The organism is Psychrilyobacter sp., assembly GCF_037132775.1.
Taxonomy (GTDB): domain Bacteria; phylum Fusobacteriota; class Fusobacteriia; order Fusobacteriales; family Fusobacteriaceae; genus Psychrilyobacter.
This window is the reverse complement of record NZ_JBAHZY010000140.1, coordinates 1-115,343: the sequence shown is the minus strand read 5'-3', so window position 1 is coordinate 115,343 and position 115,343 is coordinate 1. Positions and strand designations below refer to the sequence as shown.

General features: G+C 31.8%; 117 protein-coding genes (1 of these 117 running past the window's edge). 79 read left to right on the top strand and 38 right to left on the bottom strand.

Annotated features, from left to right (window positions below; genetic code table 11):
- From tilS to V5784_RS10725, 9 genes are all read left to right on the top strand, one after another.
- Positions 1-1,237: the 3' portion of a tRNA lysidine(34) synthetase TilS gene (gene tilS, locus V5784_RS10765; RefSeq protein WP_336889014.1), read on the top strand. It extends 119 nt beyond the left edge of the window; only the last 1,237 of its 1,356 coding nucleotides appear in the window; its start codon lies off the left edge, out of view; its stop codon occupies positions 1,235-1,237.
- Positions 1,227-3,464: an ATP-dependent zinc metalloprotease FtsH gene (gene ftsH / locus V5784_RS10760; protein WP_336889013.1), complete on the top strand. Its 2,238-nt coding sequence runs from the start codon at positions 1,227-1,229 to the stop codon at positions 3,462-3,464. The genes tilS and ftsH overlap by 11 nt, the downstream gene beginning before the upstream one ends.
- Positions 3,465-3,522: 58 nt before the next feature.
- On the top strand, positions 3,523-3,933 hold the full coding sequence (locus tag V5784_RS10755) for a HutP family protein (protein ID WP_336889012.1): 411 nt from the start codon (positions 3,523-3,525) through the stop codon (positions 3,931-3,933).
- A 70-nt stretch (positions 3,934-4,003) separates the two neighbouring features.
- The gene (locus tag V5784_RS10750; RefSeq protein ID WP_336889011.1) at positions 4,004-4,240 is read left to right on the top strand and encodes a hypothetical protein; all 237 of its coding nucleotides are present in this window, start codon (positions 4,004-4,006) and stop codon (positions 4,238-4,240) included.
- A gap of 11 nt (positions 4,241-4,251) precedes the next feature.
- Positions 4,252-4,482 (top strand): patatin-like phospholipase family protein, encoded by a 231-nt coding sequence (locus tag V5784_RS10745; protein ID WP_336889010.1) that lies wholly within the window; start codon positions 4,252-4,254, stop codon positions 4,480-4,482.
- Between the two features lie 45 nt (positions 4,483-4,527).
- The gene (locus V5784_RS10740; protein ID WP_336889009.1) at positions 4,528-4,956 is read left to right on the top strand and encodes a patatin-like phospholipase family protein; all 429 of its coding nucleotides are present in this window, start codon (positions 4,528-4,530) and stop codon (positions 4,954-4,956) included.
- 71 nt (positions 4,957-5,027) lie between these two features.
- Positions 5,028-5,633 carry a hypothetical protein gene (locus V5784_RS10735; RefSeq protein WP_336889008.1) on the top strand — a complete coding sequence of 202 codons (606 nt, stop codon included), beginning with the start codon at positions 5,028-5,030 and terminating at the stop codon, positions 5,631-5,633.
- A gap of 93 nt (positions 5,634-5,726) precedes the next feature.
- A complete protein-coding gene (locus tag V5784_RS10730; protein WP_336889007.1) occupies positions 5,727-6,293 on the top strand; it encodes a BamA/TamA family outer membrane protein in 567 nt (188 codons plus the stop codon).
- Between the two features lie 175 nt (positions 6,294-6,468).
- Complete coding sequence (locus tag V5784_RS10725) at positions 6,469-7,791, top strand: amino acid permease (protein ID WP_336889030.1); 1,323 nt, start codon at positions 6,469-6,471, stop codon at positions 7,789-7,791.
- 78 nt (positions 7,792-7,869) lie between these two features.
- Here the strand turns inward: V5784_RS10725 and V5784_RS10720 are convergent, their stop codons facing one another.
- From V5784_RS10720 to hslU, 7 genes are all read right to left on the bottom strand, one after another.
- Positions 7,870-9,222, bottom strand: a complete 1,353-nt coding sequence (locus V5784_RS10720; protein WP_336889006.1) for an FAD-dependent oxidoreductase — start codon at positions 9,220-9,222, stop codon at positions 7,870-7,872.
- A 201-nt stretch (positions 9,223-9,423) separates the two neighbouring features.
- Positions 9,424-9,771: a cupin domain-containing protein gene (locus tag V5784_RS10715; protein WP_336889005.1), complete on the bottom strand. Its 348-nt coding sequence runs from the start codon at positions 9,769-9,771 to the stop codon at positions 9,424-9,426.
- 65 nt (positions 9,772-9,836) lie between these two features.
- On the bottom strand, positions 9,837-10,415 hold the full coding sequence (gene nadD, locus V5784_RS10710; RefSeq protein ID WP_336889004.1) for a nicotinate-nucleotide adenylyltransferase: 579 nt from the start codon (positions 10,413-10,415) through the stop codon (positions 9,837-9,839).
- A 70-nt stretch (positions 10,416-10,485) separates the two neighbouring features.
- Complete coding sequence (locus V5784_RS10705) at positions 10,486-11,232, bottom strand: hypothetical protein (protein ID WP_336889003.1); 747 nt, start codon at positions 11,230-11,232, stop codon at positions 10,486-10,488.
- A gap of 8 nt (positions 11,233-11,240) precedes the next feature.
- A complete protein-coding gene (lpxK, locus tag V5784_RS10700; protein ID WP_336889002.1) occupies positions 11,241-12,230 on the bottom strand; it encodes a tetraacyldisaccharide 4'-kinase in 990 nt (329 codons plus the stop codon).
- Between the two features lie 198 nt (positions 12,231-12,428).
- Positions 12,429-15,941: a chromosome segregation protein SMC gene (gene smc / locus V5784_RS10695; protein WP_336889001.1), complete on the bottom strand. Its 3,513-nt coding sequence runs from the start codon at positions 15,939-15,941 to the stop codon at positions 12,429-12,431.
- Positions 15,942-16,065: 124 nt separating this feature from the next.
- Positions 16,066-17,385 (bottom strand): ATP-dependent protease ATPase subunit HslU, encoded by a 1,320-nt coding sequence (hslU, locus tag V5784_RS10690; RefSeq protein ID WP_336889000.1) that lies wholly within the window; start codon positions 17,383-17,385, stop codon positions 16,066-16,068.
- A 271-nt stretch (positions 17,386-17,656) separates the two neighbouring features.
- Here hslU and folE point away from each other — a divergent pair, with 271 nt between their 5' ends.
- The 55 genes from folE to groL all read left to right on the top strand — a co-directional run bounded on the left by folE (position 17,657) and on the right by groL (position 70,044).
- Positions 17,657-18,217, top strand: a complete 561-nt coding sequence (gene folE / locus V5784_RS10685; RefSeq protein ID WP_336888999.1) for a GTP cyclohydrolase I FolE — start codon at positions 17,657-17,659, stop codon at positions 18,215-18,217.
- Between the two features lie 127 nt (positions 18,218-18,344).
- Positions 18,345-19,211: an alpha/beta fold hydrolase gene (locus tag V5784_RS10680; protein WP_336888998.1), complete on the top strand. Its 867-nt coding sequence runs from the start codon at positions 18,345-18,347 to the stop codon at positions 19,209-19,211.
- Complete coding sequence (locus V5784_RS10675; RefSeq protein ID WP_336888997.1) at positions 19,208-20,590, top strand: phospholipase D family protein; 1,383 nt, start codon at positions 19,208-19,210, stop codon at positions 20,588-20,590. Before V5784_RS10680 ends, V5784_RS10675 begins: the two co-directional genes overlap by 4 nt.
- 143 nt (positions 20,591-20,733) lie before the next feature.
- Positions 20,734-21,597, top strand: a complete 864-nt coding sequence (locus V5784_RS10670; protein WP_336888996.1) for a hypothetical protein — start codon at positions 20,734-20,736, stop codon at positions 21,595-21,597.
- Positions 21,594-22,178 (top strand): Maf family protein, encoded by a 585-nt coding sequence (locus V5784_RS10665; protein WP_336888995.1) that lies wholly within the window; start codon positions 21,594-21,596, stop codon positions 22,176-22,178. Before V5784_RS10670 ends, V5784_RS10665 begins: the two co-directional genes overlap by 4 nt.
- 9 nt (positions 22,179-22,187) lie before the next feature.
- A complete protein-coding gene (locus V5784_RS10660) occupies positions 22,188-23,243 on the top strand; it encodes a rod shape-determining protein (RefSeq protein ID WP_336888994.1) in 1,056 nt (351 codons plus the stop codon).
- Positions 23,244-23,262: 19 nt separating this feature from the next.
- A complete protein-coding gene (locus V5784_RS10655) occupies positions 23,263-24,915 on the top strand; it encodes a hypothetical protein (protein WP_336888993.1) in 1,653 nt (550 codons plus the stop codon).
- Complete coding sequence (gene scpB, locus V5784_RS10650; protein WP_336888992.1) at positions 24,912-25,469, top strand: SMC-Scp complex subunit ScpB; 558 nt, start codon at positions 24,912-24,914, stop codon at positions 25,467-25,469. Before V5784_RS10655 ends, scpB begins: the two co-directional genes overlap by 4 nt.
- Before the next feature lie 33 nt (positions 25,470-25,502).
- A complete protein-coding gene (locus tag V5784_RS10645; protein WP_336888991.1) occupies positions 25,503-26,213 on the top strand; it encodes a pseudouridine synthase in 711 nt (236 codons plus the stop codon).
- 15 nt (positions 26,214-26,228) lie between these two features.
- A complete protein-coding gene (locus tag V5784_RS10640) occupies positions 26,229-26,669 on the top strand; it encodes a GtrA family protein (protein ID WP_336888990.1) in 441 nt (146 codons plus the stop codon).
- Positions 26,670-26,681: 12 nt separating this feature from the next.
- On the top strand, positions 26,682-27,407 hold the full coding sequence (locus tag V5784_RS10635; RefSeq protein WP_336888989.1) for a polyprenol monophosphomannose synthase: 726 nt from the start codon (positions 26,682-26,684) through the stop codon (positions 27,405-27,407).
- A 59-nt stretch (positions 27,408-27,466) separates the two neighbouring features.
- Complete coding sequence (gatC, locus tag V5784_RS10630; protein ID WP_336888988.1) at positions 27,467-27,760, top strand: Asp-tRNA(Asn)/Glu-tRNA(Gln) amidotransferase subunit GatC; 294 nt, start codon at positions 27,467-27,469, stop codon at positions 27,758-27,760.
- An 11-nt stretch (positions 27,761-27,771) separates the two neighbouring features.
- Positions 27,772-28,089, top strand: coding sequence for a glycosyltransferase family 39 protein (locus V5784_RS10625; protein WP_336888987.1), 318 nt, complete (start codon positions 27,772-27,774; stop codon positions 28,087-28,089).
- Positions 28,041-29,219 carry a glycosyltransferase family 39 protein gene (locus V5784_RS10620; RefSeq protein WP_336889029.1) on the top strand — a complete coding sequence of 393 codons (1,179 nt, stop codon included), beginning with the start codon at positions 28,041-28,043 and terminating at the stop codon, positions 29,217-29,219. The genes V5784_RS10625 and V5784_RS10620 overlap by 49 nt, the downstream gene beginning before the upstream one ends.
- On the top strand, positions 29,219-30,052 hold the full coding sequence (locus V5784_RS10615; RefSeq protein ID WP_336888986.1) for a phosphatase PAP2 family protein: 834 nt from the start codon (positions 29,219-29,221) through the stop codon (positions 30,050-30,052). The genes V5784_RS10620 and V5784_RS10615 overlap by 1 nt, the downstream gene beginning before the upstream one ends.
- A 114-nt stretch (positions 30,053-30,166) precedes the next feature.
- The gene (gene gatA, locus V5784_RS10610) at positions 30,167-31,615 is read left to right on the top strand and encodes an Asp-tRNA(Asn)/Glu-tRNA(Gln) amidotransferase subunit GatA (RefSeq protein ID WP_336888985.1); all 1,449 of its coding nucleotides are present in this window, start codon (positions 30,167-30,169) and stop codon (positions 31,613-31,615) included.
- A gap of 27 nt (positions 31,616-31,642) precedes the next feature.
- A complete protein-coding gene (gene gatB / locus V5784_RS10605; RefSeq protein ID WP_336888984.1) occupies positions 31,643-33,088 on the top strand; it encodes an Asp-tRNA(Asn)/Glu-tRNA(Gln) amidotransferase subunit GatB in 1,446 nt (481 codons plus the stop codon).
- 76 nt (positions 33,089-33,164) lie between these two features.
- A complete protein-coding gene (locus tag V5784_RS10600; RefSeq protein WP_336888983.1) occupies positions 33,165-35,279 on the top strand; it encodes a penicillin-binding transpeptidase domain-containing protein in 2,115 nt (704 codons plus the stop codon).
- A gap of 7 nt (positions 35,280-35,286) precedes the next feature.
- Positions 35,287-37,428: a primosomal protein N' gene (priA, locus tag V5784_RS10595; protein WP_336888982.1), complete on the top strand. Its 2,142-nt coding sequence runs from the start codon at positions 35,287-35,289 to the stop codon at positions 37,426-37,428.
- A gap of 10 nt (positions 37,429-37,438) precedes the next feature.
- Entirely contained in the window at positions 37,439-37,951 is a 513-nt protein-coding gene (gene def / locus V5784_RS10590) for a peptide deformylase (protein ID WP_336888981.1), read from the top strand.
- Positions 37,952-38,023: 72 nt separating this feature from the next.
- Entirely contained in the window at positions 38,024-38,977 is a 954-nt protein-coding gene (gene fmt / locus V5784_RS10585; RefSeq protein ID WP_336888980.1) for a methionyl-tRNA formyltransferase, read from the top strand.
- 10 nt (positions 38,978-38,987) lie between these two features.
- A complete protein-coding gene (locus V5784_RS10580; protein WP_336888979.1) occupies positions 38,988-39,635 on the top strand; it encodes a redox-sensing transcriptional repressor Rex in 648 nt (215 codons plus the stop codon).
- Positions 39,628-40,476 carry a bifunctional methylenetetrahydrofolate dehydrogenase/methenyltetrahydrofolate cyclohydrolase FolD gene (folD, locus tag V5784_RS10575; protein ID WP_336888978.1) on the top strand — a complete coding sequence of 283 codons (849 nt, stop codon included), beginning with the start codon at positions 39,628-39,630 and terminating at the stop codon, positions 40,474-40,476. The genes V5784_RS10580 and folD overlap by 8 nt, the downstream gene beginning before the upstream one ends.
- Before the next feature lie 17 nt (positions 40,477-40,493).
- Positions 40,494-40,940 carry an ACT domain-containing protein gene (locus V5784_RS10570; RefSeq protein ID WP_336888977.1) on the top strand — a complete coding sequence of 149 codons (447 nt, stop codon included), beginning with the start codon at positions 40,494-40,496 and terminating at the stop codon, positions 40,938-40,940.
- Positions 40,941-41,019: 79 nt separating this feature from the next.
- The gene (gene accB, locus V5784_RS10565; RefSeq protein WP_336888976.1) at positions 41,020-41,475 is read left to right on the top strand and encodes an acetyl-CoA carboxylase biotin carboxyl carrier protein; all 456 of its coding nucleotides are present in this window, start codon (positions 41,020-41,022) and stop codon (positions 41,473-41,475) included.
- A gap of 295 nt (positions 41,476-41,770) precedes the next feature.
- Positions 41,771-42,490, top strand: coding sequence for a DUF6731 family protein (locus tag V5784_RS10560; protein WP_336888975.1), 720 nt, complete (start codon positions 41,771-41,773; stop codon positions 42,488-42,490).
- A 275-nt stretch (positions 42,491-42,765) separates the two neighbouring features.
- Positions 42,766-43,296, top strand: coding sequence for a hypothetical protein (locus V5784_RS10555; protein ID WP_336888974.1), 531 nt, complete (start codon positions 42,766-42,768; stop codon positions 43,294-43,296).
- Between the two features lie 82 nt (positions 43,297-43,378).
- A complete protein-coding gene (locus V5784_RS10550) occupies positions 43,379-43,561 on the top strand; it encodes a hypothetical protein (RefSeq protein WP_336888973.1) in 183 nt (60 codons plus the stop codon).
- Between the two features lie 114 nt (positions 43,562-43,675).
- The gene (locus V5784_RS10545) at positions 43,676-43,921 is read left to right on the top strand and encodes a hypothetical protein (protein ID WP_336888972.1); all 246 of its coding nucleotides are present in this window, start codon (positions 43,676-43,678) and stop codon (positions 43,919-43,921) included.
- A 12-nt stretch (positions 43,922-43,933) separates the two neighbouring features.
- Positions 43,934-44,614 carry a plasmid pRiA4b ORF-3 family protein gene (locus tag V5784_RS10540; protein ID WP_336888971.1) on the top strand — a complete coding sequence of 227 codons (681 nt, stop codon included), beginning with the start codon at positions 43,934-43,936 and terminating at the stop codon, positions 44,612-44,614.
- 326 nt (positions 44,615-44,940) lie between these two features.
- A complete protein-coding gene (rimO, locus tag V5784_RS10535) occupies positions 44,941-46,281 on the top strand; it encodes a 30S ribosomal protein S12 methylthiotransferase RimO (protein WP_336888970.1) in 1,341 nt (446 codons plus the stop codon).
- Positions 46,282-46,305: 24 nt separating this feature from the next.
- Positions 46,306-46,863: a CDP-diacylglycerol--glycerol-3-phosphate 3-phosphatidyltransferase gene (pgsA, locus tag V5784_RS10530; protein ID WP_336889028.1), complete on the top strand. Its 558-nt coding sequence runs from the start codon at positions 46,306-46,308 to the stop codon at positions 46,861-46,863.
- A gap of 12 nt (positions 46,864-46,875) precedes the next feature.
- The gene (locus V5784_RS10525) at positions 46,876-47,142 is read left to right on the top strand and encodes a YggT family protein (RefSeq protein ID WP_336888969.1); all 267 of its coding nucleotides are present in this window, start codon (positions 46,876-46,878) and stop codon (positions 47,140-47,142) included.
- Between the two features lie 158 nt (positions 47,143-47,300).
- The gene (rsmH, locus tag V5784_RS10520) at positions 47,301-48,242 is read left to right on the top strand and encodes a 16S rRNA (cytosine(1402)-N(4))-methyltransferase RsmH (RefSeq protein ID WP_336888968.1); all 942 of its coding nucleotides are present in this window, start codon (positions 47,301-47,303) and stop codon (positions 48,240-48,242) included.
- The gene (locus tag V5784_RS10515) at positions 48,239-48,526 is read left to right on the top strand and encodes a hypothetical protein (RefSeq protein ID WP_336888967.1); all 288 of its coding nucleotides are present in this window, start codon (positions 48,239-48,241) and stop codon (positions 48,524-48,526) included. The genes rsmH and V5784_RS10515 overlap by 4 nt, the downstream gene beginning before the upstream one ends.
- A gap of 93 nt (positions 48,527-48,619) precedes the next feature.
- Positions 48,620-49,978, top strand: coding sequence for a 23S rRNA (uracil(1939)-C(5))-methyltransferase RlmD (gene rlmD, locus V5784_RS10510; protein WP_336888966.1), 1,359 nt, complete (start codon positions 48,620-48,622; stop codon positions 49,976-49,978).
- Positions 49,979-50,006: 28 nt separating this feature from the next.
- Entirely contained in the window at positions 50,007-50,618 is a 612-nt protein-coding gene (gene plsY / locus V5784_RS10505; protein ID WP_336888965.1) for a glycerol-3-phosphate 1-O-acyltransferase PlsY, read from the top strand.
- A 47-nt stretch (positions 50,619-50,665) separates the two neighbouring features.
- Positions 50,666-51,664: an NAD(P)H-dependent glycerol-3-phosphate dehydrogenase gene (locus V5784_RS10500; RefSeq protein WP_336888964.1), complete on the top strand. Its 999-nt coding sequence runs from the start codon at positions 50,666-50,668 to the stop codon at positions 51,662-51,664.
- 19 nt (positions 51,665-51,683) lie between these two features.
- A complete protein-coding gene (locus V5784_RS10495) occupies positions 51,684-52,511 on the top strand; it encodes an RNA polymerase sigma factor RpoD/SigA (RefSeq protein ID WP_336888963.1) in 828 nt (275 codons plus the stop codon).
- A 202-nt stretch (positions 52,512-52,713) separates the two neighbouring features.
- Positions 52,714-53,826, top strand: a complete 1,113-nt coding sequence (gene dnaN, locus V5784_RS10490) for a DNA polymerase III subunit beta (RefSeq protein WP_336888962.1) — start codon at positions 52,714-52,716, stop codon at positions 53,824-53,826.
- 155 nt (positions 53,827-53,981) lie between these two features.
- A complete protein-coding gene (locus V5784_RS10485; protein WP_336888961.1) occupies positions 53,982-54,512 on the top strand; it encodes a DUF116 domain-containing protein in 531 nt (176 codons plus the stop codon).
- 9 nt (positions 54,513-54,521) lie between these two features.
- Entirely contained in the window at positions 54,522-57,464 is a 2,943-nt protein-coding gene (locus V5784_RS10480) for a tetratricopeptide repeat protein (protein ID WP_336888960.1), read from the top strand.
- A gap of 13 nt (positions 57,465-57,477) precedes the next feature.
- Entirely contained in the window at positions 57,478-57,834 is a 357-nt protein-coding gene (locus tag V5784_RS10475) for a hypothetical protein (protein ID WP_336888959.1), read from the top strand.
- Positions 57,835-57,933: 99 nt separating this feature from the next.
- The gene (locus V5784_RS10470) at positions 57,934-58,548 is read left to right on the top strand and encodes a MotA/TolQ/ExbB proton channel family protein (RefSeq protein WP_336888958.1); all 615 of its coding nucleotides are present in this window, start codon (positions 57,934-57,936) and stop codon (positions 58,546-58,548) included.
- A 10-nt stretch (positions 58,549-58,558) separates the two neighbouring features.
- Positions 58,559-58,999, top strand: coding sequence for a biopolymer transporter ExbD (locus V5784_RS10465; protein WP_336888957.1), 441 nt, complete (start codon positions 58,559-58,561; stop codon positions 58,997-58,999).
- A gap of 11 nt (positions 59,000-59,010) precedes the next feature.
- Entirely contained in the window at positions 59,011-59,952 is a 942-nt protein-coding gene (locus V5784_RS10460) for a TonB family protein (RefSeq protein WP_336888956.1), read from the top strand.
- Between the two features lie 3 nt (positions 59,953-59,955).
- Positions 59,956-61,350 (top strand): sigma-54 dependent transcriptional regulator, encoded by a 1,395-nt coding sequence (locus tag V5784_RS10455; RefSeq protein ID WP_336888955.1) that lies wholly within the window; start codon positions 59,956-59,958, stop codon positions 61,348-61,350.
- A gap of 16 nt (positions 61,351-61,366) precedes the next feature.
- Complete coding sequence (dnaX, locus tag V5784_RS10450) at positions 61,367-62,860, top strand: DNA polymerase III subunit gamma/tau (protein ID WP_336888954.1); 1,494 nt, start codon at positions 61,367-61,369, stop codon at positions 62,858-62,860.
- Between the two features lie 69 nt (positions 62,861-62,929).
- Complete coding sequence (locus tag V5784_RS10445; protein ID WP_336888953.1) at positions 62,930-63,724, top strand: hypothetical protein; 795 nt, start codon at positions 62,930-62,932, stop codon at positions 63,722-63,724.
- 1 nt (position 63,725) lies between these two features.
- Positions 63,726-64,175: a 50S ribosomal protein L9 gene (gene rplI, locus V5784_RS10440; RefSeq protein ID WP_336888952.1), complete on the top strand. Its 450-nt coding sequence runs from the start codon at positions 63,726-63,728 to the stop codon at positions 64,173-64,175.
- 8 nt (positions 64,176-64,183) lie between these two features.
- On the top strand, positions 64,184-65,524 hold the full coding sequence (gene dnaB / locus V5784_RS10435; protein ID WP_336888951.1) for a replicative DNA helicase: 1,341 nt from the start codon (positions 64,184-64,186) through the stop codon (positions 65,522-65,524).
- 128 nt (positions 65,525-65,652) lie between these two features.
- A complete protein-coding gene (locus V5784_RS10430; RefSeq protein WP_336888950.1) occupies positions 65,653-66,888 on the top strand; it encodes a U32 family peptidase in 1,236 nt (411 codons plus the stop codon).
- Between the two features lie 107 nt (positions 66,889-66,995).
- Entirely contained in the window at positions 66,996-67,919 is a 924-nt protein-coding gene (locus V5784_RS10425) for a peptidase U32 family protein (RefSeq protein ID WP_336888949.1), read from the top strand.
- A gap of 128 nt (positions 67,920-68,047) precedes the next feature.
- The gene (locus V5784_RS10420; protein WP_336888948.1) at positions 68,048-68,299 is read left to right on the top strand and encodes a hypothetical protein; all 252 of its coding nucleotides are present in this window, start codon (positions 68,048-68,050) and stop codon (positions 68,297-68,299) included.
- A gap of 140 nt (positions 68,300-68,439) precedes the next feature.
- Positions 68,440-70,044 (top strand): chaperonin GroEL, encoded by a 1,605-nt coding sequence (groL, locus tag V5784_RS10415; RefSeq protein ID WP_336888947.1) that lies wholly within the window; start codon positions 68,440-68,442, stop codon positions 70,042-70,044.
- Positions 70,045-70,169: 125 nt separating this feature from the next.
- On the opposite strand, the gene V5784_RS10410 is transcribed toward groL, so the two are convergent.
- The 12 genes from V5784_RS10410 to V5784_RS10355 form a co-directional block, all read right to left on the bottom strand.
- Positions 70,170-70,961 (bottom strand): ATP-binding cassette domain-containing protein, encoded by a 792-nt coding sequence (locus V5784_RS10410; RefSeq protein WP_336888946.1) that lies wholly within the window; start codon positions 70,959-70,961, stop codon positions 70,170-70,172.
- Positions 70,962-70,970: 9 nt separating this feature from the next.
- Positions 70,971-71,909, bottom strand: a complete 939-nt coding sequence (locus V5784_RS10405; RefSeq protein ID WP_336888945.1) for an ABC transporter ATP-binding protein — start codon at positions 71,907-71,909, stop codon at positions 70,971-70,973.
- An 8-nt stretch (positions 71,910-71,917) separates the two neighbouring features.
- Positions 71,918-72,724, bottom strand: coding sequence for an ABC transporter permease (locus V5784_RS10400; RefSeq protein WP_336888944.1), 807 nt, complete (start codon positions 72,722-72,724; stop codon positions 71,918-71,920).
- A gap of 9 nt (positions 72,725-72,733) precedes the next feature.
- Positions 72,734-73,669: an ABC transporter permease gene (locus tag V5784_RS10395; protein ID WP_336888943.1), complete on the bottom strand. Its 936-nt coding sequence runs from the start codon at positions 73,667-73,669 to the stop codon at positions 72,734-72,736.
- An 8-nt stretch (positions 73,670-73,677) separates the two neighbouring features.
- Positions 73,678-75,195, bottom strand: a complete 1,518-nt coding sequence (locus V5784_RS10390; RefSeq protein ID WP_336888942.1) for an ABC transporter substrate-binding protein — start codon at positions 75,193-75,195, stop codon at positions 73,678-73,680.
- 461 nt (positions 75,196-75,656) lie between these two features.
- Positions 75,657-76,484 (bottom strand): outer membrane protein OmpK, encoded by an 828-nt coding sequence (locus tag V5784_RS10385; RefSeq protein WP_336888941.1) that lies wholly within the window; start codon positions 76,482-76,484, stop codon positions 75,657-75,659.
- A gap of 33 nt (positions 76,485-76,517) precedes the next feature.
- Positions 76,518-77,069 carry a chromate transporter gene (locus V5784_RS10380; RefSeq protein ID WP_336888940.1) on the bottom strand — a complete coding sequence of 184 codons (552 nt, stop codon included), beginning with the start codon at positions 77,067-77,069 and terminating at the stop codon, positions 76,518-76,520.
- Complete coding sequence (locus V5784_RS10375; RefSeq protein ID WP_336888939.1) at positions 77,070-77,627, bottom strand: chromate transporter; 558 nt, start codon at positions 77,625-77,627, stop codon at positions 77,070-77,072. It abuts the gene before it with no gap.
- 42 nt (positions 77,628-77,669) lie between these two features.
- Positions 77,670-78,002 carry a hypothetical protein gene (locus tag V5784_RS10370; RefSeq protein ID WP_336888938.1) on the bottom strand — a complete coding sequence of 111 codons (333 nt, stop codon included), beginning with the start codon at positions 78,000-78,002 and terminating at the stop codon, positions 77,670-77,672.
- A gap of 46 nt (positions 78,003-78,048) precedes the next feature.
- Positions 78,049-78,444 (bottom strand): SDR family NAD(P)-dependent oxidoreductase, encoded by a 396-nt coding sequence (locus tag V5784_RS10365; RefSeq protein ID WP_336888937.1) that lies wholly within the window; start codon positions 78,442-78,444, stop codon positions 78,049-78,051.
- 180 nt (positions 78,445-78,624) lie between these two features.
- Entirely contained in the window at positions 78,625-79,830 is a 1,206-nt protein-coding gene (locus tag V5784_RS10360) for an EAL domain-containing protein (RefSeq protein WP_336888936.1), read from the bottom strand.
- Positions 79,793-80,263: a hypothetical protein gene (locus V5784_RS10355; protein ID WP_336888935.1), complete on the bottom strand. Its 471-nt coding sequence runs from the start codon at positions 80,261-80,263 to the stop codon at positions 79,793-79,795. Before V5784_RS10355 ends, V5784_RS10360 begins: the two co-directional genes overlap by 38 nt.
- A 224-nt stretch (positions 80,264-80,487) precedes the next feature.
- On the opposite strand from V5784_RS10355, the gene V5784_RS10350 reads away from it, so the two are divergent.
- The 4 genes from V5784_RS10350 to V5784_RS10335 all read left to right on the top strand — a co-directional run bounded on the left by V5784_RS10350 (position 80,488) and on the right by V5784_RS10335 (position 84,732).
- Positions 80,488-82,080 carry a UvrD-helicase domain-containing protein gene (locus V5784_RS10350; protein ID WP_336888934.1) on the top strand — a complete coding sequence of 531 codons (1,593 nt, stop codon included), beginning with the start codon at positions 80,488-80,490 and terminating at the stop codon, positions 82,078-82,080.
- A gap of 8 nt (positions 82,081-82,088) precedes the next feature.
- The gene (locus tag V5784_RS10345) at positions 82,089-82,901 is read left to right on the top strand and encodes a type I restriction enzyme HsdR N-terminal domain-containing protein (RefSeq protein WP_336889027.1); all 813 of its coding nucleotides are present in this window, start codon (positions 82,089-82,091) and stop codon (positions 82,899-82,901) included.
- A gap of 96 nt (positions 82,902-82,997) precedes the next feature.
- Entirely contained in the window at positions 82,998-83,540 is a 543-nt protein-coding gene (locus V5784_RS10340) for a hypothetical protein (RefSeq protein WP_336888933.1), read from the top strand.
- 28 nt (positions 83,541-83,568) lie between these two features.
- On the top strand, positions 83,569-84,732 hold the full coding sequence (locus tag V5784_RS10335) for an iron-containing alcohol dehydrogenase (RefSeq protein ID WP_336888932.1): 1,164 nt from the start codon (positions 83,569-83,571) through the stop codon (positions 84,730-84,732).
- Positions 84,733-84,813: 81 nt separating this feature from the next.
- Here V5784_RS10335 and V5784_RS10330 read toward each other — a convergent pair whose 3' ends face one another.
- A complete protein-coding gene (locus tag V5784_RS10330; RefSeq protein WP_336888931.1) occupies positions 84,814-86,760 on the bottom strand; it encodes a M3 family metallopeptidase in 1,947 nt (648 codons plus the stop codon).
- A gap of 195 nt (positions 86,761-86,955) precedes the next feature.
- On the opposite strand from V5784_RS10330, the gene V5784_RS10325 reads away from it, so the two are divergent.
- The 7 genes from V5784_RS10325 to V5784_RS10295 all read left to right on the top strand — a co-directional run bounded on the left by V5784_RS10325 (position 86,956) and on the right by V5784_RS10295 (position 93,622).
- Entirely contained in the window at positions 86,956-87,864 is a 909-nt protein-coding gene (locus V5784_RS10325) for a nucleoside recognition domain-containing protein (RefSeq protein ID WP_336888930.1), read from the top strand.
- A gap of 506 nt (positions 87,865-88,370) precedes the next feature.
- A complete protein-coding gene (locus V5784_RS10320) occupies positions 88,371-89,084 on the top strand; it encodes a PASTA domain-containing protein (RefSeq protein ID WP_336888929.1) in 714 nt (237 codons plus the stop codon).
- A 17-nt stretch (positions 89,085-89,101) separates the two neighbouring features.
- A complete protein-coding gene (gene rsgA / locus V5784_RS10315; RefSeq protein ID WP_336889026.1) occupies positions 89,102-89,962 on the top strand; it encodes a ribosome small subunit-dependent GTPase A in 861 nt (286 codons plus the stop codon).
- A 56-nt stretch (positions 89,963-90,018) separates the two neighbouring features.
- Positions 90,019-90,654, top strand: a complete 636-nt coding sequence (rpe, locus tag V5784_RS10310) for a ribulose-phosphate 3-epimerase (RefSeq protein WP_336888928.1) — start codon at positions 90,019-90,021, stop codon at positions 90,652-90,654.
- A 9-nt stretch (positions 90,655-90,663) separates the two neighbouring features.
- A complete protein-coding gene (locus V5784_RS10305; RefSeq protein WP_336888927.1) occupies positions 90,664-91,332 on the top strand; it encodes a MarR family winged helix-turn-helix transcriptional regulator in 669 nt (222 codons plus the stop codon).
- Between the two features lie 69 nt (positions 91,333-91,401).
- Positions 91,402-93,012: an NFACT family protein gene (locus tag V5784_RS10300; protein WP_336888926.1), complete on the top strand. Its 1,611-nt coding sequence runs from the start codon at positions 91,402-91,404 to the stop codon at positions 93,010-93,012.
- A 73-nt stretch (positions 93,013-93,085) separates the two neighbouring features.
- Positions 93,086-93,622 carry a hypothetical protein gene (locus V5784_RS10295; RefSeq protein ID WP_336888925.1) on the top strand — a complete coding sequence of 179 codons (537 nt, stop codon included), beginning with the start codon at positions 93,086-93,088 and terminating at the stop codon, positions 93,620-93,622.
- A gap of 591 nt (positions 93,623-94,213) precedes the next feature.
- Here the strand turns inward: V5784_RS10295 and V5784_RS10290 are convergent.
- Both V5784_RS10290 and pnp read right to left on the bottom strand, forming a co-directional pair.
- Entirely contained in the window at positions 94,214-94,552 is a 339-nt protein-coding gene (locus tag V5784_RS10290) for an SPFH domain-containing protein (RefSeq protein ID WP_336889025.1), read from the bottom strand.
- Between the two features lie 194 nt (positions 94,553-94,746).
- Entirely contained in the window at positions 94,747-96,897 is a 2,151-nt protein-coding gene (gene pnp, locus V5784_RS10285; RefSeq protein ID WP_336888924.1) for a polyribonucleotide nucleotidyltransferase, read from the bottom strand.
- A gap of 375 nt (positions 96,898-97,272) precedes the next feature.
- On the opposite strand from pnp, the gene V5784_RS10280 reads away from it, so the two are divergent.
- On the top strand, positions 97,273-97,728 hold the full coding sequence (locus tag V5784_RS10280) for a YibE/F family protein (RefSeq protein ID WP_336889024.1): 456 nt from the start codon (positions 97,273-97,275) through the stop codon (positions 97,726-97,728).
- A 63-nt stretch (positions 97,729-97,791) separates the two neighbouring features.
- Here V5784_RS10280 and V5784_RS10275 read toward each other — a convergent pair whose 3' ends face one another.
- From V5784_RS10275 to V5784_RS10250, 6 genes are all read right to left on the bottom strand, one after another.
- Entirely contained in the window at positions 97,792-98,049 is a 258-nt protein-coding gene (locus tag V5784_RS10275) for a hypothetical protein (RefSeq protein WP_336888923.1), read from the bottom strand.
- The gene (locus V5784_RS10270) at positions 98,025-98,258 is read right to left on the bottom strand and encodes a hypothetical protein (protein WP_336888922.1); all 234 of its coding nucleotides are present in this window, start codon (positions 98,256-98,258) and stop codon (positions 98,025-98,027) included. The genes V5784_RS10275 and V5784_RS10270 overlap by 25 nt, the downstream gene beginning before the upstream one ends.
- Positions 98,259-98,267: 9 nt before the next feature.
- On the bottom strand, positions 98,268-99,002 hold the full coding sequence (locus tag V5784_RS10265) for a DUF3943 domain-containing protein (RefSeq protein WP_336888921.1): 735 nt from the start codon (positions 99,000-99,002) through the stop codon (positions 98,268-98,270).
- Positions 99,003-99,468: 466 nt separating this feature from the next.
- On the bottom strand, positions 99,469-100,260 hold the full coding sequence (locus V5784_RS10260; RefSeq protein ID WP_336888920.1) for an ATP-binding cassette domain-containing protein: 792 nt from the start codon (positions 100,258-100,260) through the stop codon (positions 99,469-99,471).
- Positions 100,261-100,275: 15 nt separating this feature from the next.
- On the bottom strand, positions 100,276-101,133 hold the full coding sequence (locus V5784_RS10255) for an ABC transporter permease (RefSeq protein WP_336888919.1): 858 nt from the start codon (positions 101,131-101,133) through the stop codon (positions 100,276-100,278).
- 27 nt (positions 101,134-101,160) lie between these two features.
- The gene (locus tag V5784_RS10250) at positions 101,161-102,096 is read right to left on the bottom strand and encodes an ABC transporter substrate-binding protein (RefSeq protein WP_336888918.1); all 936 of its coding nucleotides are present in this window, start codon (positions 102,094-102,096) and stop codon (positions 101,161-101,163) included.
- A 412-nt stretch (positions 102,097-102,508) separates the two neighbouring features.
- Here V5784_RS10250 and V5784_RS10245 point away from each other — a divergent pair, with 412 nt between their 5' ends.
- A complete protein-coding gene (locus tag V5784_RS10245) occupies positions 102,509-105,079 on the top strand; it encodes a CBS domain-containing protein (RefSeq protein ID WP_336888917.1) in 2,571 nt (856 codons plus the stop codon).
- Positions 105,080-105,087: 8 nt separating this feature from the next.
- Entirely contained in the window at positions 105,088-107,400 is a 2,313-nt protein-coding gene (locus V5784_RS10240) for a patatin-like phospholipase family protein (RefSeq protein WP_336888916.1), read from the top strand.
- 17 nt (positions 107,401-107,417) lie between these two features.
- Here the strand turns inward: V5784_RS10240 and V5784_RS10235 are convergent, their stop codons facing one another.
- From V5784_RS10235 to V5784_RS10225, 3 genes are read right to left on the bottom strand one after another with little or no spacing between them, the layout of a single operon-like run.
- Positions 107,418-108,137, bottom strand: coding sequence for an outer membrane lipoprotein-sorting protein (locus V5784_RS10235; protein ID WP_336888915.1), 720 nt, complete (start codon positions 108,135-108,137; stop codon positions 107,418-107,420).
- Complete coding sequence (locus tag V5784_RS10230) at positions 108,091-109,125, bottom strand: FtsX-like permease family protein (RefSeq protein WP_336888914.1); 1,035 nt, start codon at positions 109,123-109,125, stop codon at positions 108,091-108,093. The genes V5784_RS10235 and V5784_RS10230 overlap by 47 nt, the downstream gene beginning before the upstream one ends.
- Before the next feature lie 6 nt (positions 109,126-109,131).
- Entirely contained in the window at positions 109,132-109,806 is a 675-nt protein-coding gene (locus V5784_RS10225; RefSeq protein ID WP_336888913.1) for an FtsX-like permease family protein, read from the bottom strand.
- Between V5784_RS10225 and V5784_RS10220 the strand changes: the two genes are divergently transcribed.
- Entirely contained in the window at positions 109,796-109,918 is a 123-nt protein-coding gene (locus V5784_RS10220) for a hypothetical protein (protein WP_336888912.1), read from the top strand. The genes V5784_RS10225 and V5784_RS10220 overlap by 11 nt on opposite strands.
- An 84-nt stretch (positions 109,919-110,002) precedes the next feature.
- Here the strand turns inward: V5784_RS10220 and V5784_RS10215 are convergent, their stop codons facing one another.
- From V5784_RS10215 to V5784_RS10185, 7 genes are all read right to left on the bottom strand, one after another.
- Positions 110,003-110,311, bottom strand: coding sequence for a hypothetical protein (locus V5784_RS10215; protein WP_336888911.1), 309 nt, complete (start codon positions 110,309-110,311; stop codon positions 110,003-110,005).
- Positions 110,289-110,432 carry a hypothetical protein gene (locus tag V5784_RS10210; RefSeq protein WP_336888910.1) on the bottom strand — a complete coding sequence of 48 codons (144 nt, stop codon included), beginning with the start codon at positions 110,430-110,432 and terminating at the stop codon, positions 110,289-110,291. The genes V5784_RS10215 and V5784_RS10210 overlap by 23 nt, the downstream gene beginning before the upstream one ends.
- Positions 110,433-110,592: 160 nt before the next feature.
- Positions 110,593-110,988: an ATP-binding cassette domain-containing protein gene (locus V5784_RS10205; protein ID WP_336888909.1), complete on the bottom strand. Its 396-nt coding sequence runs from the start codon at positions 110,986-110,988 to the stop codon at positions 110,593-110,595.
- Positions 110,989-110,996: 8 nt separating this feature from the next.
- Entirely contained in the window at positions 110,997-111,566 is a 570-nt protein-coding gene (locus V5784_RS10200) for a hypothetical protein (RefSeq protein WP_336888908.1), read from the bottom strand.
- Between the two features lie 600 nt (positions 111,567-112,166).
- Complete coding sequence (locus tag V5784_RS10195; RefSeq protein WP_336888907.1) at positions 112,167-112,733, bottom strand: nitroreductase family protein; 567 nt, start codon at positions 112,731-112,733, stop codon at positions 112,167-112,169.
- A 50-nt stretch (positions 112,734-112,783) separates the two neighbouring features.
- The gene (locus V5784_RS10190; RefSeq protein ID WP_336888906.1) at positions 112,784-114,583 is read right to left on the bottom strand and encodes a polysaccharide deacetylase family protein; all 1,800 of its coding nucleotides are present in this window, start codon (positions 114,581-114,583) and stop codon (positions 112,784-112,786) included.
- 276 nt (positions 114,584-114,859) lie between these two features.
- Positions 114,860-115,258 carry a fumarylacetoacetate hydrolase family protein gene (locus tag V5784_RS10185; protein ID WP_336889023.1) on the bottom strand — a complete coding sequence of 133 codons (399 nt, stop codon included), beginning with the start codon at positions 115,256-115,258 and terminating at the stop codon, positions 114,860-114,862.
- Positions 115,259-115,343 lie beyond the last annotated feature (85 nt).

Genomic DNA, 115,343 nt, shown 5'->3' with positions numbered 1-115,343 from the left:
AAAAATAAAAGATGAGATGGATCTTAAGGTATATTTTGCCCATATAAATCATGGTCTAAGAGGAAAAGATAGCGATGGGGATGAAAAATTTGTTATAGAATTAGGAGAATCAGAGAAGGTACCAACCTATACAAAAAAAGTTGATATCAAAGAGTACGCTAAACTTCATGGTTTATCTGAAGAAGAAGCCGGGAGGGAAGTAAGGTATGGTTTTTTTAGGGAGCTAAAGGATAGATTAGGAGCCACAAAGGTAGCTCTAGCTCACAATGAAGATGATTTGGTAGAGACTTTTATGTTTCGTCTTATCCGTGGGACATCTTTTAAGGGTTTAGAGGGAATTCCAGTAATGAGGGAATTTTTTATACGACCTGTTTTAAATTATAGAAAAGAGGATATCTTAAAACATTTAGATGAAAATAAAATATGCTATTGCATCGATAAGACAAATTTCGAAAACATTTATACTAGAAATAAGATTAGGTTAGATTTAATTCCATCTATAGAAAAAGAATATAATGTTAATTTTAAAGAAAAAATAATAAATTTAATTTCAGATATAGGGGAATTTAATGGTATTATTAATAGTAGCTTGAAAAAATACACAAAAAATGATATTTTAGATGTAAGGGAATTAAAAAAAGAGGAAAATTTTATTCAACGGACCATTATTTCGGAATACCTGCAAAAATTTGATATATCTGTAAATAGAAATAAAATACTTGAAGTACAAAAGCTTATCTATGCTGATGGTAGCAAGGAAATATATGGGAATTATAGATACCGTATCAAAAAAAAATATGATATTTTAGAGATAGTAGAAGTGGGAAAAATAAAACTTAATAATCAATTAATTGAAAAATTAAATGTTCCTGGAAGTGTTCTTTGGAATAACTATAAGATCAGCGCTCAACTGATTAATGAGGATGAAAAATTCAAAGAAGGAAAAAATGAATTTTATTGTAAACTAAGAAAGGATGATATTTTAACAGTCCGTTCAAGAAAAAATGGGGATAAATTTTACCCTGTTGGTATGAGTGGAAGAAAGAAATTAAAAGATTTATTTATCAACTCCAAGGTTCCAAAGGAGGAGAGGGATTTTATTCCAATTATTACTAATTTGGATGAAATTCTATGGGTAGGAGGGATTAGGGGAGACAGGCGTTTTGAAGATTTAAAAAAGAATACTGCAAAACTGAAAATTGAAAAAATTGAGGGGGTAGACTTCGGTGGAAAATAACAACAACAATGATTTAAAAAAAGAAAAGAAAGATGATTTAAAAGATGAAAAAAAGAAGGAAAATGTAGGGGAGAAGGACACGGAGTACAATGAATTAGAGGAAAGAAAGAGTGAGCTTAAAGAAAGATTGAAATATGGCATGAGAAAAAAGAAAAAAAAGAAAGCTAATAATGAAAATGGTAGGAAGGGCTCTAAAAAAGATCCTAAAAAGAAATTTAGCTTTAAGACAGTGATAATGCTGTTATTCGTTGTCACAATAATTATGTCACTACCATCAATGATGAATAGTGCTAAAACGAAAGATCAAAAAATAATTAGCTATACAGAATTTTTAAAAAAAGCTAACAATGGAGAATTTAAGGTAGTTCAAGAAAAAGAAGGTTATGTAATCGGGAAAAAACGATTGGAAGATACAGAAGCTTTTAGAGCTAGAATGATATCAAATAGAGTTTCCCAAGATTCTAACTTGATGAAAGCTTTTACTCAGACAAGTGTTGAGATAAAATCTGAAGATCCAGCTAAGACACCACTTATCGTTCAAATACTTATTTCATGGTTCCCAATGTTACTACTTGTTGGAATATGGATATTCATGATGAATAAGATGAAAGGTGGAGGGAATAGCGGTCCTAATGTCTTTAATATGGGGAAATCAAAAGCCAAAGATAATGGAGAAAAAATCTCCAATGTTAAATTTGATGACGTAGCAGGTATTGAGGAAGCTAAACAGGAATTGATAGAGATTGTAGATTTCTTGAAAGAACCTGAAAAATACAAAAAAATAGGAGCTAGTATACCTAAAGGTGTCCTATTATTAGGAGCACCAGGAACTGGTAAAACTCTATTAGCAAGAGCAGTAGCAGGAGAGGCATCAGTGCCATTCTTCACTATATCTGGTTCTGAATTTGTAGAGATGTTTGTAGGAGTAGGAGCATCTAGAGTAAGAGATCTATTTAGTAAAGCTAGAAAGGCAGCACCTTGTATCGTATTTATAGATGAGATAGATGCAGTGGGTAGAAAGAGGGGATCTGGTCAAGGCGGAGGAAACGATGAGAGGGAACAAACTTTAAACCAACTTCTAGTAGAGATGGATGGATTTAGTAGTGAAGAAACTATAATAGTAATCGCTGCAACCAACAGACCGGAGATCCTAGATAAAGCTCTTACGAGACCGGGAAGATTCGACAGACAAGTTGTAGTAGATAAACCTGATATCAAGGGAAGAGAAGCTATATTACATGTACATATTAAAGGGAAAAAATTAGGAAAGGATGTAGATCTACATACACTAGCTAAAAAGACTCCTGGATTTGTAGGAGCAGACCTTGCGAACTTATTAAATGAAGCGGCTATATTAGCGGCTAGACAGCATAGAGATATTATTCTGATGGAAGATTTAGAGGAAGCATCTGAAAAAGTATCTATTGGTCCTGCTAGAAAATCAAGGGTGACAGTGGAAAAGGAAAAACGTATAATTGCATATCATGAAGTGGGACATGCAATGATTCAAACTTTCTATAAAGACACATTAGATCCTGTTCACAAAGTAACCATAGTACCACGTGGAATGGCAGCTCTTGGTTATACCATGAGTTTACCAACAGAAGATAGATATCTAAGAAGTAAAAAAGAATATCTGGCTGATATCAGAGGACTGTTAGGTGGAAGAGCATCTGAAGAAGTAGTCTTTGGAGATATTACGACTGGAGCTAGTAATGATATTGAAAGAGCTACAGCGATTGTCCATGCTATGATAACTAAATTAGGGATGTCTGATAGATTTGGACCAGTATTATTGGATGGTACCAAAGAGGGAGATATGTTCCCAAATAAATTCTACGGAGAAGAAACAGCAAAAGCTATAGACGAAGAGATCAGAAAGGTGATCAATGATGCCTATGATGAGGTAAAAACTACCCTTAGAGATAATTATGATCTTTTAGATAAGATCGCTAAATCCTTATTGGAGAGAGAGACAATAACAGGAGTAGAACTTAATATTCTTATGGATGGAGGAGAATTAGAGCCATTAAAACCATTAGAAGATCTAGTAGCTAAGGGAATAGATGAACTAAAAGAAGAATTAACTAAAAAGGAATCAGAAAAGGAAAAGACAACTTTCGATTCAGATGATTCCCCTTTAGAAGTTGAAGAAACAGAGAGTGAAGCTAAGAATGAAAGTGAAGGAGAAGAAAAGAAAATAGATACAAATACAGAAGAAAAATAATATAAAAGGGTTACCTTAAAAAAGGTAGCCCTTTTTCTAAAAAAACAGGAGGAAAAAGATGAAGGAGAAAAGTTATGAAATTTCTAAGGTAGCTATAAAGATGGTACTTACAACTAGGGAAGAGGAAAAAAAATTAAAGGAAGAATATAAAAAAAATGGGATATTAATAGCAGCAGTAAATATTGGAGGGAAGATGCCAGATATGACCATTAAAATAGTGGAAAATTCCATAGTAGCTGCAATAAAAAATGGATTGGTGGATGATAATAGGAGCCATAATGGGATCATAATAGGGGCTGTAAGAGATGCTTTAAACCAAGTTAGTAGTAAAACTAATGGTTTTAATGTAGGAGGGAAGATTTCACTTGTAAGGGTAGAGGAGGATATTTCTGTGGCAGTATTATTAAATATTGGAATATTACATCTAAATGAAGTAGCCATTGCTACCGCACATAGAATAATAAATTGATAGGTCAAGGATTACGATATATGATTTCATAATTTGTGTATTCTACTGTAGCACATAAGAGGGGGAGATCATGAGGTTTAAAATAGTTATTTTTTTATTTGGACTGGTCTTTTTGACAGGATTTTCAGAGGAAATTAGGAATCAAAACTTAAAAATATTAGAACAGAAGATATCGGGTAAGGAAATGGAGTTAGAGGAATTAAAAGACCTGCAGAGGGAACTGTTAGAAAGAAAAGAAAGCATGGAAACAATTCCTAAGATGGTCTGGTCCTCAGTGGAGGAGGAGCCAAGGGAGCTGCCCATATAGGTGTAATAAAGATGTTAGAAGAATACAATATCCCCATAGACTATATAACTGGAACAAGTTTTGGAAGTATTGTAGGAGCTCTTTATTCAGCTGGTTATACTGCTGCTGAAATGGAAGAAATTATTCTCAATATTGACTGGGATTCATTTAAAAACGATAAGCAAGCCAGGAAGTACACCTCTATAGTTGATAAGATTGAACGAGAAAAGTATTTTATAAATTTAGAAATAGATGAAAACTAGAAATTAAAATTTTCAAAGGGTGTATTGACTGGAGAAGCGTTTTATTTGGAGTTGAAATCTCTTCTCATGAGAGTGGAGAGGATAGATAATTTTGATGATCTAGAAATTCCATTTAGAGCTATCGCTACCAATATTAATATTGGAGAGAGCCAGGCTATGGGAGAAGGAGATTTAGCTAAGGCAGTCTTTATGAGTATGGCTATTCCAACAATTTTTGAACCTGTAGAAGATAACGGTGAGTTTTATATAGACGGTGGATTAGTGAATAATTTACCTGTACAAGAGGTTTTAAATATGGGAGCCGATATTGTCATTGCAGTAGATATAAGTGCTGATGAAACTATAATTAAAGATAATTCTAATTTAGCTCAAATAATGGATAAAATATCAACTTATAGGAGTGGAGAAGAGTTTAAAAAAGCTACAGAGCTGGCCGATATATTGATAGTACCAGATGTAAAAAAAATTCGGTAGCAGATTTTTCAAATTTAGAAACTCTCATAGAAAAAGGAGAGAAAGAGGCGAAAAAACATGAAATAGAACTAATGAAATTGAGCAGTGAGGAAGGCAAAAATAAACATAAATTAAAGAATAGAAACGATAAAAAAATAGAGTTTGAAATAGATGAGGTAGTGCTTGTAGGGAATAAGAGTTTAATTTTAGATAAAGTGGTGGGGATCTCAGGAGAAGGAATTCCAGGGGATTATACTCAAGAAGAATTTAATTTATGGATGGATAAGATAAGTGCGCTATCTGTCATCAATAGATTTTTCTATAGAATAGAAGATAAAAAATTAACCATAGAAATCCAAGAAACTGAGACTAGACGTTTGAGGATGGGGATGAATTATAGCACTGATTTTGGGGCTGCCATAAGGATAGGAACGGAGGTCTCTAGTTATGGATTAACTGAGAATGACTATACGGTAATGGGAGAAATATCTAAATATCCCAAGTTAGAATTTAGAGGAGTTGCCGAGTATAACCGTAAAGAAATTCAATATTTAAGTTCTATAGGTATCGGTGCTGAAACTAGTCCTTTATATATATATGATGAGGCGGATAAAATTAGTGATTATACCAATGAGAGTGTCTATATAGATGGGATATTAGGGACAAGCCGTATTCAATTCATATTTCTTAGCGGCTAAGATTGAATATAGAATGTCTGAAAATGAAGATGATTTAGGTTCTAAAGAATTTGAACCTAAATCATCTTGGGATTATTATAAAGGATATATTTTGTGGGATCAGACAGTAGGGATAAGTCGCATTTTTCAAATAAAGGTGTAAAAAATACTCTGAGTTTATTTACAGGTGGAGATATTGAAGGCAACGAAAGTGTTGAATTTAACGGTCTCTTATTTGATATGCATCAGCATATTCCAATTAAAAAAAAGTTTAATCTCGAGTTATTTATCTCTGGTGGGAATATGGATGGATCAGAAATACCAGAAAGTGAGTACTTTAAAATAGGTGGACTAAGAAATGATTTGAAAACAAATCAATTTTCTTTCTATGGAATGAATGCCATGAGAAAATACGCTGAAGAATTTTATATGGCAGGAATCAATATAAGATATAAGCTAAATGCAAGTATATATATCAACATGAAATACAATGCTGTTACATATAATACTCCTACAAATTTTATAACAACTGAAGATAGTGAGGTAGGAAAAGATTTTAAACATGGAGTAGGAATTGGTCTGGGATGGGATAGCTTAGTTGGTCCTTTAGAAATTGTAATTTCTAACGATGCAGATGTAGGCGGGATACTCTTATCATTATTTCTAGGTTACGAATTTTAAGAGTCTAAAAACATGAAGATTGACGGATCTTTAAATTCATGATAGAATAATTAAAGTTTTTTATGTCTAAAATGTAGAAATTGTATTAGAGAAGTAGAGTAGGAATTAGACGTAAAAAGATTAAGATATAAAAAACAGAAGTATGAAATTAGGGAGTGTGGTATTAGTGAAGGAAATGAAAAAAAATCAATTAGAACCAAAATATGGTCTATCTGTGGCAACGGCAATGGTAATTGGAATAGTGGTAGGAATAGGAATATTCTTTAAGGCAGAAGCTATATTAAAAGCATCTAGTCTGAACCCGAAAGTGGCGATATTAGCGTGGGTGCTAGGTGGAGCTATTACTATTTTAGCAGGTCTAACAGCAGCAGAATTAGGAGCAGCTATCCCGGAAACAGGTGGATTAGTAGCTTATATTAGAAGAATTTATGGAGATTTTGCAGGATTTATGACTGGATGGATGCATGTAGTTTTATATTTGCCAGGGTTAGTGGCGGTATTGGCATATTATACTGGGTTCTTTGCAACTATATTTTTAGAAATAGAAAGCAGTCCTATAAATATAGCAATGATATCTGTCCCTGCATTTTTATCGGTATTTGCGATCAATCTATTTATGGCAAAATCTGGTGGTAGGCTGCAGACTTTAATAACAGCAGTGAAAATAATTCCACTTGTAGGATTACTTGTTTTTGGTTTGTTAAACGGAACAAATCCAACACCATTTAATGTGGTACAAGGAATAGGTGCACCATTTAGCATGAGTTTAGTATTTGCAGCATTAGTACCAGTGATGTTTGCTTATGATGGTTGGATGCTAGCTTGCAGTATAGGTGGAGAAATAAAAAATCCAACGAAAAATTTACCTAAGGCAATTATTTTTGGATTAGGTCTGATAATAATTTTATATGTAGGATTAAATGTTGCTTTACTTAAAACTTTACCGGCTAATTTACTGGCAGAGCAAGGAACAGTAGGAGCAGCTAATCTTTTATTTGGACCAATTGCAACTAAAGCTATATTTGGTGGAATAGTCATATCGGCATATGGAACATTAAATGGATTGACATTGGCAGCCATAAGATTTTCTTATACCTTGGCAATTGAGGGACATTTCCCTATGAAAAATCATTTTTCAGAAGTAAGTAAAAAATTTGATACACCATTAAAATCTGGTTTTTTAATAATGGTAATAAGTGGATTGTATCTATTGGCACCATTTGTAACCGGAATGAATATTGATGTATTCGCTGACATCCCAGTAGCAATTATATGGACTTTTTATTCATTCTTGTTCATAGGATTGATCATACTGAGAAAGAAAGAACCTAATTTAGTGAGACCATATAAGGTTCCATTATATCCAATTATTCCAATATTAGCAGCAATTGGAGGGATAGGAATCACAATAAGTGCTACGGTAAATCGACCGTACTATATGTTATATTCTATAATCATAGTTTTATTAGGGATTCCATTTTATAAAAAAAATAAGTAAATAGATAAAAAAATTGAATATACAAAAAGCTCCTAATCTAAAATTAGGAGCTTTTTGTTTTTAATGTCACGTTACTTTTTATAATTTACCTAAGGCTAACAATCCAGCTTTTGTAATGAAGTTATGTGGCTGGTTAAAATGCGGTAGGAAAAATGTATCTGTAAGTGCTAACTTATCAATAGTATATCTTTCTTGGATAGCTAAACTAAAGAAATGTAGTGCTAATGTAATATCTGAAGTGGATGCCATCTGTGCTCCTACAATTCTCTTAGTCTCTTTTTCCCAAACTACTTTCACTGTGATATCATCATTTTCTGGCATGAAAGCAGATTTAATTAAGTCTGTAAATTCAACTGTTTCAACATTCATTCCTAAACTTTTTGCTACACATTCAGTTAATCCTGTAGAACATAGTGTTAATCCAAAGATATGGATTGCATTAGATCCTTGTACCCCTTGCATTTCAAGTGGTGTACCACAAACATTGTGACCTGCAACAATTCCTGTTCTTACTGCATTTGTTGCAAGAGCAATATTTTCAAACTGTTCTGAAGCATTGTTGTATACAGTAGAACAATCTCCTATAGCGTAGACGTCTTTAATACTCGTCTCCATTCTATTGTTAGTAAGGATAGCTCCTCTAGGTGTTAATTCGATACCTGTGTCCACTAAGATTCCTGTATTAGGTTTGAATCCAATTGACATAAGCACTAGATCAGTATCATACTCTCCCTTAGTTGTTATAACCTTACTTACTTTTCCATCTCCTGTAAATTCAGTAACAGTTTCTCCTAATTGCATGATGATTCCATTTTTTTCTAAGTTGGCTTTCATCATCTCTTGGAAGCTAGGATCATAATATCTATTTAATACATCCATATCGTTAATTAAAGTAACTTCCTTTCCATTTGCTTTGAAAGCTTCTACTAATTCGATTCCTATATACCCTGCTCCTACAACAGTAACTTTATTAATAGATGGATCTTTTATCTTTTCAATTGCAGCCTGTGCATTTTGGAAAATTTTAGCATATATAATATTTTCTAAATCATGTCCTGGTAAAGGAGGTAAGATAGGCCATGATCCAATTGCAAAGATAAGTTTATCGTAGGTTTCTGTTTTCATCTTTCCATTTTCTAGGTCTTCTACCTCTATGATTTTTTTATCAAAATCTACATTTTTAAAATTATGTTTCATGTGAACTTCGGCTCCAGCTTCACGTAGTGACTCAGGAGTAGCATAGAATAATTCATCCCCAGAATCAATTACTCCACCAATCCACAGTGCCATTCCACATCCTAAAAACGATATATTATCATTTTTATCATATGTAACTACCTCATGGGTATCTTTATATTTATTAGCAATCTCAAGGATAGAATGAGTTCCTGCATGATTTGTTCCAATCACTATTACTTTTTCTTTTTTCATGGTATGTGCTCCTTTTGGTTAGAATATAAATTTATAATAAGTACAAATGTATTGTGTGATTAATATAGCATTGAATATACTGTATGTCAATTATTTATTTTATTTTTTCTAAAAAAAAAAGCAACTCATAAGTAGATTTTCTACTTGAGTCACTCTCTTTTTTTATTCTTTAGAAAGTTATAGATATTTTTAATGCGTTCCTTACTTTTCAACTATGATAGCTAAAAATTTTAATTTGGTATCCCCTATATTTTCCAATGAATGGGAGTGTCCAGATCCTGTGTAAATGAGATCTCCAGCACTGACTTTTTTTACCATACCATCATCAATAACACTACCTTGACCTGATATGATATAGTAAAACTCCTCATCATCTGTGTGAGTGTGCTCTCCTATCATAGCTCCTATCTCAAGGTCGTTTGCCATAACTATCTTTATCTTATTAGTTATTTCATCTCCTACAAGGTATTGCATTCCATGGATAAGACCATGTCCACCACGAGGTTTTTCATTGGTTCCTTTTTTTGTGTCACATTCTTTGATTATCATATACATTCACCCTTCCCTTTGCGGTCTCCCGTAGGAACACCAAAATATTTTTAGAAAAAAACTTATTATCTATACAAGTTATGCTCTCTTATATATTCTTCTACTTCTTGAGTTATATAATTTTCTAATGATTCCTTGTTCTTTACCTTTGCCCTGACTAGGGTAGAGCTGATATTAAATAGTGGTGCTTCAATGGTCAGAAGGCCATTGGTAGTGGAGCAATAACCCTTTCTTTTGAAAAAAACAAATTCACAGAGATCAATCATCTCCCTGTAATTTTCCCAGCTAGTTAGATGCTCTGCGGAATCTTCTCCGATAATTTCGTATATAAGGCTGTCAGGGTGATTCTCCGCGATTTTCAGGAGGGTATCATAGGTATAGGATACCTTTTCAGATGTGATCTCGTAATTACAGTGGTAGAGCTTTTTATTGTTTGAACAAGCCAATTTCACCATAGCCATCCTGTCACTGCCACTGGCAAAATTTGTGTCAGATCTATGAGAAGGAGTTCCTACAGGAACAAGATATAATCGATCTAAATTGAGTTTTTCTATGGCGAAATTTGCCATCTCTATATGTCCCCTATGAATAGGATTAAAACTTCCACCAAAAATACCTATTTTTTTTATATTATTATTATCCATATATCAACACCCTTTTTCTGTTGTTGAGCCTTATAATTTTTTTCTTCTTAGTTATTGGCACCACGGATGATTAGTTTTCACATTTTTCTTTTAGGATCTCTGTGTAGATCTCTTCTTTTTTATATGTAAATTCATTTAACATCTTTCCATAACTAGAGATGGCTAAAGAATCCATAGTTTGAGATACTTTGATTACTTCCACCTTAGGTGTAGGGGTAAAACTACTACAACTTATTCTTTCAAAATCATCAAATTCAGATCTTTTTTGCAGAATATATGAGATCCCCACATAAAATACTTCATCTGAAAAATAATTGTCTTTTATTTCTTTCATAAGTTGATACAGAGTCCAAGCCATAGTTGACTTTTCACTATCTATATCCTCCAATAAAACGTAGTCAAAAAGCATCTTAAAAAATAATGGTCTATCCCTTAAAAATAGTTCTTTTCCATATTTAAGACCAAATATTTTATCCCCACTGGCCAAAATTTTATTGAAATTATTAGTTAAAGAATCCAGAGAATACTTAGATAATCTCTCTATTTTTTTTATTTTTTCTCTCTGAGTTAGATCTACCATTTCATCTAAAAGAGTCTCTATTATCTCTTTATAGTTATCGTCATTTATAGTTGTTATTAGTGGGAGAGCATGATTCATTGTTTTTCTTTTAATCATTCCATTACAGTTGATAGTAAAATATGATCTTTTACCTAACCCCTCTGCCAAGGCTTCAATTAATTTTAATTTTCCACCTGTAAGATAAATTTCATGAAATTTATCTATATTTTTTTCTCTTATATCGTCTATTTGAAACATTATTCCTCCTACTTTCGAAACAAGTTATCTTCTAACATAGTTAATTCTACTTTTAGTACATACGTTCTTGGCATATGAAAATTTTGTGGTAGTTTTACAATATCTTTTTCTGTAGTTATTATAAAGTCTGCACCCATCTCATCTGCTCTTTTCATTATTTTTTTGAAATCTCTTTCTTTAAAATTATGGTGATCCAAAAAATCCATCCTATCAGTTGCAGAAGGCATAAGAGAGATCACGGTTTTTTCAAAGTTTAGAGGATTGGCTAATCCACTAAATAATAAGACCTTTTTTTTATTTACCCAAAAAAGAGGTTTTCTATCTCCCTTGAGATCTTTTAAAGAAACCACACCGTATTTGGCCACTGAGATATTTTTCTTGTATTTAGACAGATATTTCTTGATCTTTTTTATCTCTCTATCATCTACAAGGTCAGCTTTAGTAATGATAAACTCATTAGCTCTCTTCAGCTGTTTTAAATCTTCCCTGAGTGTTCCCAAAGGTAGCAGTCTTCCACCACCAAATGGGTTGGTAGCATCTATTAAAACAATGTTGCAGTCTCTTTCTAGTTTCCTATGTTGATAGCCATCATCTAATACAATTGTATCTATATCAAAATGTTCCTTGGCTAACATACAGGCAGAATACCTATCCCGGCCTACAATTATTGGGACCTTTGTATTTATAGCGTGTAAAAGAGGCTCGTCACCACTTTCCTTTGTTGTTGCAAAAATATTTTTTCCATCACTAATGATCATGGGGTCATTTTTTCTTTTTCCCTTATACCCTCTAGATACTATGGCGACTTTTTTCCCCTCATCTAAAAATTTTTGAACTAGATATTGTACGGTAGGAGTCTTTCCTGTCCCTCCTACTGTAATATTTCCTACACAAAAAATCTCTATATCGTCTATTTTTTTAGACTTAAAGATCTTTTTGTCATACAATCTATTTCTAAAATTTGTTATTAAATGGTATAGGTACGCTAAAAATTCCATGTCATTCCTCTTTTCGACTTTTTTTTTTGTTTATCACAATTATTTTTCAAATATATCTTTACGTAACCTAGTAATGGCACCTGCAATCTCATATTTTCTAGCTTCAACCAGACTACCGCTATTACTTTTTAGTAGTTCACTTAAAATATTTTTATCGATCTCTACCTGTAAAATTTTTAATTTTTCTTTGAATTTTAGCTATACACTTACCGAGATTATCTTAGATTCTCCTAATTCCTTATTCATAGTAACACCATATAGGGTATCGGATCGTCTCATAGTTTCTTTGTTGTGCGTAATCAAAATAAACTGAGATCTGTCAGTAAATTCCTTTAATTTATTGATAAGCTTCTTTATGTTGGTCTCATCTAGTGCTGCTTCAATCTCATCAAAGAAAGTAAACGGGCTGGGTTTGTACATAAATAGAGCCATAATAAATGCAATGGCTACCATTGATTTTTCTCCACCAGAGAGTAAAGTAATAGATTGAGATTTTTTATTCTTGAATTTTACCATTAAATCAATACCACTTTCAAGGATATTTTCATAGTCAACTAGTTGCAATCTACCGATGGAGTTATTTAAAACTTCCTTGCACATATATTCAAAGTTTTTATCGATCTCCTTATATGCACTATAAAACTTGGTCTCAATAATTTTTTCAATATCTTCAACTAGCTCTAGAAGAGATCTTTTGCTAACAATAAGGTCATCTCTTTGTGATGTTATAAATTCATATTTTTCTGTGAGTTCGGTGAATTCTTCGATGGCCAATAAGTTTACTATGCCTAACCCCTTGAGTCTTGCTTCTAATCGATAGAGAACCTCTTTTGATCCTGCAATAGTCGATTCTAGAGGAGTCTCTTTTATATCTACTAAGACAGCTAGTTTTTCTTCTATTTGAGCAACCCAACCTATAGTTTTTTCTGATTTTTCAATGAGAATTTTTATTTTGTTTTCCCCTAAGATAAGGTTTTTTTCAATACTTTTAATAGCTAGAATCTCATTTTTTTCCAATATCTCTAGCTCTTCTTGGAGTTTTTTCTTCTCTTTAATCTCCAAAAATTCTTTCTCATATCTCACATTTTCATTGTGAAATTCTTTTTGGATATTATTTAATCTATCACCTAGGTTGATTATATTGTGGTTAAGTTTATCGACTTCTAGCACAGTTTTTTTATTTTCATTTTGGAATTCATCCAGGAATCCTTTGTTTCTTTGGATCTCTCTTTCAAGCTGTTTAATCTGTTCCTTCTTATTTAAATAATTTATTTTTATATTGGAATAGGATTTATTAACTAATTCTATTTCTATTTTGAGAGCAATTAATTTTTTATTGTTTTCTGCTAATCGATCTTTAGATTTTTTTAAGAACTTCTCAGTGTCAAACCTCTGGGTAGTGGCATTTTCTAGTTGTTTATTATATTCATTTATGTAATTTTTTTCTTCAATTTTTTCCATCTCTATAATTTTTGATTTTTTAACTTCTTTTCTATGCCTGTCTGTGAGATCTATATGATTTCTTGAAATTTCACGGAAGGAGTCTTCCTTGGTAACCCTGAGATCATCGATATTTTCTAATTTTTTTTCATATTCATCCATTTTTTTAGAGTATATATTGTATGAATCGTCTAATTGTCTGTGCTGTTTATCTAATTCACTTACTACCTTATCTAGTTTTTTTATATCTTTTTTTCTTTCAAAAATAATTGAACTAGCAGATTTTATATGCTGTCCACCGGTGATACGTCCCCTGCCAGAGATAAGTTCTCCACTTAGGGTAACGATATTCCCACGATGGAGGTTATCCTTGGATATTTTTAGGGCTATATCTGTAGAATCAACCACCAAGAGATTTCCCAATACAAATTCTACGGGTTTATTGTAGATAGAATCGTAGCCTACCAAATCGCTGGCATATCCCAAGACACCATTTTGTGATATCATCTTTTTTGAATTGCTTATTTTTATACTATCAAAGGCTAAAAATGAAGCTCTGCCACTATTTGATTGTTTCAGGGAGGAAATACATTTTTTAGCTACCCCACTGTCTTTTACAACGATATCCTGCAATGAACCGCTGACAGCCGATTCTATAGCAGTTTCAAGGTGTTCTGGGATATCAATAAGACTGATAAAAGCTCCGTAGACTCCATCAATATTAGCATTTAAAATAGCTTTAACCCCTTTAAAAAACCCTTCATTGTTAGCTTCTAATTTTTTTAGATTTTCTAATTTTGCACCCTGCCTGCTGAGGTTATAAGTTACCTCTTTTCTCTTATCATAGATTAGGTTCATCTTTTGACTAAGACTGCCTATTTGTTTTTCAGCATCTTCTATGGTATCATCTATTTTTTTTATCTCTATTTGAATATTTTTTTGTTTAGTTTCTATTAGATTTAATTCAGTGATTAATTTTTCAATTTGTTTGCTGTATTCCATAGCTTCTTCATCTAATCCACGGATCTTATTGGTGCTGCTCTTGGTTCTCTTTTCAGAGTTTTCTATTTCAGCAATTAATTTTAATCTGCCTACTTCAGAATCCATAACGTGTTCTTTTTGTACCCCGATCTCTATCTCTAGATCCCTTTGGAAGGTTTCGAATTCGCCTATTTGTTTTTCATATTTTAGGTTGTCTCCTTCCAGATCTTTTAGTTGTTCTAAAACGACCTCTTTTTTAGAATTTAATCGATCTAGTTCACTGATTTGATCCTTTAGTTTCCCCTCTAAATTTTCTAGGGTTTCTTTTTTACTAGAGATCTCACGGTTGAATCCTTGGATCCTTTCCCCATATAAAACTTTATAGTTGACTAATTTATCTACATCTTTCTTTAGGTCAATATTTTTATCGGTCAGTGTATTGATGTCACCACTGAGGAGAGTTCTTTTATTAACAATCTCTTCCAAAGTAGCTTCATTTTCTATAAAACTTTTTTCAAGTTCCTTTAGGATAAGGTTAGAGTCGAGTTTTTGTTTAGAGAGTTCATCTGCAATTTTTTGATTAATTTGATGTTCTTTTAGATAGATAGATTTTTTTAAAATATTTACTTCATCATCGAGCTTCTTATATTTTATAGCTTTTTCAGCTTGTTTTCCAATTTTATCCTTAGTCTCTTGCAATTCATTGACAATAAGGTTTATTTTGTCGGTTTCTAACTCGACTTTAGAAAGTTTTTTTATAGCTTCGTCCTTACGAAGTTTAATTTTTTTTATCCCTGCAGCTTCCTCGATAATACTTTTGATCTCTTTATTAGAGGCACTGACTATCTTTTCAACCTTTCCCTGTCCAATGACAGAATAGGCACTTTTCCCTACACCTGTATCTAAAAATAATTCATTGATATCTTTTAGTCGGCACCTCTGATCGTTTATATAGTATTCATTTTCACTTTTTCTATTGATTTTTCTTGTTACTTTGACGATTTCATCATCTATCTCTAATTTTTTATCTTCGTTATCTATATAGAGGGAGACAACAGCAGTATTTCTGGGCTTTTTATTTTTTCCACCGGAAAATATCACGTCACTGCTCTCTTTAGCTCTTATATTTTTATAGGATTGTTCTCCTAATACCCACAAGATAGCATCTAGGATATTAGATTTTCCACTTCCATTAGGTCCTACGATAGAGGTTATCCCCATATCAAAATCAAGTTTTATCTTATCTGCAAAGGATTTAAATCCATCTATTTCTACACATTTTAAATACATATTCCCTCACTTTTCTTTTTTAATTTAAGGTACAGATTAAAATCTATTTTTATGGTATAATTTGTGACGATTTTTTCACATGAGTACCAATGTTTAAGTATTTCAATCTTAATTTTTAATCATTTTATAGGATATAATTATCCAAGTTTTCCTCTACAAGATCATGACTAAATATTTTAGTAACATCTTTTTTTCCTATCTTTATAGTGGTTTGTTTTTCGTATGGAGCTTCAAACATTATATCGTTTAAGACCTTTTCAATAACACCGGCTAACCTTCTAGCACCTATGTTTTCTATTTCTTCATTGAGATCAATAGCTATCTCTGCTATTTCATCTATGGCACCTTGGGTAAAACTTAGGTTGACCTTATCGGTCTTTAATAGTTCTTTATATTGAGTCAATAAGTTAAAGTCTATCTCGGTCAAAATCTTCACGAAATCATCTTTACTTAAAGTATTCAACCTTACTTTGATAGGAAATCTTCCCTGTAACTCAGGCATTAAATCACTGGGGCTGGACTGGGTAAAAGCTCCGGCTGCAATAAATAAAATATGTTCGGTTCGAACAGAACCGTATTTTGTCATAACAGTGGTGCCTTCAATTATTGGTAGGATATCCCTTTGAACACCTTGACGTGAGATCTCACTGCTACTACCTTCCCTTTCTGCAATCTTATCAATCTCATCTATAAAGACTATTCCATCTTCCTCGACGCTTTCCACAGCTAAGGGTTTTAATTCTTCCAGATCTATATTTTGTTCGATCTCAGTTCGTAAAAGATATTCAATGGCATTTTTGACACTCATCTTAACTATTTTTTTCTTTCCGACGGGAAAAGAACTCATAATATTATCGATAATACCCTTTACACCATCTTCATCAGGTTCATTTCCCGTGGCAAAAACTTCAACCATTGGAGCATCAGAATTTTGGTGTTTTTCAACCTCGATTTCCTGATCGTCATATTTTCCAGATTTTATCTCTTCTAACAAGATATCTTTTTCATCAGGATTGATCGTACCATAAGGTTTTATAAGCTTAGCTACTTTAAGGAAGGTGGATTCCTTATATTTTTCTCTCAATGTTTCTATCTTTTTAGATTTTAATTTATTAAAGGTGATGGAAACAAGATCCTTTATCATAGATTCTACATCTTTTCCTACATAGCCTACTTCGGTATATTTAGTAGTTTCTACTTTGATAAACGGGGAATCTGTAATAGTTGCTAATCTTCTGGCAATCTCAGTTTTACCAACGCCTGTAGGTCCTATTAAAATTATGTTTTTAGGAGTAATTTCATTTTTTAACTTCATATTTGAAATTTGTTTCCTTCTATATCTATTTCTGAGTGAAATAGCCACATTTTTTTTTGCATCTTTTTGAGAAATTATATATTTATTTAATTCTTCTACAATTTTTTTAGGGATTAAATTTTCCTTCATTTTTTCCTCCTCAGAACAGTGTTTACGACATATTATATACTATTTATCTGGCTATTACAAGAAAGGTGTTCATAATATTAAGAAGAAATGTGAAGTGTTTTTTATGATAGGTGTTTTACTTTTTTTATGGGGTATAATTTACTTGGGAGTTATTTTTGATGATTTTAAACTAAAAATATGATAAGATATAAAAAATTATATAAGGTTATTTATGGAAGCCTTAATGGATATTGTAAAAAGATAATTCGAAAGTGAGAAGGAGGATTTTTTTATGGATAAAAAAAAGATAATGAAAGGTGTAAAATTAATCCTAGAAGGTATAGGAGAAGATATAAATAGAGAAGGCTTACTGGAAACTCCAGACAGAGTGGCTAGGATGTTTGGTGAAATTTGTGGAGGATTGCATAAAGATCCGTCAGATGAAATTTCAGTGTTTTTCCATGTAAAGCATAATGATATGGTGATAGTGAAGGATATTCAGTTTTATTCATTGTGTGAACACCACCTATTGCCGTTTTATGGGAAGGTGCACATAGCCTATATCCCAGAAGCTGGAAAAGTAACAGGGCTGAGTAAATTAGCTAGAGTAGTAGATGTGGCATCTAAAAAACCACAACTTCAAGAGAAATTAAATAGTGAGATAGTAGAAGCTTTGACAAGTAAACTTGGTGCGAAGGGAGTGTTGGTTGTAATAGAGGCAGAGCATATGTGTATGACTATGAGGGGAATACAGAAACCAGGATCAAAAACAATCACATCTGGGGTAAGGGGAATTTTTAGAACTAACCTTGCAACTAGGGAAGAGGCACTGTCGTTGATAAAGCATATGTAGGAAAAAAATAAACAAAAATGAGATCTAGAAATAGGTTTCATTTTTTTAATATCTAGATATCTATAGGAAAAAAATAAAAATTACAATATAATTAAGTTAATGATAGAAGGTGGGAGGAATACCGAGAATGGAAAAAAAAATCAAATTATGGGAACCTTCTATAGCTATGCATATAAAGGGGACAGTATTTATAATCCATGGTATGGGAGAATATTCAAAAAGATATGAAGGAATAGCTGATTACCTAAAAAATAATGGATACAGGGTGGCCATGATAGATCATGTTGGACATGGAAATAATATAAAAAAAATAGATGAATTAGGATTAATAAAAGATGAGTTCAAAGGTTCTTTGGAGGAAATTGTGGACTCCATTGAAAGAATTAGAGACAACAGACCTCTGTTTATATTAGGGCATAGTATGGGATCTTTTATGGCCCAAATTTTACTGGAAAGAGGGGTAAGGAGTGATGGGATTATCCTATCGGGATCTGCAAGACCATCTAAGGTTTCAATAAAATTTGGGTATTTTTTATCTAAATCACTACTTTTGTTTGGAAATAAAAGAGATCTTATATTAAATAAACTGTTATTTGGAAGGAATAATTTAAAGTTTTTAGGAGATCAAAATTTTAGATGGCTATCTAGAGATAAAGAGAGTGTGGAGGAGTATGAGATTGATCCTCTCTGTGGATTTATCCCTTATACAAGTTATTTTAAAGGCTTATTTTATCTTCTAAGAGAATCATTAAAAATAGAGGAGAAGACAAAATATATAAAAACTCCTCTGTATATATTTTCTGGTTCAGATGACCCGGTAGGAACCTATGGGTCTGGCGTAAAAAAATTATATGGATTTTATAAAAAAATTGGATATAGAGACCTTACATTGAAACTATACGCAAAAGGACGCCATGAGATGTTAAATGAGATAAACAAATGGGAGGTCTATGATGACCTTTTAACGTGGTTAGACAGGAGGGTGAAAAGATGAAGAAAATTATAATTTTATTTTTTTTGGTTCTCTGTGGATGTAGCAACCTTCCACCCAATATATCCATGGAGAGTCCGATATATCAAACGGATAATGTGGAATTTTATTATGATTTAACCTATAAAAAAAACGATATTGTCTATACAGAGCATAGAATTTTTAATCAGATGAAAAAGATAATAGAGGATGCAGAAGAATTTATAGTTATGGATGTATTTTTGTTTAATAATTTATACAATGCCAACGAATTTAATTTTCCAAAAGTATCCTCTGGAATTACAAAGGCTCTGATAAAGAAAAAGATGGAAGATAAAAAAATTCAGATATATTTTATAACTGATGAGATAAATACTTTTTATGGTGTTTATAAGTCATATGAGCTGGAGGAGTTAGAAAAAAATGGAATTACAGTTATTTTAACAGATCTTACAGAAACCAATGGAGCAAATAAATTTTATTCTGCATTTTGGAGGTATTTTTTCAGTTGGTTTGGAACAGGCGGAGGAGGGTGGCTGCCAAATCCATTCAGCCCAGAAGCACCGAAAGTAACCATAAGATCCTATTTGAAATTAATTAATTTAAAGGGGAATCATAGAAAGGTATTGGTCACAGAAAAAGAAGCCTTTATAACTTCGGCTAATCCTCACAGTGCCAGTGGATACCACTCCAATATAGGCTTTAAATTTGATGGTGGAATAATAAATTCAATGGTAGATTCGGAGAAAGCTGTAGGAGAATTATCAGGAGTTAAAATGGGATTGCCTGTAGTTGAGTTTCAGAATAAAGGTGAGTATAAGGTGCAATTACTCACCGAGGGAAAGATAGGAGAAGTTTTGGACCGTGATATAGATAATAGCCAAAGTGGGGATGAGATTTATATAGGTATGTTTTATTTAGGAGATAAGGCAATTATGAAAAAACTAGTTGCTGCAGCCAAAAAAGGTGTCAGAATAAGGCTTATACTGGATGAAAATAAAGAGGCCTTCGGGATGAAAAAAACAGGCTTACCAAATAAGGTAACAGGTAAAAAATTAATAGATAAAAGTAAAGGCAGAATAGAAGTAAAGTGGTATAAATCCTCAGGAGAGCAATATCATACTAAGCTAATAGTTATAAAAACTTCTGATAAGATGGTAGTAAACGGAGGTTCAGCTAATTTAACCAAGAGAAATATTCGAGATTATACTTTGGATACCAATATAAGGGTAGTAGCTCCTTTAAATTCCAAACTGGCTGTAGATATAGAACAATATTTTGATATGTTGTGGAACAATGATGAAAATACCTATATTATAGAAAAAGAAAAATTAGAGGAAGGGTACCTAAGTAATAAATTTTTATATGATATTCAAAATATAAGTGGATTTTCAACTTATTAAATTCAAAATAAACTTGGGTCGGATAATTATATATATTATTGGTGTATTTACTGGATATTTGCATGTTCTAAACTTGTATTTTGCTACCTCATATGATAAAATTACAATAAAAGTTCGATTTTTGGGTAGATAGGATGGTCATTTTGGATAAGAAGGAGAAACCTTATATTTTATTAAAAATTATTTTAATAGTATTATTGATATATATTTATATTGCAGATGGGAGAAAAGTATATTTAAGTGAGACCTATGAGTGTTTAGGAGAGGTATTGGGAGGGTTTAGAAGTGTTTTACTTCCATACTTAATATTGAGTGTTTTTTCCACTTTCATATCAGATTTAAACAAAAGAACAGTCTTTTTAATGAGGCTTAATTTTTTCTTTGTTTTGTTGATATGTCTTAGCAACCTTCAATTGTTGCTTTATGTAGCTGATTTAGAAAAAGAGAATCTAGAGAAGAAAATATTTATCTATCTCTATGTATACAAAAACCTAGGGATGTTAATCACTATGTTTCTTTATAAATTTTATTTTTTAGTGCCTGTTAATATTAATATAGCAGTAACAGGAACAATACTATTTTTCTCCTCGTTTATATTATTTGGAAAGATAATAGGAAATATGGTTAGGAAAACACTTAAACATTATCTCAAGGAAAATTGTGAAAATCGAAAACAAATAAAAAATTTGATGAAAAAGGAAAAACAAATAAAAAAACAAATTTTAGAGAAAGAAAAACGAGAAAAAATAGAGAGGGAAAAGCAAATTATAATTGAAAAAACAAGTGAAAAACAAAGAAAAGAAAAGATTTTAGAATTAAAAAATCAGATGAAAACAAATAAAGAAATATCTATGGGGAAACGACTACACATAAGTGGTATAGATCTGATAGATAATAAAAAAATAGATAAAGAAAAAATAGATAAAGAAGACAAGACAGATGGAATAGAGGCGATGATGGAAGGACAGTTACATTTTGAATTTAAAACAGAAAAGGTGAAAAAATGATATTAGCTTCTAAATCTCCCAGAAGATTGGAAATTTTGAGTAATTTTGGAATTAAAAAAATAAAGGTAGTTGTTGCTGAAATAGAAGAAATAAGTGATAAAGAAGACCTGGTTGAACAAGTGGTAGATATAGCTATAAAAAAAGGGGTAGAAGTAGCAAAATCTTACCCAGAGGAATTTGTATTGTCAGCAGATACTGTGGTTATTTTAGATGGTGAGATCTTGGGCAAACCAAAGGACTGTCAAGAAGCATTTTCAACACTGACCAACCTTTCTGGTAGAACTCATGAAGTAATAACGGCATACTCTCTCATTAATAAGAGTAGAGCAATATTTATTTCCGGCTATGATAAAACTATTGTAGAATTTAAAAAAATATCAAAATCAGAGATAGATTGGTATATAAAAACAGGGGAACCAATGGATAAAGCAGGATCTTATGGGATACAGGGTGTAGGAGCAGGAATATTGATTGATAAGATCGAGGGTGGATTTTATAATGTCATGGGGTTTCCAATTTCAAAATTTGTAGATGATCTAAAAAAACACGGAATAAAAATACAAAACATAATAGAGTTGTAGGAGGATAAAATGTTAAAAATATTAAAGTTAACTAAAAATATATTTGGGATTTTTTCAGAAGACCTGGGGATAGATTTAGGGACAGCAAATACATTGGTATGTGTAAAAAATAAAGGTGTAGTATTAAACGAACCATCAGTAGTTTCTATAAACACAAGAACAAAAGATATAATTGCTGTGGGTGAAAAAGCAAAAAAAATGATAGGTAGGACACCTGATAGTTGTGAAGCCATAAGACCCTTAAGAAATGGCGTAATAGCAGATTATGAAATAACAGAGAAGATGCTCCGTGAATTTTATAAAAGAGTTCATAAGAGAAGTTTTCTAAGCAGTCCCAGAGTAGTCATATGTGTCCCTGCAGGTGTTTCTCAAGTAGAAAGAAGAGCTGTAATAGACGTAACATTAGAGGCTGGAGCTAGAGAAGCTTATTTAATAGAGGAACCTATGGCGGCCGCTATTGGAGTAGGAATAAATATTTTTGATCCAGAAGGAAATTTAATAGTTGACATAGGTGGAGGAACTACAGAAATAGCCGTGATTTCATTGGGAGGAATAGTAAGGACATCTTCATTGAAGATTGCAGGAGATAAATTTGATGTGGCCATAGGGGAATATGTAAGGCAGAGATATGATCTACTTATAGGTGAAAAAACAGCAGAAGATATCAAAATTAATATAGCCACTGCCTTGGCAGGAGATGAAGAAATAACCTATGAAATAAGTGGAAGAAATATTTTAAATGGATTACCTAAAAATGTTATGATATCTTCATTGGAGGTGCAGGAGGCCATAATGCCTCTAATAAAAAAGATAGTTGAAGAGATAAAATTAGTCTTAGAAAAAACACCACCTGAGCTATCAGCTGATATTAAAAGGAAGGGAGTAATATTAACCGGTGGAGGAGCTGAAATTAGAGGTTTAGATCAAAAAATAGCAGAAAGTATCCAACTAGAGGTAAGATCCTCTGAGAACCCATTAAATTGTGTAGTGAATGGGATAGAGATATTACTACAAAATTTTGATGAATATAAGAGTGTTTTAATATCTCCAGAGAAAGATTATTAAATAAAAGGGGAGGGGGCAGATGAAAAAAAATATACTACTTTTTTTCATTCTAAAAACCCTCCTTTTTTCGAGCAGTGAATTCATAACTTCTAATGGAGAACTGAGTTTTAAATACAATGAAAAATATAATAAAATAACTAGATTTAATGGGGACATGGGAACTTATAAAGCCGATATAGATAGTCTTGAAGTAGGAGTATATTACAAGGGAGAATATTATTTTTTGTCGGATTATATAATTTCTAAAAGATTTATTCCACAAACGAATATTTTTGAGACCGTTGCAAAATTGCCATATGGGGAAATTAAAACTACCTATATCCCATCTATGGTAGATAAAAATTCATTCTATATTATAAATAATTATGAGATAAAAAAAAGTGAAACTTTAGAGTTTCTATATCTCTTTAATATGTCAGACAAAAACGGAATTATAGAATATAAAAAAACAAAAGATTATTATAAATATAATGAAAATATATATATAAAAAATTTAAAAAATTCAATGAAAGGGTATATAATTCCAACCAGTGATTTAGAGGCAGTTAAATTAAAAAAAATAGAGGGTTCTTCTATAAAATATAGGGGTCAGAAGATAATAATGTCTAGTAAAGTAAGGATATCAGACAGAGAAAAGTCAGATATAATTCAAATCAGGTATAAAAAGGCCCCAAATTTTTTATCTTTTGAAAATTCTAAAAGGTTGTTATCTTTAGAAAAGAGTTATTGGATGGAGTGGCTAAAGCCAATACCTTTAGTAGTTGACACTAGAATGCAAAAGATTATGGAGAGATTTCTGATCTATTTAAAAACTTCTACCAATGGATTTGACTACTACACCAATATAGGTTTGAGGGAAGAGTCTAAAATAAAAGATATACTCTATACAGCTATGACATTTATAAGGTATGGATATTTTGAAGATGCTAAACAAATTTTAACCAGACTAATGCAAAAAGAAGAGGAATTTTCCTACCTTAAAAGAACAAAGTTGACTATTGAAGAGGTTCAGGAAGGATATGTATACCTGATGTATCTAAAAAAATCAGATGACACTAAATTTTTAAACGAAAATAGAAAAAAACTTCAAAATAAAATAGATAAAATAGTAGAAAGTATAAAACTAGATTTCAATAAAAAAACTATTTTGGAAAAAGGTTATGAATTTAAGATTTATTATTATACCTATAATCTTTTAAAGTTATATAGTGAGATGAGTCAGGAAAAAAAATATATTCATATGGAAGAGATATTAAAAAGCTATCTATTTAAAAATTTTATATCAGGTGACGGGATAAAAAAGTATGTATTAGATGAAAAAACTACTTACTCTAAATGGGAATATATATTGTTTTATGGCGATTTAGAGACGGAAAATCTGAAAGACAAACTTTATAGCGGTAGTATATTTAAGAGATATTCTTATTTTAGTGATAAAAAAAATATAGATGTTGAAGAAAATTTAAGCCTGGTAGGGGGACTTTACCTCAATAATTTATCGAAATTTGGAGATATGAACATATTGCAGATCAATGAAGATATAGAGGGAAATGCTATGAAAATACCAAATAAAATTTATTTGACAGGGGGAAAAAGGTATGAAGTTAACGGTATTGATATATACCTGACATCTAAATACTTAAACACCCTGTATGACAGGAGTGAAGAATGAATAGGGAAAATATACAAATTATAGTAAAAGAGATAGAAGCGATGTTATATTTAGCCTCAGAATTAGAGGTAAAAGAATTAGCTAAATTTTACAGTATAAATGTGGAAAAAATGATAGAGTATTTGGAAAGATTGGAAGAGAAGAAAAAAAATTGTGGAATAAATTTAAAAATTGAAAAGGGAATGGTATATTTTGAAACCAATCCTAAATACGGAGAAGCTGTTCATAATTTTTTTAACCAAGAAAGTAAACCTAAAAAATTATCTAGGGCAGCCATGGAAACCCTTTCTATAATAGCGTATAAACAGCCAGTAACAAAAAATCATATTGAATCTATAAGAGGGGTAAGTGTAGAAAGGGTTATTCATAACTTAGAGGAGAAAGATTTGGTCTATTCTAGTGGGAAATTAGAAACAATTGGAAGACCAAATTTATATAGTACAACGGATAATTTTTTAAATTATTTAAATATAGATGATTTAACAAAGTTGCCAAATTACACAGAGATAAGGGAAGAATTAGGTACAGTTGAGGTAGTGATAACTAAAAGCTAAATAAATTTATGATAGAGAAAACTGGAGGAAAAAATGGAAAAAGTAAGATTAAATAAATACCTTGCGTCTATGGGGATAGGGTCAAGGCGTGAGATAGATAAGATGGTAGAAGAAAAAAAGATAATGGTCAACGGTGAGTGTCCAAGCCCGGGGATAAAGGTAAATATCAAAGATGAAATATCAGTAAACGGAAGAGTGATAGGAAAGACAAAGGAAAAAAAAGTATACTACCTTTTAAATAAACCTAAAAAAGTAATAAGTGCAGTGAAAGATGATAGAGGTAGAAGAACTGTAATAGACTTTATAAAAACAAAGGAAAGGATCTACCCGGTAGGAAGATTAGACTACGATACCGAAGGGATGATCATATTAACCAATGATGGAGACTTGTATAATAAAGTAATTCATCCTAAAGGAGAAGTGTATAAAAAATATTTAATTCAGGCTGCAGGAATCATAAAAAAAATAAAGTTGGGCCAATTAAAAGCAGGGATAAAACTAGAAGATGGTTTGACACTGCCAGCTAAGGTAAGGTTCTTAAAGGAAGAGGGGAGCACTACTTGGTTGACTGTATCCATTAGAGAGGGTAGAAATCGTCAGATTAGAAGGATGCTAGAGGCTATTGAACATAGAGTTATAAGCCTAACTAGAGTAAAAATTGGTACCATTGCTATGGATGATTTAGAAGTTGGGAAATATAGACACCTTACAAAAGAGGAAGTAAAATATTTAAAAAATATTTAGAGGGAGAGTTGAAAGTTGGAGATAATTAAAATATTTATGAAGTTTGGTTTAGTAGGTGCTAGCGAGGTAATAGTGAACATCTTGATCTACACTGCCCTTATAACTTTAAATGTAAACTATCTTGTAGCAGCTACAGTAGCTTTTTTATTTGCAGTAAGTAGTAATTTTTACTTGAATTTCATTTGGACATTCAAAGGTAAGAGGAAAGGCAAGAGTGTAAAGAAAAAATATCTACATTTTATTATAATAAGTTTATTAAACTTTATAATTAATTTATCTATCCTAAAAATAGCAGTAGAATTTTTATCGGGAAATGAATTGGCCTATGATATAATAAAAAAATATGCAGGATCTAATCCTGATAAAATAATTAAGGTAATAGCTCAGATAATAGGAATAGGAATCGCTACATTTTTTAATTTTTTTTGGAATTACTTTATAACATTTAGAGAGTAGAAGGAGAAACAGATGAAAAAAACATTAATACTTATACCGACGTATAATGAGAGTGAAAATGTTGAAAAGTTATTGAAGACAATATACCTGGTTAAAGATAACCTGAACATATTAATATTGGATGATAATTCTCCTGATAAGACCTATGAGATCATAGAAAAACTCATGGAGGAAAAATATAAAGGGAAATTATTTATCCATAAAAGAAGTAGTAAATTAGGACTGGGAACAGCCTATATTGCTGGATTTAAATGGGCCTTGGCAAGGGATTATGATTATATATTTGAGATGGACGCCGATTTTTCTCACAATCCAAAGTATATCCCTGAATTTTTAAAGGAGATAGAAACTCATGATCTGGTAATTGGAAGCAGATATGTACCTGGTGGAGGCGTGGTAAACTGGGGAGTTATAAGAAAATTTATTAGTCGTGGAGGAAGCCTGTATTCTAGAATAATTTTAGGAGCTCCTATAAAAGATTTTACCGGTGGATTTAAATGTTTTAAAAGAAAAACTCTTGAAAATTTAAATTTAGATAAGATAGTATCTAATGGTTACTCTTTCCAAGTGGAATTAAACTATAAAGTATGGCTAAAAGGTATGAAAATTAAGGAAATACCAATTACATTTGAAGAAAGAACCTTAGGGCAGTCTAAGATGAGTAAAAAAATATTTTTAGAAGCCATATTAAAGGTATTATGGATGAGGGTAAATAAAAAATATTTAAAAGAAAATTAAAAAATATAGACCTCATCTGCTGCGGTAGAGGAGGTCTAAACAAAATATGGAGGAAGAAGATGGCATTAACTAGAGAAGAAGTATTAAAAGTAGCAAAATTATCTATGTTGGAATTTAAGGAATCAGAAGTTACGATTTTACAGAATGAATTAAATGATATTTTAGAGTTTGTATCTAAATTAGATGAAGCAAATGTAGAAGGAATAGAACCTCTGACCCAGGTGAATGATATATATAATTCATTTAGAGAAGACATAATAGAAGAACCTTTAACTAAAGAAGAAGCAATGAAAAATGCTCCTGATGAGGTAGATGGAACATTTGCAGTGCCGAGAACTGTCAGCGAAAACTAAGGAGAATTTTTATGATAAAAGATATATTAGATAATTTTAATAAGAAAAAATTCATAATATTTTTAGTAGGAATTACAGTTCTTAGGTTAGCTATAGGAAGTTATTTGAACTTATCTGACGATGAGGCATATTATCTGTTGTGGTCGAGAAATTTAGGAATGAGTTATTATGACCATCCGCCACTGATTGCCTATCTAATAAGATTAATAACATCAATTTTTGGTGAAAATAATTTTTCTGTGAGATTTGTCTCGGTAGGGATGATATCTATAACTAGTATATATATATCTATAAGATCTCCTACTATCTATACAAAAGTGAGAGGATAGCAGGTATTTCAGGATTAATATTTAATATATTACCGTTATATTCATTTCTGTCTATAATGACACTGCCTGATTCACCACTAATCTTACTTTATACTATGGTTCTTTATTATTTTTTAAAGGTAATCTATGAAAAAGATTGCAGGGCTTGGTATATTATAGCTATATTGACAGGTTTAGGTTTACTGAGCAAATACAATATGTTTATGGTATATCCAAGTATATTTTTCTACCTATTACTGAGTAAGGAAAATAGATTTTGGCTCCTGAAAAAAGAGCCATATATAGCATTCATTATTTCTATACTTATGTTTTCACCTGTTATCTATTGGAATTATTCCCATAATTGGGGGTCATTTGAATTTCATTTAGAGGGGCGGCAGAGTAAAACTTTTAGATTCAGACCTACTAAGTTTTTTCAATTTGTAGGAGGACAGATAGGTGTAGTATCTCCGATCTTATTCTTTGGGATATTTATAAGTTCTATAAAAAACTTTAAAAAACCAGACGTAAATATATTATTTTGGTTTGTACTGCCACTAATAGCGGTATTTACATTTAGTTCCCTGTCTAACAGCTCTAAAGTTCATTGGTTAGCCTGTGCATATATACCCATGATAATAGTTTTTGTAAGGTATACAGAATTTAATAAGTTGTGGCGGATAGGGATTGGACTCAGTGCAAGCTTATCCCTAATCCTATACTTTGTAGCTACAACTCTCATAGTTCCGTTAAAGCCAAAAGAGAATGTTTTAGCTGATATGCAGGGTTGGGATATAGCCGCGACTAAAGTACAACAGATATATGATGAATCTATAAAAGACGGAGAAGAATGGTTTTTATTTGGAGATAGATATCAGACATCTTCCCAACTAGCGGCCTATCTACCAAAAAAAGAATACGTATATAACCTCAGTGGAGGAACCAGTCAATTTGATTATTGGAGAGATAGAGATGGAGTGGTTGGAAAAAATAGAATCTTTGTAGCACATTCATTTTACAATAGAAAACCAGAGGATAAATTCCTGTTTGATAAGGTAGAACTGGTAGATACAGTTGTATTCAAAAGGTGGGGAAGAATTCAAAGGGAATATTATATATACAAGGTATATAATTTTAGAGGGAAAAAATAGTGAATAAAGAGACGTTGATGATAATAATAGTTATCTTAGTAGCTATAGATGTGTTGAGAGATGGTTATTTAAAGGGGTTTGTAGGAACTTTTTTAAAAAATCTTGTAAGATATAAAAAAATAGCTCTATCAGGGATAGTTATAACTATATTTAGTATAGTTTATTTGGATCTTCCTGTGGCTAAGCAATTTTCTAACAAATATTATGACAAGACTTTACAGGGAATAGAAAATGGAGCTAGAATAGCTATACCTGAAGAGATAATAGTCTTACAGCGAAAAGCTAAAATAGAAAAAATCAGTAAAAATAAATATTCAAAATATGAAAGATTTTTGGCCAATCAGGGAGATGGTGATACAGCAGCTGGAACTGTAGTGGTATTACTTCTCCTAGGAACTCTATTTAAAGATAAAAAATTAAGAAAAGTTTCTAAAGAAGCCCTTATGACAATAATTGCAGGGGGGCTACTGGTAAATATATTAAAATATATAATATCTAGGTTGCGACCAGATGTAAATATGCTACCCTATCAATTTTTTAACTGGGCATCTTGGATGAATGGAAATCAGAGTATAAATCCATTTAAAAGTGCAAGTGCTAGTGCTAGCCTGCCTTCAGGACATGCGATCGTATCGGTAGCAGTAGCTTTTTCATTTTACTATGGGTATAAAAATAAATTTATTAGACTACTAGCGATAACCTATGCTCTAATATTAAGTGGCTCTAGAGTGTATGGTACAAGACATTGGTTGAGTGATATCATCATAGCAGCATTTTTAGGAGTGCTAGTAGCTAAGACAATATATGATATAAATAAAGAAAATAAAAAATAATTCTTTCTCACTTTCGGTATCTAGAAATAACTTTTATTTAAAAGATTTTTCTAATGTTTGTCGCTACAGGAGAGAGCAAAAATGCCAAAGAGGGTAAATAACAAGGAGGATAAGATGTTATATAAACATACAGCAACAGAACTATCTGCTATGTTAAAGGCAAAAAAAATAACAGCAGTAGAATTAATAAACGATATATTTGATAGGATTGAGAAAACAGAATCAAGACTTGGAAGTTTTACTATATTAAAAAAAGAAAGTGCTCTAGAAGAAGCCAAGAAAGTAGATGAGAAAATAGCTAGAGGAGAAGAGTTATTACCGTTAGAGGGAATCCCTATTGCCATAAAAGATAATATGGTATCTAAGGGAGATCTGACTACATCAGGATCTAAAATGCTTGCTAACTATGAAGGAATCTATGATGCCACTGTAGTAAAAAGATTAAAGGAAGCAGGAGCAATAATAATTGGTAAAACTAATATGGATGAATTCGCTATGGGATCTACGACAAAATCATCTTATATAAAAGAGAGTAAAAATCCATGGGATTTAGAAAGAACACCAGGGGGATCATCAGGGGGATCAGCATCATCAGTAGGATCAGGACAAGTAACATTATCACTTGGATCAGACACAGGTGGAAGTATAAGGCAGCCAGCTGCATTTTGTGGGATAGTAGGGTTAAAACCTACCTATGGAAGAATTTCTAGATATGGGTTGATGGCATTTGCATCATCACTAGATCAAATAGGACCAATGGGTAGAAGTGTAGAGGACGTAGCCACTTTATTTAATGTAATCGGCGGATATGATGAAATGGATGCTACATCTATGGAATTAGAGATGCCTGACTTTACAGCTAACTTAGATGGTAATATCAAAGGGTTGAAGATAGGAGTTGCTAATGAATACTTTATCGATGGATTAAATCCTAAGATAAAGAAAGTAACTGAAGATGCCATTGAAAATTTTAAAAAATTAGGAGCAGAGATTATACCTATTAGCCTACCGAACACAAAGTTTGCCCCGGCAACTTATTATATAATTGCTCCAGCAGAGGCTAGTTCAAATTTAGCCCGTTTTGATGGAGTAAGGTATGGATATAGAACCAGCAGTTATGATGGGATAGAAGATATGTATATTAAAACTAGAAGTGAGGGATTTGGTCCTGAAGTAAAGAGAAGAATTATGATAGGAACCTATGTACTCAGTGCTGGATATTATGATGCTTATTATAAAAAAGCTCAAAAAGTAAGAACGCTTATTAAAAATGATTTTGAAAAGGCATTTAATGAGGTAGATGTAATCTTAACTCCTGCTACTCCTGGAACTTCTTTTAAATTGACAGATAGGAAACTTCCTGTAGAACTGTATTTAGAGGATATATTTACGATTCCGGCAAACCTTTCTGGGATTCCAGGACTTGTAATTCCAGCGGGAAAAGTAGATAACCTTCCAGTGGGAATACAACTGTTAGGAAAAGCCTTTGATGAGGCAACTATATTAAAAGCTGGATATGCTTATGAAAAAGCATATACGAAGATGGAGATACCAGTACTGTAAGAAAAATAATAAAGAAGGAGAATATATATGGCTAGAGAATGGGAATCAGTAATTGGGCTAGAGATACATTGCCAATTAGATACAAAAACAAAAGTATGGTGTGGATGTAGTAGTGACTATGATAACTCACCAGAAAATACACATACATGTCCAATATGTTTAGGACATCCTGGAGCATTACCAAAACTTAATAGAAAAGTGTTAGATTACGCAATAAAAGCAGGATTTGCGTTAGATTGCGATATAAATAAAGAGAGTAAGTTTGATAGAAAGAATTATTTCTATCCAGATACCCCTAAAAACTATCAAATAACTCAATTTGGTCATCCGTATGCTGAAAACGGACATATAGATATTAAACTATCTAGTGGAGATATTAAGAGGATAGGAGTTACTAGAATCCATATAGAGGAAGATGCAGGGAAATCTATCCATGCAGGGGAAGAATCTTTTATAAACTTCAACAGAGCATCTATGCCTCTTATTGAGATCGTGTCTGAACCAGATATGAGAAGTTCAGAGGAAGCATATCAATATCTAAACTTGGTAAAGGATGCACTAAAATACACGAAGATTTCAAATGTTTCTATGGAATTAGGATCTCTTAGATGTGATGCCAATATATCTGTAATGCATAAAGGAGCAAAAACATTTGGTACAAGGGTAGAAGTGAAAAACCTGAACTCATTTAAGGGGGTAGCCCGTGCCATTGACTATGAAATCAGCAGACAGATAGAGGAAATAGAAAATGGTGGGGGAATTAACCAAGAAACTAGACTTTGGGATGAAGAAGCTCAAGTCACTAGAGTGATGAGAAGTAAGGAAGAAGCTATGGACTATAGATTTTTTCCTGAACCAGATCTAGTGAGAATAGTAATTACAGATGAACAATTAGAAAGATTACAAGGTGAAATGCCAGAATCTAAGGTAGCTAAGATGGCAAGATTTGTAACTGAATATAAGGTCAGTGGAAATGACGCGGAGACATTGTCTAACAGCATTGAATTAGCTGATTACTTTGAAAAGGTAGTGATATCTTCTAATAATCCTAAACTTAGTTGTAACTGGATCTTAACAGAGGTACTTAGAGTATTAAAAGATAGTAACAAAAATATTGAAGATTTTTCTATCAATTCAGAGGAATTAGGAGAGATAATAAAATTAATAGATAAGGGCGCTATATCAAGCAAGATAGCTAAAAAATTATTTGAGATTAAATTAAATGATGAAAGGTCTCCTATGGCAATAGTAGAAGAAGAAAAAATGGCACAGGTAGCCGATACTTCTGAGATTGAAAATATGGTAGTAGAAGTAGTAGAAAATAACCCTAAATTAGTAGAAGATTATAAAGTTGCTGATGAAGGACGAAAGCCAAGGGTTATAAAGGGTCTTGTGGGGCAAGTTATGAAAGCATCTAAGGGAAAAGCAAATCCTAAGATGGTTATGGATATATTAATAGAAAAATTATCATAGTGGCAATATTTCCTAGAGAAAAAATAAAAGAGCGGAATACCGCTCTTTTTATCATATAAACAAAAGGAGTGGATAGGTGGAAAATAAAAGAAAGGTAATAAGAATTATAAACCTACTTATAATTTTTCTGATAATATTATTCTTTTTTCTCAATAAAGTTACAGTTGCAGTTACTTTACTTATAATTTTTTTATTTGGAAATATAATCAGATTAATATTGAAAAGATCTAGAGAGATGGAATTATTTAATCAGAGAATATATTTATTTTCCTTTATTATGATACTTTTATTTGGTATTTTAGGTTTGAAATTAGCTCAAGTTCAACTGATGAAACATGAAAAATTTGCAGACATGGCAAAGAACCAAAGTTATGGTAAATATTACCTCAATGGTAAGAGGGGAAAAATATTAGATTCTAGAGGTATGGAGTTAGCCTATGATATAGATATCTATAAAGTTATAATAGATCCAAAAAGATTTTATGTGTTAGAGAAAAAAAATAAAATAGTAACAGAACTAAAAAAAATAAAGCCCTTCACTATAAAAAATTTTAAAACTAAGCTGAAGGATAATTACAGTAAGAATAAAAGATATATGAAGATAATAAATAAGGTCGATGAGGTTCAAAAAAATAAAATTGATGAGATACTATCGATGTATAAGATCAAATCCAATGAAATATATTTTGAACATTCAACTCAAAGAAAATATTTTTCCTATCATGAATTAGCACCAATAGTTGGATTCATGGGAGCTTACTCTGGGGAAGAGAGAAGAAAATTAGGAGCTTATGGGATTGAAAGGTACTATGATAAGTACTTAAAACGTAATAAAATAGAAAAAAATGGATACTATACTAATCTTAGAAAATTACTCCTACCATCCGATAAAAAAAATAATGATTTTTTAGAAAAAGATGGAAATAACATACAGTTGACCATAGATTATTATATTCAATATATCTTAGACGATGAGATGCAGAAACAATTTGAAAAAGTGACTCCTAAATCAGCGGTTGGAATAATAATGGATCCCAGTAATGGGAAAATATTGGCTATGTCCAGTTATCCAAGGGCAGAGAATATAGCATATTTAAATAATAGAGCTATAAGATCACAGTATGAAATGGGATCGATATTTAAACCAATAATCATGGCAGCAGCATATGAGGAAGGGGTAATAAACGACAGTACGAGACTTGATAATCCAGATGGTTACATCATGAGGTATGGTCATAAAATAAGAGATAGTGATTCCCATGGGATAGGACAGATAAGCCCTCAAACAGTCATGAGAGTATCGAGTAACGTAGGGATGTCGTTGATTTCAGAGAAGTTGGATTCATTGACATTTGAAAGATATTTAAAGAAATTTAACCTGTATGATAAAACAGGGATAGATACATTTGGAGAATTAGCTCCGAGACAACTACCCTATAAAAAATGGGATGGGATGAAAAAATATACCATGTCCTATGGCCAGGGTATAGCTATAACACCTCTTCAAATGATAGCATCTTTAGCTACCACCGTAAATGGCGGGATATATTATGAGCCTTATTTGGTAGATAGTATAAAGAGTCCAGCAGGAGTAACTATTAAAAAAAATATACCCGATCCTAAAAGACGAGTTATATCAAAAGAGACTTCTAAAAAAATAAGGGAGATGCTCAAGGAGACAGTGGAAAAAGGTACTGGTAGAAATGGTGGCATTTCAGGATACTCCATTGGAGGAAAGACAGGTACAGCACAGATAAGTGGTCGTGGGGGGTATCTCAAGCAAGAATATATGTCTTCTTTCATAGGAATATTTCCGTCAGAAAACCCAAAATATATAGTGTTGATCATGTTTGAAAAACCAAATGCAGAAAATTATTGGAGAAAATTTGGTGCCTGGGTAGCCGCTCCAGTATTTAAAAATACCTTGTCTAGAATATTGAAATACAAAGGGATTACCCCAGAAAATGTAGATGTTTTAGAGGGGGGGGACTATACAAATACCCTACCAGAAAATATAGATCTGGATGTACTGCCGGATTTTAGGGGAAATGGTGTGAGACTAGCTCTAATGATAGCTAATAAATATAAGATTGAGATAGTAATTGATGGCAGGGGACAAATTATAGATCAATCTCCCAAACCAGGAACAAAGATCGAGGATATAAAAAAAATAAAGATAAAATTAAGGTAGTGATATTATGAACTATGTATTATATGTAGAGGGAGTAGAAAATGGTTTTTACACTTACTCGGATAGAGGCAAAAGATATAAGGTAGGAGACCATGTCTGGATAAATTTTAGGAGAACTAAGAAAGTCGGAATAATCCTATATGAGGATAAAACTCTCGAACACGAATTTAAAATAAGTGAAATTCTAGGTCAGGTAGAGGAGCAGGTGTCTTATTCTAAGGAGTTAATAGATCTTTTTTTATGGATAAAAAAATATTATCTCTGTAATTTTGGAGATATTCTAGGGGTGTCAAGACCTAAAGATATAAAAATTTCCTATAGTGAAAAAATTATTTTTAATAAATTAATTATACCTATGGATGAAAATGAGAGGAAATTTATAGACTATATTACCAAAAAACAGATAGCTGCTAAAACTACAATGGTACAAAAATTTGGTAAAAAACTACTGGATAAGTTCATAAAATCTCAAGTTGTATTAGAAAAAAATACAATAAAAGAAAATAAGTATTTAAAAAATGAAGAAAATAGTATAAAATATAGATACAATAGAAAAGAATCACATTTGACTGTGGAGCAAGCAGAGGTAAAAAACAAAATACTAGAAGAAACTAAAAAATACTATCTTTTAAAAGGAATAACTGGTTCTGGGAAAACAGAGGTATATATTGAGCTTGTAAAAGATGCATTAGAAAGGAATGGAGGAGCTATATTTTTAGTTCCCGAGATATCTCTTACTCCCCAAATGGTAGATAGATTTAAACGCGAATTTGATGAAATTGCAATTCTACATAGTAAACTAACAGCAAAAGAAAGGGCGAGTGAGTGGAAAGACATCTATTCTGGGAAAAAAAGAGTTGTGTTAGGAGTGCGGTCTGCAATCTTTGCACCTGTAAAAGATCTTAAATATATCATAATTGATGAGGAACATGAGGGGACCTATAAGCAAGATAGTAATCCTAGATACAATGCAAAATATGTAGCTATAAAAAGAGCAGAGATAGAGGGCGCTAAGGTGCTCCTAGGTTCAGCTACTCCATCTATAGAATCCTATTATCATGCCACCAAAGGGGTATTTCAATTATTGGAATTAAAAAAAAGGTATGGGAAAGCAACTGAACCAAGTATAAAATTAGTAGATATGAAGGGTGAAAAAAATGATTTTTTTAGTGAAGACCTAATAGAACATATGACTGAAAGACTAAGAAAAGACGAGCAGATAATGCTTCTCCTGAATAGAAAAGGTTATTCAACCTTTGTCCAGTGCCATGAATGTGGGCATATAGAGACTTGTCCCCATTGTTCTATATCTCTTAGTTATTATAAAAAAGATGGCCTTTATAAGTGTAATTATTGTGAATACACCAAAAAATACTCTGATATCTGCAGCAATTGCAAGGAAAAATCATTGAAGTTTTCAGGGAAAGGTACTGAGAGGATAGAATCGGAGTTAAATGAACTCTTTGATCTGCCTATTTTACGTGTAGACTCTGAAACTACCAAAACTAGAGATTCACACAATAGGATATATTCTGATTTTTTAAATAAAAAATATAATATAATGATAGGAACACAGATGATATCCAAAGGGTTTCATTTTCCTGAGGTAACCCTTGTAGGAATAATAAATTCTGATAGTATATTAAATTTTCCAGATTTTAGAGCCGGAGAAAAAACTTTTCAACTGGTGAGCCAGGCAGCAGGCCGTGCAGGTCGGGCTGAAAAAAAGGGAGAAGTAATAGTCCAGACATATCAACCTGATAACTATGTAATTCAAAAGATTATAAGTAACGATTATGAAGGGTTCTATAAAGAAGAAATAGAAAATAGAAGGGTTTTGAATTATCCGCCATTTTCTCGTATAATAAATGTCATTATATCCTCCAAAGAAGAGGAGGGATTAGAAGAATATACCAGAGAGTTCTATAAGGAGATAGAAAAAGATACTTTAGAGATGTATGGACCCATGGCTCCTCCAATCTATAAGATGGGTGGTAATTACAGGTGTCAGATATTTATAAAAGGAAGTCGTCAAGAAGTAAATATATTGAAGGGAAAAATAGCAGAAGCTGTGCTTAAATTTAAAAACAAGGATAAAAAAAATAAATATAGGATAATAGTGGATGTAGACCCTATAAATTTAATGTAAGAGGGAGAGAATGATTTTGGAGATAAGAACATATGGAGACCCAGTACTCAGAGATAAAAACAAAGAGATAGAAAAAATTGATGATAATATCGGGAAGATATTAGAGGAAATGGTAGAAACTATGAGGGATATAAGTGGAATAGGTCTGGCGGCTCCTCAAGTAGGAATTAATTTAAGGATGTTTGTAGTAGAAGCGGAAGAAGGGGTAGTTAAAAAGGTAATCAACCCTGAATTTTTAGAATATTCCAAACAATGTGTAGATCATGAGGAAGGATGTTTAAGTGTTCCTGGAATACATAGAAAAGTAAAGAGACCTGAGAGTTTAAAAGTAAGGTATTTAAATGAAAATGGGGAAAAGATAGAAGAGGAATTAGAAGACCTTTGGGCTCGTGCATTTCAACATGAAAATGACCATTTAGAGGGGATTTTATTTGTAGATAAAATAGCACCTGTGGCTAAAAGATTAGTAAGTAAAAAATTATTGAATATGAAAAAAGAAACTCTAAAAAAATTAGGAAAATAACTCTTTCCCTATGTCATTTTTTGATTAGATCAAGAAACTATATATAAAGAAGAGTAATAAAGGAGGGATGATTTGAGAATATTATTTATGGGGACACCTGAATTTGCATTAAATTCACTTAAGACATTAGATGAAAATCATGATGTTATTGGGATTTTTACTAAGATAGATAAACCTAATAGTAGAGGAAAAAAAATAAAGTTTAATCCGGTTAAACAATATGGCTTAGATAATGATATCACTGTATATCAGCCTAATTCAGTAAAGATAGAGGAAACAATAGAGCTGGTGAGAGGTTTAAATCCTGATCTTATCGTAGTAGTGGCATATGGTAAAATATTGCCACAAGAATTGATAGATATCCCTGAAAAAGGAATAATCAATGTACATTCGTCACTTCTACCTAAATATAGAGGTGCTGCTCCAATCCATGCTGCCATAATAAATGGTGAGAAGGAAAGTGGAGTAACTATAATGGACATAGTGAAGGAATTAGATGCTGGAGATATAATTTTACAGGTCCAAACGCCTATAAATGAAATGGATACATTGGAGGATCTACACGACAGATTAGCTGTAATAGGAAGCGAAGCACTATTGAAAGCCGTAAGTATGATAGAAAGTGGGATTGCAGTTAGAACTCCCCAAGATGAGGCCAAGGTGACTTTTGTTAAACCTATTAAAAAAGAGGAATGTGAGATACATTGGGATCACTCTATGGAAAGGATATATAATTTTATAAGGGGGTTAAATCCATTTCCGTCTTCATATTCATTCTGCAATGAAAAATTATACAAGATATATTTTGTAGAAAAATATGATAGGATCTATGATGGCGAATTTGGAGAAGTGGTGGACTTAGTTAAAGGGAAGGGCCCGATTATAAAGGTATTGGATGGAAGTTTGATAATAACCAGCGTAAAGCCTGAAAATAAAAGGTTAATGACTGGAGCAGATTTAGTTAATGGAAACTATATTAAAATAGGAGAAAAATTTAGTATAGGTAGTAAAGTAATTCAATTATAGGGGGAAACAAGTGATCAGAAAAGAAAAAAGAAATGGGATATCCTCGAGGGTAATAGAGAGGTTAACTAAATACCTGAGATGTTTAGAAAATTTATCACCTGAAGATTATATATCTTCGGAGGAGTTAGCAATTAAAATGGGATTTACAGCAGCTCAAATTAGGAAAGATCTATCTAATTTTGGTGAATTTGGTATAAGGGGGAAGGGGTACCAAATCAGAACTCTTTATAGTGATATTGAAAGAATATTAGGTGTGCACAAAACAAATAATATAATAGTTATAGGAGCAGGAAGACTTGGAGGGGCTTTGGTATCAGAACCTGAATTTACCAAAGAAAGTTTCAATATAATAGGGGTTTTTGATAATTCCGAAACTAAAATTGGAACTGAGATGAAAGGGATCAAGATTAGAGATGTAAAGGAAATTCCATACTTTTTACAGTCTAAAGACAAGGTAGATGTAGCAATCTTAACAGTTCCTAAAAAAGTAGCTCAACAAATGACTACAATATTAGTAGAGGCGGGAGTTAAATCTATTTTAAATTTTGCACCAATAAATTTAGAGGTACCAGATCATATAGCTGTACAAAACATAGATCTATATGCAAAGTTACAGGAATTAAATTATTGGAAGGAGCAACTGACAAATCATGATTAAAATTATAGACGGTAAAAAAATATCGGCTGAGATTAAGGAAGAGATAAAGGTAGAAATAGACAAATTAATTAAAGGCGGCAAAAGAGCACCAGGGCTAGCGGTAGTTATTGTGGGAGAAAATCCTGCATCAAAGGTATATGTAAATTCAAAGGTAAAAACATGTAGTGCTTTGGGTATATATTCTGAAAAATATAGTCTAGGTTCTGAAATTAAAGAAGGGGAACTTTTAAAATTAATCGAAGAATTAAATAATAAAGAGGAGATAGACGGTATACTAGTGCAATTGCCGTTACCAAAACATATAGATGAAAAGAAAGTGATTGAAGCTATAAAACCAAATAAAGATGTAGATGGATTTCATCCAATAAATTTAGGCAAACTAGTCATAGGAAAGAATGAGTTTGAACCTTGCACTCCATATGGTATTATGGAGTTATTAAAAAGATATAAAATAAACCTTGCTGGTAAAGATATAGTGATAGTAGGTAGAAGTAATATAGTCGGAAAACCATTGGCACTTATGCTGACCAATGAAAGTGCAACTGTAACTCTATGCCATAGTAAAACAAAGGATTTATCGCAAAAAACCTTGAATGCAGATATAGTGATAATGGCTATAGGAAGGGAAAAGTTTTTGACCGAAGATATGGTTAAAGAGGGAAGTATAGTAATAGACGTAGGCATAAATAGAAATAAGTTAGGGAAACTATGTGGGGATGTGGATTTTGAAAATGTATCCAAAAAAACATCACTGATAACACCTGTACCAGGGGGAATAGGACCTATGACCATAGCAATGCTTATGAAAAACACGGTAAAATCAAGGATGAAAAAAATATAAATTAATGGGGTGGGAGCATGACAACTGAATCAAGAGAATTTTTTATAGTAGATAAAAGGATCTTACCTAATTCAATTCAAAATGTAATTAAGGTAAATGAAATAGTTCAAAGAGAAGGAATATCAAAGTATGAGGCAATAAGAAGAATTGGAATAAGTAGAAGTACATATTATAAGTATAAGGATTTTATTAAACCATTTTTTGAAAGTGGAAAAGATACTGTATTTAATATAAATATGGCACTCCATGATGAACCGGGGATGTTATCTAAAATATTTAATATAATAGCGGATTCAGGCGTGAATATCCTTACAATAACTCAAAATATACCTATTGACGGGATTGCAAGGGTTACTTTGGCACTTAGAACTAGTGCTGATTCATTGAGAAATATAGAAACGATGTTGGAAAAAATAACTGAGCAACCAGGTGTAAGTGAGATAAGAATAATAGGAAATAACTAAACATTATTCCACAATGAGATGAAAAAATAAAAACATAAGGGTAATGTCTTGTGCATATCCTAGAATAGCAGGGGGAAATATGAAAATAGATGTAAAAGCTATAAAAAAGTTATCTGAAAATATAGAAAAATACGGATTAGAGGAGATAACTTTAGAGAGTGAAGGGACTAAAATTTCTCTTAAAAGAGAGATAGAAAAAGCAACTGTAACTCAAGTAATATCAGAACCAAGAGTTGTAACATCAACTCTTAAAAAAGTGAATAAAGCTAAAGCAGATGTAGCAGAGACAAAAAAATATGACTCTATAAAATCACCCATGATAGGAACATATTATGGTGCCCCATCTCCAGATGCAGATACATTTGTAAAAGAAGGACAAATTGTAGAAATTGGAGATATTTTGTGCATTGTAGAAGCTATGAAGCTTATGAATGAAGTAAAAGCTGAAAAAAGATGTAGAATAGTAAAATTAGTGTTGACTGACGGAGCACCTGTAACTAAGGGAGCTGACCTATTCTTCGTAGAAGAAGTATAAAGATAAAATTTGAGTCACTATTTAGTGGCTCTTTTTTTCTAAAAATCTGATACAATTTTAATTGGGATATGGGATTTCAGAGAACTATAAAATAATAGCTTTAAAAGAACATGATAAAGATGCTGAAGATTTAGAAATAGACGAGATGGTCTATGATTTGTACGAGCTGACGGAAGAAGAAAAAGAAATAGTGAAAATTTTTAAGTCTTGATTTCTCCTCTTAGGTTTCCTTAAATCCAGGGAAACCTAAGTTAGAAGTAAAAGTAAAAAAATAAAAAGTGACCAAGGGGGCTTAATGAGCAAAGCGATAAAATTTTATAAACCAACAATAAAATATGGCGCCACTTATACGAATATTAGCTTTAACGAAATATTAAATAATATATTTAGAAATAATAGAAATGATTCTATTAGAAAAATCAAAGAATTTAATACTATAATACAAATACATACAGATGATAGTTTTGATGAAAGTCTTCTATCAATTTTGTTTTTAAAGTACCGTTCAGAACATCTACCCTACACAGGAAGTATTGAAGAAGAAGCTTTAGAAGCACGAAAAGATAAAACAATTGTTGAAATAACAAATCTTATTTATGATAAAAATCAAAACATACTGTTATTTGAGTATAATGCAGAGGGGCACAAAGAAAAACAATTAGAAGAATATATAGAAAGTTTTTTGCCTGAAGATTATACGTTGAGATTGAGAAGTATTTCAGACGATTATTCCCTAGATCAAATACTTAATACGGGTCGAGCAAGGAGTATTGACTTTAAACTTAATTTAGAAATTACGACAAGTGATTCAGATTTATTAAAAGAAAGTTTTCAAGAAGACACTACTTTTGCATCCCACTTTAATTTTTTTAAAGGGATGAAAGAGGTTTCAGGAGAGGTCGGGGCTACACAGTTAGAATTTACTATGAGTTTAGGGAAGAAAAAAGGTAGTTTTAATTTAAAAAATTTTAGAAATATAATTGAACCATTAAATTATAGACAATCCTGTATTTGAATCAATAAAAGTTAAAGTAGAATTAGATAGTGATGAAACAATAAAAGAAATCGATTTAAAGAAATTATTTAAACCTCATAAAATATTAATTTTAAGATCAAAAGCAGATGAAAATGCTTCGTATGAAAGAATACTTAATGAAATGAAGGAAACATATATAGCTAGTCATAAAAATAAATTAATGGGGTATACAAGAGATAATTTAATTGAAATAGAATTTAATTTTGATGAGATGAAAATGATATTAGAAGATAATTAAGAATAGGAGGTGACCAATGAAGTTTATCAAAGATAACTCAATAGGTATAATCCTTGGAGTTTTATTTATAATGATACTTATTATCCCAATTAATAATACATTATTAAATGGGGTACTTGAAAAACCAGAAACTATTAACAACATATACTCTATTCTAATAGGTTTTATTTTTACAAGTTTAGCAATTTTGAGTTCCTTAAAAAGTAAACCATTGATAAATCTTGCTAAAAATGGTAAATCATTAGGAATTATAATTAGAATTTTTATTACACTAAGCTTTTTATTTATAGTGATGATTTTCCCTTTTATCTCTAAGAATATAAAAATATATGAGTATTTATTAAAAATTTCTATATTTACATTTTTTAATTTTACAATCTTGATGTTGCAAATTCTTAATGAAACTATTAAACATTTGCCAGTTGAGAAATCTGAAGAAGAAAAAGAAAAAAATGAGAAGAACATTTTGATGGGGAAAATTAATGATAATTTATATAGTATTTCTGTGGGAATAAATAAAATTGGAGATAAAATCATGAAAAAATAGATTAGCAGTAAAAATTAACTATAGTTTTCTTTGAAATCAGAGAAAACGATAACAAGGAAATAGTAGAAGGAGTTTTTATATTATGGTAGAAACAAAACAAATTAAATGGAAAGACATTAAATCAAAAATAGAGAAAAAAGATAAATCAGAATTATTAAAATTAATATCTACTTTATATTCTCTTAATAAAGAAAACAAGATGTTTTTAAATACTAAATTTTATTCAGAGGGAATACCGTTAGAATTATTTAAAGAAAAAATTTAAAAACTTATAAATCCAATTCCTACATCAAATTCAAGAGTAAAGATTGTAGAAGCTAAAAAATTAATATCAAATTATTATAAGGCAACAGCAGATATACTTGGTAAATTAGAATTAATGGTATATTTTTATGAAGAAGGTATTGATAGTCTTAGTAGTTATGATGGTTTAGAAAGTTATTATGATGCGGTGACTAATATGTTTGATAAAATTCTAGAAATATTAGAGGCTCAGTCGGAAAAAGTCATAATTAAATATTTAATCAGAATAAAAAAAACTTTTGATGTTTTGGGTCATTTGGGATATGGAACTGGTGATTATATTCTTGGTGAATTACAAGATTTCGAAAATAAAAATAATTAGGAGGAATTAAATATGGCTACAATAAGTTTCAATGATGTTAAAACCAAAAATAGAATATATCAATTTAGGATTGATATAAAAGGAGCTAAACCACCAATATGGAGGAGGGTGCAAGTAGAAAAGAATATTACATTTCATCAACTGCATGCAATTATTCAAAATATCTTTAACTGGGGAAACTATCATCTTCATGAATTTAGAATCAGTGAAAAAATAACAGTATTGGATACGAAGCTAGAGTCTTATGAACCTATGATGGATATGCCGATGTTTGGTGGAAGGCAAGCTCCTAAAGAGATCAACGAGCATGATGTTAAATTGAATAAATATATTAAAAAAATAGATGACACTATAAATTATGATTATGATTTTGGAGATGGCTGGGAACATACGATAAAATTAGAAAAAATATTAGATTTAGATTCTAAAAAAATCTATCCTAGCCTTATTACTGGTAAAAGAGTTGCACCCTTTGAGGATTCTGGCGATATTTGGGGATGGAAAGATCTTTGTAACCTTATGGAAGGAAAGCCAGTAGATATGGATGAGGAATATAAAAAAGAATTGTTAGAACACTATCCTAAGTTTGATCCAAATGATTTCGGGAGAGAAGATATAAATGATATTAATGAAAATTTTAAAGAATATAAATATGATGTATTTTTTGAAGACTTCTTAGATTTTGAAGAATAAAATTCAGAGGGGAAAAATAAGTTAAATAATGAAAATGAACTTTTAGAATTAAGAGAGATATTAAATGGTATGGGTTTAGAAGTGTTGGATATATCATGGAAATATAAAAAGAGAAGTGCTCCAGTAAAAAGTTACTATGGGTAATTCTATTTTTATATGGTAAATAAAAACTAAAAACCCTATAAAACCTATATTGAATCCATAGAATCTTAAGATTGAAATTCTAGCAATTCCTAGTTAAATATGATATAATTCTAAGATAGAAAAGTTATAAAAATAAGGTGTAAAAAATTGTTTTTTAACAAAAAAAAAGGTAGGAGTAAAATATGAAATTAGCAGTTATAACTTTAGGTTGTAGTAAAAACCTAGTAGACACAGAACATTATTTAGGAATATTAGTAAATAAAAGAGGATTTGAGTTAACTACAGAGGTAGAAGACGCAGATCTATGTATTATAAATACTTGCGGATTTATTGGCGATGCCAAAGAGGAATCTATCACAACTATATTAGGTGTAGCGGAGCACAAAAAAAACGGGAAATTAAAGAAGATAATTGTAGCGGGATGTCTAGCAGAAAGGTATGCAGATGAATTATTGGCAGAAATGCCAGAAGTAGATGCTATAATAGGAACTGGTGACGTAGATAAGATAGAAGAAGTAATAGACGAGATATTAGGAGGTAAAAGAGTTATTAGAAGTGAATCTTTAGATTTTTTAGCCAATGCTGAAACTGAAAGGATAATCACAACTTTTCCGCATACTGCGTATCTAAAAATAGCGGAAGGATGTAATAGAAGGTGTACTTACTGTATCATCCCTAGTTTACGTGGGAATCTTCGTAGTAGGACTATTGAAGATATCATAGTAGAAGCTAAGAGATTAGTGGCAAATGGTGTAAGGGAAATAAACTTATTAGCCCAAGAAACAACAGAATATGGACTCGATCTATATAAGAAAAAAGCCTTACCGGATCTGATGAGAGAATTAGCTAAAATAGAGGAATTGAAGTGGATCAGAACATATTATATGTTCCCTAATTCAGTAACAGATGAACTTATAGAGGTTATGAAAACGGAAGAAAAAGTATGTAATTACTTTGATATCCCTATACAACATGTATCTGATTCTGTGTTACAAGGGATGAAAAGAGCAATATCAGGAGATGCTTCTAAAGAGTTGTTACGTAAGATCAGAAAAGAGATTCCAGATGCTATATTTAGAACTTCTTTAATAGTAGGATTTCCTGGTGAAACAGAGGATGATTTCTCTGAATTAAAGGATTTTGTAGAAGAATTTAAATTTGATTATATTGGCGTTTTTAAATACTCGAGAGAGGAAGATACCGTAGCCTTTGATATGGAAAACCAAGTGGATGAAGATGTGAAACACAGAAGATGGGTAGAACTAACTAATCTTCAAGCTGAGATTGCAGAAACAAAGAATAGATCGTTCCTAGGTAAGGAAGTAGAAGTTATGATAGATGGTGTATCAGAAGAATCTGAATATATGCTAGAAGGAAGAACAAGAGGACAGGCTTTGGAAATAGACGGTAAAGTTTTAACCAATGACGGAACTGCTAAACCAGGGGAAATTGTAAAAGTGAAAGTAGAGCAAAACTTCGATTATGACCTTTTAGGTTCCGTAGTAGCAAATGAAGTTAACTAATCTTTAGGAGGAGTGAAGATGAGGATGAATGTGCCGAATAAATTAACCATGGCAAGAATGATTTTAGCAGTTCCATTTATTTATTTTCTAGGAATATCTAATGGAGATAATGGATTTGTATACAGAATGATAGCTTTAGTGTTGTTTATGGTAGCATCTATTACAGATTTTTTAGATGGATATATAGCTAGAAAAAATAATATGATTACAGATTTTGGGAAGTTGATGGATCCCTTAGCAGATAAAATATTAGTTATATCAGCATTAGTGGTGTTTGTAGAAGCTGGTTACTTACCCTCATGGATATCTATAGTTGTCTTGGCCCGGGAGTTTCTAATCAGCGGTATCAGGTCATTGGCAGCGGCCAATGGAGAGGTGATCCCAGCTGGGAACTTAGGTAAATATAAGACGACTGCTCAGATGGTAGGTATAATAATGATAATGATATTAGGAGTTACACAAATTGAAATATTAGGCATTCATTTAAATGTTTGGATAATGTTACCTTCTGTAATTTTGACTATATGGTCAGGGTGGGATTATTCAGTGAAAGCAAAACATTATTTTATGAATATGGAATAAACGGAGGAATAGATGTTTTTGATATATAAAATAGTAAGTTATGCAATAGAGATATTAAAAATTTTAATTTTATTGAGGATAATATTATCATGGATTGTCCCTCAGAGTAGGAATGAATTTATTGAGTTGATTTATACCGTTACAGAACCAATCCTAAAACCATTTAGAATAATGATTCCTTTAGGTGGCGCCAGATTAGATCTATCGCCAATTTTGGCATATTATGTACTAGGAATTGTAAAATATTTGATTTTTAGAATATTGAGTATGATCTCTTAGAAGTAATTCATGAATTATGCTTATAAAATGAATCACCCGTACGAAGTAAAAAAATTAATGGGGTCTGCCCGCCAAAGGCGGGCAGACTTCTTATCTTTAAAATTAAAAATTAAAAAAATTAGACAGAAAAGTAGATTGAAAGTTTAGTAGGAGGAAAGATGCATAAAGAGATAGAGTGTGAATACCATATACCTGTATTATATGAAGAAACTTTAGATAACCTAGTTACTAATATAGATGGGATATATGTAGACGGGACATTAGGTGGAGGAGGTCATTCAGAAGGAATAGTGAAAAGACTTTCGGAAAAAGGTGTATTAATTTCTATAGATCAAGATCAAAATGCCATTGATTTTGCAGGGGAAAGATTGGAAAAATATGGAGATAAAGTGAAAATATTTAAATCTAACTTTCAGGAGATGGATAGTGTAGTATATATGGCAGGGTACGATAAAGTAGATGGAATAATGATGGATATAGGAGTTTCTTCTAAACAACTAAATGATCCTGAAAGAGGGTTTTCATATAAATATAATACTCGTTTGGATATGAGAATGGATAAAAATATGCCTATTTCAGCCTATGAAGTTATAAACAACTATGAGGAAGAGGAGATCTCAAGGATTATATATGAGTATGGTGAAGAAAGATACGCCAGAAAGATAGCTAAATATATAGTTTATAACAGAGCAGAGAAAGCTATAGAAACCACTGGGGATTTGGTAACAGTAATAAAAAAAGCCATCAAAGGACATCCTAAGAAACATCCTGCTAAAAAAACATTCCAAGCTATAAGGATAGAAGTTAATAAGGAATTAGATGTTCTTAAAAATGTAATTGATAAAGCAGTAAACTTACTGAAACCAGGGGGTAGATTAGCTATAATCACCTTTCACTCATTAGAAGATAGAATAGTGAAACAAAAATTTAAAGAATTATCTACAGATTGTATCTGCCCATCGCATCTATTGGTTTGTCAATGCAATCATAAAGCTACGGTGAAACGTATAACAAGAAAACCAATTATTCCTAATACGGATGAGCTAGTATTTAATACTAGATCACATTCGTCTAAATTGAGAGTAGTAGAAAAATTATGAAACAAAAAAAGAAAATATTAATGGTTTTGTTACCGATAATTTTTTTAATTTTTATGGAAGGCTTACGCCTACATGATACTATAAAGGCAGTCAGAGTGAGTAAGGAGATCAAGGTACAAAAAAACAAAAATCTGAATCTACAAAAGGAAGTATCTAGAGAAAAAATAAAATTGGCAGAAAAAATGGACTTAAATACAATGAAAAAATATGCCGAGGAAGAGATTGGGATGAAAATTTCTAACACCATTAACCATGTCAAAATAAAAAAAAGTGTTTCAAAATGAAATAAAAAGGTTTGAAACTTGACTTTGGTTACTTTAGGTTGTATTATGAGTAAGTAGTGTGACAGTAAAATTTATTATAAAAAGGGGTAAAAATTGAAAAAAGGAAATATAGTAGAAATTAAAATAGATAAGATAATTTTTGGTGGAGAAGGATTAGGATATTATGGTGATCTAGTTATTTTTGTACCAATGTCTGTTCCTGGAGATGTTTTGGAAGTAGAGATAATTTCATTAAAAAAAACATACGGAAGAGCTCTTATAAAGAAGATAATAACACCTGGAACGGATAGAGTAGAGGGAAACAAAATAAGTTTTGAAGATTATCAGGGCTGTGATTTTGCTATGCTTAAGTATGATGAACAGTTAAAATATAAAAAACTCATGGTAGAAGATGTGCTTTCTAGTGTAGGAAAGGTAGAATTAAATAATGTAGAAATATTAGATACCGTAGGAGCAGAAAATCAATTTAACTATAGAAATAAAGTGATTGAACCTTTTGCCCGTAAAAACGGAAAAGTAATATCAGGATTCTTTAAAAGAAGATCTCACGAAGTTTTTGAAGTGGATGAAAATTTTCTTCAATCCAAACTTTCAAATGAAATCATATCTAGGATTAAAGAGCTCCTAAATGAAGCTAAATTAAGTGTATATAATGAAAAAGCTCATAAAGGGATATTGAGGCACATAATGGTTAGGACAACTTCATTTAATGAAGCTATGGTTGTACTCATAATTAAAGGGAAAGTAGATTCAAAAATAGAAGGGGTTCTAAACACTCTGTATAATGAGAATGATAAGGTCAAGTCTGTTTATGTTTCAATTAATAATAAAAGAACAAATTTCGCTTTAGGTGAGCAAAATATCCATCTATTTGGAGAAAAATATATTAAGGAAGAACTGTATGGAATTGAGTTTAATATATCTCCTACATCATTTTTTCAAATCAACATAGAACAGACTAAAAAACTATATGAGAAGGCGATCTCTTATTTTGATAATATAAAAAATAAAAATATAGTAGATGCCTATTCAGGAACAGGAACTATTGCTATGATCTTATCAAAAGATGCTAACAAGGTCTATGCTATAGAGATAGTGGAATCAGCAACAAGAGCTGCGTTAAAAACAAGTGTAGAAAATAAGATAGAAAATATAGAATTTATAAATGGTAAAGCTGAGGAAAAATTAATTGAACTAATCGAAGCAGGTAATCAAATAGATTCAATAATATTTGATCCTCCTAGAAAGGGAGTAGCACAGAATATATTGGAAAAATTATCTGAAACGGAGATAAAAGAAGTGGTATACATATCATGTAACCCTTCAACATTTGCTAGAGATACGCAGATATTAGAGAGAGAGGGATATCTGTTGACCAAAGTTTGTCCATTAGATATGTTTCCTAATACCAGTCATATCGAGGTAGTAGGTAAATTTAAAAAGAAGGGATAATTCATAAATTATCTATGCAGGAGGAGATATGGAAGTTAAATTGATAATTTTTTTGATCATAGCTTATTTCATGGGATCTATTCCAACAGGTGTAGTCATAGGAAAAAAATTCAAAGGTATAGATATCAGGGAGCATGGGAGTAAAAATACCGGTGCAACCAATGCTTACAGGGTACTTGGGTTACAGTATGGGATAATTGTTCTTTTAGCAGATGCCTTAAAGGGATATTTACCGATTTTTCTAGCAAGTTTAGCCGGAATAACTGGATGGCAGCTTATTTTGGTAGGCTTAGTGACAATAGTTGGTCATACCCTGTCGATATTTTTAAAATTTAAAGGCGGGAAAGGTGTAGCTACTAGTTTAGGAGTATTTTTATACTTAGTTCCAAATATAGTTTTAATTTTAGTGGTTGTATTTATACTGATTGCATTTTCAACTAAATATGTATCTTTGGCTTCTATATCAGCAGCAGGATTATTTCCGATATTAGTAATGTTTATGCCTGTAAATGAAGAACTAGGGAAATGGAATATCTTTGGGTTTGCCCTTATAATAGCTTTATTTGTGATATTCAAGCATAGAAGTAATATCCAGAGATTGTTGCATGGGAATGAAAATAAATTTGGAGCTAAAAAATAATTTTAACAAATAAAATATTTCAAATGATTTTAAAAAGGGAGTAAATTATGGGGAAAATTGTAGTTATGGGAGCAGGTTCTTGGGGAACAGCTCTTGCTAGGATTATAGCGTCTAAAGGAAATGAGGTAACCCTATGGGATTACAACGAAGAGAGGGCAAAATTGTTGCAAAAAAGCAGGGTAAATAATAAGTTTTTATCCAATGCTAAATTTCCAGAAACTTTACAGGTGACATCTGAGGTAGAAGGGTTACTAGATGGGGCAGAATACCTTATCATGTCTGTACCATCTCAAGTGTTGAGATCTGTTATAGGCAAGATCAGTAATCAATTGACAGAAAAAACAATAATCGTTAACACTGCTAAAGGGATAGAGATATCTACAGGGATGAGATTATCCCAAGTGATTAAGGATGAAATATTGGGTAAGTTTCATAAAAATATTGTAATCCTTTCTGGTCCTACCCATGCAGAGGAAGTTGCTAAAAATCTTCCATCTACAATAGTAGCTGCTGGAGAATCTGGCTGTGCTAAAAAAATACAAGAATTATTTAATACAGAAAGTTTTAGAGTGTATGAGAGCAATGATATTATCGGGGTAGAATTAGGCGGGGCTGTAAAAAATGGTATTGCAATAGCTGCTGGTATAGCTGATGGAATGGGATTTGGAGACAATACAAAAGCAGCTCTTATAACTAGAGGTTTAGCAGAAATAGTAAGATTCGGTGAGGCTTTAGGCGCTAAAACAGAGACTTTTTCAGGGCTTACTGGAATGGGAGACTTGATAGTGACATGTGCTAGTACTCATAGCAGAAATAGATATGTGGGACAAAAACTAGGTGAAGGAAAAAAATTACAAGAGATCTTAGATGAGATGGAAATGGTAGCTGAAGGAGTACCGACTGTGAAAGCCGTTTACGAATTAGCTCAAAAGAAGAAGGTGTCAATGCCAATATTAGAAGGTGTCTACAAGGTATTATATGAAGATAAATTAGCAACTGAAATGGTTAAAGAATTGATGACTAGAGACTTAAAGAGAGAATTTTAAAACTAAGGATGATGAGACTATGGAAAGAACAAAAGATTTAGTATCTTTATATTTAAAAGATATTAGGCAGTATGAAATTTTGACAAAGGAAGAGGAATTAAAGTTACTTATAGCAGCTAAAAATGATTGTGAGGAATCTAAGGAAAAATTAATTTTGTCTAACTTACGGTTGGTAGTGAATGTAGCCAAAAGATATACTAGAAAAGGACTGGGTTTAATGGACCTTATCAGTGAAGGTAATTTTGGGCTTATTCATGCTATTAAGAAATTTGATGTAGAGAAGGGGTTTAGGTTTTCAACCTATGCAGTTTGGTGGATTAAACAATCTATAACTAAGTCTATTATTAGTAAGGGAAGGGAAATAAGAATTCCATCTTATAAATATGATATGTTGAATAAAGTAAATAAATATATTATGAATCATGTGATGAAAACCAGTAAATACCCTAATTTTAATGAAATATCAAAGGGCTTAGATATGCCGGAGGATAAGATTCAAAAAGTAATGTTAGAATTTCAAGATCTGATGTCTTTGAATGCTTCTATAGGAGAGGATATTTTCTTAGAAGACACCATAAGTCAACCTGAGGAACAGTCTCTTGAAAATCAAGTTTTGAGAGGAATAGGAAGGGAAGAGATCATTAAGATGTTAGATGCTCTGAAACCTCGTGAAAAAGAGATAGTAAAATTAAGGTATGGAATAGATGGGTATGATATCCATACTTTAGAAGAGATTGGTAAGACATTTAATATTACTAGAGAAAGAGTGAGACAGATTGAGAAAAAAACCTTATTAAAACTTAAAACAAGATTTAGTGAGGAATTGAGACCCTATTTATTTAATTAATGTAAGTTCCCCGCCTTTTTTTGGTGGGGAATCTTTAATTTTAATGAGAGATGTGGTAAAATGAATTAAATTAGATTCTTCTTTTTTATGGTTTCATGAGGTTACGAATGTTAGGGGATTCGTGTAGTTAAAAAGAATTTCCTAAATGTAAAGTAATAGAAACCAAAGATTGATAAAGGAGTTGAGCATATGGGAGGTAAAATTGAAAATAAAAGTAAATAAACAAGAATTTTTAAAAACTTTAAGGATAGTGAGTAAGGCTATCACGGAAAATAAAATAAGGCCTATTATTTCAGGCGTGTATATGGAGGCTGTTGACTCCACGATAATTTTAAAGGGAACAAATTTAGAATTAACAGTTACATCTAAGATGGAAGGAGAGGTAATCAAGGGTGGAAACCTGGTATTTTCCCATCAATTGGTGGAAGAATATCTAAAAGAGATTAGTGATCCAGAGGTAACTCTTAGTATAGATAAAGGAACTCTTTTAATCGAAACAGAAGATTCATCTTCTGAATTTTCTGTTTTTGATGCTGATGAATATCCAAAAATCAGAGGATTTCAAGGAGGAAAAGAGTATAATCTGTCTACAGAAATCTTTGTAAACTTATTGGAAAAATCAAAGTTTGCAGCTTCTCAAACTACAGATAATATATCTATAAATTGTCTTAGGATGGAATTAGAAGGTGGAATGTTGAAATTAATATCAACAGATACATACAGACTAGTTTATATAACTGAACAAGTAGACTTAGATGGGAAATTAAAGGTTAGTATCCCTCTAAAAAGTGTAGAAGCCATGATAAAAATTTTAGTTTCAAAAAAAGTAAAGGATATTACCTTTGCATATGAAGGAAATCAAGTTAAATTCATAGTGGGAGAAACTGAAATATTAACTAGAGTAATTGATCTACCATTTCCAGATTATGATGGGATATTAAGTGCAACAGGATACAACAAAGAAGTTTTAATAGATTCAGCTGAATTTAAAAATATTCTTAAGAGGGTTCAGATCTTTGTAAGAAATAATGCAGAATCTAAAAATAGTGGGATATTTGAATTTAAAGGTGATATTTTAGAGGTAAGTGGGATATCAGAAATTGCTAAAATTAATGAAACTATAGGGATAAAAAAAGAGGGAGAAGATCTGAAAATTTCTCTTAATGTAAAGTTTTTATTGGATTATCTTTCTTTTGTAGAGAAGGGGAAAAATGTTACATTGAGTCTATCGACATCTTGTGGTGCTGTAGAATTAACGATAGAAAATGAAAAGAATTTTAAATATCTAGTGATGCCTTTAGCATTAAAAGATTAAAAATATAAGTGAGCTCAAGTTTTGGTTAAAATTTGAGCTTTTTTTGACGGTGTAATTTTAATATGATATACTGATAAGAGTACCATGCGTAAGAATACCTTGATTAAATAAGGTTTATAAAGGTTTTTATCTATAGACCTGATGGAGAAGATAATATGTTGAAATTAGTTATTTTAAGGTGGGTATATCTCATATTTTACCTTCTAGTGATCATAGCTAGAAAATTTTCCAAAGAAGAGATTGAAAATAGTAAGGTCTCCAAGATATTTATCCGTTTTAATAATAATGTTGTGTTAAAACGATGTAAGGATACACCAGCAAATAGGGTGTCGATCTTACTTCCTCATTGTATTCAAAACTATGAATGTCCGTTAAAGGTGACATCCACAGTGGGAAATTGTAAGGAATGCGGGAAGTGCAAAGTAGGAGATATACTAAAATTACAGAGGGAATATGACATAAAAGCTAAAATTGCTACTGGAGGGACATTAGCTCGTAAGTTTTTGAAAGAAACAAAACCAAAACTTGTAATAGCTGTAGCCTGTGAAAGAGATTTAGTAGCAGGAATCTATGATGCTTTTCCAATGTCTGTATACGGTGTATTCAATAAAAAAATAAATGGGCCATGTTTTAATACCGACCTTTCAATTAAAGAGATTGAGAGTGTACTTAAAAAATTAAGATAGGAGAAATTCATGAAAAAAAAATTATTTATTTTGTCCCTTTTGATTGTAATAGGGAGTCAAATTTTTGCTACAGATAGAGATGATATGAAATACATTGATAAATTATACGAAGCCAAAGAATATTCCATGGCTACAGATGAATTGAAAACCTTTGTAGGGAAATACCCTGACAGCAGGTATCAAAAAGTAGCACTGGAGAGACTATCTAAGACTCTATACCTAGATAAAAACTATAAGAGTTCTGCAACTTATTTTAATCAATATTTAAAATTGGAAAAATTAAAAAGAGATGAAAAAGATGAAGCACATTATTATTTAGCTAGAAATTTAATCTATCTAAAGGATTATAATGGAGCAAAAAAAGAGATCAACTTAATAAATAAAAATTCTCTTAAAAAAATAGATGCTGTCTATTATCTGGGAATATCCTACTATGAAAATGGCAGATATGAAGAGGCTAAAAAAACTTTTAAGTATCTTATTACTAAACCTACAAGATCAAAAGATGCTCTCCTATATATATCTCTGTCGTCTTACAATAACAAGGAATATGTGAATAGTACCATCTATTTAGATGAATATTTAAAGGGATCAACTGAGGGAAAAAATATAGAGTTAGCCAGTTATATGTATGGAATGAATCAATATAAGCTGGGCAACAATGATCTAGCTATAAAAAAATTAATAGAGGTAGAGACAAATTATCCTCAGAGTGAATATATAGCGGATGTAAGATACGGTCTTTTGGATATCTATCTATCTAATGAAGAGATGACAAAAGCAGATGAATACTATAAGAAATTAATGGGTGGAAACAATGAGGGAAAAGCTAATATACTTTTAGCTAATTATTATTTTGCTCAAAAAAATTATGAGACGTCTATGAAATATTACGAACTAGTAAATAATTCTAACGATGCTAAAGTTATATATGGATCAGCCTTTAGTATGTTCAAAGTAGGAGAGTCAAAGGGTGGTACAGAGGGTAAAAAGTTAGTTGAACAATCAAAAAAAACTTTTAAAAATCTTCTGAGAACAAATTTAAATTCCGAAGGAATCTACTATATGGCATTGATAGATTTTAGAGCTAAAAAATATAGTGAAGTGATAAAAAATTTAAAAGCTTATGATGAATCGAAGATGAAGAGGGAATACAAAAGCAATATAGATCTCTTTTTGGGGAAATCATATTTTGAAACAAAAAACTATAAAAAATCTAGGACTTATTATACTGACGTATACAATAGAACACAAAGTAAGGAAGGCCTTTATCAACTGATCTTGGTTAACAGTAAATTAAAAGATTTGAAGAACACAAGATTAAGATTCAATGAATATAGAACTAAGTTTTCTACAGATATAGAGTATAGACAAAAGATCTACCTTATAGTTGGGAATACATATTATAAAGGTGGGGATACAAAAGGAGCTAAAGATACTTATAAAGAATACCTGAGATCCTACAATGATACTAAAATTTCAGAAAATTTAATAACTATCTTAGTAGCAGCTGGAAGTTATAAGGAATTAATAATTTATCTGACTCCTCAGCCTAAAACAGCAGAAAATAGATATCTTTTAGGAGTTGCATACCTAGGACTTACACAATATGAAAAAGCAATAGAAAAATTTGAAGGTGTAATAACAGGAAAAGATGCAAATTTATTTCAAAAAGAAAAATCTAACTACAATTTAGTAAAAGCTCATTTTGCTGCTAAAAATTATGGAGATGCTATAAAATCTGCAAGACAATATTTTGCAGTGAAAGAATACAAAAGATATAAAAATGAAGTGATGGATTTAGAAGCCCTTTCGAACTTTAGACTAGGGAAATATCAAAAGGCCAGGGGAATATTTTCTGAATTAGGAAAAAATTCCAAATATAAGGAATATAGTAGCTTTCAAATAGCTGAGACATATTATAATGAGGGGAAGTTTGATCTATCTTTTAAAGGGTACAACGATCTCTATGAAGAAAATAAAAATGGCAAATATGCAATAGTATCTCTGTATTGGGGGATAAATATCCTTTATACCCAAGAAAATTATGAAGATGTGATTAAAATAAGTGAGGAATTCAATTTAGAATATCCAGAGAGTAACTATATAGCAGATGTTAATTTTTATAGGGCTGATGCATATTTTAAATTAAATGATACAAAGAATGCAGCTAAAACGTATATAAAGATATATCAAGAAACAGCTGATGAAAAGCTAAAAAATAAAACTGCTAAGGAGCTTACAACCTTATATTATAACGTGGATGACTATGAAAATGCTAACCTATGGAAGGAAAAAATAAGTGATTCCAATGAAAAAATATATTTGTCGGCACTTATCTATGAAAAACAAGGGAAGACAGATCTAGCTATAGTAGAATATAAAGAATTGATAGATAATGTAGAGTATGGAAGTAAGGTGAACTTTAATTTAGCAACTTATTACTATAAGGAAAAAAACTATGATGAGTCAAAAAAATATTATGAAAATATATTGGATGTAGAAGATGGTCCATATAAAGATACTGCTACATATCGTATAGGGCAGATATACTTTAAATCAAAGGATTACAGTAAGGCACTTAGAAACTTTATGAAGGTAGAGCTTTTATATGAAAAGAGTAGTCTAAGGGAAGCGGCAAAATTAAAGATTGCAACGACTTATGAGATTCAGAAAGCAGATGAAAAAGCTAAAAAAACTTATGAAGAGTTTTACGAAACTTATCCTGAAAGTAAGTACAGAGGGCTAGTATTGGAAAAACTATTGGTGATAAACCTAAATGAAGAAAAAATAGAGGAAGCTAAGAGATATTATGATGAATTTTTGATAGCGAATGAAGAAGTGGCAGAAGGGTATACTTTATATTTTATTGAAAAAAAAGAAAAAACGGCACAGTTAAATACTGAAAAAAACCAAGAAAAAGTAGAAGAAGAAAAAATAATAAAAGAATAGTTAGGAGGAGAAGATGAGAAGATTTATAAGTGGATTACTATTAATAATGATGTCGATGGGGATTTTTGCAGAGGAAAGTGGAGCAGAGATTCAAAAGGAAGTCAGTGGTATAAATAAAAGTACTACAACAGAGGGGAGAATATTATTGGAGGGGCAAGAAAAAGATCCTACAATACAGGCAGTGGATCTAAAATTAATAAATAATGGAAATCAAAGATTAGAGACTATGAATATAGATTACAATCAAACTGAACAAACAGATGATATTTTAGCTGATATAAGTGAGACAAAAACACAACCTAACTATGTGGTATGGGGATTGACTATATTAGGAATATTAGTAGCAGGATTAGCATTGAGCTCAAAATAACTCAGAACTTGGCCACCAATGAACACCAATTTTAATATTTGTATATCTTTAGTGTGGATTGGTGGCAAAAATAAATAAAAATAAAAAGGAGACTTAATCATGATAGAAATATTTAAGAGTGGTGGAATGTTGATGTACGGAATTCTCCTACTATCAATATTAGGAACAACAGTAATAATAGAGAGATTCGTATATTTTTTAAAGAATGAAAAAGGAATAAAAAACCAGCTAAAAGCACAGTTAGAAGAAGCAATTACTTCTAAAGATAAGGAGTTAGCTATAAGTTTATGTGAAAGTGGAAATTCATCTAGTTTAAAAGTGTTGAAAGAACTGATATTAGAGCACGATTTCGATGAAAAGGTAGATATAGAGTATTTGGAAGAAAAAGCTAGAGAAAGAGCATTGATAGAGATTCCTAAATTAGAGAATCATATGTGGTTATTAGGAGTAGTAGCTCATGTAACCCCATTGGTAGGATTATTAGGAACTGTATCTGGAATGATCGTAGCATTTAGAGTCATTGCAGTAGTGGGATCAGGAAAGCCAGAGATGCTAGCAGATGGGATATCTCAGGCATTAATTACTACAGCAGCAGGGCTTACAGTAGCTATACCAGCACTTATATTATATAATTATTATAATAAAAAGATCGATCATGTGGTAAATGAAATAGAAAGAACTGCCGTTGAGTTTATCAATTCTCTTAGAAAATAAGGGGGATAATATGAAAATACAGAGATTGAAAAGGAAAAACAGTAAAAATTTGATGCTAGATATGACTCCATTGATAGATGTAGTGTTTTTACTCCTAATATTTTTTATGGTGGCTACAACATTTCAAGATGTAGATTCTAGTGTAAATATTGAACTACCAAAATCTAGTTCAGAGCATAAGATAAGTATCAAAACTTTAGAGGTGAAGATAAATAAAGATTTAGAAATATATCTTATAGTGAAGAATCTAAATGGTAAAAACGAGATGATGAAAGTAGATCAAGGAGATCTTAAAGAAAAGTTAGGACAAAGATTAGAACTCACAGAGGATAAAAATGTAGTTATAAGTGCTGATAAGAGTGTAAACTACCAATCTCTTATAGAGGTGTTAGATATAGCTAAGGAAGCGGGAGCAGGTTCATTAGACCTTAATACTGAAAGTTTAAATTAGGAGGTGATAAGGTGAAAACAGATAGAAATGATTATTTTAATAAGATATTTGTAGGAGTCCTTATCCTTCATATAATTTTTCTCTATATAATGCCAGGTTTAAAAAAAATAGTGATAGAAAAGCCAAAAGTGGTTCGAATTAGATTTGGCGATAATGTTGATCCTATAGATATTGCTCCTAAAAAAAATATTGAAAAAAAGAAGAATTCTCAAGTTATAGAGGGAAAAGAAGTAAAAATTGTAGATGAAAAAGAACAGATAAAAAAAGAAATTTCTAAAAAGATAGAGAAAAAAGTAAAACCCAAAAAAATCTTACAGATGACCCAATCATTTGATGATTTGGATATACTGGAAAGCTTAGATTCAGAGAGAGAGATCAATAGAAGTGAAGCAGAACTTAAGCCCAAGATAATAAAGGTTTCAGAGGTTGAAGATAAAAATAGAATGAACGAAATTGAAGATAGAAAATTAAATGAAGTCACTGATAATTTCAAAGATAGAATCGAGGAAAGTTTAGATGTGGTGGGAACTGAAATACCTCAGGACGGACCAGAAAAAATAATGGTAAAAAATGATCTGACAGATGGGGTAAAAGATATAAAATGGGATAAACTGATGAGTGAGGAAAATCCAAATATAGTGGGGCCTAAATCAGGGTTAAAAGTAGGGTCTATGGACGGTAAATCTAAAGTTATTTGGGATCCATCTAATAAAGATCCTGAATATCCTCTGGAAGCAGAAAAAAATGCTCAAACTGCCGATGTAAAAATAATCTTAGATGTAGATGTAGATGGGAAGGTACTTAAAGTAAGATTAATAAAAACAGGAGTAGATGTGATAGACAGAGCTGTAGAAAGTATAGCCCGTGACTGGAATGTAAAACTTATAAATAACGGAATGGCTGCAAGAGGAAGTGTCGTGGTAGAATATAAATTCAAGTTAAAGGGCAGGTAGTAGATGAATATATTGGGAATAAATTTAACAAAAGAAATAAAGGAATCACTGTTGGAGAATTTAGATGGAGATTTTTCATTTGAAAACAGCTATACTAATGTAGAAGATTATATAGGAAGTGCTAAATATAATCTAATAGTTATGGATATAGATGGGTTAGAAGAATTAGATAAAACAAAAACAGTTATAAAAGAAATATATGAAAACCAGAGTAAAGCTATAATTGTAGCCTTGGGAGAAAGAGCAACCTTAGACTTAATAGCTTGGGCAATTCAACTGGGAGTATATGATTACCTACTCAAACCAATTGAAGAAGACGAAGTAATAAAGATTGTCGAAAAAGCATTAAAAGATCAAAAATTAAAGGCTGAAAAACTGAAGAAAAAAGAAACTCCCAGGGGAACTGTAATTGGAAACAGTCCTAAGATGGTAGAAGTTTATAAGAAAATAGGTAAGGTAGCTACAAATAAAATACCGGTACTCATAAGTGGAGAAAAGGGAAATGGTAAAAAAGCGGTGGCAAAATCTATTCATAGGTTCAGCTGTTTGAAGGAAAAACCATTTGTCAGTGTAAACTGTACAGCATATCAAAAAGAGTTCTTAGACAGAAAATTATTTGGATATGAGAAGGGGAATATATTTGAATCCCAGGTAGAACAAATCGGTATATTAGAAAAAGGTTATGGTGGATCGATCCATTTAGGAAATATAGAATCGCTGGATCTGACTCTGCAGGCAAAATTATTAGGAGTACTTCAAGAGAGTGCCTTTTTTAGAGTAGGAGGATCAAAGCTCATTAAAACCGAGATTAGAATCATAGCTACTACCAGTGTAAACTTAGAAGAACTGATAATGAATGGAAACTTCATAGAAGAACTATATCATAGATTGAGAATATTGGAGATAGAAATACCGCCACTTAGAGAAAGAAAAGATGATATCCCTCTTATGATCCATCATTTTATTAAAAGGTTCAATGAGGAATTTTCTAAGGCGATAAAAGGAGTATCTACTCCAGCCATGAAGAAAATAATGAGATATGACTGGCCAGGAAATGTAAGGGAATTAAAATCAGCTATAAAATCAGCCATGGTATTATCTAGAGGTAGAAGTATCTTAGTAGAGGATCTGCCGTCAAATATTATAGGGAATAAAACTACCAAAAGAAGGGGAGATATCCAAGATTGGATATTATCTGACTGGGTAGAGGGAGAGATCCAAATGCTACAGGCGTCTAATCAAAAGGATTACTATGCTAATATAATATCTAGAGTTGAGAGAGAATTGATCAGACAGGTATTAGAAGTAGCCAATGGAAAAAAAGTAGAAGCAGCAGAAACACTGGGAATTACAAGAAATACACTACGAACAAAGATGAATAACTATAATTTAGATTAGAGTTTGAGGAGATAAGATGCATATAACACTTTATAGAAAGTATAGACCTAGTACCTTTGAAGAGGTAGCTGGAGAAACCGATATAATAAAAACTATAAAAAATTCTTTAAAGGAAAATAGAATGGCTCATGCATATTTATTTACAGGGCCAAGGGGAGTAGGAAAGACAACTACTGCAAGACTGATAGCTAAGGGATTAAACTGTATGGAAAATGGTGTTACGGATACACCTTGTAATAAGTGTGAAAACTGTATAGATATCAGCAAAAATAATTTTATAGACTTGATAGAAATTGATGCTGCATCAAATCGTGGAATAGATGAGATGAGATCATTAAAGGATAAGATAAATTATCAGCCGGCAAAGGGAAGGAAAAAAGTATATATAATAGATGAGGTCCATATGTTAACTAAGGAAGCATTTAATGCTCTCCTAAAGACATTAGAAGAGCCACCAGCTCATGTTATCTTTATTCTGGCAACTACTGAACCGGATAAGGTATTAGAGACTATTATCTCAAGGTGCCAGAGGTATGATTTTAAACCTGTCAACCTAAAAGAATCTGTGGATCACCTCCTTATGATAGCTAGATCTGAAGGGGTAGAAATAGATGATTTGAGTCTAAGGTTGATCTATGAAAAATCTGGTGGAAGTATGAGAGACGCTATCTCTATCTTTGAAAAATTAATAACTTCATGTTATGGCGAGGGGATCACTTTAGAAAAGACAGAGAGAATACTAGGAGTTATTCCAGAAAAAAAACTAGCAGAATTTTTGAAGATTATCTTAAAGAATGATCTAGTTAATGGGATCAAATTTTTAGATGATTTGTGGAATGATTCTATAAATGTAGAGGAATTCTTGAAAAGTTTTGCTTATTATCTTAAGGAAATGATGATTGAAAAAAAATCACCTTTTAAGACAATGAAATCTATAGCCATCATAGAAGATATATTTGAAGTGATGGGCAAATTCAGGTATGAAGAGGATAAAAGGATCTTAGGTTATGTAATTTTGCATAAGATAACAGAATTTAAAGAGAGTATAGAGGCAATTCATGAATTGCCCGTACAAGAAAAAATAGTAGAGAAAATAGTGGAAAAAATAGTATATGTAGAAAAAGAGGTCTCTCAAAAGGTAGTAGAAACTCCTAAGGTAGCAGAAAAAACAGTGGATATAAGCATAGAGGATGTCAGGACAAATTGGAATGACATAGTAAATGAATCTAAAAGAAGAAAGATGCCACTGATCTCATTTTTATCTACTGCTACACCTACTAAAGTAGAAGATGGAGTCCTTCATATTGGATTCTATGCAGAGAACAGATTTCATAAGGAAAGTATGGAAAAACCATATTATAACGATATATTCTTAGGAGTACTCAAAGATAAATTTGGAGGAAGGGTAGCTACAAAGTATGATCTTTTAAATGAAAAGAATAAAGTTGTGGAGGAAAAGAGTGATTTTGTGGAAAGAGTAGTGGACTTTTTTGACGGTGAGCTTATCTAACTCTTAACTAATTATGGGAATTATGATACAATGAAGACTATGAAAATAGGTGGAAAGGAGGAACAAATCATGATAAAAGTAACTTTAAATATTATCTTATTGTTTTTAGCATCATCATTGATACCCTTGGGATCGTTTATCTTGCCGGCATATAAAATAAAAAAAATGCCCAAGTTAAATTCTAAGAATAGACTTTTTACAAATTTAATTTCTGGTGGGGTAATATATTTTATAGATGATAAATTGTTTTTTGTCTATGTAGTTTTTTTCCTCTTATTGGAGGGACTTTATTATTTGTTTGAAAGGACTTCTATAGAAATATTTGACAGGATTTTTATTTCAACTACAATAACTACAGCAATGGGATACCTACTCATGAGAACATTTATTGGGACACCAGATGATCTGATGACAATCTTAGATGGTATATATAAGGAATATCTAATTTTAGACCAAACTATGATAACTACCATGATGGGTTATATTAAACAACATCTATTAGTTATAGTGTTTACCTATTCATTGGTGATAAATTATTTCACATATTTTATAGTAAAGGGGAAAACATACAGAGAGTGGAATATTTCCTACTTATGGGTACTTGTATATATAATTACATTTTTAATAGATAAGACTCTGAAAATCGACAATTTTTATGTTAAAAATTTATATTCAATAACTACTTTGATCTATATAATTTATGGAATTAAAGTGTTATACAGTGTGTTTAGAGAAAAGATAGGATGGAGAGTTTATGGGAAATCCTTAGCAATAGTAACTGCTTGTTTTTTTCCAATAGGGATCTTTATTTTAGGCGTAATGAATAGTTTTGGGATAATAAAAATAAATAAAAGGAGGAAATAAAATGTCAAAGATAAAAGTGATACTTAATACAGATGTAGCAGGACAAGGAAGAAAGGGTGACATAGTAAGTGTATCGGAAGGGTATGCTAAAAATTTCTTATTAAAAGGAAATAAAGGAATTATAGCCACTGATGAAGAGATGAAAAGATTAGAGGCAAAAAATAATAAAGCGGCAGCAAAAGATCAAGCTGAAACTGCTGTAGCAGAGGGACAGGCTAAAGTATTAGGAGAAAAAACTTTATTTATGAAGGTAAAAGCTGGAGAGAATGGAAAGGTATTTGGTTCTATAACTAATAAAGAGATATCTGAGGCAATAAAAACTCAATTTGATATGGTAATAGACAAGAAAAAAATAGATGGAAGTATAAAAAAAATAGGTGAACACAAAGTGAACTTAAAATTACACAAAGGTGTAAAGGCTAGCTTAAAAGTAATAGCTGAAAGAATGTAGGGGTAAATATGCAAGGTATAGATAAGTTAAAGATGGTTCCAACCAGTTTAGAAGCAGAAAGATCGGTATTAGGTGGGGTTTTATTAAAACCTGATGCCCTAGAAGATGTTATAGAGATTGTAAAATCAACTGACTTTTATAAAGGAGCACATAGAAATATTTTTGAAGCAATGTTATTTGCTTATTCTAAAGGGGAAGTGATAGACCCTATAGTTTTGATAAATACATTAAAAAAACAAAATAAATTTGAAGAAAGTGGTGGAGAAGCTATTCTCTATGAGATTATAGAACAGGTTCCTACTGCTGCAAATATCTTGAATTATGCCAGAATAGTGAAGGAAAAATCTACCCTGCGTAAATTAGGAGATATTGGTACTCAAATAGTGGAGATGACCCATGAAGGTTATGAAGATATAGATGATATCTTGGATAAAGCTGAAGGGATGATCTTTAAGATAGCTGAAAATAAAGAGCGTAAAGATGTAATAGAGGTAAAAGATATTATATCGCAGGAATACGAAAGATTGGAAAAATTGATGGACAACAAAGGAATGACTACTGGAATCTCCTCGGGATTTAAACATTTTGATGAGATGACCAATGGTTTTCATCCTTCAGACCTAGTGATCTTAGCAGCCAGACCAGCCATGGGTAAGACAGCATTTGTTCTGAACATGGCACTGCATGCGGCTATAGAAGAGAAAAAAAGTGTCATGATATTCAGTCTGGAGATGTCCAACTCCCAATTACTTCAGAGATTCTTATCTGCAAAGGCTAGGATTCCTCTTTCAAACCTAAGAAATGGTTTTTTAGAAGCAGATCATTGGGTAAAGCTGGGATCAGCAAGTTCAAAATTAGCGGAATCTAGTATCCAGATAGCGGATATGCCTAATATAAATGTTATGGAAATAAGAGCCATGGCAAGAAGAGCCAAGGCAGCAGGAAAATTAGATATGATAATCATAGACTATTTACAGCTCATACAGGGTAGAGATAAAAATGGTGAATCCCGTCAACAAGAGATCTCAGATATATCTAGATCACTTAAAATAATAGCCAGAGAATTAGAAGTACCGGTAATAGCACTGTCTCAGCTTTCACGTGGTCCTGAACAAAGAGCTGACAGAAGACCAATGTTATCAGACCTGAGAGATTCAGGAGCCATCGAGCAGGATGCCGATATGGTAGTTTTTATCTATAGAGACGACTACTATAACGAAGACAGTGAAGATAAGGGAATTGCTGAAATTATCATAGGTAAACAGAGAAATGGTCCTGTAGGAACGATAAAACTGCGGTTCTTCCATGAATATGCGCAATTTAGAGATTACACTACAAGTATAAGTTAACTCTTTCTGTCCTGTCGGACATCTTCCTCCTCGTAAAGGGAAGAACTTCTAAAAAAAAGAGCAATAAAAGTTAGGGTGCAAGTCTGCTTTTTATAAATATATATATATATAAAAGGAGATAAAAAAGGATGAAAAAAAAAGTAGAACTCTTGGCTCCAGCAGGGAATTTTGAAAAGTTAGAGATGGCATTTCATTATGGTGCTGATGCAGTGTTTTTAGGTGGAAAAGAATTTAGTTTAAGAGCAGGTGGACACAACTTCGATAGAGAAGAATTAGTAGAAGCTGTCAAATATGCTCATGCAAGAGATAAAAAAATATGGGTAGCATTAAATATAATTCCACATAATGATGAGATGGATGCTTTACCGGAATATGTACAGTTTTTAGAAAAAACAGCTGGAGTGGATGGTGTTATAGTAGCAGATTTAGGGGTTTTAGAGATAGTTAAAGAAAATTCAAACTTACAGATAAGTGCAAGTACTCAAGCAAGCAACACTAACTGGAGATCGGTTAAGATGTGGCAGGAGATGGGTGCTTCGAGAGTTGTCCTAGCTAGAGAGGTATCTTTAGAGAATATAAAAGAAATCAGAGCCCGTGTTCCAGATATTGAGATAGAAGTGTTTATTCATGGAGCACTATGTATGTCTGTATCAGGTAGGTGCTTACTTAGTAATTACATGATAGGAAGAGATGCTAATCGTGGTGATTGTGCTCAATCTTGTAGATGGAAATATAATGTGATGGAAGAGGATGAAAATGGAGATAAAAAGCCTGTATATACTGGAGATGAAGCTACACATATATTTAACTCAAAAGATCTATGTGCAATTGAATTCATAGATCAAATATTAGATATAGGTGTTGATTCACTGAAAATTGAAGGAAGAATGAAGGGTATTTATTATGTTGCAACAGCTGTAAAAGTTTATAGAGAAGCAGTTGATAGATATTATGAAGGGAACTTTAAATACAGTGAAAAATGGTTAAAAGAGCTTGAGACAACATCTCACAGAAAATATACATCTGGTTTCTATTTTAATAAACCAGGTTCAGATTCACAAAACTATAACAATAGAAATTCATATAGTCAAAGTCACCAATTGGTTGCAAAAGTAGCAGAAAAACTAAGTGAAAATGAGTATATCTTAGAAGTAAGAAATAAAATATTTGCTGGTGAAGAGCTAGAAGTAGCAAGTAATAACGGTAATCCAAAAATTATTGTATTACCAGAGATGGAGATTACAAGGAAGAAAATAACGAGTATGGTGACTGAAGCTAACCCTAACTCTGTTGTAAGGGTAAAGATAGATGCAGATATCAATAGACTTGATATGATAAGAAGAGTTTTACCGGAAGCAGAATAGAGATAAAAGAAACATGACGTTCCATCCAGATAGGCATAATTTAGGTCTATGAAAATATTATGAAAATGAAGGTGCAAGAAATTCATGAGATTTTTAAGGAGTAAAAGATGAAAAGAACAGAATTAGTAGCCCCAGCAGGGAATATGGAAAAATTAAAGTTAGCTTTTGAAAATGGAGCCGATAGTGTATTATTAGGTGGTAAAAAATATAACCTAAGAACAGGGAGTCATAATTTTACAGATGAAGAACTAGAAGAAGCTGTAAGTTATGCCAAAGAAAATAGTAAAAAAATATGGGTAACACTGGATATTATTCCACACAACCATGAATTAGAAGGTTTAGATGAATATGTTAAATTTTTAGAAATTGTTGGTGTTCATGGTGTTGTAGTAGGAGATTTAGGAGTTTTTCAAATTGTTAGAGAATTTTCTAGTTTAAAGATAAGTGTATTAACTCAGGCAAGCAATACTAATTTTAGAGCTGTGAGGATGTGGCATAAGTTGGGAGCTTCTAGAGTTATCTTGGCTAGAGAAATATCCATTGAAAATGTAAGAGATATTAGAAAAAAAGTACCTGAGATAGAATTAGAAATATATGTTCATGGAGCTATGCATATGTCTACTTCTGGTAGAAGTTTATTAACTAGCTATATGTCTTCTAAGGAAGAAAACTTGGATTCAAATAATGCACAGTGGAAATATTTGGTAGAGGAGCAAACAAGACCTGGAGAATATATGCCGGTATTTGAAGATGAGCATGGAACTCATATATTTCATTCAAAAGATCTATGTTCCATTGAAAATTTAGATAAAATTTTAGAATTAAGCGTAGATGCTATAAGAATTGAAGGAAGAATGATGAATAACGATTACTTAACAACAGCAGTTAGGGTTTATAATGAAGGAATGAAGGACTTCTATAATGGGAATTTTAATGTAAAAAAAGGGTGGTTAGAAGATTTAGAAAAAGCTTCCCCAAGGGAATTTACAAGGGGTTTCTACTTTGGTATAGAAGGTAAGAGATCAATATAGAAATTATTAACCTATAAGCCTCCAGATTAACTTAATTAATCTGGAGGCTTTACTATTATTATTTAGATGCAATGTCATGCTTTTTTTATAATTTTTATTGATAAAATTTACGAAGGAGGAAAAAATCTATGCATGGTTCTAAAATAAATATAGATAATACTGAAAAAATAGGTCCTGTAAAGGGGCGCAACTGTCAGACAATGATGCTTTATATATTTCCAAGGGGGGCCTCCCCTTCAACCAATGAAGCTATTGAGTCGGCTAAAAACCAGCAGCAGGGAACTAAATATATTACAGATATAACCATCGATGATAGAATTGAATGGAAGATTGGATACTCAATTCAATGTATTACTGTAGAGGGAACAGCACATAAATAAATTTGCTGAGTAAAATCAGTAAATTTTTTTATTTAAGGTGATATAATAGAAAAAAGAGTGATTAATTAATGATTAGTAATTAAAAGTTAGAGGACTAAATTATGAACATAAAGACATATGAAGAGCAAATAGGAGGAAAGATGGCAAAAATATTTAAATTTAATGAAGAAGCAAGGGAAAAATTGAAAATAGGTGTAGATACTCTTGCAAATACAATAAAAGTTACTCTAGGACCCAAGGGAAGAAATGTAGTTTTAGGAAAGCAGTATGGACCACCACTTATAACAAATGACGGTGTATCCATTGCAAAGGAGATTGAATTAGAAGACATATTTGAAAATATGGGAGCAGAACTTATAAAAGAAGTAGCTATAAAAGCTAATGATGTAGCAGGAGATGGGACTACTACAGCCACGGTACTGGCTCAAGCCATGGTAGAAGAAGGGTTAAAAGTTATATCAGCAGGGGCGAACCCTGTTTTTATAAAAAAAGGGATAGAACTTGCTACCATTAAGGTGGTGGAACTCCTAAAAGAAAGAAGTAAAGCTATTCAAAATAAAGAGGAAATTATTCAGATAGCAACCATATCAGCTAGCGATGAAATCATAGGTAAATTAATAGCAGATGCCATAGAAAAAGTCAGTGAAACAGGTGTTATTACCGTAGAGGAAGCTAGTTCAATAGAGACTACCCTAGATGTTGTAGAAGGAATGCAATTTGATAAGGGATATCTCTCTCCATATATGGCAACTAATACAGAAAAAATGATAGCTGTTATAGAAAACCCATATATATTAATAACGGACAAAAAAATAAAAAATATGCAGGAGATTCTGCCGGTGTTGGAAGAATGTATGAAAGGGGGGAAGCCTCTACTAATAATAGCTGAAGAGATTGAAGGAGAGATGCTTAATACTCTTGTACTAAACAAATTAAGAGGAACTCTGAATGTAGTGGCGGTAAAACCTCCTGCCTTTGGAGATAGACGGAAAGCTATCTTAGAAGATATAGCTATTCTTACAGGAGGAACCTTGATATCAAATGAAAAAGGGATGAATATATCTGATACGATAAGTCTGCACCTAGGAGGTGCTACCAAGGTAAAGATAACACAAGATAGCACCGTTATTGTAGGAGGAATGGGAAATGATGGATTAGTTTGTTCGAGATTAAAACAATTAAAGACTCAAATAAGTGAATCTACCTCTGAATATGATATAGAAAAATTACAGGAACGTTTGGCAAAACTGTCTGGCGGAGTAGGTGTGATTCGTGTAGGAGCTACTACTGAAACAGAACTAAAGGAGAAAAAACTAAGGATTGAGGATGCTTTAAATGCTACAAAAGCAGCGATTGCAGAGGGGATAGTTCCTGGAGGAGGATCTGTGCTGGTAGACATATCCAAAGAACTAAAAACCTTAGATTTGGGAGAGTCAAAAGAGATAAAACAAGGTGTAGATATCATAGTTAAGTCACTTTTAGCTCCTCTAAGACAGATAGCTGAAAATGCTGGCTTTAACGGTGAAGAAGTAGCTCAAAAAGTCATGGATTTAGATTCTGAAATTGGGTTTGATGCACTTACTTGTGAGTATGTTCATATGGTAGAGAGAGGAATAATTGATCCCACCATGGTAACTAGATCAGCTATACAAAATGCAGCGTCTATTTCGGCTCTTATTTTAACTACTGAAGTATTGGTAGGAGAGATAATAAAAGAAGAGGCTCCTATTATGCCTATGATGTAATGTAGATAACAAAATAGATAAAACCTAGAAGTACATATTTCTTCTAGGTTTTATCTATTTTGTTTGTATAGGAAATTACGCCAGAAGCAACACAAAAATATCAGTAGGTTACTTTGTAATCATAGTTATCTTGCTTTTTTTCTTGGGATTGCCTCTAAAAGAGATTTAGTATAGGGATGTTTTGGATTGTTATATAATTTTTCAGCTTCATTTATTTCTACAATTTTTCCTTCTTTCATGACCGCTATCCTATCACACATATAATAAACTACATTTAAATCATGGGATATAAAAAGATATGTCAACCCCATTTTATTTTGGAGCTTTTTCATGAAATTTAATATTTGTGCTTGAACAGATACATCTAATGCAGACACAGCTTCATCAGCTATAACAAAATCTGGTTCACACATAAGGGCAGCAAGAATTGCAACTCTCTGCCTCTGTCCTCCTGAAAGTTCACGGGGATATTTATTTAGAAAACTTTCATCAAAACCTGCAATCTCTAACATATCTAGAATTTTTTTTCTTCTTTCATTATGGGAATATAAGTTATGGATTATAAGTGGTTCCATTAGGATCCATCCTACATTTTTTTTAGGATTTAAAGAATGATAGGGATCTTGAAAAATCATTTGAATGTTTTTTCTCATCTCCTTGAGGTCACGTCGTCCTTTTAATCCATCAATATTCCTACCTTTATAGATGATCTCCCCACCATCAGCAGTTAGAAGTTTACTTATAAGATTTCCTATTGTAGATTTTCCACAACCTGATTCCCCCACAAGACCAAATATTTCCCCTTTTTTAATCTCAAAAGATACATTATCTACTGCTACTTTGGAATTATTAAATTTAAAAAAATTAGAATTTCCAAAATTTTTCTTCAAATTTTTTATTTCGAGTATATTTTCCATCATTTTCACCTATATATAGAAACATCTAACTAGATGTCCATCCTCTCTTTCTAAAAGTTCTGGTAAAATTTTATGACATTTTTCTTTTGCCAGGGAACACCTTGCAGCAAAAGGACATCCACTCTCTCTTTCAGATAAGGTAGGAACTCTTCCTGGGATGGTATAGAGGTCTTTACCTTTATGTAATGGATTTGGTATGGCTTCTAAAAGACATTTGGTATATGGATGTGTTGCATCTCCTAGCGCCTCGATTACTTCTATAAGATGACCTGCATACATTATTGCTATCCTATGGCATAGACTTTCTACTAAATCTAAGTCATGGGATATAAAAAGAAGTGAATTATCCTTTTTTTTATTTATTTCTTTCAATAGATCTATAATTTGAGCCTGTGTACTCACATCTAGTGCTGTTGTGGGCTCATCAGCTATGATTAGTTTTGGTTCACATGCAATCGCCATGGCAATAACTATCCTTTGCCTTTGTCCCCCTGAAAGTTCATGGGGAAATTTCTTATATGTATCCTTTAAATCTTTTAAATTTACTTCATTCATGAGTTCCAAAGTTTTTTCTTTTATCTCTTTTTTAGATAGTGATGTATGTATTTTTAAAGTTTCACCGATTTGTTTTCCCACTCTATGGAGGGGATTTAAGGCTGTTAGAGGTTCTTGAAAGATCATAGAAATTTCTTTTCCTCTAAGACTAGTCATCTCTTTTTCAGAAAGATTTAAGATGTTTTTTCCTAGAAAATTGATTTCACCGCTAAGGCTTGCATTTTTTCTTAAAAGTCTCATAATAGATAGGGAGATAAGACTCTTACCACATCCTGATTCTCCTACTAATCCCAGAATTTCCCCTTTTTTCACATAAAATGAAAGATTATTTACAGCCTGTAATTTTGTTTTCTCATTAAAATATATATTTAAATTTTTAATTTCAATAGTCATCTTTTCTCCTATCTTCTCTGATATTCTCTTAAAAAATCTCCCATCATATTGAGTGCCAATACAGTCAAACTAATCATTAAGCCTGGTGCTAATGTGTACCACGGAGCGATCATAAAATACATCTGTGACTCACTTAACATCCTACCCCAGCTAGGATTAGGAGCTTGTACTCCAAGACCTAAATAACTAAGAGCTGCTTCTGCTAGGATAGCATTTGAAAAACTCATAGTTCCAGCAACTATTATTGGCGAGAGAACATTGGGTAAGATATGGTAATATATAATTCTAAAATTAGAAGCGCCTCTTACCTTGGCTGCCTTAGTATATTCTAATTCTTTTTCTCGTAGAAACCCGCTTCTGGTTATTCGGGCAAATGTCGGTATGGACATTATTCCAATGGCCATCATTGTATTTTCTATTCCAACTCCAAATACAGAGATAAACATAAGGGCAAATAAAATCCCGGGAAAAGCCATCATGGCATCTGTTATTCTCATTATGATCTCATCTATTTTACCACCGAAGTATCCAGAAATTGCTCCTAAAAAAACTCCTACACTACTGCCTATACCCACCGAGATTAATCCTACTAAAAAAGCTGTTTGAGATCCTTTCATGAGTCTGCTAAGGATATCTCTTCCAAAATTATCGGTACCTAAAAAATAGGAAAAACTAGGGGCAGAGAGTTTTAATTTTGTATTTATTTCAGTAACAGAGTGAGGTAGATAAAAAAAACTCACTCCCATAATAAGTAAAAGAAATATTAATATTCCTCCTCCTATTATCAAATTATGATCTTTGATTTTTATATTCATCTTATTCTCCTAAATCGATATTCTGGGATCTATAACTCTATATAATATATCAATTAAAAAATTTATGATTACCACTACTGAAGCGATATAAGTTATGATTGCTTGAACTAAGGGGATATCCCTTGTTGTGACTCCATTAATTAGAAGGGTTCCAATACCTGGTAAATTAAATACCTGTTCAACTACTATAGCTCCTCCTAATACTCCTGCTGTCAACATACCAATTATGGTGATTGTTGGGATTAGGGCATTTTGAAGGATGTGGTAAAAGTATATTTTATTGGTTGAAAGCCCTTTGCTGTATGCTGTTCTTACATAGTCTTTTTCTTCCTCTTCCAATACTATATTTTTCAGATGTCTTGCTATAACTGAAACTCTAGATATAGCAAGGGCAAAAGCCGGAAGGGTTATTATCCTGAGATATGAGATTGGATCCTCTGAAAAAGGAATATATTTCAGTGAAAATAACTTAAATATTATTCCAAATACGATTAAAAATATTATTCCTAGCCAAAACTCTGGGATAGCAAGACCCACTTGAGAGAATATAGAGAGAAAGACTCCAAATTTAGTATTGTTATATTTGGCATTTAAAATTCCAATGGGTATTCCTATAACTACTGCAATTAAGATGGCATATATTCCTAAACTCAGTGTAACAAATATCCTCTCTCCTATAAGTTCTTTTATTGGTCTTGAAAATCTTATAGACTCTCCTAAGTCCCCTTTTAATATGTTTTTTGCCCAATAAATATATTGTGTAGATAATGGTTTATCTAGCATGAGTTCTGTTCTCAATGTGTCTATTTGTTCCTGGGTAGCTTCCATTCCTAATTTTGAAAGGGCAGGATCACCAGGGATTATTTGGAATACCGAAAACGATATAACGGAAACAAGAAGCAATGTGAAGATCATTATGCTAATTCTTTTAATAAAATAAATCATGTTCTCTCCTATTTTACGAAATAAAGGGTGGAGATATCTTGTACGTAGATAGGGTAAGAAGTATATCCTCGAAGATCTTTATCCATTGCAATTATTCCTGATGGTGCCATGATAAATATAACCGGGAGATCTTTAGCCAGTATCATTTGAGTTTTTTTATATAATTTTATTTTAGTCTCTTCATCTGTAGTTTGAGTGATTTTCTTCATAACAGAGTCGTATTCTTTAGATTCATAATTCATAAAATTCCTACGATGATCACTGATATAACGATTTAATATATCGTAGGGTTCAATCTTTCCATCCAATGCAACTATAGTACCTTCATATTTTCTACCTGCATAGATATCTTTCAACCAAGTTCCCCACTCTACTTCAACTAAATTTGCTTTTATTCCCACTTTTTTTAGCTGTTCAGAGACAATTACCCCTGTATCTGCGTGGAATCGATAGTTTGTAGGTAGGCTTAGGGTAAATTCAAATCCATTTTCATATCCAGCTTCTTTCAACAATTTTTTAGCTTTGTCTATATTATGTGTATAGATACCTTCAGTTTCTGCATTATAATAATTTTTCATAACTGGGCTCATATTGGTTCCAATAGACTTTCCTAGACCTGCATCTAGCGTATCGATAATTTCTTGCGAATCTATTGCATAGGCTATTGCCTGTCTGACCCTTAGATCATCAAATGGTTTAACCTTATTATTTAGTGATAAGATCTGCATAAGATTTTGTTCAGTTACAATTATATTGTGTGTATTTTCTAAAGTTGGAATATGAGTAGATCCCAAACGTGGATAAAGATCTATTTCTCCCCTTTGAAGAGAAAGTATGGAACTCTGTTCATTCTTAATAATTGAAAATTCTACCTTATCTATAGTTGGAACTCCTTCTATCCAATAATCTGAAAATTTTTCCAGAACAAGTTTTTGTCCCGGCAGATACTCTATAAATTTAAATGGACCTGTTCCAATAGGTGACTGCTCAATATCAACTACATCTTTTGGAATAATAGCTATAGTAAATTTGCTGAGGATTATTCCATCTACTTTTTTTAACTCTATTGTGACAGTCTTCTCATCTATTTTTTTTATATTTTTGATGTTTTTGGCCAGGTCTTTTACAACTGAATTTCCTGGGAAATCACCATTAATCCTGGTCAATGAAAATATAATATCTTCTACTCTTACATATTTACCGTTGTGAAATTTTATTCCATCCCTTAATTTAAAGGTATATATGAGGTTATCTTTTGATATTTCAAAAGATTCTGCCACAGCGGGGACTAAGTTCCCTTCACTGTTTGGTTTTAATAAGCCCTCAAAGACATTAAACATAACTTCATAAGTTCCTGCAGCTAATGCTTTGTGTGGGTCTAAAAAATCCATATCTTGGGATATTCTAACAACAACTTCTCCGCCATCTACCTTAGTTTTAAGATTGCTTTCATCAGATGTTTTGTCCTTTCCACAACCGCTAACCATTAATATCAACACTGCCAATAAACCTATCAATTTTTTCATAACTCCTCCTAAATGGTATATTCTTATTTCCTTACTAATTAGTATCAATTATTAATGTAAAAATTAGTAGTTTGTTCTTCGAGAAATCCCTAAAAACATATTTTGTAAGGGTTTTCTTTGTCTAGCCCTTTCAATGTTAGTGTCTATAGATGTTTTTTTAGGAGCGGTTTTTATTGTTATAGGATTAAATGATTTTTTTAAAAAATAATTTTTATATATATTCAATAAAAACTTATTCTGAAGTTCCCCTATAATACTACTAACTAGTTTTAAAATCAAGGTTTTTTTGATTTTTTTCTCAATATAAAAATAAATAAATCTACCTAGATGGATTTTTAAAAAAAAAAAAAGATTTTCTGAAAATATTTGGATAAAATAATTTGGCAGTGTAGAGGAATAAAAAAACAGTGTTTTCAATGAAAATACTGTTTTTTAAAATTTATTATTAACATATAAATTATTTAAAACATATAATGAACTCCTAGAATATATTGAGTAGAATCACTGGAGTTAGAAGAACTACTGGCTACCTCTGTAAAATTATGGTTGAGCTTTACCGAAGCAGAGACAGCAAAATTATCCATTTGGAATTTAAGTTGATTAAACCATTGGAGGGAGTTATCTGTTCCAGAAGTTCCATTCCAACTATTGTTATATTTTTTAGATTCTTTAGCCCCAAAAACATAGTCTACCCATCCATTATATACAAATGACCAGCCATTTTCAAATTTATATAGAGGAGCTAGATAAGCTATATTAAATAAATACCCATCCCATCTATTTTCATTAGGTTTACCATATGATTTAGTGGCATACCTTGCAAATAGGTTCGTTCTGATATAATCAAATCCTTCTAAGTCAAAATAACTACCTATTCCAATCTGATGACGTCTGAGTCCACCCTTATAGTTTCCATTATCATAGTCCAGTTGATACGAAAGAAACCATTCATTGAATCTGCCAATAGATAGGTCTTTTCCTAAAAGACCATCTAGGGATATACGAGGGTTTATTTCCCCATAGATACTAGGCTTGACTCCGTGCATATCACTGCTGCCAGAATTCAAGATATCGAAAAAGTCATTGAACCAATATAGATCCAATAATTTATATCTATGAAACCCTTCCATTTCAACATAGATATCATCAACATTTTCCCTAGTTCCATCAGCGGCATTATTTCCTTTGAATAAACTTACTTGAACCATATTATAGTTCCATGGTTCATATTTTGCCATTGCTAGCTGGCTAAAGCATAGCATAGCAAAAATTAATATTTTTTTCTTCATCTTTCATATACCTTCCTTAAAATTTTTATTTTGTTACATTATATACAAACCGAGGTATCCTAAAATTCCCGAAGAGATAATAAGGATAACTGGGTTGATTTTTTTCTTATAGGCTATCCCAAACATGAGGATAGATATAAAAATAGTTTTAACTTCTATTTTGTTTTCGAGTACCCAAGTAGCTCGGGCAATCATATATCCTGCATATAAAATTAGAGCTGTAGTCAGGGATTTTAAAACAAAAAAAACAGCTTTTTTATAGATGTTTTTTTCTAATCGCTGTAAGACTTTAGCTAAGATTAAAATAACAATGATAGATGGGAGTGCAAGTGCTACGGTTGCCACAATAGCTCCTGGAATTCCTGCTACTTTATTTCCGACAAATGTTGCTGTATTCATAGCGATGGCACCAGGGGTCATTTGAGATATAGACAGTACATTAAAAAATTCATCATATTCCATAAATCCGTTTTTTTCTAATTCACGCTGTAGAAGGGGGATAGAAGCAAGTCCTCCTCCGAAGTTAAAGAGTCCTATCTTAAAATACATGGTAAATAATTTGGAGAGAGTTATAAAATAAGCCATCTATTTCACCTCCAAAAGAGATTTTATCTTATTTGGAAGAAAAAAAGTAGCAGTAGCTCCAATTAATGCCCCAAGGATGATGAGTAGAATAGGATTGATATCAAATATCAATAATAGAATAAATGCAATGATAAAAATAATATAACTCATTCCAGATATAAAACTTTTTCTACAGATCTTTAAAGTGGAACTTGCAATAAGTCCTATGATACAGGCTCTGATCCCTGAAAAAATACTATGAATTACCGGATTATCGAAAGATTCACCTAAAAAATTATATATCAGGGTAATGATTATAAGTGATGGAAATATAATTCCAAGGGAGGCTACAAAACCACCTGATTTTCCAGCTTTCTTACTACCTATAAATGTAGATGCATTTATAGCTATGGTTCCAGGAGTCATTTGAGAGATTATAAACATCTCCAAAAGTTCCTCCTCAGTAATCCACTTTCTCTTTTCCACCAATTCTTTTTCTATAAGGGGTAACATTGCATATCCCCCTCCAAAGGTGAATAAACCTATCTTAAAAAAAGATATAAATAACTCTTTTAACATCTTAAAACTCCTTTAAAAATTAAATTTCTTTCACCTTTCCACCTATTTTTTCTTTTGTATCCTCTTTATTAAATTTAAGTTTATCTTTCTAGGAATAAATTTGGTAAGAAATATCATAAATTTATTCAAATTTCCATGAATTAGGATGTCTTTTTTAGTGTCTATGTTTTTATATAGATATTTTGCAACATCTTCAGGCTCAGCTATATGAAAGTTTTTAAAGAGTCCTTTTTCTATCTTATCCATCTTTTCAAAGGAAGTTTTTGTAGGACCCGGACAGAGGATGATGATCCTTATATCACTGTCTCTCACTTCCTCTGCAACTCCTTCAGAAAAATTTAATAGATATGATTTTGTCCCATAGTAAACACTCATGAGTGGCCCACTCTGAAAACTAGCTGTAGAAGCTATATTAAATATTTTAACCCCATCCTATTTTTAGCATATCCTGTAAAAATAATTTTGTAAGGATGGTAGGAGTGATTATATTTAAATTTATTAGATCCAAATCAGATTGTATATTTTTTTCTGAAAATTTACCATGATATCCAATCCCTGCATTATTTATAAGGATATCTACCTCTAATTTTTTCTTTTTAACTGCCTCATATAAATTAACGGCTCCTCTCTCCCCTGATATGTCCAAAGATATTATTTTAATGTCTACTTTATACAGTGACTCTAAATTTTCTTTGAGGAGGGAGAGTGTATTTTTATTTCTAGCTACTAAGATCAGATTGTGGTTATTTTTGGCAAAAATATAAGCTAAGTTGAATCCAATCCCTGAGCTGGCTCCTGTTATAAGTGTGTGTTTCAAAGTTCCTCCTTAATTTTAAAAGTATGGGATAATAGTAAACGACTAGTCATTAGATTTATTATATCATAAAAAAGAAGCTAATTTATATAAAATTAGCCTCTCTTTAAGAATCTTGCGATAAAATTTATGGAATATAAAAACCTGAATTGTGCTTCTCCGGATGCAACCTCACGTTGCTTTTTATTCGAGAGATGCTTTTGCATAATTATTATGTTCTATACAAAATTTCTTGAATTTCTCTGCTTCTAAAGGTTTTGTAGTGAAATATCCTTGAGCGTAGTCGCAGTTTAAATCTTTTAAAAGGTTAAAAGTATCGATGTTTTCAACACCTTCAGCTACGATTTCTAAATCCATAGATTTTCCTAAAGTAATAGAAGCCTTAACTATATTATAGTCTTTTGAATCAATATGCATATTTTTTATAAACATTTGATCTATCTTTAATTTATCAAATGGTAGATTTCTAAGGGAAGATATTGCAGAAAAACCAGTCCCAAAATCATCCAAGGCAAAAGTAATACCATATTTTTTTAAACATTTCATAACAGAGGATATTTCATCAAAATCTTCTATTAAGTTTCGCTCTAGAATTTCAAACTCTAAACCTTTTAAACTTTTATCATACTTTTTTAAAGTATTGGTAATTGATTTATTTTTTAAACATGCTATAGGTGTATTTAAAGCTAATTTCATGGGAAATCCATCTTTCTCCCATTTTTCTTGGATTTCAAGGGAAGCTTTAATCAACCAATTTGTAAAAGTGTGGATCAAGTGAATTTTTTCTATATAGGGCATGAACAAATTCGGATAGATAATGCCCTCCCTAGGATGAACCCAGCGTATTAAAACTTCAGCAGAATTGATTAATCCAGTTTTTATCTCTACCTTAGGATGAAAGTAAAGATGAAATTGATTATTTTCAATGGCAGCAGGTACTTCGCTTAGGATAGAAAGCTTTTTATTGTGAAGTTTATTAATACCACTATTGAAATAATAATAGGAAAACAAATTTTTCCTTGAATAAGCTTGGGCTATCTCTGCTTCCTGTAATAGCCTTTCCTGGGTGTCTACAAATTTTGCCATACCGATACTAAGTTCAGGGTAGATAAAAATATTACCTATATATATATTTTGTTTTAAGTTTTCTATTTTTTTTTCAAAAGAATAAGGGTCATAATGATCCATCAACAATCCGAAAGTATTATCTCTGAAGTGAAAAAGTTCAGCCTTATCCTGGGATAATTTTTTTAAATTGAGAGATAAAGCTTTTATAAAACCTTCTAGGATAAAGTTACCATATTCATTTAGAATTTGGTCGGAGTTTTCAATCTCAAAAAGGGCTAAATGCTTATCTTGAAGATATTTTTTTTTTTTTAAAAGTATCAAAGGATTTTCTATTAGCTATATTTGTAATTCTATTATAAAATGTTAGTTTTTCTATATCTTTTAATGTTTTTAATATTATATCTATAATAAATCCATTTGTAGTACTGACAATCACAAAAAATAAAAGCCTATATATCCAATTTTTAGGGGACTGCATCTCCATGGTTGCAACTTCTAAAGGAATAAAACTAGTAAGATAGCCGGCTATACTGCCAAAGAAGATGCCACCCAGATACCCAAAATGAAATGCTGCTAATACCAGTGGGATATACATAAGCTGTATATCAGCATACTTAGTTCCACCTGTAAGGTAAACAACTGCTAAAACTGTAAAGATTAATATAAAGATAAGCAAAATTGAATAGATGATATCCAATTTTTTAGGATGGTACCATTTTTTAATAAGTCTAATGAGAAATTTAGTATTCTGCACAGTAAAACCACCCCTAAAAAGTTATATCAATATTATATCCCAATAACTACCTTATTCAAAATTAATTTTTGTTAAAGAATGTTATATTTTTTATTTAGTTACTATTTTAGTTAAAATTATGGTTGAGGAATAAATAATAATTACGAATAGTAAAATATTATTGTATAATAGAAACTAGGATTATAATACGGAGATACAATATAAGAAGGTGATTGAAATTGCTTATGAATAAAGAGCAAGAAAAAATAGCATATACAAAACCAAATGGACATATGCTTATAAAGGGAATAGCAGGAAGTGGGAAAACAACTGTAGGAATATGCAGGATATCATATTTATTAAATAATTATTGTCATGATAAAGATGATAATGTTTTATTTATAACATTTAACAAAACATTGGTTAACCATGTATCTTATTTTTATAATAAGGTCGATAATATAACTCAATACAATATGCATTCATTGTTTGGATTTCCAAAGGATAGGGTAAAGATAACAACAGTTGATAGTTTGATGTATGGGTATTTTTTGGAGTATCAAAAAAAATCTAAGATAGAGTTAAAACTCAATCCAAGCAATCATAAAAAACATGGTATTTTGAATGAATTGATAGAAAAATTGAAGAAAAAATATAGTGAAGTTTTAATCTTTGAAGATGTGAATACGGCATTTTTATTGGAAGAAATAAATTGGATAAAAGCTTGTAACTATATAGATGAGGCTGAATATCAAGAAGCCAATAGGATAGGAAGTCTAAAATTGGGAGTGACTACTCAAAAATTACCCAAAAATTCCATTGTTAGAAAAGCAATATTCAAATTGATGGAACTCTATACAGAAAATCTTTTTAAAGAAAAAACTATGGATTACAATGATATGAGACTCATAGCTTTGGAGGAATTAGAGAATAAGACGAAGAAAAAATATACCCATATTTTGATAGACGAATGTCAAGATCTATCCAAGGTACAGTTGGAATTTATAAGGGGGTTATATGCTAACAAAAGTCACTCTAGTTTCACCTTTTTATTTGACAGTGCCCAAAGTATATATTCCCACTCCTGGCTAGGTATGGGAGGGGAAAGGACGTTTGCTAGTATAGGGTTTAATATGATAGGAAAGAGTAAAACTCTCAGTAAAAACTTTAGAACGACAACACAGATATCCAAGGCAGCTTACAGCCTCCTAAATAAAAATGAGGTAATTACAGGAAATTCCGACTATGTAAAACCATATCTTATCGATAGATACGGAAACTATCCAATATTTAAGGAATTTTTATCTGAAGGAGAACAGGCAACCTATGTAAAAAAATTATTAGATGGGAGGCTCGCGAAAACTCTTAAAAGTGATATTGCTATAATAGGAAGGACTAAAAACCAATTGTTAAATTTTAAACTTCTGATGGGAAAATTAGGCGTGAAAACAATATTGATAGATCGTGGGAATGATGATTTTGATTCCAATGAGATAAAATTATTTACAATGCATTCTATAAAAGGTATTGAAACTAAGATAATAATTATGATCTCTTTAAATGAAAAAATACTGCCATTTCATTCATCCAATATAGAGGAATTAAAGGAATATGAGGAGATACAAGAACGTAAACTTATGTATGTTGGGATGACTAGGGCCATTGAGGAGTTATATCTATTATCCTCTGATACTCCAACTAAGTTTATAGGGGATATAGGATACAAGTATTTACAGATCGATACCGATAAAAAGATGAGAATATTTTATAATATTCCTGTAGATGATTATTATTTTAAAGACCGACTGGTCAACCTTCACTCTAACGAGGAAAAGTAAGGCAATGGCTGATTAAAGAGCTTGTAACTGCCTATGAATATAGACTGGACCTAATAGATATTGAATATCCATTAACTTTAGGATCTAAAAAATACTTCGTAGATGTGGTTATCTATAATAAGAAAAAACCATATATATTTATAGAAACAAAATCAAAGGAAGTGGAACTATCAGATGGTTTTGAACAATTAAAAAGTTATATGATTATGGAAAAGTCGGTGGAATATGGGATACTGACCAATGGAAGGGATGTAAAAATATATAATTCTAAATTTTGTGAGGTAGCTGAAATACCTGATTTTAGACTGGACATGATAGAGGAAACTGTAGGAGATGAATTTATATACTCTGATTTTAAGAGGGGAATACAGATACCGTATCTTGTAATAGACGAGGACACTATTATTGCGGAAGATGAAGATGAGGATATGACATATAATAAAGCTGATCTAAGGTCACTGCCGAAGTTTAAATGGGTAAATATATATACAGACTATGAAGACCCAGAAAAATCAATCTTACTACCTAAAGGGTGGGTTGGTAACAATAATTATAATTATATAATAGAAAATTATGGTGATAGTATGGATCCATTGATCTGTGATGGAGATCTGGTGGTAATGGAGAAAAAAACTCCTAAAACCAATGATATCATAGCGGTAATCATGGAGGATAGGTCGGTTTTAAAAAGATATATGAAGATAGGAACATCTATATTACTATCTAGTGAAAACGAGGAATATGAGCCAATATACTTCAATGAGCAGGATATAAATGATTATTTTGTGGGAGTAGCAGTAGGAGTAATTCGGCATAAGTAAGGGGTAATATTCAATATCAATTGGTCTTGAGTAGAAGCAAAGAAAAAGCTATTGATGCATAGTTTAAATAGTGATAAAAAAAAGGAGTGATTAAGTATGGTGAATTTTGAAAAAATAGAGGAAATGATAGATATTATAGCCGGTGGTGATATACCGGAATCTCAAAGTTTCAATGTGTTTGCTGTTAATTTTTACTTGGAAACAAAGATGGTACCTCTTTCGAAATATCTGAAGTTGCAAGGTAAAACCAATAAGATGCCTAAGATCATGAATACAAAAAAAAGTGGAGAACTACTTTTTCACACTAAAAAAAATGAAGAGATATTAAAATTTTTAAAAAAAAGAGGATATCAAAGTGTTCCTGAATTAAATTTTACCTGTGTTATGCTCCTAAGAAAGGTTGACAGCCTGACAAATTGGAAAAAACTACTTTCTTATTTTGAAGGAAAAGGAACCATTGAGGAGATCAATAATTCCACTAGAATACTGCTCCTGCCAGAGGAAGAAAAGAAGATTGAGGAGTTTGTAAAGATAAATTTAGGCGTTTCAGATACTGAATTAAACTGGTTAAAAGATAAAATAAAAATAATATATGAGAACAAAGAACTTTTAAGGTCTATAAAAAAAATAGCCAGATAGTTATTGTGTATATATACAAGGAGGGAATATGTTAAATTTTAATTTTCAGAATAAAACAGAAATAATTTTTGGTAAGGGTGTGGAAACACAGGTTGGGAAGAAGGTATCTGAGTATGGGAAAAAAGTATTACTTCATTATGGTGGAAGCAGTCTTAAAAAATTCGGTCTGTATGATAAAATAGTAAAAAACTTAACAGATGAAGGAATAGAAATATTTGAGTTGGGAGGAGTACTACCAAACCCTAGATTATCTTTAGTTAGAGAGGGAATAAAAATTTGTAAAGACAATAATATAGACTTTATCCTTGCTGTTGGAGGAGGAAGTCCCATTGATTCAGCTAAAGCCATTGGTGCAGGTGTAAAATATGATGGAGATGTGTGGGATTTCTTTGAGGGGAAAGCTATGGTATCTGAAACTTTGCCACTAGGAGTAATTTTGACACTTCCTGCAGCAGGAAGTGAAGCTAGTAGTGGTACCGTTATTACAAATGAAGATGGTTGGTATAAAAAATCATTTGGAGGGAATGTAATCAGACCCAAATTTGCGATTATGAATCCTGAAGTTACATATACTCTGCCTGGCTATCAGACAGCAGCGGGTGCAGTGGATATTATGTCTCATGTTTTAGAGAGATATTTTACCAATGAAAAACATGTAGAACTAACAGATAGATTATCAGAAGCGGTATTAAAAACAGTAATTTTAAATACTCCTAAAGCCTTGGATTTTCCAGAGGACTACAATGCTCGGGCTGAGCTTATGATATCTTCAACTGTAGCTCATAATAGTCTATTAGATATGGGAAGGGAAGCGGACTGGACCTCTCACGGGATAGAACATGAACTCAGCGGGATATATGATATAACTCATGGAGCAGGGCTAGCCATTATATTCCCGGCATGGATGAAGTATGTTTATAAATCTGATATGGATAGGTTTGCACAATTTGCTATCCGTGTTTGGAATGTGGATATGAATTTTAATGATCCAGAGGCTACAGTTTTAGAAGGGATAAAGAGAACAGAGGAGTTCTTTACATCTATAGATATGCCTACAAGATTATCTCAAGCGGGCATAGATAGTGAAAGATTTGAGGAGATGGCAGCTAAAGCTACAGAACATGGAACACTTGGTAATTTTGTTAAATTAACCAAGGAAGATATAGTAAATATATATAAGTTAGCAGAATAAACAAGGCAAGATAAGCAAGGCAAGATAACTAAAAACCCCCAAGAAGTAAGAGTCTTCTTGGGGGTTTTTAGTTATCTAAACTTAGACTAGTATTCCTGTAAGTTTTAAGAGTGACTTGGGGTCTGGCTGTCTCCCATGGACATTTACAAAACTTTCCTTCATATTTACCGATCCTCCCAGTGATAGGAGGTTATCGAAGAAATTGTTGGCTAATTGCTTATCGATATTTCCATCTTTGGTCATCTCTGTATAACTGTCAGCAGAGAGAACTTCAGCCCATTTATATGAATAATAACCTGCTCCATATCCACCTGCAAATATATGACTAAATGAACATTGGAACTTATTGTATGATGGTGTTTTTATTACTGAAACCATCTTTCTAACCTCATCTAATTTTTCCTGCACTTGTTTTTTAGAGTATGCATTATCATAGATCATTAGATCAAATAATCCAAATTCAACCTGTCTGTTGTTTCCATACCCTTGCCCATAATTTAAAGAATCGAGTATTTTTTGGATCAACTCATCGGAGATAACTTCTCCAGTTTCATAGTGAATTCCAAATGTCTTTATTATTTCTTTATTGTTAGCAAATTCCTGCAACCATTGAGATGGATATTCTACTACGTCCCATTCAGTTCCATTGAAGCCAGAGGCAGAGATCTCCTTTGTTTTGGATGTGATAAGGTGAAGAGCGTGTCCCATCTCATGAAATAGTGTTACCACATCTGAATGATCTAATAATGATGGAACTCCATCCTTACTAGGAGGGAAGTTACAAACAATTATTCCTGTTGCAGGAACTCGGCTTCCATCTTTTTCATAACTTGTAATCCAACTGTCAGCCCAAGCACCGCTCCTCTTATTTTCATTGGTTTCTAAATCCATGATCAGATTTCCTAAAAATACCCCATTTCTTTCTAATTCAAATACTAAAGCCTTGTCATTCCATAAGTTTACATCTTTTATCTGTTTAGCTTTTAAATTAAAGATATTATCTAAAAATTGGAACATCCCAGAAACTACCTTATTTTTCTCGAAATATGGTTTCACTTCACTGGGGTCAAAATTATACTTGATCTCCTTTAGTTTTCTAGAAAGATATGCATAATCATAGATCTCTACACTGTCATAACCTAATTTTTCCCCTGCAAATTTTCTTAATTCTTCAATCTCATCGGCAGCCTTTGGGAAAGCTTCTTTGCCTAATTCTGTCAAGAAATCTAAAACTTCCTCAGCATTATTGGCCGTTTTTGAGGCAATAGATAGTTCTCTGTAATTTTCATAACCTAATATCTTAGCTTTTTCATCCCTCAAACTCAAGATTTTCTCTATGAGGTCCTCATTTTGAGGGGCCTTTGTGGTAGAAGCTCTATATAATATTTCTCTTAATTTTCTATCATTGCAATATTTTAAAAATGTAGTAAGTGAGGGTCCGTGAAGGATAAACTTCCATTTTTTTCCCTCTATTTCAGCAGATTTTTTATCTAGATCTGAAAATTCAGAGAGCACCTTTTCATCCTCTATAATTAATTCATATTCATTTGTAGCATCGGTTACGTTTTGACTGAAATCATTTCCTAATTTAGCTAATTCCAAATTAATAGATTTGATCTTCACTTTACTTTTTTGATCTAAGCCGATACCACTAGATTTGAATGATAATATTTGTTTTTCAAGAATTCTTTTTCTTATGTCATTTAAATCTTCATTTTCATAAATTTTTATGATGGAGTCAGCAATCTCCTTATTCTGGCTTAGTTTAGAAGTGAATTCATTCATGATGGGGATATATTCCTCATATGTTTTCTTTCCTAAATCTGTAATATTTGTTGAGATTTCAATCTGTAGTGGGAATGAAAATTTTTCAATATCATCTAAAAGGTGTTCCATTACATCAAAAAAATTATCATATGTTTTATCTTGGATCTCTAATAACTCCTCAATATTATCCTCTACTTTGATTATTTTTTTCTGAAGTTCATCTATAAATTTTTCATCTAGGTTTTTGTAATCTAACTGCATAATCATCCTCCTAATTTTATGTTATCTAAACAGATTATACCTCACTTATTTTATATATGAAAATTTTTTTAGGATTTGCAGTCTAAAGTATGGTAAAATATTTTTAAATTTATTAAAGAACATCAAATAGGAAAAGTATTGGTTGAATTTAAATAAGACATATGATGGTTTTAGAATTAATCATGGAGGGGAAAAATGAAATTATTAAAAGAAAGCGCAAGGATAAGTTTGAAGCTTCTAAAGATAATGTTGCCTATAAGTATTTTGGTAAAGGTCGGAAGTAATTTTGGGATAATAGATTTCCTTTCAAAAGCTTTGACTCCATTAATGGGAATAATGGGGCTTAGTGGAGAGATGGGAATAGTATGGGCAACAGCCTTAATAACTAATATATATGGCGGAATATTAGTACTGCTTACCATGGCACAAAATAATGTATTCACAGTGGCAGAGATAACCATAGTAGCAAGTATAATGTTATTTGCTCATTCACTTCCAGTAGAGCTTAAGGTTATATCGGAAACAGGGGCAAAACCTTGGAAAATTTTATGCATAAGAATATCCTGTGCCGTAATATCTGGAGTATGTCTAAATTTATTATTTAAATTTTTTAACATATATCAAGAAACAGCAGTTTTTAAATTTACATTGAAGGAATCAAATCCAGGAATTATAAGTTGGATATTGGGAGAGCTAAAAAAATATACAACAATATTTGTTATCATATTTGTTCTTTTAGCTTTGATGGAAGGGTTAAAAAAAATAGGGATAATAGATTGGATAAATAAGAAGTTCTCTCCAGTGATGTCTTTTATGGGGATTGATCCGGGGCTATCATTAACATGTATAGTTGGTCTTACTATGGGAGTCAGCTATGGCAGCGGACTTATCATAAAAGAAACAAGGGAAGGTGATTATAGTAAAAGAGATTTGTTTTTAGTCGCTGTATTTATAAGTCTATGTCACGCTCTTATAGAAGATACCCTTTTGATGATCCCTTTGGGAGCTAAGATGATAGGTATATTCTGGGGAAGAATATTTTTTGCAGCAATATTTACCATAGGATTTAACAAAATATTGCCAAAAAATAAGAAAAAAAAATAGAAGCGGGATTAAAAAAAAAGTTCATAATGCTTTAATTGAAGTAGATTATTTTTTGCCGCAGATTACTCAGATTAGCTCAAAATTTAAACCTTTACACTAAGTTCACAAAGGAAAAATTAGAGAGGACATTAAGAGAAGGTTTTCTTCTTGGTTTTAACCTAAAATAAATATTCGTGATACATTTAAATGCCTTTATTTAAATCATATTTAATATTTTTTATAATCGTGAATCAAAATATTGATAATCATGGTCGAGATTTAATGCTCGTATCTCCTTCGTGTAATTCGTGACTAGGTTTTATTTTTTTTCTGTACTCTGTTTTGTAAATATATTTCTATTGAACTGTAAGACACCAAATTTTTTAAATAATAACTTAATGATCTTATTGAAAATACCCTTGAAATCAATCTAGCTATAGCTTAGTTAGGTTAGAGTATAATTGATATTTAGCTATATCTATGTTACTATTAGGGAGAAATTTATAGTGATATTAAGGAGTCATAAAATGAATAAAAAAATAATTATTACAATGAGTAGTTTAGCTATTATAGTTGGAATTTTTCTTGCTGGAAATGTAGGGTTAAAATTTTTCTTTCATGACTATCTATATGAAACACCGAATTTAAAAGGGCTTACAATTAAGGAAGCCAAAGCATTGGTAGGAACTAATTTTAAATTAGTTAATTTGGGGGAACATTATTCTGAATTTAGAAAAGGTGAGATCTACTCTCAGCTGCCTACATCCCAAAAGCATATAAAGAAGGGTAGGCCTATAAAAATTTGGATAAGCAAGGGAATGGATATAGTGATCTTACCTGATCTGAAGGGGAAGAACATGCAGGATGCTAGAGTGACTCTAAGTGATTTGGGGGTTAAAGTCGGCAGGATTTCCCATACTATGGAAGGATATATGAATAATAAAGTTATAGGGACAGATCCTTCAGAAGGGAGTTTGATTTCTCGTGGAAGCTCAGTATCTCTGCTCATCAATGTAAGTCAAATAAAAAATATAAGAATGCCAGATATCTTGGGACTTTCCCTAGGAGAAGGGGTGAAAATATTACGGAAAAAAAAATTGGTTTTGGGAGATATAGAAAAAGTATATAGGAATGATTTTCCTAAAGATACTATTATTGATATCAGTTATCCTGCTGGGAAAGATGTTTTAGCAGGTTCGGTTATAAATATTACAGTTACAGCTCAGAATGAGGGGGAATAAATATCAAAGGTAGAGTTATTAGAAAAATAAAAGGATTTTATTATGTTCAAGTGGAAGAAACTACCCATGAATGTAGGTTAAGAGGAATATTAAAGAAAAAAAACAATAAAGACAACTGTGTTACAGGAGATTTGGTAGAATTTGGTGAAGACAGGTTTATCACAAAGATATATCCTAGACAAAATATCATTCATAGACCTCTGGTTTCAAATATAGATTATTTGGTTATTCAATTTTCAGCACTGGATCCTAGATTTGATATTGGAAGATTTAATATATTATTACTCAACGCTTTTTATTATAATATCAAGCCAGTAGCTGTTATTAATAAGATCGAGCTGTTAGATGATGAAGGGTTGAAAGAATTAAAAGGACAACTGGATTTTTTAAAGAAATTAGAAATAGAAGTGTTTTATATTTCAACCTATGAAAACATAGGGATAGAAAAATTAAAAGACTATATAAAAGGTAAGATAACTGCATTTGGAGGACCATCTGGTGCAGGGAAGTCGTCGTTACTCAATCTGTTACAGGAGGAAAGAGTCCTGGAAATAGGAGAGACAAGTAGGAAAAACTCAAGGGGAAAACATACTACCAAGGGAACAACACTTCTACCAATGCAAAATGGTGGATGGGTAATTGATACACCTGGGTTTTCTTCTATAGAACTACCTCCAGTAAAAACTATAGATGAATTAGCTGGTTTATTTACAGAATTTAATGAGTATAAAACTTGTAAATATAGTAACTGTGTCCATATAAATGAACCTAAATGCGGTATAAAAAATGAACTTAATCATGGAATTAGTCAGAGTAGATATGACTTTTACCTGTGGTGTTTTAAATTTTATAGTGAAGAAAGATGGAATAAATATTAGTAAAGTATGATATAATTATTTCATAATCAAATTAATTTTAAGGAGTGACCATAAAAATGAATACAGTTAAAATTGCACCTTCAATCCTATCAGCTGATTTTAGTAAATTAGGAGATGAGATAATAGCGATAACAAAAGCCGGAGCAGATATGATCCATATAGATGTTATGGATGGAAATTTTGTTCCAAATATCTCGTTTGGAGTTCCAATTATAAAATCGATTAGAGATAAAACAGATTTAATTTTTGATGTACATCTGATGATAGACGCACCTGAAAGATATATTGAAGATTTTGCTAAGGCAGGAGCAGATATGATAGTAGTTCATGCGGAAGCAACAACTCATCTTCATAGAGTTATTCAACAAATAAAAAATTGTGGTCTGAAAGCCGGTGTTTCACTCAATCCAGCTACACCTGTAGAAAATTTAAAATATGTAATAGATGAATTGGATATGGTATTACTTATGTCTGTTAATCCTGGGTTTGGAGGACAGAAATTTATACCTACTACGATAGAAAAGATAAAGGAAGTAAGAGATCTTTCTCCTACAGTAGATATTCAAATAGATGGCGGTATTACAGATATTACAATTAAACCTTGTATAGAAGCCGGAGCGAATGTGTTTGTAGCTGGATCTTTCGTATTTGGTGGGAATTATAAGGAACAAATAGAAAAATTAAGAGGTTAAGGAGGGCAGATGTCTTTAGAAGCAGTTAATACGGTAATAGAAAATTTCACTAAGCTTTTTTATGAAACAGAATCGCTAGCACTTAAACAAGGAATCAAATGTTTGACTACGACAGAGCTTCATGTTATAGAAGCTATCGGAAATCAGTCATTATCTATGAATAATTTGTCGGATAAACTAGGTATTACTATGGGAACTGCTACAGTTGCCATAAATAAACTATCCAATAAAGGTTTTATAACTAGAAAGAGATCAGATAATGACAGAAGAAAAGTTTTTGTTTCTCTGTCTAAAAAAGGTGAGGATGCACTTACGTATCACAATAATTTTCATAAGATGATAATTTCAAGTATTACAAAAAATATAGAAACAGAAAATTTAGAAATATTTACTGATGTATTTACAAAAATATACGAAAATCTTAAAAATCAAATAGAATTTTTCAAACCAGATGTTATTACTAATTTCTTAGAGGGAGATTCTGTAAGTGTTTTAGATATCAAAGGGACTCCTGTAATCAAAAATTTCTTTGCTGGAATGGGGATAAAATTATATACAGAGTTAAAGATAACGTCTAATTCACAAAGGGTAATCGCTATAAGAACTCCCAATGGTGAAGTGGTAGAGATAAATACCATAGATGCTAAAAACTTAGTAGTAGTAAAAAAAGATATATAAGAAAATAATAGTAGGAGGGAGGGATTGACCTTCCTCCTATTTTTGATGAAATAAAAAGGAGAAAAAATTATGTTATATATAGACGGAATATCCCTAAGTAAATTAAAAGATGAGTTAGATGAAACACTAAAAGGTAGAAAGGTAACTAAAATATTTCAATATTCACCACTGAGCTTATCCATATTTTTAGGGAAACTAAATTTGTACGTTTCAGCTACTCCTAATCTGCCAATATGTTATATAGCCACAAAAAAAGAGGTGGCTCCTGATAAACCTATGAGTTTTTCACTGTCTCTTAGAAAATATTTGGTAGGTGCAATCTTAACAGGGGTAGAACAGTATAAAAAAGATAGGATATTACTCCTTTCCTTTGAAAAGGTCAATGAATTAGGAGTAAAACAGAAAGTTAAACTGATGGTTGAAATTATGGGGAAACACAGTAATATTATCTTAGTAGATGATAACTATATGATCTTAGACCTGTTGAAAAAGTTTTCTATAGAGGAGAATAAACTCCGTTTACTCATGGGAGGAGCCAAATATCAATACCCGATTATTACTGAAAAAACATCTCCTTCAGATATATCTAAGGAGGAGTTTGACAGTTATCTAGCTGAGAATACCTTGATTCAAAATATAGACGGGATGGGAAAACTTACGGCAAAATACATGACTGATTACAATAAATTTTGTGAGTTTATAGATGAGTCTGCATCTCCTACTCTCTATAAAGAAAATGGAACTATTAAATATGGAACCATAGTTAACCTTCCATTGGAGGGATATGAAGAGGTCAAATTTGAAACAATCAATGAGATGATAGACACCTATATATTGGAGACATTAAATTCAGAACAATTCAACAATCAAAAAAGAACCCTGTCTAAAGTAGTAGAAAAGGAAATAAAAAGAAATAAAAAAATTGCTAAAAATGTAAATAAGGATAGAGAAAAATATTCTACCTATGAAAAATATAAAAAAATAGGAGATATCCTAGCAGCCAACCTATATTCATTGAAGGGGTATGAAAAAAGTGTGACCCTCTATGATTTTTATGAAAATTGCAATATAGAGATAACTTTAAATCCTCAAAGAACTTCCAATGAAAATTTGGATAACTACTATAACCTCTACAATAAGCATAAAAGAGGATATAAGCATAGTGGTGAAAGACTCGAGATTATAAAATCTGAGATTGTATATTTAGAATCTATTTTATCCTTTATAAACCTTGCCCAGGATAAGAAAACCTTGGAAGGAATAGAGGAGGAGTTGATAGCTAATAAGTACCTTAAGAAGATAGTCAAGACAAAGAAGAAAAAAAAGATAGTTAAAATCCTGCCTCCTACAACAGTGATAGATGGATTAACAGTGTATTATGGAAGAAATAATATAGAAAATGAATATGTGACATTTAAAATAGGAGACCGGCATGACCTTTGGTTTCATGCAAAAGATGTTCCTGGAAGTCATCTGATAGTGAAGACAAATGGAAGTGAGATATCGGATGAAACTCTATATAAAGTAGGAGAATTAGCTAGCCAGCATTCTAAAATAGGACAGGGAGAGACCATTCGAATAGATTACTGTCTGAAAAAATATGTAAAAAAAATAAAAGGAGCCAAACCTGGATTGGTAATTTATTCCAATGAGAAGTCGGTATTTGTGAAGAAAAGCTAGATAGTCTAGTGGAGTTAGAGAATAATTTTAATTTTATTATGCAGAGGATATTTAAAGGGGGAGCTGTCTTAAGATGGAAGTTAGAGGAAAAGGGGAAATTAAAGATATAAAAAAGAGTAAGTTTTATTTAACTCTTACTTTGAAGGTGGTAGCTATAATTCTAGGCTCTATTTTAAGTTTTTCATTAGGAAGTCATCTTAGTGGAAAAAATGAAGAAAAGAAAACTCGAGTACTAGCGATTGCATTAACTCAAGAATTAAACGAGATAAGTTCAACAATAGAGTCTATGCCAAAAAGAAAAGAACTTATAGAAAATACCACCACTATTTTGCCAATATCATATAATGAAATAAAAATTAAAGATTTAATTTTATTAGAAGAAGCAGGTTTAAATTCTATTGAAATAAAAAAACTTAGTGAAATATTTAAAATTCTTTCAAATATAAATACAACGATAGAATATATTAATAGATCACATGAAAAAAAGGATGTTCTGCTTCATGAGGCTTTACTAAAAGCTTTAGCGGATTTAGTAGAAGATGAAAGTTTTCGAAAAAATCTTAAAGAAACTAATCAAATAGAGGATAAACTTCTAAAATATATAAATTAATTATGAACCAATATTAAAAAGCTATTTATTATACTTTAAAGGTATGATAGATAGCTTTTTTCATTTATTGCTATAGCACAGGAGTCTTTTTTTGTCGCAGATTACGCAGAAGATATACGAATATTAAATTTTTTTATTATTTAATAAAGAAATTTAAATGTATCTTAGATTTTAAAACCGAAACCTTTACACTAAGTTCACTAAGAGAAAGCCAGAAAGTCCACTAAGAGAAGCTTTTCTTCTTGGTTAAAATCTGCCTCTATATGTACAATTGTGACTAGCGTTTAATTATTTCTCCGTGGATGTCTTTAGACATCCTTGTCCATTGCCTTTTCTTTCACGTAATTCGCGGTTAGCTTGTGTTTTCCCTCTCTCATTATCCTCCTAAGAGCTCCTAAAAACTTCCCCTTGTAATCGTATACCCCTAGTCGAAATAAGCCAAATAATAAAGCCTTGAAACCATTGGTACTATTGATATTGAGAGCGAACTTTGAAAAATTTCCCGTAGTGAGAAAAAACGTTCACTAGGAAGACAAACTGTCTTCTCAGTAGACGTTTTTAGGCTATAAATAGGGGTTAAATTACAGTAATTTAAAAAAGCTTTTCATCACTAAGAAAAGCTTTTCTTTCGTGTCCATTAGTGCAATTCGTGACTAAAGCTCTTATCTTTTTTCTATCATAAATTATACATCGTATCTTTTTAGTATTTCTTCGGAAAGATTTTTGGTGTCGTCTTTCTTGCTCAGCAGTTTTTTGCTTATACATGGCCTTTTTTATATCCGATGGGGGATCAATCACCTTTATTTCTACCTTAGTTACCGTTCCCCATTCCTCGGCTAGTTTATTGAGCGATGACTGCATATCCATGGCTATCTTTCCTCTGGCTGTCAAACTTTCATCCAAAGTCAGTTTACCAAATTCCTCTCTGATATTGTCTGACCCAGTATATTGGTAAATATTTTATCTTCATAGCTGCCTCCTTTATCATAAATACATTGAATTTTTCTATAATATATATGTTATGTTTTTTTATTGTTTTCCTTCATTTTTTACACTGGATTTTTATTCGTACTCGTAAAAAAAAGGGTTTAGCACAATTTTGTGCTAAACCCTTTTACTATAACCTACTTAGTTTCTTCAGTTTTTACTTCTACTTTTTTAACTGGCTTAGGTAATAATTCTTTTCTACTTAAGCTGATCTTTCCTTTTTCAGTTGAGATAACTTTAACTTCAAATTCATCTCCAACATGTAGAACATCTTCTACATTAGCTACTCTCTCATGAGAGATTTGAGAAACATGTAATAATCCGTCTTTTCCTGGTGCTACTTGCATAAATGCTCCAAATGAAGCTATTTTTACAACTTTAGCAGTGTAGATCTCTCCTACTTCAACGTCTTTTACATATCCATTTACTAATTCAACAGTTCTATCCAATGCGTCTTTATCTACAGCAAAGATTAATACCTTTCCTGAATCATCGATATCAACTTTAGCTCCTGTTTCTTCTACGATACCTTTGATATTCTTTCCAGCAGGTCCGATTAATGCAGATATTTTATCTGTATCAATTTGCATTTGATATACTCTAGGAGCTGTAGCTGCTAATTCTTCTCTAGGAGCAGGAATAGCTGCGTTCATAACATCTAATATTTGTGTTCTTGCTACCAATGCCTGCTCTAAAGCTATTCTCATAATCTCTTCATCTATTCCAGTAATCTTGATATCCATTTGAAGTGCTGTGATTCCTTTAGAAGTTCCAGCTACTTTAAAGTCCATATCTCCTAAATGATCTTCTAATCCCATGATGTCAGTTAAGACTACATAGTCGTCTCCCTCTTTAACAAGTCCCATAGCTATTCCAGCTACATGTTCTTTGATAGGTATTCCAGCAGCCATAAGTGCTAATGATCCTCCACAGATACTTGCTTGAGAAGATGAACCATTTGATTCAGTGATTTCAGATACTACTCTGATTGTATATGGGAATACTTCTTCAGTAGGTAATACATAAGAAAGTGCTCTTTCAGCCAATGCTCCATGTCCTAACTCTCTTCTTCCTGGTCCTCTCATGAATCCAGGTTCTCCTACTGAGTATGAAGGGAAGTTATAGTGAAGATAAAATTTCTTAAAGAAAGTTTCATCTAATCCATCGATTAATTGTTCATCTTGCTTAGTTCCTAGAGTAGCGAATACCATTGCTTGAGTTTCTCCTCTAGTAAACATTGCTGATCCATGAGGTTGAGTTAAGATATCTATTTCTGCGAAAAGATCTCTTAATTCATCAGTTTTTCTTCCATCTACTCTATGCTTATTATAAACAATAGCCTCTCTTACTAATTGTTTCATAAGGTCATGATAGTATTTAGCAAAGTCAAATGCTAAAGCTTTATCTAATACTTCTGCACCAGTTTTTTCCATATAGTCAGCTGTAAATATCTCTAATAATTCAGCTTCTAATCCGTCTACTGATTCTTCTCTATCTAATTTTCCAATAACTAATACAGCTTCTTTTAATCTTGCAGTTGCCTTCTCATCGATAAATGATTTAACAGTTTCGTCGATTGCAGGTGCTGTGAATTCCATATTTTTCTTATTTATCAATGCAGCGAATTCCTCTTGGAATGCACATATTTTTTTGATGTTGTCATGAGCAAATAAAATTGCATCTAACATAACTTTTTCAGAAAGTTCAGCTGCTCCAGATTCTACCATGTTTACAGCTTCTTTTGTTCCTGCTACAGTTAATTCTAAATCACTAGTTTCTAATTGGGCAGGACTTGGATTTAATACGAATTCTCCATCAATCATTCCAACTGTAACTGCTGATACTGGTCCTAAGAATGGTATATCAGAAAGCATTAATGCTACCGATGATCCAATGATTCCAAGATAATCAGTAGTACAAGATTTGTCATATGACATTACTGTATTTACAATATGTACATCATAGTTGAATCCTTCTGGGAACATTGGTCTGATTGGTCTGTCTATTAATCTAGCTGTTAATGTTGCATTTGTAGAAGGTCTGGCTTCTCTTTTCATAAATCCACCTGGCATCTTTCCAGCTGCATAATATTTTTCTACGAAATCAACTGTTAATGGGAAAAAATCAGCTCCCTTTCTAGGTTTTTTACTTCTAGTTGCTGTTACTAATAATGCAGTTCCTCCACATTCTAAAAATACAGCTCCTCCAGCTTGTCTAGCTAATTTTCCAGTGGACATCTTTATTACTTTCCCACCGATTTCTAACTCCATGTTTTTTTCATTAAACATATATTCCTCCTATTATATTGGATAAGCACAGGGCATTATCCTTACATGTTTTTTTTGAATTTTCACCACCGAATACTAATCAGATCAAGTGTAAAAACTCAGTTATTTCAATAGGAGACATAAAATAATAAGGGATAAAAATATAATTTTTTGAATTTATATTTTCAACTCTTACTACTTATTTATCTCCTATTGCTAGTAATTATATCACCCTATCTCCTTTAAGTAAAGGCTAAAAACAATTTTTAAACTATATTTTCCCACTATTAAAACCAAAAAATTAGGTCTTTAGAAAATTTTTATTTTGGTTTTAAGGTGGGAGTTCTGAATTTTTAAAGTCTAAGAGAGACCAACGAGGATCTTTTATGCTAAAATATAAAAAATAATAAATTTGGAGGCAATCTTGTCTCTAGGAATAACAGGGTTTCTCCCATTTTTATTTCAATAGTTATTTTATCTATATCTTTCATCGTTACGATATTTTTTATGACTGGATTTAATTTTAAGGGGATTATAGCTATCTTGGGAACCTTAGAAGGAGTCGTGTTTGCTGGTGTATTATCTATATTTTTTTCAAAGGCCATGGGGCTCACAGGGTATACAACTATGATAAATACTCTTATCTTAGCCTATATAGGTGGGTCACTCTTTACAATAATGCTCCTGACCATACAGCAAAAAGATTTTCCGAATATTAGGATATTGAACTTTGAATTTGTAGGAGTTGAATTTCTCCGGGCTTTTGGTGGAAGTATGGGAATACTCATAGTTGTTCCTCTAACTTCATTTTTAGCTTCTAAAATTCATATGAAGGAGAAAGAGGTTTTTTAGGTTTAAAAAAATAGAAGATTATCTATATTTATAGACAATCTTCTATTTTTTCTTTTTTTATGATCAAAATATCGGTGCTATCAATAAAAGTGCGATATTACCATTATTTAATGTTGATTCTTCAGTATCTTGATTGGCAACTGAAACCCCTCCTTCAATGGACAATCCAGAGTCTAATCTTTTTCCAATACCTAGATAAGCGTAAGCTCCAGTTTTATCATTACCTCTATAGAGGGTTTTACCATATCTTCCACTAGCGTATAAACCTGAAATACTTTCAGAATAGAATTTACCACTTAGGTAGATAGGAAAAGACTCCATTTCCTTATTTTTAAAATTAAATTCCCTATTCCTCCAAATCCAAGTTCGATATTGGGAAAAATTTCGTGAACGATTTCTAAATTTAAATTTAAACTTCCAGTTCTATCGTCTAAATACTTACCATATCCACCACTAACTCCCAAATTTATTTCCACCGAATAAAGGTCTAATCCCAAAACAAATAATCCCACTAATACTAATTTTTTCATAACTACCTCCTAAAATGGGAATGTAAAATGTATTCCTAAAAGTAATTTTGTTTCTCCTTCATACTCTACAGCATTTACCATTATTCCCACATGATTTGTTCTTTCATAGTCATCATATATATAACTAGAAAGATGCCCCATGGGATCTATAAACATCATAGTAGCGCTGCCCCAGAATTTAGAATTAAAGAGCATTCCATTGTTGTCTAAGATATAGTTTTGAAGGAGATAAAATCCTTCTCCTACCATAGAACCAAAAACTGGAGTTATGACAATATCCTGCATAGAGGGTGTCTCAGCAAATGCTTCTATCCCGTATTCCCAAAAAAATGTAGATATAACAAATGTATACCAAAAAGATTCCAATGTGGAGTAATTGGCATTTCTAGCCAGGATATAATAGACTCCCCCTGCATACATATGACCTGCGTAGTTATACAGTGAGTTGTCTTGATCCCATACTGGCCCATTTTTTACGTTATTTTCCCATTTTTCAAATATACTGGTGTCACTGTTTTTATCCCATCCTGTTGATGAAGTTGGTAGTAGATATAGGATGGAGGCTGTTATACCTGTTAGGATAAACAGTGAACCTGTATCCTTTTTTAATTTATCAAAGTTTTTTTCGAAAACGATATTTTCTGTTTCTAGGTTATAACTTATTTTATCTTCCTCTCCAAATAATATATTTCCTATGAGAATAAAAATAGTAATAAAAATAATGTTTTTTCTAAAGTTAAACATTTCAATTCACCTACTTTAACATAGATTCTTAAACTTTAGCATTTATCAATCTCTATTATAGTTATTAGAGAAAATAAAAAATAGTCTATTAAAAATAATTTCAATAGACTATAATATGTCCATGGAATACTATTTTTTTCATATCTAAAGAAAAAAATCAAATGTATCACCAATCTATAATTTTCTACTGCTATAACACAGGAGTCTTTTCTTTGACACAGATTTCTAAAATCTAACTCTCTATACTAAGCCCACAAAAGAAAAACTAAAGAGTATTCTAAGAAAATCTTTTTTCTTGATTGTAAGCGAAGTTTGTAGTTGTTGAGCTCCAGCAGTATTTTTTTTACAATGACGATCGTGATTTACTCAGTTAAGACAATTATAAATCTTCTTGAATTTTTCCGTTAGCTTTTTTTTCAAGAAAAAAGGTATCCCGTATCAAGGGCGGAATCCTTGGAACTTTCTTTTATAGACTAAAGAGTTCATCATCTTTTATAGTAGTATTTTTGGTATGAAATATTTTCAGGAGTTTTTCAGGAGTAAGGCTCTGTTTTACTTCTCCTACAAAGTCTAATATGATCTTTCCTTCATGGAGCATGATTAATCTGTTCCCATATTTTATAGCATCATTTAAATTATGAGTTATCATAAGGGTAGGGATCTTATGGAATTCTACTATTTTTTTTGTTTTTTCCATGATCAACTCCGATGTTTTTGGGTCAAGAGCAGCAGTATGTTCATCTAAGAGTAATATTTTAGGTTTGTTTAAGGTTGCCATAATAAGAGCTAGACACTGTCTCTGTCCACCGGACAGTAAGCCAACTTCTGTATCCAGTTGCTTTTCTAGCCCCAAACCTAATTGAGTTAAAGTGTCTTTATAAAATTCTTTCTTTTTTTTGTTTAAACCCAGAGTCAGATTAAATCTTTTTCCTTTATTGTCTGCCATAGAAAGGTTTTCAAAGATTGTCATAGATGGTGCAGTTCCCAAAGTAGGATTTTGATATACCTTGGATATAAAAGTATTTCTTTTATAGCTAGCCAGATCTGTAAAATCTTTGTCATCAATATACAGGCTTCCACTATCTGGGGTAAGGTTCCCCATAATGATATTTAGAAGGGTAGATTTTCCTGCACCATTACTTCCAATGATAGATACGAAGTCCCCATGGTTTAATTGAAAATTTAATCCTTTAAAAACTTTTTTTTCACTTCCCAATGCAGAGTGGAATGATTTATATAAATTATTAATTTTGAGCATTTTTAAATACACCTCCTAATTTTTTTTAAATAGTAACGGGAACGTTAATTTTAATTTCAAGTTTTTACTTTTAAAGGCCATCACTCCAACAGTAAGGATTGCAGTGATAAGCTTTAGATCACTGGCATTAAATCCTATTTTGAGAGAACCCATTATTATAAACCTATATAAGATAGAACCGACAATTACAATAGTTGTAACATTAAATATTTTTCCTTTCTTTAAGACGCTTTCTCCAATAATAATAGAAGCAAGACCAGTAACAATAGTTCCTGTACCCATGGCAATGTCTGAAAATCCTTGATATTGAACTAAGATACCACCAGATAAGGCTACCAAACCATTGGCTAGCATAAGACCCATTATCTTTAATTTTTTTTCATCTATTCCTAAAGAAACAACCAATGTTTCGTTGTCACCCAAAGCACGGAGGGAAAATCCAAATTTTGTTTTAAGCAGATAATCCAAAGAAAACTTGGATAGGAGTACGATAAATAATATGATGAGAAGATTAGGTCTATTAGAAAATATATTATCAATTCCAAATAAGGGGATATTTGACCTTCCCATTATTCGAAGGTTGATACTATATAAGCCCGTCATAACAATAATTCCGGTCAAAAGGTTTGTGATTTTGAATTGGATATGGATATATCCAGTGACAAAGCCTGCAAGGCATCCACCTATAAATGCAACTCCTAAAGCTGTGATGGGGTTGACACCCTTTATAATAAGGATCGCTGCTATAGAACCTCCCATTGGAAAAGATCCATCTACAGTAAGGTCTGGAAAATCTAGTATTTTATATGAGATGTACAAGCCTAAAGCCATTATTGCAAAGATAAGCCCCTGTTCAATAGTTCCTAATAACATAATTTACTCCTTTAATCTATAATTTCTTTATTTTATAATTTCTATATTTTTTGTTTGCTCTTCATCCAATAAAATTCCATATTTTTTCATCTGTTTTTCGTTGATAGTGAGTTCTGATTTTTTAAAATATTCTATGGGCAGATCTTGAATTTTTTTTCCATCTAGATATCTTATAACCATCTCTCCAGTTTGGTATCCTACTTGGTATTCCGATATTCCGGAGGAAGCTAGTGCACCTGCTTTTGTAAAATCTTTAGTGGCTCCTATAATAGGAATATTAGCTTTGTTGGCTCTATCTACGATAAGGCCATAAGCAGAGGCTATATTATTATCTTTGGTTGTATAAATCACATCGACGACTCCTACAAGACTATCCATTGCAGAAGCTACTTCTGTGACACTAGTAATTCCTCTAGCGATAACTTTATACCCTGCTTTTTCTGCAACTTTAGTAAATTCCTCTACAAGATATGTGGAATTAGCTTCGCTGGTAGTATAGATAGTTCCTATTGTTTTTGTTTTAGGAAGAAATTCTTGGATCAACTTTACCTGGTCTTTTACCGGTGACATGTCACTTACACCAGTGATATTTGCACCTTTTAACCCTGCTATTACAGGATTGGTAACAGCTGTAAAAAATAGTGGTTTTTCCGGTATTTTATTTAAAGCAGCTTGGGTACTAGGAGTAGTGATAGCTATTATAAGGTCAGAATTTTCATTAAATTGAGCTGCGATAGTTTGAGCTGTGATAAAATCTCCTTGAGCATTTTGATAGTTGAATACGATTTCATCTTTGTACCGACTGTCTTTAAGAGCATCTTCTATCCCGGTTCTAATTGAATCTAGAGATGGATGTTCTATAATTTGAGTGATGCCAATATTTATTTTTTCTCCTTCTTTATTTTCCCCCTGACATCCTACTAAGATTGTGACTAAGATAATCCCTAAAATTAATTTTTTCATTTCCTTACTCCTTTTAATTTATTTTTATATAAAAAAAAGGGGTTAATCTATAAGATTAACCCCTTCTGCATAATTAATTTCTTCCTGATATCCTATAAAAAAACAAGATTTTTTTCTTGATTTTTATAAAATATGTTTGAAATTATATATATAACTACAGCAACTATCGGTCAAAAACAGATCTACTTAATAATTCAGTATTAAATTTATTAGATTCGTTTTTGCACCACCAAGTAAGTCTTTTAGACATAATAGTCACCTCCGTTTAATTTTTTATTTTACTAATCATATAATGAATAATGGATGATTGTCAATATAATATTTAATTTTTTTTTAAAAATGTTAAAAAAAAATAGATAAAAGTGTATAATTATATGGAGTATAATCATACTAAATTTACAGGGTGGTAGAGATGGAAATAATAACTTGTCATATATATGCAGATTTAGATGCACTTTCTTCTATGGTTTTAATAAAAAAATTATATCCCAATGGAATACTAGTTTTTTCGGGTAATATTGGAAAAAGTGTAAAAGCTTTTGTAAACCTGTATCAAGATTTTTTACAGGTGAAAAGGATAAAAGATATCCAGATGGACAGGGTAAGTAAACTTATAGTTGTAGATACCTCGAAAAAAAATAGGATAGGATTATTTGAACAATTACTGGACAGGGATGATGTAGAGGTTATAATCTATGATCATCACAAGATCAGCGAAAATGATATAAAAGGCAGAAAAATTATTAGGAAAAATTATGGCTCTAATACTACAAATATACTAGAAGTACTCTTGGATACTGATCCGAATATTAAATTTGATGAGATAGAAGCTACCTTAGGTCTTATGGGGATCTATGAGGATACAGGAAACTTTACCTTTGACAGCACCACCTCAAAAGACTTAGAGATGGCAGCTTATTTATTAAAAAATAATGGGGACCTATCTAAGGTCAATGAATATGTTCAAAAGGGGTTGGAAAAGGAACAGTTGGAGATATTTATAGAGCTCATTGAAAATTCAGAATTTATAGATATCGATGGAGAGAGAGCACAACTAACCTACTACAAAAGCGATCATTTTATTTTTGGTATGGATGAGCTGATAAATAAGATACAGTATCTAGAGAAATCAAGTCTGTGTATTATTTTATGTGGAAATGATAAAAAAATAAGTGTAGTGGGAAGGTCTTCAAATAAAATAAGTGTAGCTGAGATTTTAAAAGATTATAAGGTGGGAGGGCATGAGTATGCTGTCTCAGGTGTAGTCAGAGATCAAAATATAGATAAATTATATAGGGATATAAAAAAAAGTATAGAGATGGCAGTTAAACCCAGCAAAAGGTCGGTAGATATAATGAACACCCCAGTTAAAACCATCTTAAAGGGTACCAAGATTAAACTTGCTTATAAGATAATGTATAGGATGGGATACGGTGGCTTACCCATTGTAGAAGATGGAAAAATTGCAGGGATAATTACGAGAAACAGTGTAGATAAAGCTCTTAATCATGGGTTTTCAAATGCACCTGTAAGTGCATATATGACCTCTGAAGTAATTACAGGAGATAAAAACCTCAGTGTTGAAGAATTAAAAGCTCTTGTTGTGGAAAAAGGGATTGGGAGAGTTCCAATAATTGATGGAGAGGGAAAGATAGTCGGGATAGTAACGAGGACTGACATATTAAGATCTATCTACAGTAAAAATCCAATAAGGAAGGCTAAAAAATTAAAATTTGAATCAGAGATAAAAAACAATATAGAAGGAGTAGTCCCAGTAGAACTCCTAAACCTGTTGAAAATTGTAGAAGCGGTATCAAAAAAAAGAGGTGAAAGAGTATTCTTAGTAGGCGGGATAGTGAGGGATCTTATCTTAGGAATAAATAACAAAGACATCGATATAGTAGTAGAGGGAGATGGGATAAAATTTGCTCTTGAATTAAAAGATATGTTGGGAGCAAAGAAAGTAAGGATACATGAAAAATTTAAAACAGCAGTGGTAGTGGTTCATGATGATTTGAAATTAGATATAGCCAGTTCGAGGTTAGAATACTATGAATATCCAACCTCCCTTCCAGTAGTGGAATATGGCAATATCAGAGATGATATGTATAGGAGAGATTTTAGTATAAATGCCATGGCTCTCGAGATTGACAGTTATAATTTTGGTAAACTTATTGATTTTTACGGAGGGTATGATGATCTTGCCACTAAAAAAATAAGGATCTTGCATAATCTAAGTTTTATAGAGGATCCTACAAGGATAATAAGGGCATTTAGGTTTGCAGCTAGGTATGGATTTGAACTGGAAAAAGATACAGAAATATTTTTAAAAAATGCAATAGCCGATGGATTTTTGAAGAAAATATCTTGGACTCGAGTTAAACAGGAGTTAGAAATTTTATTTTCTGATAAAAATTTAACTAGGGGAATGGAATTGCTAAATAAATATAAAATATTTAATGAAATTAATCCTAATATAAAATATGATTTAGAGATGAAAAAAAATATAGAAAAGTTAGAAATTTTAGAGGATCTTCTAAACTTTGTCAAAATCAAAAAATGGTTATTGGTATTTTTGATTATCCTAGAAAATCTAAATAAAAAAGAGCTGGATCTTGTATTTAAAAAATTTAATTTTTCAAATAAATTTATAGAAAAGTATGATTATGGTATATTGAGAAGGGAGAAAATACTTGAGCAGTTAGAATCGGCTAACAAAAATTCAGATACATACAAGGCACTAAGTAATATATCCATGGAAATAATAACCCTTATCTATATTCAAAACAGAAAGGAAAAGATAAAAATAAAAATAGAGGACTATATCTATATCCTGTCTAAAATAAAACCCCTTGTCAGAGGGGAGGATCTCCTTAAAAATGGAGAATTTCCAGGGATTGAGTTTAAGGGAAAATTTAATACTTATTTTATGAAACAACTGGATATGGAAGATCCAACGAAGGAAAAAATATTAAAAATGTAGGAGGGAAGATGAAAATAAATTTTTTGTACATATTAGTGATATACAATATTTTTGTTATTACTCTCAAATCAGAGACAGTATCTCTTAAAGATCATCCCATGGGGATCTCTACTATCGATTCAAAAATAGAATTGAAAAGATCCCAGATTATAGGATTGGAAAAATTAAAAAGATCAATTTTAAATAAAAATAAATATGGTGAAAGGATTAAAGTAGGGCTTGCCCTGAGTGGAGGTGGTACTAAGGCATTTGCTCATATAGGAGTTCTAAGAGTTTTGGAAAAGAATAATATCCCCATAGATTATATCAGTGGAACCAGTATGGGCGGGATTGTAGCCACTTTATATGCTGTAGGGTATAATCCAGATGAGATAGAAGCTATTGTAAAAACTATGGATTGGAGGTATAGATTATCGAATGATCCTATGAGGATCGATATTCCACTCGAGGAAAAATTTAAATCTGAAAAATACTTTGCTTCAGTAACCTATGATGATAAATTAAATGTCAGCCTTCCAAAAGGGGTTCTAACTGGGGAAAAATCATATTTAAAATTAAAAGAGTTATTTTGGAATGTTAAAGATGTTAAATCTTTTGATGAATTTGATCCTATCTTGCGAATAATCGCTACAGATTTTAATACAGGAAAAGCTAAAAGTTTTGATCATGGAGATTTAGCTCTTATTGTCAGTGCCAGTATGGCAATTCCTACTATATATGATCCTGTAAAAATAGAAGATAAGATATATATAGATGGGATGGTTTCTAGAAATCTGCCTGTGGAGGACCTCTTTTTAGCTGGGGCAGATATTGTCATTGCCAGTGATGTAGGAGCACCTCAAATAGATCAGTTAACGTATAATTTATTGACTGTAGTAAATAAAATTTCTACATATAGAGGGATAGAATCTACAGAAAAGCAAAGGGCGTTAGCAACTATAATCATAGATCCTGATGTAAAATTAGAAGATGCTACAAATTTTGATGATTTTGATAACCTAATCTTCCAAGGGGAATTAGCAACTAAGGAAAAGCTGAAACAACTAAAAAAATATGAAGATTCCAGCAGAGAGAGAAAAGTTCGGAAAAAAGAAGCATTAGAGGAAATTTATATAGATAAAATACAAATTGAAGACTCTAAATTTTTAGGTGAAAAGATGAGAAAAGAGGTAGTGGAAGATCATTTGGATAAAAAAATTCCAGGGATGGTAAGTTATAAAGATTTGGAGAGTTTAATGATGAAACTATATGCCATGCCGTATATAGAAAAATCTTACTATGCAATTGAGGGGTCTACCCTAAAGATAGATGTAGATGAAAATGAATTGAATTTTATAAGGGTAGGAGCAAATTATAACTCCGATATAGGAGGGAAAATAGCCGTGGGAACAGACCTTGTAAAAATAGGGAAGATAGGGAGGGTGACATCACTAGAATTTGAGCTAGGTGAATATAAAAGTGCTGAATTTAATAATTTTTGGTATTATGGTGAAAAAAATAAAATAGGAATAAATTTGAAGTTGGGATACGAAGAAAATCCTATATATATCTATGATGAAAGAAGTTTAAAGGTTGAATCTACAGATGGACATAAATTTATTGACCTAAGTTTTACAACCAAATTATTCAGGCAATTTGACTTTTCTACTGGTTTAAAATATATAGCTACTGAAAATGAATTCGATGTAGGCTCCGATGAATTTAAAGAGGTTTTAAGTCAAAAATATGAATATCAAGAGATATATTTAAAGTTGGTATTAGATAGGAAAAATAGTTCAATCTATCCTACCAAAGGAGGCTATTTAGAAGCCAGGCATGAGGTAGGTGGAGTAGGAGCTGAGGAAGTAGAATATTATAGTGAATTGGGAATAATACAGGGATATATGACAGTAACTCCTAAACTCTCATTCAATGCATCTTTAAGTGGAGGAGTAGTCAGCGGTGAGAATATACCCCTAGGAAATCATTTCAAAATAGGTGGAATAAATAACAATTTAGACGATAATTACATCTCATTTTATGGTTACAATATGATGAGAAAATTAGTTTCTGAATTTATGATAGGTCAGATAGGAGCTCAATATATGATCTATCAAAATATATATATTTTGGCTAAAGCCAATATATTGACTTATACAGGTATAGAGAATAACAATGCTATAAAAGATGACGGGAGTTTAATATTTGAAGATTTCAAACAGGGATATGGCCTAACCCTAGGGTATAAATCTATTTTTGGACCATTGGAGTTCTCAGTAATGAATGATGTAGATTCTCCTAAGAGTGCAATAATATCTGTTAATATGGGGTATGTATTTTAAGAAAAATCTTGAATTTATTATTTTCTTTCAAGATTTTTCAGAGTGAAGACCGATTCAGACAGATCAGGATTTAATTTTATATCGGTTAAAATTAATTCAGTATAAGAATCTTTTTTTAATTTATCGTCTATACGAAATATTGTTATATAGTACCTGTCATCGATCTTCTGAATTTCATCGACTAGGTATTCTTTTAATAGTTTTCCAGAATTAGCATACATCTCACCCTTATCTATGGTAAGGGTGTTTTTATTTATCCAAAGGATCTGTCTATAGTATTTAGCCTCCTCACCATCTTTTCTCATTAAATTTAAGACATATTGTGTAGGAGTTTCACTTATTATTTCGGAGTTATAGAGGGAACTGTATTTATTTCTATCAGTTTGATCATCGTAGGAGATGTCACTTCCCATCATACTTTCTTTTAGCATATGTTTTGAAATCTTTATTGTTCTGGATGTACTGGGCATATATATCCATAGATTTTTTCCATTCCTTAAATATTTAGTTCCTCTGTCTCTGGCAGGATATTTAAATACAATAAAAGATTTTTCATTTCCAATGGCATCCATAATAAACTTTTTTGTAGATTTTTTATCTTCCCTATGAATAATCATCTCCCCACTATAACTAACACTTTTAGGAGTCATATTGTAGTCTAATCTATTTAAAATTTCCTTGGAACTCATACTAAAAGTTAAATTTGATAAAAGTAAAAAAACGAATAAATTGTTCATAACTTCCCCCTCCTAAGATAAGCCCTGCTATCCCACCTATAGATCCCATGAGCCCTCCTTCTAAAATAAACATTTTTTTAATCTCACCCTCCTTCATTCCCAAAGCTTTTAATAGTCCAATTTCATGACGCCTCTCAAAGACCGTCATAAGCATGGTATTAGAGATACTGAGTCCGGATAGAGTGGCAAAGATAAAGATAAATATTCCACGGATAAAAGGTAAAATCTGAGTAAAACTTTGATTCATCCCTATCTCGTCCCACCTCTTTACAAGGACAGTTTTATCTGTATTTTGAGTTAAAAAATTTTTTATGAGGTTTTCGTTGTTATTGGAGTATATAAGATACTCGGTTATCCTGTCCTCCATGTCTAAAAGGTACTGACTACTCACTAGGGTGATATAGAAACTTTTATTCAGCCTGGTATTATCCATCTTATAAAATCCAACTATATCATAGTTTAGAGAATAGAGGGATTTACCTTGAGTCTGGGTAAGAAGGGTAACTTTATCTCCTAATTTTAAATTGAGCTTTCTCCTCAGACTTTCACCGACAATAATTTCATTGTTATTTTCTAAAAATCTTCCAGAATAGATGAATTTATCAAATCCGATAATTTTTTCATCTTTATTTTCTATCCCGCTTCCCATGGCACTCTCATGTTTTTCATTAAAATAGATCAATCCGCCAAATTTTATCCGACCTACATCTATGTTTTTTTGAGGAATTCTTTCAACCACTTTTTTTATTTTGGAATATGAAAAGTTAGATGAAACATCTAAACTCCTGGACCGAAGTTCAGAATCTGGTGCTGTTATCCTCACATCTCCCGTCATTCTCTTTCCACTCTCTAAAAATAGATTCTTTTCCCCCTCTATCCAACTGAGGCCAAATGTCATTCCAGAGGTGGCAATTAAAATAATCAGAATAGTTAAAAAAGATCTTTTTTTATTTCGTTTTAAATTTTTAAAAACTATACTAAGTAACATAATCATCTACCCCCTTATAACATCAATAGGATTTAACTGAGTTGCCTTATAAGCTGGATAAAAACTTACGATAGTTGCTATGATCACTCCGGATATAAAAAAAAATAAATTTAATTTAAGATCAAAATGTCCATATATCCTATCGGAAAGAGGAATAGTAGTGGATAATTCATGGGCAAGAGATGGGATGGGAATACCGACCAATTCATAGTAATAAACCAGACTTCCACCTAAAATAAATCCAATACCACTGCCTATACCTCCTAAGATACTACCCTCTAAGAGAAATAATTTCATAATTTCTTTGGGCTTTAAACCATTGGCCATTAAAATTCCTATTTCTTTTTGTCTTTCTAGCATTGCCATCAACATGGTATTGACTATTCCCACTCCAGACATGAGTAAAATAATACAGCTTAAGATTATAACTACTTTAACCTTGAGTTTAGTGACAACTATTAGGTCAAAGAGTTCATCTAAATAGGAGATGGTCTCTACTCCTAATTCTTCTAAATTATTTAAATCAATAGGGGAAATATCACCCCTTAAAACAATATCATTGATATCATCGGTTTCACTAAACTCCTGAGCTAATTTTAAATCTATCAATACAGTATTGAAGTCAAATTCGAGCCCCTCTGTTTTTATTATTCCTGTGACGACTAGGTCTATGGCATTCAAACTCTCTTTAGCTGTAGTTCCCCTGAGAACAAATGAATCTCCGACATGTAAATTTAGATCTTTGGCTAGATTAGTAGAGATGACGACTCCTAGATTGCCGTGGGTTAGGTAGGAGCTCCTTTTAAAGAAACTATCTTCAATCTCTCTGTCTCCCCAAATGACCCTGACAGGATAATCATATCTTCCATCGGTTTCACTAAACTCCTGAAAAAACTAATCGGCTACTGTGATCATATTTCTTTAAAATGGGAATAACTTCTTTTGAAATAAGATAATCTAAACGATCATCAATATTTTCATATTTTTCTTCAAAATAACCTTTTCCATAGAGTTTGTAGTCACCAGTTTCTGTTTCACGCATTATTTTAATAATCCTTCTTTCCATCCCTATATTTAATCCTATACCTAGGATTATGAAGAAAATTCCAAAGGCTAAACTGGCCAGAGTTAAAACAGACCTAATACGATGTCTGAATATATTTCTAAAAGCCATCTTTAGTATCATATTTCTCACCTTCTATCTTTCCATCTCTTATATTTATAACCCTTCTGGCTTTCTCAATGATCATGATGTCATGGGAGGAAAAGATAAACGTGGTCTTTTTTTCTAAATTTATTTTTACCATGAGATCTAAGACCTCTTTCCAGTCTGGGTATCTAAATTTGCTGTAGGCTCATCTGCTAAGATCAAGATAGGATCTTTGATAAGGGCACGAGCTATGGCGACCCTTTGCTGCTGGCCTCCAGAAAGTTCTGAAGGTCTTCTATCTTTTAGTGGAAAAATTCCTAATTCATTGAGGAGTTTATTGATCTTATCTTTTTTTCCAAAGGACTATGTTTCTCACATAGATTCAAGGCAAACTCAATATTTTCATAGACTGTTAGTACTGGAATAAGATTATAGTTTTGGAAGATAAATCCTATCTTATCCCTTCTGAAGTTTGCCCTTTCATCTTTATTTAAAAGGCTGATATCTTGCTCGTTGATAAAGATTTTACCACAGGTAACGGAGTCCATGGCACCTATAATATTTAAAAGGGTAGTTTTCCCCGAGCCTGAGGGGACGGCTATTACGGCGAAATCACCACTATCTATCTTAAAGTTGATATTATCTACAGCCTTAACTTCTACCTTTCCATGTTTATATATTTTTGTTATTTCTTTTCCTTCTACAATAGTCATAGCTCCTCCTAAAAAAACATCTTAGTTCTAAAAACTATCTCACTCGTTAATTCTTTATTATCTTCGGTTAAGTATCCATATTTTTCAAAGTTGTGATAATAGTTGTAGGCAAATTCAAAGTTCATATAATCATTATATATATAATTTAAAGTTGTATTTAAATATACCTCATCATCTATAAGCAGGCATCCTTGATAAAATTCAAAAGACTCATTTATTCTCAAGTTATAGGTAAAATAGGTTCCGCCCCCTTCTTTATTATAAAATCCTTCGAGGGCAGTATAGACATTTTTTTGATAGAGATCAAAGTTATAATCGATTCCTGTAACCAGGGTATAGAGATCATCGGTTTCATATCTATCGTAGGATATCTGTCCCCAGATGCCAACAATCATATCTCCTTTAGCCTCTAAAACAATCCTTTCATTTTTTTCGATTTTGTTAGTTATAGGGGAGGATCCTGTAATGTGAAAATAGTTCATCATAACTTCAAAATCATCTATTAAGAAAGTATACCTTCCAGCAAAATTTTCATCTTTTTCATCACTTTTAAATCCAATGAGTTCAAGTCTGGACATATCTGAGAGACTGTATTTAAACCTTATAGAATCCAGCCCCCTTTTATCGGATTTAGGATCTTCTATATCAATTTGATTGAATACATCGGATAGGTTGAAGATATAAGAGTGCCCCCAGCTTATAGTTTGCCTACCTGCTGAAAGGGTGAGATCATCGATATAATACTCTGAATATCCTCTATATAGATCTATAGCAGGATCTGTTCCCTCCTCTCCAATGAGGGAAAACTCTGTATAAAAATCTTTACCATCATGCCGAAGGCCTATAATTCATTTATAATACCAATAATTTTCTTCGTAATTTTGTAGACTGTAATCGCCTCTCAGTTCTGAAAAATACTCCCTGGAGAGGCATAGTTGGGTCATAAAAAAAACAAAATGAATATTTTCATAAAATACCCTCCAAATTTTTACAGGTATACCTACAATCTGTGCTATAAATATTATACAGGTTAAAATAAAGTATTCCTTTTAAAGAAGGTAAACAAAGTAAAAGAAGAAATTTTATATTTATTGGATAGAATATAAAAATATTAAGGATCCTATGTAAAATTTAATTCATAGAAAAAGCCGTTAAAGTTATTTAACGGCTTTTTAATATTATATATTTTTTATAATCAAATCTTCCCTTCTTAACTTCGGAACATAATGGATATTATTGGATCTAAAATACCGGGTGTCAGAAGAGGTATCTATAATCTCTACAGTCTCTTTTGGTTTACCAATGGCAATTAGAACTCCTAAATCATAGTCATCTGAGATCTCTAAAAGATCTTTTATCATGGGTTTATTATAAGCACCGAGAAGACAGCCTCCATACTTCATATCTCTCAATTTTAACATGATATTCTGACTTGCGATTCCCATATCAAAATTAAACAAGGTATCACTAATGCTTATTTTTTTTTCATTTAACATCAGGATATAAGCCGTTGGAGATTCTTCTATTGTAGGATTCCAATTTATAAATCCAGCCCATTTCGTATGGGGAAACACTTGGCTGCAAATTTCCTCATTTGAGATTAATATATATCTTATACATTGTGCATTTCTGGCAGAACCAGAATATCTAGCTATCTCAATAACTTCTTCTAACTCCTTTTTACTGATTTTCACCTTTTCAAAACTCCGAAAAGATCTAGTCTCTTTTATTAGTTTATCTATCAATTTTTTTCCCCCCCTTATAAATTATATCTACTAAAAGTATCTTTCAAAATTTAGCATATGTCAATAGAGGTCGGAGATAATTTTTTATTCTCTCTCTTTATTTTGATAAAATTATAGTTTCCACTGATCTTCCTTTTATATCCAAAGTTTGTAATAGTAGGAAAAATCCCTATTCTTCTAATCTCAAAGAGATCATCACTGAGGCAGTATGAACCAGAATCGGTAGCTACGGCGTAGGGATATCCTGCATCACTGACTAATTTTTTAACTCTATCATCTAGATCCCCATAGGGGTACGCAAATGAGTTCAGTTTGATATTTAGTTTTTTTTCAGTATTTTCCTTATCCTTAAATACCTCCTCCTTTATCTCACTATCACTAAGTTTAGACAGCCTGGGATGACTTAAGGTATGTCCACCAAATTCAATGAGGTTACTGTCCTTCATCTCCTTTAACATAGGAAGGTCCATCATTCTAAAGGTTTTTTCATCTGTCAGGTCGACATCCCATCTATTGTAGGTCCTGTTAGAAACCAGGTAGATGATAGCTTTGAACCCAAATTCCTTTAGGATAGGGAATGCATAGGTATAGTTATCTATATAGCCATCATCGAAAGTAAGTATAATATATTTTTTTTCAAACCTTTGGTGGATGGGAATCTGAGAGAGATCATCAAAAGTAATAGGAATATAACCTCCATCCTTTAAAATGGTCATATGATCTCTAAACTGATCTATAGTTACATAGGTGCCGTGTTTTCCAGATTCCGTATCTATATCTTTTATCACTCTATGATACATAATCACAGGGATATCATATTTTTTTATCCGTACCCATTCCCTTTGGTATGTTTTTTCCAGGGTATCTACAACCTTATCGATATCAAAGTTTTCCACAATAAAGTCTACTACCTTTGGAGGAGTTTGTTTTAATTCTACACCTCGGTCTATCTCAGATCTGATAAAATTCCAATCAAAATCGTGGGGAGTCCTGTCTCCTACATCTCCAAAATTAGAAGCTAAAGCATCAGATACTATATCTGCATCTATCATCCCAATCTCTTTGGCTTCTCCAATGGCTAAAGTGGGTCTGCCCATGAGTAAACTTTCCATAGCTACCCTCCCGGCTCCTATAACCAGATCGGAGTTGGTCATATATTCATAGACATTGTCTATATATCCTGTGAAATTCACCCTGTCTTTAAATTTATCAAATCTTTCGGGGATATCTTTTCCACCGATGATGTTTACTGTATACCTATCCAAATCGATGGAGTTAGCTAGTAGATTGAAAGTTATATCAGCTTTGGGGCCTGATAACCGACCTATGATGGAGATCACTTTTTTTTGATTCTTAGGGGGAGTTGAAATCTGAAATTTGGTTAAATCTATCCCATTTCTAAGGATTTTAATTGTAGAAGGATCTACATCAAAAGTTTCTATCAAATCTCTTTGGATATTCTCACAGACAGCATATCCACAGCCAATAGGCTGTTTTCTTTTTCTATGTTTAGAAACATGTTGCATCCCATGAACAGTGGTTATAAAGGGAGTTTTTGTGAGCTTGCAGGCGATTTTTGTACTCCAGGCAGAGGAGCGCGAGTGAGCGTGAACTACATCTATCTTATTTTGCTTGATAATTTTTATCAGTTTTATTATCTGATCCAACCTTTGAAATATATTTCTCTTATTGAATGCAAGGGGGATATATTTACCCCTATTTTTTTTTGTCAGTGTATCGGAAACAAAATATAGATCATGTCCACGGTCTATTAATTTTTCTCCTATTTCAACTGCATATACTTCAGCTCCTGTAACTTCTAGCTGAGATAATGCCATCAATATATTCATCAATTTCCTCCTTGAGTTTACTCTGAAATTTTTATTTTATTGCTTTATTATACCATAAATCAATTTTGTAGCTGTGAGGTGATTTTCATATTCTATGGTTAGTTTTTAGTGGCCTTCTTATTTGACGTATTTCGGTTGCAGGGTGTGATTATAAGGGAAAGTTCTTATTAAAAAATTGTATAAAAAAACCCATGAAACAGACACTTTTTTATGGGTGTCCAGTTTCATGGTTACAATTTAATAACTTTGTAATTAGAATTAAAAATGAGAACTTATTTAATTTTGTACGATATTCCTTAAAATACCTATTTTCTCAATTTTACATTCTATAATATCGCCATTACTCAAAAATTTAGGAGGATTGAATGACATTTCAACACCTGAGGGGGTCCCTGTAGATATAATGTCTCCTGCTACGAGAGTTATTCCTTTAGATATATTTGAAATTAAGATATCTATATCAAAAATCAATTTTTTAGTATTCGAATTTTGCCTTATTTCACCATTTACCTTTGAAGAAATATTTAATTTTACTGGGTAATCTATATAGTTTTTATGTACAATACATGGCCCCATAATTGCTGTACCATCTAATCCTTTTCCGATAGTCCATTGTTGATGTTTAATCATTAAATTTCTAGCCGATATATCATTCATTATAGTATATTCAAAGATAGAATCTATAATGGTCGTATAAATTCATATAAAGAGTGTTTAACCTTAAGCAAAAAAATAGGGTATAATTTAAGAAAACAATATG

What these genes read in the sequence shown, in the direction of transcription:
- priA (WP_336888982.1), top strand. Translation starts at nt 35,287, where the DNA reads ATGAACTATGTATTATATGTAGAGGGAGTAGAAAATGGTTTTTACACT.
- rimO (WP_336888970.1), top strand. Translation starts at nt 44,941, where the DNA reads ATGAAATTAGCAGTTATAACTTTAGGTTGTAGTAAAAACCTAGTAGAC.
- V5784_RS10230 (WP_336888914.1), bottom strand. Translation starts at nt 109,125, where the DNA reads ATGTTACTTAGTATAGTTTTTAAAAATTTAAAACGAAATAAAAAAAGA.
- V5784_RS10245 (WP_336888917.1), top strand. Translation starts at nt 102,509, where the DNA reads ATGGAAATAATAACTTGTCATATATATGCAGATTTAGATGCACTTTCT.
- V5784_RS10395 (WP_336888943.1), bottom strand. Translation starts at nt 73,669, where the DNA reads ATGATTTATTTTATTAAAAGAATTAGCATAATGATCTTCACATTGCTT.
- V5784_RS10350 (WP_336888934.1), top strand. Translation starts at nt 80,488, where the DNA reads ATGAATAAAGAGCAAGAAAAAATAGCATATACAAAACCAAATGGACAT.
- V5784_RS10200 (WP_336888908.1), bottom strand. Translation starts at nt 111,566, where the DNA reads ATGTCCAGACTTGAACTCATTGGATTTAAAAGTGATGAAAAAGATGAA.
- accB (WP_336888976.1), top strand. Translation starts at nt 41,020, where the DNA reads ATGAAAATAGATGTAAAAGCTATAAAAAAGTTATCTGAAAATATAGAA.
- V5784_RS10400 (WP_336888944.1), bottom strand. Translation starts at nt 72,724, where the DNA reads ATGAATATAAAAATCAAAGATCATAATTTGATAATAGGAGGAGGAATA.
- V5784_RS10465 (WP_336888957.1), top strand. Translation starts at nt 58,559, where the DNA reads ATGAAAATACAGAGATTGAAAAGGAAAAACAGTAAAAATTTGATGCTA.
- rplI (WP_336888952.1), top strand. Translation starts at nt 63,726, where the DNA reads ATGTCAAAGATAAAAGTGATACTTAATACAGATGTAGCAGGACAAGGA.
- dnaX (WP_336888954.1), top strand. Translation starts at nt 61,367, where the DNA reads ATGCATATAACACTTTATAGAAAGTATAGACCTAGTACCTTTGAAGAG.
- V5784_RS10380 (WP_336888940.1), bottom strand. Translation starts at nt 77,069, where the DNA reads ATGGCTTATTTTATAACTCTCTCCAAATTATTTACCATGTATTTTAAG.
- V5784_RS10515 (WP_336888967.1), top strand. Translation starts at nt 48,239, where the DNA reads ATGAAACAAAAAAAGAAAATATTAATGGTTTTGTTACCGATAATTTTT.
- V5784_RS10335 (WP_336888932.1), top strand. Translation starts at nt 83,569, where the DNA reads ATGTTAAATTTTAATTTTCAGAATAAAACAGAAATAATTTTTGGTAAG.
- V5784_RS10275 (WP_336888923.1), bottom strand. Translation starts at nt 98,049, where the DNA reads ATGGAGTCTTTTCCTATCTACCTAAGTGGTAAATTCTATTCTGAAAGT.
- V5784_RS10205 (WP_336888909.1), bottom strand. Translation starts at nt 110,988, where the DNA reads ATGACTATTGTAGAAGGAAAAGAAATAACAAAAATATATAAACATGGA.
- V5784_RS10560 (WP_336888975.1), top strand. Translation starts at nt 41,771, where the DNA reads ATGAGCAAAGCGATAAAATTTTATAAACCAACAATAAAATATGGCGCC.
- V5784_RS10255 (WP_336888919.1), bottom strand. Translation starts at nt 101,133, where the DNA reads ATGTTATTAGGAACTATTGAACAGGGGCTTATCTTTGCAATAATGGCT.
- V5784_RS10755 (WP_336889012.1), top strand. Translation starts at nt 3,523, where the DNA reads ATGAAGGAGAAAAGTTATGAAATTTCTAAGGTAGCTATAAAGATGGTA.
- V5784_RS10325 (WP_336888930.1), top strand. Translation starts at nt 86,956, where the DNA reads ATGAAATTATTAAAAGAAAGCGCAAGGATAAGTTTGAAGCTTCTAAAG.
- V5784_RS10390 (WP_336888942.1), bottom strand. Translation starts at nt 75,195, where the DNA reads ATGAAAAAATTGATAGGTTTATTGGCAGTGTTGATATTAATGGTTAGC.
- V5784_RS10300 (WP_336888926.1), top strand. Translation starts at nt 91,402, where the DNA reads ATGTTATATATAGACGGAATATCCCTAAGTAAATTAAAAGATGAGTTA.
- V5784_RS10240 (WP_336888916.1), top strand. Translation starts at nt 105,088, where the DNA reads ATGAAAATAAATTTTTTGTACATATTAGTGATATACAATATTTTTGTT.
- V5784_RS10470 (WP_336888958.1), top strand. Translation starts at nt 57,934, where the DNA reads ATGATAGAAATATTTAAGAGTGGTGGAATGTTGATGTACGGAATTCTC.
- V5784_RS10715 (WP_336889005.1), bottom strand. Translation starts at nt 9,771, where the DNA reads ATGATAATCAAAGAATGTGACACAAAAAAAGGAACCAATGAAAAACCT.
- V5784_RS10250 (WP_336888918.1), bottom strand. Translation starts at nt 102,096, where the DNA reads ATGAAAAAATTAATTTTAGGGATTATCTTAGTCACAATCTTAGTAGGA.
- V5784_RS10645 (WP_336888991.1), top strand. Translation starts at nt 25,503, where the DNA reads ATGGAAAAAGTAAGATTAAATAAATACCTTGCGTCTATGGGGATAGGG.
- V5784_RS10330 (WP_336888931.1), bottom strand. Translation starts at nt 86,760, where the DNA reads ATGCAGTTAGATTACAAAAACCTAGATGAAAAATTTATAGATGAACTT.
- V5784_RS10555 (WP_336888974.1), top strand. Translation starts at nt 42,766, where the DNA reads ATGAAGTTTATCAAAGATAACTCAATAGGTATAATCCTTGGAGTTTTA.
- V5784_RS10445 (WP_336888953.1), top strand. Translation starts at nt 62,930, where the DNA reads ATGATAAAAGTAACTTTAAATATTATCTTATTGTTTTTAGCATCATCA.
- rsmH (WP_336888968.1), top strand. Translation starts at nt 47,301, where the DNA reads ATGCATAAAGAGATAGAGTGTGAATACCATATACCTGTATTATATGAA.
- lpxK (WP_336889002.1), bottom strand. Translation starts at nt 12,230, where the DNA reads ATGGAATTTTTAGCGTACCTATACCATTTAATAACAAATTTTAGAAAT.
- V5784_RS10480 (WP_336888960.1), top strand. Translation starts at nt 54,522, where the DNA reads ATGAAAAAAAAATTATTTATTTTGTCCCTTTTGATTGTAATAGGGAGT.
- V5784_RS10295 (WP_336888925.1), top strand. Translation starts at nt 93,086, where the DNA reads ATGGAAGTTAGAGGAAAAGGGGAAATTAAAGATATAAAAAAGAGTAAG.
- groL (WP_336888947.1), top strand. Translation starts at nt 68,440, where the DNA reads ATGGCAAAAATATTTAAATTTAATGAAGAAGCAAGGGAAAAATTGAAA.
- V5784_RS10370 (WP_336888938.1), bottom strand. Translation starts at nt 78,002, where the DNA reads ATGAGTGTTTACTATGGGACAAAATCATATCTATTAAATTTTTCTGAA.
- V5784_RS10725 (WP_336889030.1), top strand. Translation starts at nt 6,469, where the DNA reads ATGAAAAAAAATCAATTAGAACCAAAATATGGTCTATCTGTGGCAACG.
- V5784_RS10540 (WP_336888971.1), top strand. Translation starts at nt 43,934, where the DNA reads ATGGCTACAATAAGTTTCAATGATGTTAAAACCAAAAATAGAATATAT.
- pnp (WP_336888924.1), bottom strand. Translation starts at nt 96,897, where the DNA reads ATGTTTAATGAAAAAAACATGGAGTTAGAAATCGGTGGGAAAGTAATA.
- gatA (WP_336888985.1), top strand. Translation starts at nt 30,167, where the DNA reads ATGTTATATAAACATACAGCAACAGAACTATCTGCTATGTTAAAGGCA.
- V5784_RS10705 (WP_336889003.1), bottom strand. Translation starts at nt 11,232, where the DNA reads ATGTTTCAAATAGACGATATAAGAGAAAAAAATATAGATAAATTTCAT.
- V5784_RS10235 (WP_336888915.1), bottom strand. Translation starts at nt 108,137, where the DNA reads ATGAACAATTTATTCGTTTTTTTACTTTTATCAAATTTAACTTTTAGT.
- pgsA (WP_336889028.1), top strand. Translation starts at nt 46,306, where the DNA reads ATGAATGTGCCGAATAAATTAACCATGGCAAGAATGATTTTAGCAGTT.
- V5784_RS10720 (WP_336889006.1), bottom strand. Translation starts at nt 9,222, where the DNA reads ATGAAAAAAGAAAAAGTAATAGTGATTGGAACAAATCATGCAGGAACT.
- V5784_RS10625 (WP_336888987.1), top strand. Translation starts at nt 27,772, where the DNA reads ATGATAAAAGATATATTAGATAATTTTAATAAGAAAAAATTCATAATA.
- V5784_RS10270 (WP_336888922.1), bottom strand. Translation starts at nt 98,258, where the DNA reads ATGAAAAAATTAGTATTAGTGGGATTATTTGTTTTGGGATTAGACCTT.
- V5784_RS10220 (WP_336888912.1), top strand. Translation starts at nt 109,796, where the DNA reads ATGGCATTCAAACTCTCTTTAGCTGTAGTTCCCCTGAGAACAAATGAA.
- V5784_RS10660 (WP_336888994.1), top strand. Translation starts at nt 22,188, where the DNA reads ATGTTAAAAATATTAAAGTTAACTAAAAATATATTTGGGATTTTTTCA.
- folD (WP_336888978.1), top strand. Translation starts at nt 39,628, where the DNA reads ATGATTAAAATTATAGACGGTAAAAAAATATCGGCTGAGATTAAGGAA.
- V5784_RS10635 (WP_336888989.1), top strand. Translation starts at nt 26,682, where the DNA reads ATGAAAAAAACATTAATACTTATACCGACGTATAATGAGAGTGAAAAT.
- V5784_RS10405 (WP_336888945.1), bottom strand. Translation starts at nt 71,909, where the DNA reads ATGACTATTGAAATTAAAAATTTAAATATATATTTTAATGAGAAAACA.
- def (WP_336888981.1), top strand. Translation starts at nt 37,439, where the DNA reads ATGATTTTGGAGATAAGAACATATGGAGACCCAGTACTCAGAGATAAA.
- V5784_RS10420 (WP_336888948.1), top strand. Translation starts at nt 68,048, where the DNA reads ATGCATGGTTCTAAAATAAATATAGATAATACTGAAAAAATAGGTCCT.
- V5784_RS10190 (WP_336888906.1), bottom strand. Translation starts at nt 114,583, where the DNA reads ATGAATATATTGATGGCATTATCTCAGCTAGAAGTTACAGGAGCTGAA.
- V5784_RS10680 (WP_336888998.1), top strand. Translation starts at nt 18,345, where the DNA reads ATGGAAAAAAAAATCAAATTATGGGAACCTTCTATAGCTATGCATATA.
- V5784_RS10570 (WP_336888977.1), top strand. Translation starts at nt 40,494, where the DNA reads ATGACAACTGAATCAAGAGAATTTTTTATAGTAGATAAAAGGATCTTA.
- V5784_RS10425 (WP_336888949.1), top strand. Translation starts at nt 66,996, where the DNA reads ATGAAAAGAACAGAATTAGTAGCCCCAGCAGGGAATATGGAAAAATTA.
- V5784_RS10495 (WP_336888963.1), top strand. Translation starts at nt 51,684, where the DNA reads ATGGAAAGAACAAAAGATTTAGTATCTTTATATTTAAAAGATATTAGG.
- V5784_RS10210 (WP_336888910.1), bottom strand. Translation starts at nt 110,432, where the DNA reads ATGGTAAAAATAAATTTAGAAAAAAAGACCACGTTTATCTTTTCCTCC.
- V5784_RS10385 (WP_336888941.1), bottom strand. Translation starts at nt 76,484, where the DNA reads ATGAAGAAAAAAATATTAATTTTTGCTATGCTATGCTTTAGCCAGCTA.
- V5784_RS10215 (WP_336888911.1), bottom strand. Translation starts at nt 110,311, where the DNA reads ATGATACTAAAGATGGCTTTTAGAAATATATTCAGACATCGTATTAGG.
- V5784_RS10675 (WP_336888997.1), top strand. Translation starts at nt 19,208, where the DNA reads ATGAAGAAAATTATAATTTTATTTTTTTTGGTTCTCTGTGGATGTAGC.
- folE (WP_336888999.1), top strand. Translation starts at nt 17,657, where the DNA reads ATGGATAAAAAAAAGATAATGAAAGGTGTAAAATTAATCCTAGAAGGT.
- scpB (WP_336888992.1), top strand. Translation starts at nt 24,912, where the DNA reads ATGAATAGGGAAAATATACAAATTATAGTAAAAGAGATAGAAGCGATG.
- gatC (WP_336888988.1), top strand. Translation starts at nt 27,467, where the DNA reads ATGGCATTAACTAGAGAAGAAGTATTAAAAGTAGCAAAATTATCTATG.
- gatB (WP_336888984.1), top strand. Translation starts at nt 31,643, where the DNA reads ATGGCTAGAGAATGGGAATCAGTAATTGGGCTAGAGATACATTGCCAA.
- V5784_RS10320 (WP_336888929.1), top strand. Translation starts at nt 88,371, where the DNA reads ATGAATAAAAAAATAATTATTACAATGAGTAGTTTAGCTATTATAGTT.
- V5784_RS10665 (WP_336888995.1), top strand. Translation starts at nt 21,594, where the DNA reads ATGATATTAGCTTCTAAATCTCCCAGAAGATTGGAAATTTTGAGTAAT.
- V5784_RS10430 (WP_336888950.1), top strand. Translation starts at nt 65,653, where the DNA reads ATGAAAAAAAAAGTAGAACTCTTGGCTCCAGCAGGGAATTTTGAAAAG.
- plsY (WP_336888965.1), top strand. Translation starts at nt 50,007, where the DNA reads ATGGAAGTTAAATTGATAATTTTTTTGATCATAGCTTATTTCATGGGA.
- V5784_RS10265 (WP_336888921.1), bottom strand. Translation starts at nt 99,002, where the DNA reads ATGTTTAACTTTAGAAAAAACATTATTTTTATTACTATTTTTATTCTC.
- hslU (WP_336889000.1), bottom strand. Translation starts at nt 17,385, where the DNA reads ATGAAGGAAAATTTAATCCCTAAAAAAATTGTAGAAGAATTAAATAAA.
- V5784_RS10500 (WP_336888964.1), top strand. Translation starts at nt 50,666, where the DNA reads ATGGGGAAAATTGTAGTTATGGGAGCAGGTTCTTGGGGAACAGCTCTT.
- rpe (WP_336888928.1), top strand. Translation starts at nt 90,019, where the DNA reads ATGAATACAGTTAAAATTGCACCTTCAATCCTATCAGCTGATTTTAGT.
- V5784_RS10340 (WP_336888933.1), top strand. Translation starts at nt 82,998, where the DNA reads ATGGTGAATTTTGAAAAAATAGAGGAAATGATAGATATTATAGCCGGT.
- V5784_RS10305 (WP_336888927.1), top strand. Translation starts at nt 90,664, where the DNA reads ATGTCTTTAGAAGCAGTTAATACGGTAATAGAAAATTTCACTAAGCTT.
- V5784_RS10750 (WP_336889011.1), top strand. Translation starts at nt 4,004, where the DNA reads ATGAGGTTTAAAATAGTTATTTTTTTATTTGGACTGGTCTTTTTGACA.
- V5784_RS10745 (WP_336889010.1), top strand. Translation starts at nt 4,252, where the DNA reads ATGTTAGAAGAATACAATATCCCCATAGACTATATAACTGGAACAAGT.
- V5784_RS10410 (WP_336888946.1), bottom strand. Translation starts at nt 70,961, where the DNA reads ATGGAAAATATACTCGAAATAAAAAATTTGAAGAAAAATTTTGGAAAT.
- nadD (WP_336889004.1), bottom strand. Translation starts at nt 10,415, where the DNA reads ATGGATAATAATAATATAAAAAAAATAGGTATTTTTGGTGGAAGTTTT.
- V5784_RS10475 (WP_336888959.1), top strand. Translation starts at nt 57,478, where the DNA reads ATGAGAAGATTTATAAGTGGATTACTATTAATAATGATGTCGATGGGG.
- V5784_RS10485 (WP_336888961.1), top strand. Translation starts at nt 53,982, where the DNA reads ATGTTGAAATTAGTTATTTTAAGGTGGGTATATCTCATATTTTACCTT.
- dnaB (WP_336888951.1), top strand. Translation starts at nt 64,184, where the DNA reads ATGCAAGGTATAGATAAGTTAAAGATGGTTCCAACCAGTTTAGAAGCA.
- V5784_RS10525 (WP_336888969.1), top strand. Translation starts at nt 46,876, where the DNA reads ATGTTTTTGATATATAAAATAGTAAGTTATGCAATAGAGATATTAAAA.
- V5784_RS10550 (WP_336888973.1), top strand. Translation starts at nt 43,379, where the DNA reads ATGGTAGAAACAAAACAAATTAAATGGAAAGACATTAAATCAAAAATA.
- V5784_RS10260 (WP_336888920.1), bottom strand. Translation starts at nt 100,260, where the DNA reads ATGCTCAAAATTAATAATTTATATAAATCATTCCACTCTGCATTGGGA.
- V5784_RS10455 (WP_336888955.1), top strand. Translation starts at nt 59,956, where the DNA reads ATGAATATATTGGGAATAAATTTAACAAAAGAAATAAAGGAATCACTG.
- V5784_RS10375 (WP_336888939.1), bottom strand. Translation starts at nt 77,627, where the DNA reads ATGTTAAAAGAGTTATTTATATCTTTTTTTAAGATAGGTTTATTCACC.
- V5784_RS10545 (WP_336888972.1), top strand. Translation starts at nt 43,676, where the DNA reads ATGGTATATTTTTATGAAGAAGGTATTGATAGTCTTAGTAGTTATGAT.
- V5784_RS10655 (WP_336888993.1), top strand. Translation starts at nt 23,263, where the DNA reads ATGAAAAAAAATATACTACTTTTTTTCATTCTAAAAACCCTCCTTTTT.
- V5784_RS10735 (WP_336889008.1), top strand. Translation starts at nt 5,028, where the DNA reads ATGAAATTGAGCAGTGAGGAAGGCAAAAATAAACATAAATTAAAGAAT.
- smc (WP_336889001.1), bottom strand. Translation starts at nt 15,941, where the DNA reads ATGTATTTAAAATGTGTAGAAATAGATGGATTTAAATCCTTTGCAGAT.